104 protein-coding genes and 2 pseudogenes (1 of these 106 running past the window's edge) are annotated in these 114,390 nt (G+C 73.4%); 69 read left to right on the top strand and 37 right to left on the bottom strand.

The window, feature by feature from the left end; translation table 11 throughout:
• Positions 1-208, top strand: a pseudogene (locus IRY44_RS18435) (hypothetical protein); the annotation flags it as partial.
• Positions 209-253: 45 nt separating this feature from the next.
• On the opposite strand, the gene IRY44_RS18430 reads toward IRY44_RS18435, so the two are convergent.
• Positions 254-1,060: a hypothetical protein gene (locus tag IRY44_RS18430; protein WP_194801531.1), complete on the bottom strand. Its 807-nt coding sequence runs from the start codon at positions 1,058-1,060 to the stop codon at positions 254-256.
• Between the two features lie 74 nt (positions 1,061-1,134).
• Between IRY44_RS18430 and IRY44_RS18425 the strand changes: the two genes are divergently transcribed.
• Positions 1,135-2,079 (top strand): Ppx/GppA phosphatase family protein, encoded by a 945-nt coding sequence (locus IRY44_RS18425; protein WP_194801530.1) that lies wholly within the window; start codon positions 1,135-1,137, stop codon positions 2,077-2,079.
• Positions 2,080-2,154: 75 nt separating this feature from the next.
• Positions 2,155-2,961, top strand: coding sequence for a sugar phosphate isomerase/epimerase (locus tag IRY44_RS18420; protein ID WP_013288771.1), 807 nt, complete (start codon positions 2,155-2,157; stop codon positions 2,959-2,961).
• Between the two features lie 56 nt (positions 2,962-3,017).
• Here IRY44_RS18420 and IRY44_RS18415 read toward each other — a convergent pair whose 3' ends face one another.
• From IRY44_RS18415 to IRY44_RS18405, 3 genes are read right to left on the bottom strand one after another with little or no spacing between them, the layout of a single operon-like run.
• Positions 3,018-3,584 carry a CGNR zinc finger domain-containing protein gene (locus IRY44_RS18415; RefSeq protein WP_018787720.1) on the bottom strand — a complete coding sequence of 189 codons (567 nt, stop codon included), beginning with the start codon at positions 3,582-3,584 and terminating at the stop codon, positions 3,018-3,020.
• A 19-nt stretch (positions 3,585-3,603) separates the two neighbouring features.
• Entirely contained in the window at positions 3,604-4,770 is a 1,167-nt protein-coding gene (locus IRY44_RS18410; RefSeq protein WP_194801529.1) for a glutathionylspermidine synthase family protein, read from the bottom strand.
• A gap of 1 nt (position 4,771) precedes the next feature.
• Positions 4,772-5,047: a hypothetical protein gene (locus IRY44_RS18405; RefSeq protein WP_269697715.1), complete on the bottom strand. Its 276-nt coding sequence runs from the start codon at positions 5,045-5,047 to the stop codon at positions 4,772-4,774.
• A gap of 117 nt (positions 5,048-5,164) precedes the next feature.
• On the opposite strand from IRY44_RS18405, the gene IRY44_RS18400 reads away from it, so the two are divergent.
• Entirely contained in the window at positions 5,165-6,085 is a 921-nt protein-coding gene (locus IRY44_RS18400) for a proline dehydrogenase family protein (RefSeq protein ID WP_030502864.1), read from the top strand.
• Between the two features lies 1 nt (position 6,086).
• Here IRY44_RS18400 and IRY44_RS18395 read toward each other — a convergent pair whose 3' ends face one another.
• On the bottom strand, positions 6,087-6,491 hold the full coding sequence (locus IRY44_RS18395; RefSeq protein WP_194801528.1) for a VOC family protein: 405 nt from the start codon (positions 6,489-6,491) through the stop codon (positions 6,087-6,089).
• A 75-nt stretch (positions 6,492-6,566) separates the two neighbouring features.
• Here IRY44_RS18395 and IRY44_RS18390 point away from each other — a divergent pair, with 75 nt between their 5' ends.
• From IRY44_RS18390 to IRY44_RS18340, 11 genes are all read left to right on the top strand, one after another.
• Positions 6,567-7,361 carry an alpha/beta fold hydrolase gene (locus IRY44_RS18390; protein WP_194801527.1) on the top strand — a complete coding sequence of 265 codons (795 nt, stop codon included), beginning with the start codon at positions 6,567-6,569 and terminating at the stop codon, positions 7,359-7,361.
• Positions 7,354-7,923: a TetR/AcrR family transcriptional regulator gene (locus tag IRY44_RS18385; protein ID WP_194801526.1), complete on the top strand. Its 570-nt coding sequence runs from the start codon at positions 7,354-7,356 to the stop codon at positions 7,921-7,923. The genes IRY44_RS18390 and IRY44_RS18385 overlap by 8 nt, the downstream gene beginning before the upstream one ends.
• On the top strand, positions 7,920-8,255 hold the full coding sequence (locus IRY44_RS18380; protein WP_194801525.1) for a YrdB family protein: 336 nt from the start codon (positions 7,920-7,922) through the stop codon (positions 8,253-8,255). The genes IRY44_RS18385 and IRY44_RS18380 overlap by 4 nt, the downstream gene beginning before the upstream one ends.
• Positions 8,256-8,371: 116 nt before the next feature.
• Positions 8,372-10,105 carry a hypothetical protein gene (locus IRY44_RS18375; RefSeq protein ID WP_228532311.1) on the top strand — a complete coding sequence of 578 codons (1,734 nt, stop codon included), beginning with the start codon at positions 8,372-8,374 and terminating at the stop codon, positions 10,103-10,105.
• A 28-nt stretch (positions 10,106-10,133) separates the two neighbouring features.
• Entirely contained in the window at positions 10,134-11,531 is a 1,398-nt protein-coding gene (locus tag IRY44_RS18370; protein ID WP_194801524.1) for an efflux RND transporter periplasmic adaptor subunit, read from the top strand.
• On the top strand, positions 11,528-12,382 hold the full coding sequence (locus IRY44_RS18365; protein ID WP_194801523.1) for an ABC transporter ATP-binding protein: 855 nt from the start codon (positions 11,528-11,530) through the stop codon (positions 12,380-12,382). The genes IRY44_RS18370 and IRY44_RS18365 overlap by 4 nt, the downstream gene beginning before the upstream one ends.
• Complete coding sequence (locus IRY44_RS18360) at positions 12,379-13,563, top strand: ABC transporter permease (protein WP_194801522.1); 1,185 nt, start codon at positions 12,379-12,381, stop codon at positions 13,561-13,563. The genes IRY44_RS18365 and IRY44_RS18360 overlap by 4 nt, the downstream gene beginning before the upstream one ends.
• A gap of 202 nt (positions 13,564-13,765) precedes the next feature.
• Positions 13,766-13,975, top strand: coding sequence for a helix-turn-helix domain-containing protein (locus IRY44_RS18355; RefSeq protein ID WP_013288759.1), 210 nt, complete (start codon positions 13,766-13,768; stop codon positions 13,973-13,975).
• A gap of 221 nt (positions 13,976-14,196) precedes the next feature.
• Positions 14,197-14,298, top strand: coding sequence for a 30S ribosomal protein bS22 (locus IRY44_RS18350; protein ID WP_007465623.1), 102 nt, complete (start codon positions 14,197-14,199; stop codon positions 14,296-14,298).
• Between the two features lie 119 nt (positions 14,299-14,417).
• Complete coding sequence (locus IRY44_RS18345) at positions 14,418-15,491, top strand: NAD-dependent epimerase/dehydratase family protein (RefSeq protein ID WP_194801521.1); 1,074 nt, start codon at positions 14,418-14,420, stop codon at positions 15,489-15,491.
• 320 nt (positions 15,492-15,811) lie between these two features.
• Positions 15,812-16,669 carry a lysophospholipid acyltransferase family protein gene (locus IRY44_RS18340; RefSeq protein WP_030269196.1) on the top strand — a complete coding sequence of 286 codons (858 nt, stop codon included), beginning with the start codon at positions 15,812-15,814 and terminating at the stop codon, positions 16,667-16,669.
• Positions 16,670-16,675: 6 nt separating this feature from the next.
• Here IRY44_RS18340 and IRY44_RS18335 read toward each other — a convergent pair whose 3' ends face one another.
• The 3 genes from IRY44_RS18335 to IRY44_RS18325 form a co-directional block, all read right to left on the bottom strand.
• Positions 16,676-17,554: an HAD family phosphatase gene (locus IRY44_RS18335; RefSeq protein WP_194801520.1), complete on the bottom strand. Its 879-nt coding sequence runs from the start codon at positions 17,552-17,554 to the stop codon at positions 16,676-16,678.
• A 111-nt stretch (positions 17,555-17,665) separates the two neighbouring features.
• Complete coding sequence (locus IRY44_RS18330) at positions 17,666-18,523, bottom strand: DUF5667 domain-containing protein (protein ID WP_194801519.1); 858 nt, start codon at positions 18,521-18,523, stop codon at positions 17,666-17,668.
• A gap of 283 nt (positions 18,524-18,806) precedes the next feature.
• Positions 18,807-19,775, bottom strand: a complete 969-nt coding sequence (locus tag IRY44_RS18325) for an ECF subfamily RNA polymerase sigma factor, BldN family (protein WP_194801518.1) — start codon at positions 19,773-19,775, stop codon at positions 18,807-18,809.
• A 495-nt stretch (positions 19,776-20,270) separates the two neighbouring features.
• Between IRY44_RS18325 and IRY44_RS18320 the strand changes: the two genes are divergently transcribed.
• From IRY44_RS18320 to IRY44_RS18310, 3 genes are read left to right on the top strand one after another with little or no spacing between them, the layout of a single operon-like run.
• Positions 20,271-21,947, top strand: a complete 1,677-nt coding sequence (locus tag IRY44_RS18320; RefSeq protein ID WP_194801517.1) for an AMP-binding protein — start codon at positions 20,271-20,273, stop codon at positions 21,945-21,947.
• The gene (locus IRY44_RS18315) at positions 21,937-22,191 is read left to right on the top strand and encodes a glutaredoxin family protein (RefSeq protein ID WP_013288752.1); all 255 of its coding nucleotides are present in this window, start codon (positions 21,937-21,939) and stop codon (positions 22,189-22,191) included. Before IRY44_RS18320 ends, IRY44_RS18315 begins: the two co-directional genes overlap by 11 nt.
• Before the next feature lie 24 nt (positions 22,192-22,215).
• On the top strand, positions 22,216-22,857 hold the full coding sequence (locus IRY44_RS18310; protein WP_194801516.1) for an HAD family hydrolase: 642 nt from the start codon (positions 22,216-22,218) through the stop codon (positions 22,855-22,857).
• A gap of 10 nt (positions 22,858-22,867) precedes the next feature.
• On the opposite strand, the gene IRY44_RS18305 is transcribed toward IRY44_RS18310, so the two are convergent.
• Together IRY44_RS18305 and IRY44_RS18300 are read right to left on the bottom strand one after the other, a co-directional pair.
• Positions 22,868-23,524, bottom strand: a complete 657-nt coding sequence (locus tag IRY44_RS18305; protein ID WP_194801515.1) for a response regulator transcription factor — start codon at positions 23,522-23,524, stop codon at positions 22,868-22,870.
• A gap of 66 nt (positions 23,525-23,590) precedes the next feature.
• Positions 23,591-24,895, bottom strand: a complete 1,305-nt coding sequence (locus tag IRY44_RS18300) for a sensor histidine kinase (RefSeq protein ID WP_194801514.1) — start codon at positions 24,893-24,895, stop codon at positions 23,591-23,593.
• A gap of 389 nt (positions 24,896-25,284) precedes the next feature.
• On the opposite strand from IRY44_RS18300, the gene IRY44_RS18295 reads away from it, so the two are divergent.
• The 6 genes from IRY44_RS18295 (at position 25,285) to IRY44_RS18270 (ending at position 32,090) form a co-directional block, all read left to right on the top strand.
• Positions 25,285-26,055 carry a redox-sensing transcriptional repressor Rex gene (locus tag IRY44_RS18295; protein WP_194801513.1) on the top strand — a complete coding sequence of 257 codons (771 nt, stop codon included), beginning with the start codon at positions 25,285-25,287 and terminating at the stop codon, positions 26,053-26,055.
• Positions 26,052-27,425, top strand: a complete 1,374-nt coding sequence (locus tag IRY44_RS18290; RefSeq protein ID WP_194801512.1) for a glutamyl-tRNA reductase — start codon at positions 26,052-26,054, stop codon at positions 27,423-27,425. Before IRY44_RS18295 ends, IRY44_RS18290 begins: the two co-directional genes overlap by 4 nt.
• Positions 27,422-28,408 (top strand): hydroxymethylbilane synthase, encoded by a 987-nt coding sequence (gene hemC, locus IRY44_RS18285; RefSeq protein WP_194801511.1) that lies wholly within the window; start codon positions 27,422-27,424, stop codon positions 28,406-28,408. Before IRY44_RS18290 ends, hemC begins: the two co-directional genes overlap by 4 nt.
• Entirely contained in the window at positions 28,405-29,985 is a 1,581-nt protein-coding gene (locus tag IRY44_RS18280; RefSeq protein WP_194801510.1) for a uroporphyrinogen-III synthase, read from the top strand. The genes hemC and IRY44_RS18280 overlap by 4 nt, the downstream gene beginning before the upstream one ends.
• A 14-nt stretch (positions 29,986-29,999) precedes the next feature.
• The gene (hemB, locus tag IRY44_RS18275; RefSeq protein ID WP_194801509.1) at positions 30,000-30,983 is read left to right on the top strand and encodes a porphobilinogen synthase; all 984 of its coding nucleotides are present in this window, start codon (positions 30,000-30,002) and stop codon (positions 30,981-30,983) included.
• 471 nt (positions 30,984-31,454) lie between these two features.
• The gene (locus IRY44_RS18270) at positions 31,455-32,090 is read left to right on the top strand and encodes a multiprotein-bridging factor 1 family protein (protein ID WP_370584965.1); all 636 of its coding nucleotides are present in this window, start codon (positions 31,455-31,457) and stop codon (positions 32,088-32,090) included.
• Positions 32,091-32,122: 32 nt separating this feature from the next.
• On the opposite strand, the gene IRY44_RS18265 is transcribed toward IRY44_RS18270, so the two are convergent.
• From IRY44_RS18265 to IRY44_RS18255, 3 genes are all read right to left on the bottom strand, one after another.
• On the bottom strand, positions 32,123-35,395 hold the full coding sequence (locus tag IRY44_RS18265) for a lamin tail domain-containing protein (protein WP_194801507.1): 3,273 nt from the start codon (positions 35,393-35,395) through the stop codon (positions 32,123-32,125).
• 91 nt (positions 35,396-35,486) lie between these two features.
• Positions 35,487-36,503, bottom strand: a complete 1,017-nt coding sequence (locus IRY44_RS18260) for a GNAT family N-acetyltransferase (RefSeq protein WP_194801543.1) — start codon at positions 36,501-36,503, stop codon at positions 35,487-35,489.
• Between the two features lie 67 nt (positions 36,504-36,570).
• On the bottom strand, positions 36,571-37,788 hold the full coding sequence (locus tag IRY44_RS18255) for a murein transglycosylase (protein ID WP_370584964.1): 1,218 nt from the start codon (positions 37,786-37,788) through the stop codon (positions 36,571-36,573).
• 56 nt (positions 37,789-37,844) lie between these two features.
• Between IRY44_RS18255 and IRY44_RS18250 the strand changes: the two genes are divergently transcribed.
• Both IRY44_RS18250 and IRY44_RS18245 read left to right on the top strand, forming a co-directional pair.
• The gene (locus IRY44_RS18250; protein WP_194801505.1) at positions 37,845-38,060 is read left to right on the top strand and encodes a zinc ribbon domain-containing protein; all 216 of its coding nucleotides are present in this window, start codon (positions 37,845-37,847) and stop codon (positions 38,058-38,060) included.
• 155 nt (positions 38,061-38,215) lie between these two features.
• On the top strand, positions 38,216-41,032 hold the full coding sequence (locus tag IRY44_RS18245; protein WP_194801504.1) for an adenylate/guanylate cyclase domain-containing protein: 2,817 nt from the start codon (positions 38,216-38,218) through the stop codon (positions 41,030-41,032).
• A 94-nt stretch (positions 41,033-41,126) separates the two neighbouring features.
• Here IRY44_RS18245 and IRY44_RS18240 read toward each other — a convergent pair whose 3' ends face one another.
• Positions 41,127-41,669 (bottom strand): phospholipase, encoded by a 543-nt coding sequence (locus IRY44_RS18240; RefSeq protein ID WP_194801503.1) that lies wholly within the window; start codon positions 41,667-41,669, stop codon positions 41,127-41,129.
• A 160-nt stretch (positions 41,670-41,829) separates the two neighbouring features.
• Positions 41,830-43,494 carry a glycoside hydrolase family 10 protein gene (locus IRY44_RS18235; protein ID WP_194801502.1) on the bottom strand — a complete coding sequence of 555 codons (1,665 nt, stop codon included), beginning with the start codon at positions 43,492-43,494 and terminating at the stop codon, positions 41,830-41,832.
• Positions 43,495-43,767: 273 nt separating this feature from the next.
• Between IRY44_RS18235 and IRY44_RS18230 the strand changes: the two genes are divergently transcribed.
• Entirely contained in the window at positions 43,768-45,261 is a 1,494-nt protein-coding gene (locus IRY44_RS18230) for an amino acid permease (RefSeq protein ID WP_194801501.1), read from the top strand.
• A gap of 135 nt (positions 45,262-45,396) precedes the next feature.
• Here the strand turns inward: IRY44_RS18230 and IRY44_RS18225 are convergent, their stop codons facing one another.
• Positions 45,397-46,908, bottom strand: a complete 1,512-nt coding sequence (locus IRY44_RS18225; RefSeq protein WP_194801500.1) for an alpha-N-arabinofuranosidase — start codon at positions 46,906-46,908, stop codon at positions 45,397-45,399.
• Positions 46,909-47,058: 150 nt separating this feature from the next.
• Here IRY44_RS18225 and IRY44_RS18220 point away from each other — a divergent pair, with 150 nt between their 5' ends.
• The gene (locus tag IRY44_RS18220; protein ID WP_194801499.1) at positions 47,059-48,057 is read left to right on the top strand and encodes a LacI family DNA-binding transcriptional regulator; all 999 of its coding nucleotides are present in this window, start codon (positions 47,059-47,061) and stop codon (positions 48,055-48,057) included.
• A gap of 119 nt (positions 48,058-48,176) precedes the next feature.
• On the opposite strand, the gene IRY44_RS18215 is transcribed toward IRY44_RS18220, so the two are convergent.
• The 3 genes from IRY44_RS18215 to IRY44_RS18205 all read right to left on the bottom strand — a co-directional run bounded on the left by IRY44_RS18215 (position 48,177) and on the right by IRY44_RS18205 (position 51,299).
• On the bottom strand, positions 48,177-48,902 hold the full coding sequence (locus IRY44_RS18215; protein WP_194801498.1) for a methyltransferase domain-containing protein: 726 nt from the start codon (positions 48,900-48,902) through the stop codon (positions 48,177-48,179).
• A gap of 403 nt (positions 48,903-49,305) precedes the next feature.
• Positions 49,306-49,623 (bottom strand): hypothetical protein, encoded by a 318-nt coding sequence (locus IRY44_RS18210; protein WP_194801497.1) that lies wholly within the window; start codon positions 49,621-49,623, stop codon positions 49,306-49,308.
• 38 nt (positions 49,624-49,661) lie between these two features.
• Complete coding sequence (locus IRY44_RS18205; RefSeq protein ID WP_194801496.1) at positions 49,662-51,299, bottom strand: ABC-F family ATP-binding cassette domain-containing protein; 1,638 nt, start codon at positions 51,297-51,299, stop codon at positions 49,662-49,664.
• Positions 51,300-51,384: 85 nt separating this feature from the next.
• On the opposite strand from IRY44_RS18205, the gene IRY44_RS18200 reads away from it, so the two are divergent.
• The 4 genes from IRY44_RS18200 to IRY44_RS18185 all read left to right on the top strand — a co-directional run bounded on the left by IRY44_RS18200 (position 51,385) and on the right by IRY44_RS18185 (position 53,361).
• On the top strand, positions 51,385-52,155 hold the full coding sequence (locus IRY44_RS18200; RefSeq protein ID WP_194801495.1) for an ROK family protein: 771 nt from the start codon (positions 51,385-51,387) through the stop codon (positions 52,153-52,155).
• A gap of 87 nt (positions 52,156-52,242) precedes the next feature.
• Complete coding sequence (locus tag IRY44_RS18195; RefSeq protein WP_018787684.1) at positions 52,243-52,605, top strand: M48 family metallopeptidase; 363 nt, start codon at positions 52,243-52,245, stop codon at positions 52,603-52,605.
• 59 nt (positions 52,606-52,664) lie between these two features.
• Positions 52,665-52,919 (top strand): Smr/MutS family protein, encoded by a 255-nt coding sequence (locus IRY44_RS18190; RefSeq protein WP_013288724.1) that lies wholly within the window; start codon positions 52,665-52,667, stop codon positions 52,917-52,919.
• Between the two features lie 46 nt (positions 52,920-52,965).
• On the top strand, positions 52,966-53,361 hold the full coding sequence (locus IRY44_RS18185; RefSeq protein WP_194801494.1) for a CPCC family cysteine-rich protein: 396 nt from the start codon (positions 52,966-52,968) through the stop codon (positions 53,359-53,361).
• 83 nt (positions 53,362-53,444) lie between these two features.
• Here IRY44_RS18185 and IRY44_RS18180 read toward each other — a convergent pair whose 3' ends face one another.
• The 4 genes from IRY44_RS18180 to IRY44_RS18165 form a co-directional block, all read right to left on the bottom strand.
• Positions 53,445-53,978, bottom strand: coding sequence for a hypothetical protein (locus IRY44_RS18180; protein ID WP_228532309.1), 534 nt, complete (start codon positions 53,976-53,978; stop codon positions 53,445-53,447).
• A 334-nt stretch (positions 53,979-54,312) separates the two neighbouring features.
• Positions 54,313-54,861: a YciI family protein gene (locus IRY44_RS18175; protein ID WP_194801492.1), complete on the bottom strand. Its 549-nt coding sequence runs from the start codon at positions 54,859-54,861 to the stop codon at positions 54,313-54,315.
• 4 nt (positions 54,862-54,865) lie between these two features.
• Positions 54,866-55,261, bottom strand: coding sequence for a hypothetical protein (locus IRY44_RS18170; RefSeq protein ID WP_194801491.1), 396 nt, complete (start codon positions 55,259-55,261; stop codon positions 54,866-54,868).
• Between the two features lie 153 nt (positions 55,262-55,414).
• A complete protein-coding gene (locus IRY44_RS18165; RefSeq protein WP_194801490.1) occupies positions 55,415-57,793 on the bottom strand; it encodes a M28 family peptidase in 2,379 nt (792 codons plus the stop codon).
• A 221-nt stretch (positions 57,794-58,014) separates the two neighbouring features.
• On the opposite strand from IRY44_RS18165, the gene IRY44_RS18160 reads away from it, so the two are divergent.
• The 7 genes from IRY44_RS18160 to IRY44_RS18130 all read left to right on the top strand — a co-directional run bounded on the left by IRY44_RS18160 (position 58,015) and on the right by IRY44_RS18130 (position 66,770).
• A complete protein-coding gene (locus IRY44_RS18160; protein ID WP_194801489.1) occupies positions 58,015-59,253 on the top strand; it encodes a PP2C family protein-serine/threonine phosphatase in 1,239 nt (412 codons plus the stop codon).
• A 20-nt stretch (positions 59,254-59,273) separates the two neighbouring features.
• Positions 59,274-61,013, top strand: a complete 1,740-nt coding sequence (locus tag IRY44_RS18155) for an ATP-binding protein (RefSeq protein ID WP_194801488.1) — start codon at positions 59,274-59,276, stop codon at positions 61,011-61,013.
• Entirely contained in the window at positions 61,010-61,462 is a 453-nt protein-coding gene (locus IRY44_RS18150; RefSeq protein WP_194801487.1) for a response regulator, read from the top strand. Before IRY44_RS18155 ends, IRY44_RS18150 begins: the two co-directional genes overlap by 4 nt.
• Complete coding sequence (locus IRY44_RS18145) at positions 61,455-62,264, top strand: inositol monophosphatase family protein (RefSeq protein ID WP_194801486.1); 810 nt, start codon at positions 61,455-61,457, stop codon at positions 62,262-62,264. The genes IRY44_RS18150 and IRY44_RS18145 overlap by 8 nt, the downstream gene beginning before the upstream one ends.
• Positions 62,265-62,448: 184 nt before the next feature.
• Entirely contained in the window at positions 62,449-63,486 is a 1,038-nt protein-coding gene (locus tag IRY44_RS18140) for a hypothetical protein (protein WP_194801485.1), read from the top strand.
• A 36-nt stretch (positions 63,487-63,522) separates the two neighbouring features.
• Complete coding sequence (locus IRY44_RS18135) at positions 63,523-65,079, top strand: fused MFS/spermidine synthase (RefSeq protein ID WP_194801484.1); 1,557 nt, start codon at positions 63,523-63,525, stop codon at positions 65,077-65,079.
• Positions 65,080-65,150: 71 nt separating this feature from the next.
• Complete coding sequence (locus tag IRY44_RS18130) at positions 65,151-66,770, top strand: serine/threonine-protein kinase (protein ID WP_194801483.1); 1,620 nt, start codon at positions 65,151-65,153, stop codon at positions 66,768-66,770.
• Positions 66,771-66,826: 56 nt separating this feature from the next.
• Here the strand turns inward: IRY44_RS18130 and IRY44_RS18125 are convergent, their stop codons facing one another.
• Together IRY44_RS18125 and IRY44_RS18120 are read right to left on the bottom strand one after the other, a co-directional pair.
• Entirely contained in the window at positions 66,827-67,495 is a 669-nt protein-coding gene (locus tag IRY44_RS18125) for a TrkA family potassium uptake protein (RefSeq protein ID WP_194801482.1), read from the bottom strand.
• Entirely contained in the window at positions 67,485-68,819 is a 1,335-nt protein-coding gene (locus IRY44_RS18120) for a TrkH family potassium uptake protein (protein ID WP_194801481.1), read from the bottom strand. The genes IRY44_RS18125 and IRY44_RS18120 overlap by 11 nt, the downstream gene beginning before the upstream one ends.
• A gap of 106 nt (positions 68,820-68,925) precedes the next feature.
• On the opposite strand from IRY44_RS18120, the gene IRY44_RS18115 reads away from it, so the two are divergent.
• The gene (locus IRY44_RS18115; RefSeq protein WP_194801480.1) at positions 68,926-70,047 is read left to right on the top strand and encodes a glycerophosphodiester phosphodiesterase; all 1,122 of its coding nucleotides are present in this window, start codon (positions 68,926-68,928) and stop codon (positions 70,045-70,047) included.
• Between the two features lie 341 nt (positions 70,048-70,388).
• On the opposite strand, the gene IRY44_RS18110 is transcribed toward IRY44_RS18115, so the two are convergent.
• A complete protein-coding gene (locus IRY44_RS18110; RefSeq protein ID WP_305070331.1) occupies positions 70,389-70,652 on the bottom strand; it encodes a GntR family transcriptional regulator in 264 nt (87 codons plus the stop codon).
• Between the two features lie 242 nt (positions 70,653-70,894).
• Between IRY44_RS18110 and IRY44_RS18105 the strand changes: the two genes are divergently transcribed.
• The 8 genes from IRY44_RS18105 to IRY44_RS18070 all read left to right on the top strand — a co-directional run bounded on the left by IRY44_RS18105 (position 70,895) and on the right by IRY44_RS18070 (position 77,206).
• Positions 70,895-71,197, top strand: a complete 303-nt coding sequence (locus IRY44_RS18105; protein WP_194801479.1) for a DivIVA domain-containing protein — start codon at positions 70,895-70,897, stop codon at positions 71,195-71,197.
• Entirely contained in the window at positions 71,194-71,439 is a 246-nt protein-coding gene (locus IRY44_RS18100; RefSeq protein WP_194801478.1) for a hypothetical protein, read from the top strand. Before IRY44_RS18105 ends, IRY44_RS18100 begins: the two co-directional genes overlap by 4 nt.
• Before the next feature lie 216 nt (positions 71,440-71,655).
• On the top strand, positions 71,656-72,858 hold the full coding sequence (locus tag IRY44_RS18095) for a substrate-binding domain-containing protein (protein WP_128136766.1): 1,203 nt from the start codon (positions 71,656-71,658) through the stop codon (positions 72,856-72,858).
• A 3-nt stretch (positions 72,859-72,861) separates the two neighbouring features.
• Positions 72,862-73,605, top strand: coding sequence for an ABC transporter ATP-binding protein (locus IRY44_RS18090; RefSeq protein WP_013288706.1), 744 nt, complete (start codon positions 72,862-72,864; stop codon positions 73,603-73,605).
• The gene (locus tag IRY44_RS18085; protein ID WP_194801477.1) at positions 73,605-74,339 is read left to right on the top strand and encodes an ABC transporter ATP-binding protein; all 735 of its coding nucleotides are present in this window, start codon (positions 73,605-73,607) and stop codon (positions 74,337-74,339) included. The genes IRY44_RS18090 and IRY44_RS18085 overlap by 1 nt, the downstream gene beginning before the upstream one ends.
• Positions 74,336-75,226 carry a branched-chain amino acid ABC transporter permease gene (locus IRY44_RS18080; RefSeq protein WP_091426567.1) on the top strand — a complete coding sequence of 297 codons (891 nt, stop codon included), beginning with the start codon at positions 74,336-74,338 and terminating at the stop codon, positions 75,224-75,226. Before IRY44_RS18085 ends, IRY44_RS18080 begins: the two co-directional genes overlap by 4 nt.
• On the top strand, positions 75,223-76,332 hold the full coding sequence (locus IRY44_RS18075) for a branched-chain amino acid ABC transporter permease (RefSeq protein WP_194801476.1): 1,110 nt from the start codon (positions 75,223-75,225) through the stop codon (positions 76,330-76,332). Before IRY44_RS18080 ends, IRY44_RS18075 begins: the two co-directional genes overlap by 4 nt.
• 121 nt (positions 76,333-76,453) lie before the next feature.
• On the top strand, positions 76,454-77,206 hold the full coding sequence (locus IRY44_RS18070) for an SDR family NAD(P)-dependent oxidoreductase (protein WP_194801475.1): 753 nt from the start codon (positions 76,454-76,456) through the stop codon (positions 77,204-77,206).
• A gap of 57 nt (positions 77,207-77,263) precedes the next feature.
• Here IRY44_RS18070 and IRY44_RS18065 read toward each other — a convergent pair whose 3' ends face one another.
• Positions 77,264-78,082 (bottom strand): hypothetical protein, encoded by an 819-nt coding sequence (locus tag IRY44_RS18065; RefSeq protein ID WP_194801474.1) that lies wholly within the window; start codon positions 78,080-78,082, stop codon positions 77,264-77,266.
• Positions 78,083-78,223: 141 nt separating this feature from the next.
• On the opposite strand from IRY44_RS18065, the gene IRY44_RS18060 reads away from it, so the two are divergent.
• The 4 genes from IRY44_RS18060 (at position 78,224) to IRY44_RS18045 (ending at position 83,625) form a co-directional block, all read left to right on the top strand.
• Positions 78,224-80,047, top strand: a complete 1,824-nt coding sequence (locus tag IRY44_RS18060; RefSeq protein WP_194801473.1) for a BTAD domain-containing putative transcriptional regulator — start codon at positions 78,224-78,226, stop codon at positions 80,045-80,047.
• Positions 80,044-82,161: a RecQ family ATP-dependent DNA helicase gene (locus IRY44_RS18055; protein WP_194801472.1), complete on the top strand. Its 2,118-nt coding sequence runs from the start codon at positions 80,044-80,046 to the stop codon at positions 82,159-82,161. Before IRY44_RS18060 ends, IRY44_RS18055 begins: the two co-directional genes overlap by 4 nt.
• 143 nt (positions 82,162-82,304) lie before the next feature.
• A complete protein-coding gene (locus IRY44_RS18050; RefSeq protein WP_013288699.1) occupies positions 82,305-82,535 on the top strand; it encodes a heavy-metal-associated domain-containing protein in 231 nt (76 codons plus the stop codon).
• On the top strand, positions 82,528-83,625 hold the full coding sequence (locus tag IRY44_RS18045) for a hypothetical protein (protein WP_194801471.1): 1,098 nt from the start codon (positions 82,528-82,530) through the stop codon (positions 83,623-83,625). The genes IRY44_RS18050 and IRY44_RS18045 overlap by 8 nt, the downstream gene beginning before the upstream one ends.
• A 21-nt stretch (positions 83,626-83,646) precedes the next feature.
• On the opposite strand, the gene IRY44_RS18040 is transcribed toward IRY44_RS18045, so the two are convergent.
• Positions 83,647-84,066, bottom strand: coding sequence for a helix-turn-helix transcriptional regulator (locus IRY44_RS18040; protein WP_026268433.1), 420 nt, complete (start codon positions 84,064-84,066; stop codon positions 83,647-83,649).
• A gap of 192 nt (positions 84,067-84,258) precedes the next feature.
• Between IRY44_RS18040 and IRY44_RS18035 the strand changes: the two genes are divergently transcribed.
• On the top strand, positions 84,259-84,684 hold the full coding sequence (locus IRY44_RS18035) for a hypothetical protein (RefSeq protein WP_194801470.1): 426 nt from the start codon (positions 84,259-84,261) through the stop codon (positions 84,682-84,684).
• A 51-nt stretch (positions 84,685-84,735) separates the two neighbouring features.
• On the opposite strand, the gene IRY44_RS18030 is transcribed toward IRY44_RS18035, so the two are convergent.
• On the bottom strand, positions 84,736-85,884 hold the full coding sequence (locus IRY44_RS18030) for an SAM-dependent methyltransferase (RefSeq protein WP_194801469.1): 1,149 nt from the start codon (positions 85,882-85,884) through the stop codon (positions 84,736-84,738).
• A gap of 207 nt (positions 85,885-86,091) precedes the next feature.
• Complete coding sequence (locus IRY44_RS18025; protein WP_194801468.1) at positions 86,092-87,756, bottom strand: DEAD/DEAH box helicase; 1,665 nt, start codon at positions 87,754-87,756, stop codon at positions 86,092-86,094.
• A gap of 282 nt (positions 87,757-88,038) precedes the next feature.
• Between IRY44_RS18025 and IRY44_RS18020 the strand changes: the two genes are divergently transcribed.
• Positions 88,039-88,680, top strand: a complete 642-nt coding sequence (locus IRY44_RS18020; RefSeq protein WP_194801467.1) for a ferritin-like fold-containing protein — start codon at positions 88,039-88,041, stop codon at positions 88,678-88,680.
• Between the two features lie 46 nt (positions 88,681-88,726).
• Here the strand turns inward: IRY44_RS18020 and IRY44_RS18015 are convergent, their stop codons facing one another.
• Positions 88,727-88,954 carry a DUF3107 domain-containing protein gene (locus tag IRY44_RS18015; RefSeq protein ID WP_013288692.1) on the bottom strand — a complete coding sequence of 76 codons (228 nt, stop codon included), beginning with the start codon at positions 88,952-88,954 and terminating at the stop codon, positions 88,727-88,729.
• 65 nt (positions 88,955-89,019) lie between these two features.
• Positions 89,020-89,658, bottom strand: a complete 639-nt coding sequence (locus tag IRY44_RS18010) for a TetR/AcrR family transcriptional regulator (protein ID WP_194801466.1) — start codon at positions 89,656-89,658, stop codon at positions 89,020-89,022.
• Between the two features lie 149 nt (positions 89,659-89,807).
• On the opposite strand from IRY44_RS18010, the gene IRY44_RS18005 reads away from it, so the two are divergent.
• The 6 genes and pseudogenes from IRY44_RS18005 to IRY44_RS31310 form a co-directional block, all read left to right on the top strand.
• Complete coding sequence (locus tag IRY44_RS18005; RefSeq protein ID WP_194801465.1) at positions 89,808-92,663, top strand: hypothetical protein; 2,856 nt, start codon at positions 89,808-89,810, stop codon at positions 92,661-92,663.
• Positions 92,664-92,703: 40 nt separating this feature from the next.
• A complete protein-coding gene (locus IRY44_RS18000) occupies positions 92,704-93,702 on the top strand; it encodes an alpha/beta fold hydrolase (RefSeq protein WP_194801464.1) in 999 nt (332 codons plus the stop codon).
• A gap of 5 nt (positions 93,703-93,707) precedes the next feature.
• Positions 93,708-94,571, top strand: coding sequence for a DUF3152 domain-containing protein (locus tag IRY44_RS17995; RefSeq protein ID WP_194801463.1), 864 nt, complete (start codon positions 93,708-93,710; stop codon positions 94,569-94,571).
• 78 nt (positions 94,572-94,649) lie between these two features.
• Positions 94,650-95,474, top strand: coding sequence for a DUF3152 domain-containing protein (locus IRY44_RS17990; RefSeq protein ID WP_194801462.1), 825 nt, complete (start codon positions 94,650-94,652; stop codon positions 95,472-95,474).
• A 41-nt stretch (positions 95,475-95,515) separates the two neighbouring features.
• Positions 95,516-96,763 carry an adenylyltransferase/sulfurtransferase MoeZ gene (gene moeZ / locus IRY44_RS17985; protein ID WP_194801461.1) on the top strand — a complete coding sequence of 416 codons (1,248 nt, stop codon included), beginning with the start codon at positions 95,516-95,518 and terminating at the stop codon, positions 96,761-96,763.
• Between the two features lie 91 nt (positions 96,764-96,854).
• Positions 96,855-97,739, top strand: a pseudogene (locus IRY44_RS31310) (hypothetical protein); the annotation flags it as partial.
• Between the two features lie 782 nt (positions 97,740-98,521).
• Here IRY44_RS31310 and IRY44_RS17975 read toward each other — a convergent pair.
• Together IRY44_RS17975 and proB are read right to left on the bottom strand one after the other, a co-directional pair.
• The gene (locus tag IRY44_RS17975) at positions 98,522-99,763 is read right to left on the bottom strand and encodes a glutamate-5-semialdehyde dehydrogenase (RefSeq protein ID WP_194801459.1); all 1,242 of its coding nucleotides are present in this window, start codon (positions 99,761-99,763) and stop codon (positions 98,522-98,524) included.
• Positions 99,764-99,789: 26 nt separating this feature from the next.
• A complete protein-coding gene (gene proB, locus IRY44_RS17970; RefSeq protein WP_194801458.1) occupies positions 99,790-100,899 on the bottom strand; it encodes a glutamate 5-kinase in 1,110 nt (369 codons plus the stop codon).
• Positions 100,900-101,093: 194 nt separating this feature from the next.
• On the opposite strand from proB, the gene IRY44_RS17965 reads away from it, so the two are divergent.
• From IRY44_RS17965 to IRY44_RS17945, 5 genes are all read left to right on the top strand, one after another.
• Positions 101,094-102,536 (top strand): D-glucuronyl C5-epimerase family protein, encoded by a 1,443-nt coding sequence (locus IRY44_RS17965; protein ID WP_194801457.1) that lies wholly within the window; start codon positions 101,094-101,096, stop codon positions 102,534-102,536.
• Between the two features lie 21 nt (positions 102,537-102,557).
• Positions 102,558-102,872, top strand: a complete 315-nt coding sequence (locus IRY44_RS17960) for an MGMT family protein (protein WP_194801456.1) — start codon at positions 102,558-102,560, stop codon at positions 102,870-102,872.
• A gap of 32 nt (positions 102,873-102,904) precedes the next feature.
• On the top strand, positions 102,905-104,272 hold the full coding sequence (locus IRY44_RS17955; RefSeq protein WP_194801455.1) for an MFS transporter: 1,368 nt from the start codon (positions 102,905-102,907) through the stop codon (positions 104,270-104,272).
• A 32-nt stretch (positions 104,273-104,304) separates the two neighbouring features.
• Positions 104,305-105,783, top strand: a complete 1,479-nt coding sequence (locus tag IRY44_RS17950; protein WP_194801454.1) for an aspartate aminotransferase family protein — start codon at positions 104,305-104,307, stop codon at positions 105,781-105,783.
• 106 nt (positions 105,784-105,889) lie between these two features.
• Positions 105,890-107,467 (top strand): D-glucuronyl C5-epimerase family protein, encoded by a 1,578-nt coding sequence (locus IRY44_RS17945; RefSeq protein WP_194801453.1) that lies wholly within the window; start codon positions 105,890-105,892, stop codon positions 107,465-107,467.
• A 55-nt stretch (positions 107,468-107,522) separates the two neighbouring features.
• Here the strand turns inward: IRY44_RS17945 and IRY44_RS17940 are convergent, their stop codons facing one another.
• Positions 107,523-108,443 (bottom strand): hypothetical protein, encoded by a 921-nt coding sequence (locus IRY44_RS17940; RefSeq protein WP_194801452.1) that lies wholly within the window; start codon positions 108,441-108,443, stop codon positions 107,523-107,525.
• A gap of 177 nt (positions 108,444-108,620) precedes the next feature.
• Between IRY44_RS17940 and IRY44_RS17935 the strand changes: the two genes are divergently transcribed.
• Together IRY44_RS17935 and IRY44_RS17930 are read left to right on the top strand one after the other, a co-directional pair.
• On the top strand, positions 108,621-109,181 hold the full coding sequence (locus IRY44_RS17935; RefSeq protein ID WP_013288676.1) for an NADH-quinone oxidoreductase subunit B: 561 nt from the start codon (positions 108,621-108,623) through the stop codon (positions 109,179-109,181).
• Positions 109,182-109,217: 36 nt separating this feature from the next.
• On the top strand, positions 109,218-110,534 hold the full coding sequence (locus IRY44_RS17930) for a DUF2252 domain-containing protein (protein WP_194801451.1): 1,317 nt from the start codon (positions 109,218-109,220) through the stop codon (positions 110,532-110,534).
• Between the two features lie 30 nt (positions 110,535-110,564).
• Here the strand turns inward: IRY44_RS17930 and IRY44_RS17925 are convergent, their stop codons facing one another.
• Positions 110,565-111,611 carry a glucose 1-dehydrogenase gene (locus IRY44_RS17925; protein WP_194801450.1) on the bottom strand — a complete coding sequence of 349 codons (1,047 nt, stop codon included), beginning with the start codon at positions 111,609-111,611 and terminating at the stop codon, positions 110,565-110,567.
• Between the two features lie 103 nt (positions 111,612-111,714).
• Between IRY44_RS17925 and IRY44_RS31305 the strand changes: the two genes are divergently transcribed.
• Positions 111,715-112,650, top strand: a complete 936-nt coding sequence (locus IRY44_RS31305) for an NADH-quinone oxidoreductase subunit C (RefSeq protein WP_194801449.1) — start codon at positions 111,715-111,717, stop codon at positions 112,648-112,650.
• Entirely contained in the window at positions 112,650-113,612 is a 963-nt protein-coding gene (gene nuoH / locus IRY44_RS17915) for an NADH-quinone oxidoreductase subunit NuoH (RefSeq protein ID WP_013288672.1), read from the top strand. The genes IRY44_RS31305 and nuoH overlap by 1 nt, the downstream gene beginning before the upstream one ends.
• Positions 113,613-113,753: 141 nt before the next feature.
• Here the strand turns inward: nuoH and IRY44_RS17910 are convergent, their stop codons facing one another.
• Positions 113,754-114,390, bottom strand: partial view of a glutathione S-transferase family protein gene (locus tag IRY44_RS17910; protein WP_194801448.1) — the 3' portion only. 407 nt of this gene lie beyond the right edge of the window; the window shows 637 of its 1,044 coding nt (coding positions 408-1,044); its start codon lies beyond the right edge, outside the window — the gene reads right to left on this strand; it ends in the stop codon at positions 113,754-113,756.

Here is a 114,390-nt window from a genome sequence, read left to right as displayed (position 1 = left end):
GTCCTCCGGTTGGGGCACGGTGGAGCAGATCACCGATCCTGAGTACTCGACGACGGCGTTCCTGAAGGGTCTGAAGCAGGTCGACGGTTGGCAGGACATGCCGCTGACCAAGGCCGCCCAGACCGTCCAGGTCTCCGCTTACCCGGACCACTACGCCCAGTGGGAGCAGCAGGCCGCCGACCTCGTCGCCGAGCACTGGAACAGCTAAGACCAAGAGCTGAAGGCCGGCACCCCAAGACGGGGGTGCCGGCCTTCACTCGCTTGCCGGGTGCGGCGCGATCTGACCCTGGCGCTGCCGGGCGGCGCAGAGTTCGGCCAGCTTCGCGTACGCGGGCGCGCCGATCAGCGCGGTCAGCTCCGGCCCGTACGAGACGTACATCGGCTCGGCGCCGACGTGCGCGTCGGTGGAGGACGTACACCACCAGTCGAGGTCGTGCCCGCCCGCGCCCCAGCCGCGCCTGTCGAACTCGGCCAGCGTGGAGATCAGCACCTTCGTGTTGTCCGGCCGCTTGTGCCACTCCTGGTCGCGGCGTACCGGCAACTGCCAGCAGACGTCCGGCTTGTACTCCAGCGGGTGCACCCCGTCGCGTAGCGCCTGGGCGTGCAGCGCGCAGCCGCCCCCACCGGCGAAGTCGGCGTCGTTGAGGAACACGCACGGGGCGTCCACGTCGCGGGTGGCGGTACGCCGGGCCGGCGTCTTGCCGTCGACTGTGTCGTTCTCGGTCCAGTTCTTGAACCCGCGCCGGAAGTGCTGCCACGTCTCCGGTGTCAGCCGCTTCACCGCGGCCCGGACGCGCTTCTCGTCGTCGGAGTCGGTGAAGAACGCGCCGTGCGAGCAGCACCCGTCGGCGGCCCGCCCGGCGATGATGCCGTGGCAGCCCTTGCCGAAGATGCACGTCCAGCTGGACAGCAGCCAGGTCAGGTCGGCGCGGACGACGTGCTTCGCGTCGGCCGGGTCGACGAACTCGATCCACTCCCGTGGGAAGTCCAGCCCGACCTCCCGGCTGCGCGGGTCCTCGGGGTCGTCCACCAGCACGTGAAGCTCGATCTGCCCTGTCACTCGGACCAGCGTACGCGCGGTGACCCCGCCCGGCCGCCGAGCCGACGAAACGTGTTGGCCCTAGGGTCTTCCCCATGCGACTGGGTGTCCTCGACGTCGGTTCCAACACTGTGCACCTGCTGGTGGTCGACGCCCACCACGGCGCGCATCCCTGGCCGGCGCACTCCGAGAAGGTGGTGCTGCGGCTGGCCGAGCAGATCGGGCCGGACGGCGCGCTCACCGACGGCGGCGCGGACGGCCTGGTCAAGGCGGTCGGCATGGCCCGGGCGGCGGCTGACGGGCTGGGCGCCGAGGATCTGCTGGCGTTCGCCACGAGCGCGGTCCGCGACGCCACGAACGCCGCCGACGTGCTGGCGCGCGTCCGCGACGAGACTGGCGTACGCCTGGAGGTGCTCTCCGGCGCGGACGAGGCGCGGATGACGTTCCTGGCGGTGCGGCGGTGGTTCGGCTGGTCCGCCGGGCGGCTGCTGGCGATGGACATCGGCGGTGGCTCGCTGGAGCTGGCCGCCGGCATCGACGAGCACCCGGACGTGGCGATCTCGCTGCCGCTCGGCGCGGGGCGGCTCAGCCGGGAGCGGCTCGCGGTGGATCCGGCCGGCACGGCGCCGCCGTCGGCCGAGGCCGTGGAGGAACTGCGGGAGTACGTGGACGCGCAGCTCGACCCGGTGGTGGAGCAGTTGACGGCGGTGGGCTGGGAGCGTCCGGTCGCCACCTCGAAGACGTTCCGCACGCTGGCCCGGCTGGCCGGCGCCGCGCCTTCGGGTGCGGGTCTGTGGGCGCGGCGCAGCCTGACCCGTACCGGGCTGCGGCAGGTGCTCGGGTTCATCAGGCACATCCCGCCGGCCCAGTTGCCCGAGCTGGAGGGGGTCAGCGCGCAGCGGGCGCATCAGCTCCTCGCGGGTGCGGTGGTGGCCGAGGCGGTGATGCGGCGCCTCGACGTGGACTGCGTGGACATCTGCCCGTGGGCGCTGCGGGAGGGGGTCATCCTGCGCCGGTTGGATCAGCTCGCGCCGATGTGACCGTACGAGCGCTCTGGGTTGCTTTGCGGTTGCTCGTCCCGATGCTCGCCGGCGGTTGGGGCTACCCTCGAAGGCGTGACTTACCGCGTTCCGGTGCTCCTGTCCACGTCCTCGGTCTTCCCCGAACGGACCGCGGCGGCGTTCCAGCTCGCCGCCGAGCTCGGCTACGACGGCATCGAGGTGATGGTCTGGACCGACCCGGTCAGCCAGGACGCGGGCGCGCTGCGCGGCCTCGCCGAGCACTACGGCGTCCCGGTGCTGTCGGTCCACGCCCCGTGCCTGCTCGTCACCCAGCGGGTGTGGAGCCCCGACCCGTGGGAGCGGCTGCGTAAGGCCGCCGAGCTGGCCGAGACGCTGGAGGCGCCCACTGTCGTGGTGCACCCGCCGTTCACCTGGCAGCGTGACTACGCGCGCACCTTCGCCGACGGGCTCGACACCATCGCCGGGCAGTTCGGCGGCCTGCACTTCGGGGTGGAGAACATGTACCCGGTGCGGATGGCGGGGCGGCAGTTCGTCCCGTACGCGCCGGGCTGGGATCCCACCGAGATCGGGTACGCCTCGTACACGCTCGACCTGTCGCACTGTGCGGCCTCGCACACCGACGCGATGGCGATGGCCGACCGGATGGGTTCCGGGCTGGCGCATGTGCACCTGGGCGACGGCACCGGCGAGGGGCGCGACGAGCACCTGGTGCCCGGTCGCGGCGGTCAGCCCTGCGCGGAGATGCTCCGCTCGCTGGCCGGGCGGGGGTTCACCGGTTCGGTGGCGGTGGAGGTGACCACCCGGGGCGCGAAGAGCCGCGCGGTCCGCGAGGCGGACCTGCGGGAGTCGCTGGAGTTCGCCCGGGCCAACCTGACCGCGCCCTCCCCGGTCGACGTCTGACCGGCACGGGCCACCCCGGCCGCTCGCACACGGGTGGGCGGCCGGAGCGCCGGAGGTCAGCTCACCGGGGACAGTGGCTGCGCCGGGACGGCCTGCTCGCCGACCGCGGCACGCTTGCGCGCCCGATGCGCCGCCACGTGGGAGCGGGTGGCGCAGCGCTCGGAGCAGAACCGGCGGCAGCAGTTGGACGAGGTGTCCAGGTAGACGTTGCCGCAGCGGTCGTCGGCGCAGACCCCGAAGCGGGCGCTGCCGTACTCGCACAGCCACACCGACAGGCCCCAGACCGCGCCGGCCAGGTATTCCGAGGAGACCGACGCGCCCCGGCTGGTCACGTGCATGTGCCAGTCCGAGGAGTCGTGGCCGGAGATGCGCGGCTGCACCGGGAACGCCTCCAGCAGCGCGTTCAACTCCGCCACCGCTTCGTTGTCCCGGCCCGAGGTGCCGTACTCGAAGACGTCCCGGAGGCGCTTCTGCGCCCGCCGGAAGATCGCCAGGTCCCGTTCCGCGACCTCGTCGCGCATCCAGCCCTGCTCGTCCGAGAAGACGGCCCGCAGGCCGTCCAGGTCGTCCAGCCGGGCGTTGACGAGCTCGACCCCGGTCCGGGCGTACGCGTCGAAGTTCACGACACCAACGGTAGACGACTCAGAGCGGACGCGGTGCGTCGATGTAGTGGGGCAGGAACCGCGCGTAACCGTCAGTGATGAGGCTCTCGCTCTCGCGCACGCCGGCGCCTGCTGACTCGCCGTCCACGATCCAGCTGCCGAGCACCGTCCGGTTGCCCTCGAACTCGGGCAACGCGCGGAACTCCTGGAAGCAGAAGCCCTCGTCGCCGTAGATCCCCGGGTTGGTGATCTCCGTGTCGCCAGTCACGATGCGTACCGAGCCGCCCTCGCGGCCGAGCAGCGGCTTGGCCACGTACTCGGTCATGCCGCGCGGCGAGTCCAGGTACGCGGGCAGCAGGTAGTCGTGCCCCGGGTACATCTCCCAGAGCACGGCGAGCAGCGCCTTGTTCGACAGCAGCAGCTTCCACGCCGGTTCGATCCAGGTGGTGGGGGTGCCCGGGTCGAGCGCAGGTCGCCCGTACGGCTCGGCCAGCATCCACTCCCAGGGGTAGAGCTTGAAGCAGGTGGTGATCGGCCGGTCGTCGGCGTCGACGAAGCGCCGCCCGTCCCAGCCGACCCGCTGGATCGGCATGAGCGTCACGTCCAGCCCGGCCTGGCGGGCCGTCTCGGCCAGGTAGCCGGCGGTGATCTGGTCCTCGCCCGATTCCTCCTCCTCGGACCACAGCACGTGCGCCCGCGGCTCGTGCAGCCCGGCGCCGATCTTGGCCCAGGCGCCGACCAGCCGTTCGTGCAGGCTGTTCCACTGGTCCGCCTCCGGACGGGTGTGCTCCAGCCAGTACCACTGCACGATGCTCGCCTCGACCAGCGCGGTCGGGGTGTCGGCGTTGTACTCCAGCATCTTCGGCGGTCCGCTGCCGTCGTACCAGAGGTCGAACCGGCCGTAGAGCGTCGGCGGGGACTCCCGCAGCGAACGGGCGACCGCCTCGGCGGCCCACTCGGGGATGCCGAACTCGGCGTACCGGCGGCGGGCCACCACGTGCTCGGCGGCGGCCACCGACATCCGGTGCAGTTCCTCCGTGGCCTCCTCCAGCCGGAGCACCTCGTCGAGCGTGAACGAGTACGCGGCCGTCTCGTCCCAGTACGACATGATCTCGCCGTCGGGCAGCTCGGTGTCCACGTACACCAGGCCCTGGGCCCGGATGGTCTCGTCCCAGCCGGGGCGCGGCGTGCTCGCCTCGCGGCGCACGTCAGCCGCCGCAGGAGGCGAGGTGGGTGCCGAACCCACCGCGCTCGGGCAGCGCGGCGGTCGGGGCCGGTTCGCCGCGCGTGGCGGTGGCCGGCGCGGGCACGAGCAGGGCGACCGCGACGGTGTCGCCGCCTCCGCCGGCCGGTCCGAGCGCGCAGTCGTCATCGTCGTCGTCGTAACCGTTGTTGCAGCCGGAGAGCGCGAGGGCCAGCGCGGTCAGCGCGCCGAGCTGCACGGAGGCCGAGCGGAGCCGGCGCCGGGGGTGTCGTCGATCCACGTGAACGTTGTAGCCGATCCCCGCCAGCCGGGGGTGCCCGGGCCGGGCCTGAGGACGGGAGCAGCGGGCCTCGGACGCACCCGGCGAGGGCCCGGTGGTGAGCGTTACGCTCGGCTCATGCTCCGTTCCGTCATCCTCGCCGCCTCCCGGTCTTCCCAGGTGGAGCGGCTCGTCGCGACGGCCCCGTTCACCCGGGACGTCGTCCGCCGGTTCGTCGCCGGCGCCGCCACCGACGACGCGCTGCGCGCCACCCGCGAGCTGGTCGCCGACGGCCAAGCGGTCACCCTCGACTACCTGGGCGAGGACACCACCACCCCGGAGCAGGCGAACGCCACCCGGGACGAATACCTCACGCTGCTGAGCCGCCTCGCCGCCGCCGGGCTCACCCCGGCCGCCGAGGTCAGCGTGAAGCTGTCCGCGCTGGGTCAGATGTTCGACGAGCAGCTCGCGTACGACAACGCGCGGGCGATCTGCGCGGCGGCCGACGCGGCGGGCACCACTGTCACGCTGGACATGGAGGACCACACCACCACCGACTCGACGCTGGACATCCTGGCGAAGCTCCGCAAGGACCACCCGTCGACCGGCGCGGTGCTCCAGGCGTATCTGCGGCGGACCGAGTCGGACTGCCGGGAGCTGGCGTCGGCGGGGTCGCGAGTGCGGCTGTGCAAGGGCGCGTACAAGGAGCCGGAGTCGGTGGCGTACCAGTCCGCCCGCGAGGTGGACAAGTCGTACGTGCGCTGCATGAACGTGCTGATGTCCGGCGACGGCTACCCGATGCTCGCCACGCACGACCCGCGGCTGATCGCGATCGGCGAGGACCGGGCGCGCTGGTTCGACCGCGACCCGGGCCGGTTCGAGTTCCAGATGCTCTACGGCATCCGCCCGGAGGAGCAGCAGCGCCTGGTCGGCGAGGGCTACACGGTGCGGACGTACGTCCCCTACGGCGACCAGTGGTACGGCTACCTGATGCGCCGGCTCGCCGAGCGCCCGGCCAACCTGGCGTTCTTCGGCCGCGCGGTGCTGTCGAAGAAGTGAGTCAGTCGTTCGACCAGGCCCGGGTGCACAGCACGAGGCGGTAGCCGTCCGGGTCGGCGAGCGTGACACCCCACCTGTCCCAGTACGGGCCGGCGGAGACCCTGGTCCCGCCGGCCCGTTCCAGTCTCGGGACCAGTTCTTCGTCGGCGGGGCCGTCGAGGTAGAGCACGAACAAATCCTCCCCGGTGGGGCGCGGCTCGACCGTGAGCGTCGGACCACCGACCAGCTCCAGGTGCCAGCCGGCCCCGGGGAGGCCGAGCATCACCAGGTCGTGCTCGTCCGCGTGACCGCCCTCGCTCCGGTAGAGCACGTCCAGGCCCAGCCCCTGCGTCCAGAACCGTTCGGTGGCGGCGAGGTCGCGGCTCGGGCGGGCGAGGCGTACGTGGGTGTCGGCGGTGATCGGCATGCCGGGATCGTGCGACCTCACCTCGGGTTGAGGTCAAGCTTGACGAGTTTGGCTAATGGCATTAGCTTTTTGGCTATGACAGTTAGCCGACTGGCGCGGGACGGCGGCACGATCGCGTACGAGGTGCACGGGTCGGGACCGCTCGTGGTCCTCGCGCACGGCATGGGGGAGAACCGGGCCGCCTTCCGGCACCTGACGCCCCGGCTGATCACGGCCGGCTACCGGGTCGCCTCGGTCGACGTACGCGGGCACGGCGACTCCAGCCCGCACTGGCCCACGTACGCCCCCGAGCACGTCGGCGGCGACCTGCTCGCCGTGGTGCGGGCGCTCGGCGGGGAGCCCGCCACCCTGGTCGGCAGCTCGTCCAGCGCCGCCGCGGTCGTCTTCGCCGCCGCCGAGGCGCCAGACCTGGTCAGCGGCATCGTGCAGGTCAGCCCATTCGTCGGCACCCCGAAGCCGAACCCGCTGATGCGTGTGGCGCAGGCGGCGGTGCTGCGCAGCCCTCGGCTGTTCGGGCTGTTCCACCGCACGCTGTTCCCGTGCGGGCGGCCGGCGGACGACGCCGCGTACCGCAAGGAGCTGGTCGCCAAGCTGCGCGGGCGGATGGCCGCGGTGCGCGGCGTGATCGCACCGGTGGACCCGCACTGGACCGCCCGCGCGCCCGAGGTGCGCCGGCCGGTGCTGGTGCTGATGGGTACGAAGGACCCGGACTTCCCCGACCCGGGCGCCGAGGCGCGGGCCGCACGCCGGCTGTTCGCCGTGGCCGAGGCCCGGATGGTCGCCGACTCCGGCCACTACCCGCACGCCGACCAGCCCGACGCCACCGCCGCCGACCTGGTCGAGTTCCTGGCGGTGACCGCAGGTGCCTAGGGCCGGGCTGACCCCGGCGACTGTCGTGCGGGAGGCCGCCGCGCTCGCCGACGAGGTCGGCTACGAGAAGCTGACGCTGGCCGCGCTCGCCGCCCGGCTCGGCGTCGCGCTGCCGAGCCTCTACAAGCACGTCCGGGGCGCGGACGCGCTGCACCAGAGGCTCGCCGTGCTCGCCACCGCCGAGATCGCCGACGTGCTCACGGCCGCCGCCGCGGGTCGCTCCGGCGACGACGCGCTGCGCGCCGTCGCCGCCGCCTACCGGGAGTACGCGCGGCAGCACCCCGGCCGCTACCCGGCCGCCCAGCGGGCGCCCGACCCGGCCGACCCCGAGCATCTGGCCGCCGGGCAGCGCGCGGTCGGCGCGGTCCGGGCCATCCTGCTCGGGTACGGCCTCGACGGCGACGCCGCGACCGACGCCATCCGGATGTTCCGGGCCGCCGTGCACGGCTTCGTCGCCCTGGAGGCGGCCGGCGGATTCGGGCTGCCCCGCGACACCGACCGTTCCTTCGGCGAGATGATCGCGGGCCTGGACCGCGCCTACCGTTCCTGGAGGGACCGATGACCGCGGTGCTGCTCGGCGTGATCTTCCTGCTGGAGCTGGCCCTGCTGGGCTCGGCCGGCTACTGGGGCTTCACGCTCGACGTCGGCTGGCCGCTGCGCCTGCTGGCCGGACTCGGCGCCCCGCTGGTGATCGCCGTGGTGTGGGGACTGTTCTGCTCGCCGCGTGCCGCAGTGACGCTGCCCGACCCGGCCAAGCTCGCCGTCCAGGCCGCCTGCTTCCTCACCGGCGGCGTCCTGCTCGCCCTGGCCGGCCACGCCGCCCCCGGACTGGCCCTGGTGACCCTGTGGGCAGCCGACAAGGCCGCGTTGACGCTGACCGGCACCCCCATCTGAGAGATCTTGGAAGGATTCGGCCCCTCTGGGGGCACTTTCCTTCCAAGATCTCGGGGCGCGGCGGAACAGCGACGGGACTCTTTCCCGGAACGCCCGATTGGTCGTACCCTTCGCCGGTGACCGACGGCGACGAGCAGCCTCCCGGCCGGACGGCGGACAGCGACGAGCCTCGTACCGCCGTCACTCCGGGCGGTGCCCCCGTTGCCGACGTGGACGCCGCCGACGCAGACCCGCCGTCGGCGGACCACGCCGACGCCGCACCCCGGCCCGCCGTCGCCGCTCCGGCCGGCGACGGCGAACCCGCACCCGTGCCGAGCGAGAACGCCGACGGCGCGGCCGATGCCGGCGAACCGGCAGCGGACGCCGGCCCGCCGCCGCACCCGGCCGGGGCGATCGAGGCGGACACGGACCCACCCTCCCGCCCAGCCGGGGCCGTTGATGCAGACGCGGACCCGCCGCCACATCCCGTCGCGCCCTCGGTCGCGGACACGAGTCCGTCGCCGCGCCCCGTCGCGGGCACGAGTCAATCGCCGCACCTCCTGGCGGTTGCGGCGCCGTACCCCGTACCGCTGGCGCAGCCGGACCCGGCGCGGACGCGGGCGGTGCGGACACGGCGGCGGTGGCCGCTCTGGACCGCGCTCGGACTCGCGCTCGGCCTGGTGGCGGGCGCGGTGCCCGGCGTACTCCTCCGAGGGTCGGCGCCGGACGCGGCCGGGCGGTCGGCCGCGAAGGACGACCCGGGCACGGCGGCGCAGCGGCGGCTCGGCAAACGGATGCTCGCGCTGCTGGACCGGCAGGCCACCGCGCTGGTCGGCGCGGACCGGGCCGGCTTCCTCGCGGTCGCCGAGCCGGCGGCCCGGCCCGCGCTGAGCCGCCGGTACGCGGCGCTGCGGGCGCTGCGGGTCACCGTGTGGCGGCCGGCGGCCGACGGGGTGCCGGAGGCTGTCGAGGGGCGGCCGGGGGAGTGGCGACAGACGGTGACCGTGGGCTACTGCTTCGTGGTGCCGGACTGCGCGCCGAGCACTGTGGAGCTGGGCGCGCGCTGGCGGCTGGCGGGGGAGGAACCCCGGCTGACCGCGCTGGAACCGTCCGAGGCGGACCCGGCCGGGGTGCGGCCGTGGCAGGCGAACGACCTGGCCGTGACGGTCGGCAAGCGGGTCGTGGTGGCCACCACGGCGGCCCAGCGGCGCAAGCTGCCCGGCCTGCTCGCCCAGGCGGAGACCGCGGCCCGGGCCGCGGACCGGTACGCGATCGGCGGCCGGCCGCCGGACCGGTACGTCGTCTACTACGCCGGGAAGGGCGAGTGGCAGCGCTGGTACGGCGGCGGGCGGCCGAAGTGGACAGCCGGCTACGCGGTGGGTGTCGGCGGTGGGCGTCACGACGTCGTGCTGAACGCCCAGATCGTCACCCCGGCCGGCCTCGACGACCTGCTCCGGCACGAGCTGACCCACGCCGCCTCGCTCCCCGACCGCGGTTACGCCGACCGCGCGGACTGGTGGCTGGTGGAGGGGCTGGCCGAGTACGCCGGTGCCGACGGCCAGCCGGTGCACCGTTACGACGGCCTGACCGAGGTGCGGGACCTGCTGCGCGGCGGGTGGTCCGGGCGGCTGGACGAGGTGGCGCCGGCCGACGACGCGAGCGACGACCGGGTCGGCGGCGCGTACGGCGTCGGCTACCTGGCCGTACGCCATCTGGTCGACAGGTACGGCGAGCAGCGGATGCTGGACTTCTACCGGGCCGTGGTGCACCAGGGCCGGACCCCGGAGCAGGCCGCCGACGAGGTGTTCGGCGACCAGTGGTCGATGCTGCACGACGACTGCGTGGCCTACGTGCGGGCCGTCGTCGGCTGAACGTCGACACCTGTCGACGGGTCGTAGCATGGGCCGGGTGGCCCGCACTCCCTCGCCGCGGCTGCCCGCGGCCCGCCGCTTCCGTCTCGTCACCGCTGTGCTCGCCGTCGTCGCGCTGACCGGCACGACCGCAGCGTCCTGCGGCGACGACGCCCCGGCGGTGACAGTCGCCGAGGTGGGCCGCGCGCCGGTGAGCGAGGTGATCGACGCCCCGGCCACCGTCACCGCGCGGGCCGCCGCCACGCTCACCGCACCCGCCGACGGCACGCTCGCCCGCCTGCGGGTCCAGCCGGGCCAGCGGGTGACCCGGGGGCAGGTACTCGCGGTGATCGACTCGCCGTCGGCCCGGGACCGCCTGGCGAAGGCGCGGGACGCGTTGCGCGCGGCTGAGCGGGCCGGGCGGGGCACCGGCACCGGCGACCTGGGCGGCAGCCGGCGCGGCACGGACCGGGCCGCCGACGAGGCGTTCGCCGCCGCCCGCGCCGCCGCCGGCAAGGTCGGCGACCCGCGGGTACGCGCCGCGCTGCTGCTCCAGGTCTCCTCGGCGCAGCGGCAGTACGAGTCGGCCGCTCGCGCCGCCGACCGGGCCGTGGCCCAGGTGCAGCGCGGCGTCGCCGGCCTGAACAGCGCCGTCGGCGCGCTGTCGGCCGCGCAACGACTCCAGGCCCAGCAGGCGTACGACCTGGCGAAGGCGACTGTGGACGCGTTGACGTTGCGCGCGCCGATCGCCGGTGTGGTGCAGCCGGGCGGCACCCGGTCGCCGGCACCGGCCGACCTGGCCGGGCTGCTGGGTGCGGCGGGTGGCGCGGGGGTGCCCGGTCTCGACCCGTCGGCGCTGGGCGGTGGCGGGCAGGGCGGTCCGCCGCCGGGGGTGGACGACGCGATCCCGGCCGGTGGCCGGGTCACCGCCGGCACGCCGGTGCTCACCGTGGTGGACGTCGGCCGGCTCGGCCTGCTCGCCGAGGTGGACGAGACCGACGTGCTGCTGGTCCGGGCCGGGGTGCCCGCGTCGGTCGAGCTGGATGCGGTGACCGGCGCGACGTACGACGCCACGGTGCGGTCGGTGGACGTGCTGCCGACCAGCTCGGCGCGGGGTGGCGTCACCTACCGGGTCCGGCTCGACCTGGGCGCCGGCCGCCTCGGTGAGGCCGAGGCCGCTCCGGCGCCCCGCCCCGGCATGAACGCCGTCGTGCGGCTGCGGGTGCGGGAGGCAGCCGACGCGGTGGCGGTGCCGGCGTCGGCGGTGTTCTCCACCGACGGGCGGGACGCGGTCTGGGTGCTGCGCGACGGCCGGGCCGACCGGGTGCCGGTGACGGTGGGCGTGCAGGGGCAGGACCTGGTGCAGATCGTCGACGGCGTACGGGCCGGTGACCGGGTGGTGGTGCGCGGCGCCGACCAGGTGCGCGACGGCCAGGAACTGCGGTGACCGTACCGGCGGTCGAGGCGGTCGACGTCTGGCGCACGTACGAGCTGGACGGGGTCTCGGTGTCCGCGCTGCGCGGGGTGTCGCTCACCATCGACCAGGGCGAGTACGTGGCGGTGATCGGCCCGTCCGGCTCCGGCAAGTCGACGCTGATGCACCTGCTCGGCGGGCTGGACCGGCCCAGCGGCGGTCGGCTGGTGATCGGCGGGCGGGACGTGACCACGCTCACCGCGCCGGAGCTGGCGACGCTGCGCAACGAGACGATCGGCTTCGTGTTCCAGGCGTTCCACCTGCTGGCCCGTACGTCGGCTGTGGACAATGTGGCGTTGCCGCTCGTCTACCGGGGTGTCGGGGCGCGGCAGCGGCGGGAGCGGGCGGCGGCGATGCTGGGCCGGGTCGGGCTCGGCCATCGGCTGCACCACCGGCCCAACCAGCTCTCCGGCGGCGAGCAGCAGCGGGTGGCGATCGCCCGGGCGCTTGTCACCGAACCGGCGGTGCTGCTCGCCGACGAGCCGACCGGCAACCTGGACAGTGCCACCGGCGAGGCGGTGCTGGAGCTGCTGGAACAGCTGAACGCCGAGTCGGGCGTGGCGCTGGTGATGGTGACCCACGACCAGGAGGTGGCCGCCCGGGCACACCGGCGCATCGCGGTACGGGACGGGCTCATCCGGTCCGACAGCCTTCATGATCGACCGCCGTCGGACGGTTCCGGCGTACCTGCGACACTGGACCCCGCTCCCAGCGCGGAGCCCCGGTCCGCGTCCGGAAGCGGCCCGGGGCACCCGCCCGGTGGCCCCGGTGGCGCCACCGGGGCCACCGGGCGCCTTCCGCAAGGTTGGGGCGACGCCGGATGAGGCTGGCCGAGGCGTGGCGGGTGGCGTCGGACGCGCTGCGGGCCAACCGGATGCGCAGCCTGCTGACCATGCTCGGGGTGATCATCGGGGTGGCCTCGGTGGTGATCCTGGTGGCCATCGGCACCGGCACGAAACAGCAGGTCGAGCAGCAGGTCGAAGGGCTCGGCTCGAACCTGCTGCTGGTGGTGCCGGGCCGGATCGAGGTGGGCACCGCGCCGGTGGTCTCGCCGCTGGACCTCAGCGACGCCGACGCCGTCTCCCGGGTGGTCGGCGACCCCGGCCGGGTCGCCGTCACGGTGGCCTCCGGCGCGACCGCCCGGGCCGGCAACCGGTCCGACTTCACCACCGTGCAGGGCGTCCTGGAGACCACCCCGTCGGTGTTCACCAGGTCGCTGTCGCGGGGCCGCTACCTCACCGGGGCGGACGTGGACACCAGCCGCCGGGTGGCGGTGCTCGGCGACTCGGTGGCCCGGGCGCTCTTCCCCGACCGGGATCCGCTCGGCCAGCAGGTGACGCTGGCCGGGGTCCGGTTCCGGGTGATCGGCGTGTTCGCCCCGCTCGGGCAGAGCCTCGGCGTGGACCGGGACGACGAGGTGCACGTACCGGTGACGGCGGCGCAACGGCTCTGGGGCACCCAGCGCATCGACGGCATCGCGGTGAAGGCGCCGGACCGGGAGCGGATCGACGAACTCGGTGACCGGATCGTCGAGGAGTTGTCCCGCCGGCACCCGGACACCGAGTTCAGCGCCGTCACCCAGCGGCAGATCCTCGGCGTGCTCGGCGACATCCTGGGCGTGCTGACCGGCGTGCTGGCCGCCATCGCGGGCATCTCGCTGCTGGTCGGCGGCGTCGGTGTCTCCAACATCATGCTGGTCTCGGTACGCGAGCGGACCCGCGAGATCGGCCTGCGCAAGGCGGTCGGCGCCCGCCCCCGCGACATCGGCGTGCAGTTCCTGCTGGAGGCGGTGCTGCTCACCTCGGTGGGCGGCCTGACCGGGATGGCGCTGGGCGTGGGCACCGCGCTGCTCGTGGACGCGTTCTCGCCGATCCCGGCGGCGATCACCTGGTGGTCGCTGGCGCTGGCGTTCGGCGTCTCCGCGGCGGTCGGCATCGTCTTCGGCGTGGTGCCGGCGCAGCGGGCCGGACGGCTCGACCCGGTGGTGGCGCTGCGCGCCGAGTAGCCGGATCGGACGAGACACCCGTCCGGGCGAAAAAGCCCTGGTGGACATCGGGTGAACGGCTGCCTCGCCATGATCAAAGGGTGGAAGGGATCGCGCAGGTCACAGCCGTCCCGCTACCGTACTGGTTACACGCGCGTCGCTCGTCGAGGCGGGAACACCTGCCCGGTGACACGCGCCGGGCACGGGAATGGGTCGGTGAGCCATGGCCGGGTCGCAGTCCGACGCACGGCTGTCGGATGTCAGGTTCCTGACCGTCGCCGAGGTGGCGACGGTCATGCGGGTCTCCAAGATGACCGTCTACCGCCTCGTGCACAGCGGTGAGCTGACCGCGGTACGGGTCGGCCGGTCGTTCCGGGTGCCCGAGCACGCCGTGCACGAATACCTCCGGGGCGCCTTCCAGGAGTCCGCCTGAGCCCTCGGCGCACCGGTCCGCCGAGTGCGACGAAAAGGGGCATCGACGGGGGCGCGTTGGTCCTGCTGACGCACTCCGGTTAGGCTGGGCCACGACCGTGACCGCTCTCTGGTGTGCCCTGCCCACCACGCTGGTCCGGTCCGTTGTCCGCAAGCGGTCACGGCGCCACCCGTGGTGGTGCCGTCCGGTCCGCCCCGCACGTTGCATCGAAAGGCTTTCGTATGGGCTCGGTGGTCAAGAAGCGCCGCAAGCGCATGGCTAAGAAGAAGCACCGCAAGCTGCTGCGCAAGACCCGCGTCCAGCGTCGCCGTCTCGGCAAGTGACCGGTGCCGGGCAGCAGCCCGGCACCGGCACCACTTGCCAACTGTCGACCCTCGGAGGCTCAGGTGATCAGGCCGCGGACGTCCCGGCTCGATCCCGCCTGCCGCGCTAGGCGCACGACATGACCCCCGGTGACACCTCCGGTGCCCCGGGGGTCGTCGTCGTCACCGGGGTCGGCCGCTGGCTCGGCGCCCACGTGGCCGCCCGGCTCGCCGCCGACGATCGGATCGAACGCGTCATCGGGGTCGACCCGGCACCACCCAACCCCGAGCTGACCGACCTGCTCTCCGACGTCGAACGCATCCGCCTGGACCTCGACTCGCTCGGCGGCCTCCTGCACGACCTCGACGTCGACACCGTGGTGCACCTGGCGCTCGTCACCGCCCCCGACCCGCAGCAGGGCGGCCGGGCGGGGATGAAGGAACAGAACGTCATCGGCACCATGCAGCTGCTCGCCGCCGCGCAACGCGCGCCCCGGCTGCGCAAGCTCGTGGTCCGCTCGTCCACCGCCGCGTACGGGGTGTCGTTCCGCGATCCGGCCGTCTTCACCGAGGAGACCGAGCCGCGCGAGGTGCCGCGCGGCGGTTTCGGCCGCGACATCCTCGACATCGAGGGGTACGTCCGCGGGTTCCGCCGCCGTAGGCCCGACGTCACCGCGACGGTGCTGCGCTTCGCCCCGTTCATCGGGTACGCCGCCGACACCACGCTCACCCGCTACTTCTCCCAGCCCGTGGTGCCCACCGTCTTCGGCCGCGATCCGCGCCTGCAGTTCGTGCACTTCGACGACGCGCTGGAGGTGCTGCACCGGTCCGTCGCCGAGGACCATCCGGGCACGTACAACGTCGCCGGGCCGGGGGTGCTGTCGCTGTCCCAGGCGATCCGCCGGGCCGGCCGGGTGGCGGTGCCGGTGCTGGAACCGGGCCTGGCCGGGGTCGCCGCGATCGCCCGCAGTCTGGGCTTCGGCCGGTACGGCTTGGATCAGGTGGACCTCTTCGTGCACGGTCGGGTGGTGGACACCAGCCGACTGGAGCGGGAGTACGGCTTCACGCCCCGCTCGACCGCCGCCGCGTTCGAGGACTTCATCCGCGCCCACCACGGCGGCGTCGTGGTCACCCGCGACCAGCTCGCCGCCGCCGAGCAGTTGGTGCTGGAGAGCATCAGGCAGGTCCGCTCGACCGTACGGGAGCGTTCGTGAGCAGCCCTGACGAGCGGCGCGACGGGCGCTTCGACGTACCGCTGGGTGTGCCGGATCCGGGCGCGGAGCCGGCGCGGCGCAACGGGCACCGCCGGGTGACCGCGCCGTCCGCCCGCCCGGCGGTGCCGCCGGACGAGCCGGACACCTCCGCCGACGAGCCGGGCGCGGGCGTTGCGGACCCGGCCACGCCCCACCAGCCGGCGAAGAAGACGGTCGCCAAGAAGACCGTCGCCAAGAAGGCGGTGGCGAAGAAGGCGGTGGCTGAGCCGCCCGCCGGGAGCACGCCGGGCGGTGAGACGCAGAACCCCGCCGGGCCGGCGGTGGCCGACCGGCCGGGGGACCACTGGGACCGCAAGGTGGCCCAGGGGCTGGCGTTCCTGCGGCGGCGGCTCGCCGGTGACTACGAGGTCGACGAGTTCGGCTTCGACCCCGACCTGACCGACGCGGTGGTCCACCCGCTGGTCCGGCTGCTCTACCGGGACTGGTTCCGCACCGAGGTCAGCGGCATCGAGCACGTACCGGACGAGGGCGCCGGCCTCGTCGTGGGCAACCACTCCGGCACCGTGGCGCTCGACGCGCTGATCCTCTCCACCGCGCTGCACGACCGGCACCCGGCGCATCGCTACCTGCGGCTGCTCGGCGCCGACCTGGTCTTCCGGATGCCCGTCGTCTCCGAGATCGCCCGCAAGACCGGCGGCACCGTCGCCTGCAATCCGGACGCGGAGCGGCTGCTCGGCAACGGCGAACTGGTGGGCGTGTTCCCGGAGGGCTTCAAGGGCGTCGGCAAGCTCTACGCCGACCGCTACAAGCTCCAGCGCTTCGGGCGGGGCGGGTTCGTCTCGGCCGCGCTGCGCACCGGGACGCCGATCGTGCCGGTCGCGATAGTCGGCGGCGAGGAGATCTATCCGATGCTCGCCGACATCAAGCCGCTGGCCCGGCTGCTCAAGCTGCCGTACTTCCCGGTCACGCCGACGTTCCCCTGGCTGGGTCCGCTGGGCATGGTGCCGCTGCCGAGCAAGTGGCTGATCGAGTTCTGCCCGCCGATCCCGACCGCGCACCTGCGCGACGCGGCGGACGACCCGCTCGTGGTGTTCAACCTCGCCGACCAGGTGCGGGAGACGATCCAGCAGACGCTGCACAAGCTGCTCGAACGCCGGCCGGACCCGTTCGGCCCCTGAGCCGGTTCAGGCGTCGCGGTGGCGGCGCCGGTGCAGCGCCAGGCCGGCCGTGACCGCGCCGGCGAGCAGCCCGGCCGCCGCGGTGGATGGCACGGCGATGCGTACGGCCCGCCGCCCGGTGCGGAAGTCGCGCACGTCCCAGCCCCGCTCGCGGGCCTGCCGCAGCAGCGCCGGATCGGGGTTGACGGCCACCGCCCGGCCGACCGCGCAGAGCATCGGCAGGTCGTTCGCCGAGTCGCTGTAGGCGGCGCACCGGGCCAGGTCCAGCCCTTCCACGGCGGCGAGCTGGGTGACCGCCTCGGCCTTCGCCGGCCCGTGCATCAGGTCACCGACCAGCCGTCCGGTGTACGCGCCGTCGACCACCTCGGCCACCGTGCCGATCGCGCCGGTCAGGCCGAGCCGGGTCGCGATCACCCGGCCGATCTCCACCGGGGCGGCGCTGACCAGCCAGACCCGCTCGCCCGCGTCGAGGTGGCGCTGGGCCAGGCGACGGGTGCCGGCCCAGATGCGCGGCGCCATCAGCTCGTCGAAGATCTCGTCGGCGAGGCGTTCCATGTCGTCGACCCGCCAGCCCTGAACGAAGGCGAGCGCGGCCTCCTTGGCCTGCGACATGTCGCCCGCGTGCTCGGTGGCGAGCAGTCGGAACCGTGCCTGCTGCCAGGCGAACCGGGCCAGGTCGCCGGTGGTGAAGTACTTCCGGGCAGCCAGCCCGCGGGCGAACCAGTAGATCGACGCGCCCTGCATCATCGTGTTGTCCACGTCGAAGAACGCGGCGGCGGTGGGGTCGGGCGTGACAGTGGTCGCCGGCGCCGAGGGGGTCTCCGACCAGCCCGCGGTGTGCCCGTGCGCGTCGGTGCTGACGGTCACCTTCCGGCTCTCGGCCACGGCGACCTCCCTGCCTCGACGACGCGTACGTGCTCCGAGTCGAGCGTATCCGGCACGGTGTGACGGCCGGGTGTCCGCCGGGAGAAGTGTGGCGCGGTAGGCGTCGATCGCTCAGCGGTCGGCCGGACAGGTCGACGGCGCGGGTCCGAGCATGTCGCTGGCCTGCGGCGCGGGCAGCCCGCAGGCGATCGCCTCGCGGAGCGCGTCGGCGCGCTTGCCGGCCGCGTCGAGCAGGGACAGCGAGCGCCGGGTGCGCTCCCGGTCGGCGTAGTCGGGCCGGTCGAGCAGGCCGCTGACCACCCGGCGCTGGCCGGCGAGGAAGGTGTCCACCGCGTCCAGCGCCGCCGGGTCGGAGCGCTGCGCGGCGACGGTGGTCAGCAGGCGTACGCCCTGGCGGGTGTCCGCGTCCATGTCGTCCAGGACGGCGCTGAAGCCGAGCCGGTCGTCGCGGACCGAGGCGGCCTCGTCGAGCCGGGTACGGGCGAAGTCGAGGAAGAGTTGACCGCGGCTGATGTCCGAGCTGGCGAGCGCGAGCTGGGCGCGCTCGGTGGAGCGCTTCATGCCGTACAGGGCGTCACCGGGCAGCGCGTTCTCGCTGGCGGCGGAGATGCCGGAGAGGGCGATCGCCCCGGCGGCCACGCCGACCAGGATCGCGCCCCGGGCCCGCGCCCGGCGGCCGGTGATGGCGGGCAGCAGCGCGCCGCGTACGCCGGAGGTGCCGGTCTTGTCCGGCGCGCCGACGCCCTCGCGTTCGACGGTGGCCACGAGCATCGCCCGCAGGCCGGTACGGAACTCGGCGTCCACCTCGACGTCGGGCCGCTCGGCGGTGATCCGGCGGCTCACCTCGACGAGCGCGGTGAGTTCACCGTCCGCCTTGGACCGGACGTGGTGCCGGCGTCCGCCGTTGGCCTCGTCGAGGAGTTGCGCGAAGCGCTCGGCTCGCCGACGGGAGAAGAGGTCGCTGTCCACCGCGGCACCCCCTCTCGCTGGTCACGGCCGGGCGGCCGTCGTCGTCACCAGCGACCGGTGGCAGCGTGTGGCCCGAAGCCGACCGGAACGGCCGACCTGACCCGCCGGACCGGGTGGCCCGGGGGACGCCGGGACAACCACTGGTCGCACCCGGAGAAACGGACCGCGCCGGTCGCCGGTTACGGCTGGGGCGGCGGCGAAATCACCGGGAGTGAGGGGCGGGGTGGGGTACGTCGGGCATGCGACACCGCCCGGCGAGCGTGCGCCGGCCGGGTCGGACCGATCAGGAGTGGAACCCGTCGGGCAGCAGCCGGGCCAGCGCCCGGACCGCCCGGTATTGCAGAGCCTTGATGGCACCCTCGTTCTTGCCCATGGCGCGGGCCGTCTCGGCCACCGAGAAGCCCTGGAGGAACCGCAGCACGATGCACTCCTGCTGCTCCGGATTGAGCTGCTTGACGGCGGTGAGCAGGGCGACATTCGTGATGTGCTCCACCACCGCGGCCTCGGGGCTGCCCTCGGGCCCGCGGTCCTCCCGGTCGGCGTCCAGGACGTCACCGGTGGTGACCTCCAGCCGGTAGCGCCCGGACTTGAAGTGGTCGGCGACCAGGTTGCGGGCGATGGTGACCAGCCAGGCACCGAGGTCGCGTCCCTGCCAGGTGAAGCTGCCGATCCGCTTGAGCGCCCGCAGGAACGTGTCGGAGGTGAGGTCCTCGGCGAGCTGGCGGTTGCCGACCCGGAAGTAGACAAACCGGAAGACGGTGTCGACGTACCTGTCGTAGATCAGCCCGAACGCCTCGGACTCGCCCGCCTGCGCGCGTTCGACCAGCGTCCACACCTCGGTGGCCGGGTCGGACGGGTCGGGGCGGCTGGGGAAGCCGGTGGCGGGCGCGGCCGGTACGGCGGGCAGGACGGCGGTGTCACCCGCGGTCACCGCCGGCAGGATCGCGGTCTCGGCGGCGGACGGCTCGGTCCCGGTCGCCGCGTCGCCGCGTCGCGCCTGGGCCGGCATCGTGGGGCGGGCCGGGCTGCCCAGGCGGCCGGTCGTGGGCTTCGCGTTGCCGCCCGGGGTCGCGGGGCGGGGTGGTGCCTCGTTCGTGTGGTGCGCGCGGCTGCGGACACGCCGCCCGTCGCCGCGTACCGCGAGCTGGCCGTCGGCGCTCCGCGGGCCGGGGTCCGCGCGCTCGTTGAGCGGGTTGCGCTGGGCCGGGCCGGTGACGCCGGCCGGTCGTTCGGCGTAACCGAAGGTGGTCACCGCGCCTCCCCAGGCTTGGCGGACAGTGACCGCGCCGGAGGACCGGGTAACACCCGGTCGGGCACGGCCGGGTCGGGACGTGCCGACGGGCGGCAGATCCCCTTGAGGTGCTGGTCCAATGCGCTCACGGGCACGGGGGCCTCCTCGGGCTGAGGGGTGTCGACTCACGGCAAATGGGGTGAGCCGACCCGAGTGATGATAGGGCCAACGTCACCCACGCGTGGCAAGTCCGTTACACAGAGCGGAAGTATTTCCCGCCAGGTCGCACACATGGCGGACCGGTTGTCCGTCGCGTGTGGTTGACTTTCGCGCCGGAACCTGGTCCGCAGTGGAAAGTCCTGGTCGGAGCCGATTTTCTTTTCGCTCGGCGTGTCGCGGCAGCGGTGCGGCCGGGTCACTTCCGGCTGTCCGCCCGGGCGCCGTTGGAGATCCTCATCCCGTGGCTAGGAATCCCACCGTACGGCAATTGCAGTCCCGTGCGGCGGACCCGGCGCCGTGTCCGGGCATGGCCTGTCGGACACCGCTGTGCCAGACTCAGCCACCGTGCAGGACGCCGCCGAAAGCTCCGCGCCGAACCTCGCCGACCGGCTCCGCCACGCCGCCGAACAGCGGGGCGACCGGGCCGCGCTGCACTGGCGCGACCGGACGCTGACCTGGTCCGAGCTGGACGACGCGGTCACCACCACCGCCCGCGCGCTGCTCGCCGACGCGCCACCGGCCGACGGAACCGGCCACCCGCACCGGGTGGCGATCGCGTTCGGCAACACGCCGGACTTCGTGGTCACCTACCTCGCCGCGCTCCGGGCCGGTCTGGTGGCCGTACCTGTCAACCCCGCGCTGACCGCCCGCGAACTGCGGCACGTCCTCGCCGACTCCGGCGCGGCCGTGCTGGTCGGTGCGCCCGAGGTGACCGGCCGCGTGGACGCCTCCGAACTGCCCGCGCTGCGTACCGTGCACACCACGCCGCCGGTGGCCGGCGACGACACCCCGGCCGGGTTCCCGGCCCGCTCCGGCGACGACCTCGCCGTCCTGCTCTACACCTCCGGCACCGAGGGGCGGCCCAAGGGCGCGATGCTGTCGCACCGGGCCCTCGCCGCCAACCACGACCAGGTCGACCGCATCGAACCACCGGTGGTCGGCCCCGACGACGTCGTGCTGCTCGCCCTACCGCTGTTCCACGCGTACGGGCTGAACTCCGCGCTCGGCGCCGTCGTGCGGCACGGCGCGACCGGGGTGCTCGTCGACGAGCCCGGCCCGGCCGGAGCGCTGGACGACATCGCGCGGCACCGGGTCACGGTGCTCGTCGGCGTACCGTCGATGTTCCTGACCTGGGCCGAGGCGGCGCGCGACCCGGCCGCGGCGCTCGCCTCCGTGCGCGTCGCGGTGTGCGGCGCGGCGCCGCTGCCGCTCGCGGCCGGGGCGCGTTTCACCGAGCTGACCGGGCATCCGGTGCACGTCGGATACGGGCTCACCGAGACCGCGCCGGTGCTCACCTCGACGCTCGTCGGCGGCGAGCCGAAACCGGGGTCGATCGGCCGCCCGCTGCCCGGTGTCGGGCTGCGCCTGGTCGGGTCCGACGGCACCGAGCTGTGGCGCGACGGGGTGCCCGCCGAGGCCCCCGACGAGGACGAGATGGACCTCTCCGACGAGGCGACTGGCACCGACCCCGGGCAGATCGTGGTACGCGGGGAGAACCTGTTCGCCGGTTACTGGCCGGACGGGCGGGGCGGGCCGGACCCGGACGGCTCGTGGGCGACAGGCGACGTGGCGTACGCCGACGGCGACGGAGACCTGTTCCTGGTCGACCGGCTCGGCGAGCTGATCCTGGTAAACGGCTTCAACGTCTACCCGCACGAGGTGGAGCTGGTGCTCCGGGCCCACCCCGGCGTGGCCGAGTCGGCAGTCCTCGGTGTGCCGCACCCGCGGACCGGCGAGACTGTGCGGGCGTACGTGGTCCGGGCGGCCGGCCCGCCGGTGACGGCGGAGGACCTGCTCGCACACTGCGCGCGTAACCTGGCCCGGTTCAAGTGCCCGACCGCCGTCGAGTTCGTCGACAGCCTGCCGTACTCGGCGATCGGCAAGGTACGCAAGACCGAGCTGCGCCCGGCGCCCGCGGTGCCGTCGCCGGCGACGCCGACCGAGATCCGCACGGAGGTATCCGATGTCCAGTGACCCGAGGCTCATCCTGATCACCCGCCCCGGCTGCCACCTGTGCGACGACGCCAAGGCCGCGCTCGACCGGGTGGTGGCGGTCACCGGCGACCGGTGGGTCGAGCGGGACGTCACCGGCGACCTGGAGATGGAGCGCGACTACGGCGACCGGCTGCCGGTGGTGCTGCTCGACGGCAAGGAGCACGGCTACTGGCGGGTCGAGGAGGACCGGCTGCTGCGCGACCTGACTACGCCGCAGCTCTAGCACTATGGTGCTCGGGTGACGGGTATGCGACGCCACCTCGTGTGGGACTGGAACGGAACGCTCCTCGACGACCTCGACCTGGTGGTCCAGGCCACGAACGTCGCCTTTGCCAGCGCCGGCGGACCGGCGGTCACCGCCGCCGAGCACCGGGTGCGGTTCCGGCGGCCGATCGCCGACTACTACGCCGAGATGCTCGGCCGAGCCGTGGACGCCGAGGCGTTCGGTGCGCTCGACCGGGTCTTCCACGACGCGTACCGGGCCGGGCTGACCACCTGCGCCCTGGCCGCCGACGCCACCACGGCGATCGAGTCGTGGGAGGGCAGTCAGTCGCTGCTGTCCATGTGGTTCCACGACGAGCTGGTGCCGACAGTGCACACGTACGGGCTGACCCCGCACTTCCGCCGGGTGGACGGGCTGCGTGCCACGATCGGCGGCGGGCACAAGGCCGAGTGGCTGGAGAAGCACCTGGCCGAGCTGGGGCTGGGCGGGCACGAGGTGGTGCTGATCGGCGACTCGCTGGACGACGCCGACGCGGCCGCCTCGGTCGGCGCCCGCTGCGTCCTCTACACCGGGGGCCTGTCCGACCCGGACCGGCTGCGCGGCAGCGGCCACCCGGCCGCCGACACGCTCACCGAGGCGGTGACGCTGGCCCGCACGCTGCCCTGACCGGTCCGGGTCAGGCGCGCAGGTGGGCCAGCACGGCCAGGACGCGGCGGTGATGGGTGGTCGCATCAGGGGGCAGGTCCAGCTTGGTGAAGATGTTGCGGACATGCTTCTCCACCGCGCCGTCGCTGACCACGAGCGTCCGGGCGATGGCGGTGTTCGAGCGGCCCTCGGCCATCAGCGCCAGGACCTCGCGCTCGCGCGGGGTCAGCGACGCCAGCGGGTCGTCGCGCCGCCGCCGGACCAGCAACTGGCTGATCACCTCCGGGTCGAGCACGGTGCCGCCGGCGGCCACCCGGGCCAGGCCGTCGAGGAACTCGTCGATCGCGGCGACCCGGTCCTTGAGCAGGTAGCCGATCCCGCCGCCGCCCCCGCCCGCGGTGTCCAGCAGGTCGTCGGCGTACGACACCTCGACGTACTGGGACAGCACCAGGATCGGCGTACCAGGCACCCGGCGGCGGGCCTCCACCGCGGCTCGCAGTCCCTCGTCGGTGTGTGACGGCGGCATCCGCACGTCCACCACCGAGACGTCGGGCCGGTGCGCCACGACCGCCGCGACCAGCGCGTCACCGTCACCGACGGCCGCCACCACCTCGTGCCCGTACTCGGTCAGCAGCCGGACCAGCCCCTCCCGGAGCAGTACGGCGTCGTCCGCGATCACCACCCGCATGGGTCCGGTGTCTATCACGCCCGGACCCGGCGCCGGGCCGGCGGTCCGGATGCCGGGCGCGGCGCGTCACCTCGGCAGTTCGGCGTGGACCCGGGTCGGGCCGCCGGCCGGGCTGTCCACCTCGAGCGTGCCGCCGGCCGCCCGGACCCGGTCGGCGATGCCGCTGAGCCCGTGGCCCTTGGCCAGGTGCGCGCCGCCGGCGCCGTCGTCGATGACGGTGATCTCCAGCCGGCCCACCTTCCGGGTGACCTCCACCCGGCAGGTGTTCGCCCGGCTGTGCTTCGAGACGTTCGTCAGGGCCTCGGCCACCACGAAGTACGCGGTGCTCTCCAGCCCCGGGTCGAGCCGTCCGGCGGCGGTGCCCAGGTCGTCGTCCACGGCCAGCTCGGTAGGTACGAGCGCGCGGGCGGCGAGCGCGGCGAGCGCGCTGGGCAGGCCCCTGTCGACCAGGATCGGCGGCGCGATGCCCCGGGACAGGGCGCGCAGCTCGTCCAGCGTCTCCCGGGTCTGCGCGACCGCCTCGTCGAGCGTCTGCCGGGCCGCCTCCGGGTCGGCGGCGAGCTGGTGGCGGGCCCGGCCGAGGTCCATTGCGAGCCGGACCAGCCGCTGCTGCGGGCCGTCGTGGATGTCGCGCTCCAGCCGGCGCAGCGCGACCGCCTCGGCCGAGGCGGCGGCCCGCTTCTGCTCCTCCAGCGTGATGATCCGCTGCCGCATCTCGGCCACGCCGGTGAGCAGCGAGTACGCCAGCCCGGCCTGGAGCCGGGCGCAGCCGCGCGCCACCAGCGGGAGGGTGAACAGGGCGAACACCCCGATAGCGGTGTTCAGGGCGATCCGCGCGCCCGCGCCGTCACCCATCCCGAGGAGCTGGCTCAGGTCCTGGTCGTCGACGCCGCGCGGGATGGCCCAGTCGTAGACGACGTAGAGCGTGCCGCCCAGCGCCAGCACCCACCAGACCACGAGCAGCACGAACGTGGGTAGCGCGACGAGCAGCCGGACGAACGCGTGCAGCAGGTCCAGCCACGACTGCGCGTCCCGGATCGGGGTGAACACGCGGCGCCAGAACCCGGCGCCCGGCTCGGGGGTCCGGTAGACCGGGCGTACCCGGGGCCGGTCCAGCACCCCGGCGAGCCGCAGCCGCTCGATGTCGGCCAGCCCGCGGGCCGCGTAGAGGAAGCCGGCGAGGATCGGCAGGCCGAGCGTGGTCACCAGCAGCCCGGCGCTGAGTGCGATCCCCACCACGGCGAGCACGAAGCTGACGATCGCCAGCGGGAGGCCCACGAGCACGTAGGTGGTGTCGCGGGCGAGGCGGCGCAGGAGCCCGTGGACGGGGGACAGCGGAGTGGGCGCGGTGGCCGGTGGTGCTGCGGTCATGAGTCGAGGCTATGGGCGCGTGCCCCGCCCACCCATCCCGCACGCTGGCCTCTTCGGGGTGGGGTTCTCCCTACTGAAAACGTGAGACTCGCCTCGCCACGCCGGTCACGGAGCGCTACGGGCCCCGCGCGATTGGTCAGGGAAGTCTGGATTGAGCAATAATCGCCACGCGCCGCCGAGAGACGCGGTTGATCGATCTTGCGGGAATGGAGGGGCAGGTGAAGGCGCGTCGCGAGCTTTCAAGATCGCGATTTGTGCACCCCTTCACAAACACCTACTCTGTAGTTCCGACGCGCCCTGCTAGCACAGCCGGCAATCTCGGTCGCCAGCGGGAGTCCCGAAACGACCGGCCCCCGTCGCTGGTCGAGGATCGCACCGCACGGAGTCTCATGAGCCAGCACCGTCAACCAGGCGCGCCCGGTCGCACCGGTGCCGTACCGGCACTTCCGGAGCTGCCCGAGGCGACCGTGTCCCGGCTCCCGGAATACCTGCGTGCGCTGCACGCACTCGCCGACGCCGGGCATGAGACGGTGTCCAGCGAGGGCCTGGCGAACGCCGCGGGCGTCAACTCCGCGAAGCTCCGCAAGGACCTGTCCCACCTCGGCTCGTACGGCACCCGCGGCGTCGGCTACGACGTCGCGCTGCTCGTCGACCAGATCTCCTCGGTGCTCGGGCTCACCCAGTGCCGCGCCGTCGCGCTCGTCGGCGTGGGTAATCTCGGTCACGCCCTGGCCGGCTACGACGGTTTCGCCAACCGCGGATTCCGCATCGCCGCGCTCGTCGACGCCGACCGGTCCCGCGTCGGCGAAGTGATCAACGGCCTGGTCGTACGGCACGTCGACGAGCTGCCCCGGATCGTCGCCGAGGAGTCGATCTCGATCGGCGTCATCGCCACGCCCGCCCCGGCCGCCCAGGCGGTCGCCGACCAGTTGGTCGCCGTCGGCGTGACGAGCATCCTCAACTTCGCGCCGTGCGTACTCTCGGTTCCGGACGGGGTCGACGTGCGCAAGGTCGACCTCGCCATCGAGCTGCAGATCCTGTCCTTCCACGAGCACCGCAAGGCATCGCTGACCGCGCTCCCCGCCACCGGCGGGTCCGCCCTCACCGCCCTGCCCGGCGGACTCGCGGCAACCGACACCCAGGAGGCGATCGGCACGTGAAACTGCTCGTCGTCGGCGCGTCCTACCGCACCGCCCCGGTCGCCACCCTGGAACAGCTGGCCGTCCCGCCCGCCGACCTCACCCGCACGCTGGATCGCCTGATCGCCCAGCCGTACGTCGCCGAGGCCGTCCTGGTCTCCACCTGCAACCGGGTGGAGGTCTACGCCGCCGTCTCCGGGTTCCACGGCGGACTCGGCGACATCTGCGCGGTCCTCGCCGACCAGGCCGGCTGCCAGCCCGCGGCGCTCGCACCGCACCTCTACGTGCACTACGACGCCGCCGCCGTGGACCACGTCTTCCGGGTGGCCGCCGGTCTCGACTCGATGGTGGTGGGCGAGGCGCAGATCCTCGGCCAGCTCCGCGACGCGTACCACTCCGCCGGTGGCGCCGACTCGGCCGGTCGCCTGCTGCACGAGCTGATGCAGCAGGCGCTGCGGGTCGGCAAGCGCGCACACGCCGAGACCGACATCGACCGGGCCGGGCAGAGCGTCGTCACCGCCGCCCTCGACCTCGCCGCCGAGCTGCTCGACGGCGACCTGGCCGGCCGGCCCGCCATGGTGGTCGGCGCCGGCGCGATGGGGTCGCTGGGCGTAGCCACGCTGTCCCGGCTGGGCGCCGGCCCGCTCACCGTGACCAACCGGGGCGCCGCCCGTGCCGTCCGGCTCGCCGAGTCGTACGGCGCGTCCGCCGTACCGATGGCCGAGCTGATCACCGCGCTCGCCGCCGTCGACGTCGTGGTCGCCGCCACCGCCGCCACCGAGCCGGTGCTCACCCGCGACGTGGTGACCCGGGCGCTGGCCCGCCGGGACGCCGGCCGCGGCCCGCTGGTCCTGCTGGACCTGGCCGTCCCGCGCGACGTCGAGCCCGGCGTCGACGAGCTGCCCGGCGTCGAGGTGATCGACATCGACCGGATGGCCGCCGTCCTCGCCGACGGACCGGCCGCCGCCGACGCCGCCGAGGTGGCCCGGATCGTCACCGGTGAGGTCGAGGCGTTCCTGAGCTGGCTGCGCGGCGCCGACGTCGCGCCGACGGTGGCCGCCCTGCGCGGCCGGGCCGAGGACGTCGTCAGCGCCGAGCTGCGCCGGCTCGGCCAGCGCCGCCCCGACCTAAGCGACGACCAGCGCGCCGAGGTCGCCCGCACCGTGCACCGGGTCGTGCAGCGCCTGCTGCACCAGCCGACCGTACGGGTCCGCCAGCTCGCCGCCGAGCCCGGCGGTGACCAGTACGCGGCGCTGCTGCGCGAACTGTTCGACCTGGACGTCCCGCAGACGTCCCCGGTCGACACCGTCCCCGATGTGGTCGCCACCGACCTCGACGGCCGGCCGTCGTTCGACGCCGCCGACGTCCCGCCCACCGGAGGTGCGCGATGACCGCCCCCCTTCGCCTCGGTACCCGGGGCAGCGCCCTGGCGATGGCCCAGTCCGGCCACGTCGCCGAGGCCCTCACCGCGGCCACCGGCCGGCCGGTCGAGCTGGTCGAGGTGGTGACCGCCGGCGACCGGTCCACCGCCCCGGTGCAGCGGCTCGGCGTCGGCGTGTTCGTGTCCGCGCTGCGCGACGCGCTGACCGCCCGCGAGATCGACTTCGCCGTCCACTCGTACAAGGACCTGCCCACCGCGGCGGCGCCCGGCCTGCACGTCGCGGCCGTACCGCCCCGGCAGGACCCGCGTGACGCGCTGGTGGCGACGAACGGCCGTACGCTCGCCGAGCTGCCGCCCGGCGCCATCGTCGGCACCGGCGCGCTGCGCCGGATCGCCCAGCTGCACGCGCTGGGTATGCAGTTGGAGGTCACCCCGATCCGAGGCAACATCGACACCCGGCTCGGCCGGGTGCTCGGCCCGGACGCCGACCTCGACGCCGTCGTGCTCGCCCGCGCCGGGCTCAACCGGATCGGCCGCGCCGACGTCATCACCGAGACGCTCGACCCGATGCTCATGCTGCCCGCGCCCGCCCAGGGTGCGCTGGCCGTCGAGTGCCGGGCCGACGACCAGGACGTGATCGAGCTGCTCGCGCTGCTCGACCACGCGCCGTCCCGTGCCGCGATCACCGCGGAACGGGCGCTGCTGGCCACCCTGGAGGCAGGGTGCAGCGCACCCGTGGCCGCGTACGCCGTCCTCGCCGAAGGCGAGCCCACCGACGAGGGCGACGTCAATCAGGAGATCTACCTGCGCGGTGCGGTGATCAGCCCGGACGGTTCGCGTGACCTCCGGCTGTCCCGCACCGGAACGCCCGCCGACGCGGCGGAGATCGGCAAGGCACTCGCCGCCGAACTCCTCGAACTCGGCGCCGACTCGATCCTCGGCCAGGACGCACAGGCCGGCCCGGGGACCCAGCAACTTGGGAGCACAGAATGACCCGCACCCGTAAGCCCGTAGGCCAGATCGCCTTCGTCGGGGCCGGACCCGGCGACCCGGGCCTGCTGACCCGCCGGGCGCTGGACGCCCTGGTCGACGCCGACCAGGTGGTCTACGACCGGGGCGTACCCGAGTCGCTCCTGGCGCACGTCCGCGCCCAGGCCCGGCCGGACGCCGAGTTCAGCCCCGCCGAGGGCGTACCGGGGGACGTGGCGAAGGTGCTGATCTCCGCGGCCCGGGCCGGGCAGAACGCCGTGCACCTCGTCTCCGGTGACCCGTTCGGCCACGACTCGGTGGTCAAGGAGGTGCAGGCGGTCGCGCGTACCGCCGCGCACTTCGAGGTGGTGCCGGGCGTCGGCCAGGCCGAGGGCGTGGCCACCTACGCGGGTGTCCCGCTGCCGGGCGTACGCACCGCCGCCGACGTCGAGGACGTCACCGCGCTGGACTTCGAGGCGCTCGCCACCGCCGTCGGGCGGGGTTCGCTGGCGCTCGCCGTGGACGCCGGTGACCTGGCCGCCGTCCGGGACGGCCTGCTGGCCGCCGGGGTCGACGGCACCACAGCGGTCGGGGTGACCGGCGACGGCACCGGCGAGACGCAGTACACCACCACGTCGAGCGTGGACTCCTTCGTCGCGGCGGCGCTCGGCTTCACCGGCCGGGTGGTGCTCACCGTCGGCGCCGCAGTCACCGACCGCGACAAGCTGAGCTGGTGGGAGAACCGCCCGCTGTACGGCTGGAAGGTGCTGGTGCCCCGCACCAAGGAGCAGGCCGGCGTGATGAGCGCACGGCTGCGCGCGTACGGGGCGATCCCGTGCGAGGTGCCGACCATCGCGGTCGAACCGCCGCGTACCCCGGCGCAGATGGAGCGGGCCGTGAAGGGCCTGGTCGACGGCCGGTACGCCTGGGTCATCTTCACCTCGGTGAACGCGGTCCGGGCGGTGTGGGAGAAGTTCGCCGAGCACGGTCTGGACGCCCGCCACTTCGGCGGCGTGAAGATCGCCTGCATCGGTGACGCCACCGCCGAAGCCGTCCGCGCCTTCGGCATCCAGCCCGAGCTGATCCCCTCCGGGGAGCAGTCCTCCGAGGGCCTGCTGGCCGAGTTCTCGCCGCACGACGAGATCCTCGACCCGGTGGGCCGGGTGCTGCTGCCGCGCGCCGACATCGCCACCGAGACGCTTGCCGCCGGGCTCACCGAGCGCGGCTGGGAGGTCGACGACGTGACCGCGTACCGGACCGTGCGGGCGGCGCCGCCGCCCGCCGAGATCCGCGACGCGATCAAGTCGGGCGGGTTCGACGCGGTGCTGTTCACCTCGTCGTCCACGGTGCGGAACCTCGTCGGTATCGCCGGGAAGCCGCACGCCCGGACCGTTGTTGCAGTGATCGGGCCCAAGACGGCGGAGACCGCCACCGAGTTCGGCCTGCGCGTCGACGTGCAGCCGCCGCACGCCTCGGTACCCGACCTGGTGGAGGCGCTCGCCGCCTACGCCGTCGAGCTGCGGGAGAAGCTCGCCGCCATGCCGGCGAAGCAGCGCCGGGGCTCCAAGGTGCAGGGCCCGACCGCCCTGCGGTTCCGCTGACAGGAGGCCCCGTCATGCCGTACCCCGAGATCCGGCCCCGCCGGCTGCGCCGCAACGCGGCCGTGCGGCGGCTGGTCTCCGAGACCCGCGTCGACCCGGCCGAGCTGGTCGTGCCGATGTTCGTCAAGGAGGGCCTGACCGAGCCGCGGGCCATCGCGTCGCTCCCGGGGGTGCTCCAGCACTCCCGGGACTCGCTGCGCAAGGCCGCGGCGGAGGCGGTCCAGGCCGGGGTCGGCGGGATCATGCTGTTCGGGGTGCCCGAGACGCGGGACGAGACCGGCTCCGGCGGCATCGACCCGGCCGGCGTGCTCAACACGGCGATCCGGGACGTGATCGCCGAGGTCGGTGACTCGACTGTCGTGATGAGCGACCTGTGCCTGGACGAGTTCACCTCGCACGGGCACTGCGGTCTGCTCACCCCGGACGGTGGGGTCGACAACGACGCCACGCTCGCCGCGTACGCCGACATGGCGGTGGCCCAGGCCGCCGCCGGGGTCCACGTGGTCGGGCCGTCCGGGATGATGGACGGCCAGGTCGGTGTGGTCCGCAAGGCGCTGGACGCCGCCGGGCACCAGGACGTCTCGGTGCTTGCGTACGCGGTGAAGTACGCCTCCGCCTTCTTCGGCCCGTTCCGCGACGCCGTGGAGTCGGCGCTGGAGGGGGACCGGTGCACCTACCAGCAGGACCCGGCGAACCTGCGCGAGTCGCTGCGCGAGGTCGAGCTGGACGTGGCCGAGGGCGCCGACATGGTGATGGTCAAGCCGGCGCTGCCCTACCTCGACGTGGTGTCGGCGGTCCGGGACGCGGTGAACGTCCCGGTCGCCGCCTACCAGGTCTCCGGCGAGTACGCGATGGTCGAGGCGGCCGCCGCGAACGGCTGGATCGACCGGGAGCGGGTGATACTGGAGACGCTCACCTCGATCCGCCGGGCCGGCGCCCAGATCATCCTCACCTACTGGGCCGTCGAGGCCGCCCAGTTGCTGCGCGAGCGTTACTGACCACTGCTCGGCCGGGTGGTCCGTCTGCTGCCGCCACGTGCGGCGGCAGGGCTCGGCTCGCCGTCCTCCGGTTTCGCCCTCCTCGTTGTGGTCGCCGCACGTTGTCCACAGCCCAAGGCGGTCACTCAGCGTATTCTTTCGGCTGGCGGGACACTTCCCCCCTCGCCGACTTTGCTCTGCAGCCATTGGCGCAACTGTCACGAATCGTGAGCGCTGCGTCGGTGGCTGCAGAGCAAAGTGTGCCGAGGTAGTTATCCTTGCCGCCGCGATCGCGAGGCTTGTGTCCGCTTAAGTCGCTTTTATGCCGCGGCCGGGTCGCTCGCTCTGGTGGCAGCCAGTAACTCTGCGTAAGAGTCACTCTGTGTGTGCTGGCGGTCGCTGCCATGCGAGTTGGACGTCGCATCCCGGGTTTTCCACAAGGGCGGGGAGCGGGGTTGCCCGGTCGGTGCGGGAGACGGGACCGTGGGCGGCGTGACAGACATCGCCGACACCGAGCCGGAGGCGCCCACCGCGCCCACCGCGCCCACCGCGCCCGGCGCACCTGGCGTGCCCACCGCATCCGGCGCGCCCGCCTCGGCGGCGGCGGACGGCGGGCCGGCGCTGCTCACCGAGCCGTTCGACGTGCCGTTCCCGGCGCCGGGGATCGTCCGGGCGGTGCGTCGCCGGGCCGATACCAGCCAGCGTGAGCTGGCCCGGTTCGCCCGGGTGCATCCGAGCACGATCGGGCGTATCGAGGCGGGGACGCTGACGCCGAGCCTGGCCATGCTGTCGCGCATCGTCGGCACGGCCGGCTTCCGGCTCGTGGTCGTCGACGAGGCCGGCCGGGTGCTCAAGCCGATGCGTGACCGGGCCGACCTGCGCGACGGCGCGGAGCGGCGGTACCCGTCCCACCTCGACATCGTCACCGACCCCGAGCCGGGGGAGTGGTGGGCCGACCGGTACGGGCTGGCCCGCCCGCCGGAGACGTTCTACCGCAACCGGGAGGTCCGGGACTGGCTGCGCCGCCGCAGCCAGTGGGAGGTGCGGGTGGCCAAGTACCGGAGCGTGCCGCCCCCGCCCGACCCGCAACGGTGCGGATACCGCGGCGGCCCGCCGATCCGCCCATGAGGGGATCGACGGGCCGCCGCGCGGCACACCGCTCAGTCGTCGTTCAGGATCGTCCCGACGCCGGACGGGTCGGCCAGCCGCAGGCCCGGCACGCCGGCCACGTACAGCGTGAGCTTCTCGTCCGCCTCGCGCTTACGGTCGCCGCGCACGGTGACCGGGAACGTCAGCGAGGTCCGGCCCGCGGCCAGCACCCGGCAGCCCACGTACGGGTCGTAGTCCGACCCGGCCTGGGCGGTGGTGCCGTAGGTGGTGGCGCAGATCAGGGCCGGCTCGGACAGCGGGCGGGACACGGTGACGGTGAACGTCATCGTGCTGGTGCCCTTGTCGCCCTCGGTGACCGAGGTGTCCGCGACCCGCAGCGAGGCGCGCGACCGGAACCGGGCCACCTGCGGGTCGTGGTCGCTGGCACCCCGGTCGCCCAGCTCCGGCGCGTCGGTCGGGTAGTCGGCGTTGATGTGCGCCGTCCGTACCTGCACCAGGTCGTCGTGCATCGGGTCGTTCACGAACAGGTTGTCCAGCGTCTGCGCCTGGCCGCTGAAGGTGTACGAGTACGCCGACGCGGGCGCGTCCTTCACCAGGTCGTCCCAGAGGTTGTGCAGCCCGGCCTCGTACAGCGGGGCGAGCTGGTCCGACGGCGTCGGGTTCTGGGCGGTGGCGATCGGGTCGTCCGGGCGGGGGAAGACGTTCAGGTCGCCGCCGTACACCACGCGGGCGTTCGGATCGCTCGCCTCGACCGCCTGCACGATTGCCGCACCGTACGCGGCCTGCTCACGGCGCTGCCCGACCCGGCTGTCCGGCCCGGACGAGAAGTGGTTGGCGACCGCCCAGAGCGTGAACCGCTCGCTCGACCCGGGACCGGCCTTCACAGTGAACCGGGCCACCTGCGCCGCGCGGGTGTAGACGTTGCTGCCGTCCACCCCGGTCGACCGGTCCACGTCGGCCGGCAGCACCGCGTTGAGCGCCTTGGGGTTCTGCACGTCGGCGTTGGACGGCAGCGCCGCCGAGCGGTACTGGACCGTCGGGGCGGAGCCCAGCAGCGGGTCCGCGGCGGTCGCCTCGGCCAGCGTCAGCCGGTCGGTGCGGTAGAGGAACGCCGAGGCGATGCCGCGGGCGTCCGCGCCGGTCCGGTCGTACGCGGCGGCGTACGCCGGGCCGCCGTTCGCCGCGATGGCGAGCGCCAGCTCCTGCACGGTGTCCGGCGCGCCGTCGGCGTTGTTGGTGTCGCCACAGGCCAGAGCGCCGTCGACCACCGAGCAGATGTCCTGGTCCTCGGCCTCCTGCACCAGGATCAGATCCGGGCTGTGCAGCGACTGGACGATCTGCCGGGCCTGCACTGCGAGCTTGGCGGCGTACGCCTCCGGGCTCGCCGGCACGTAGTCGAACGGCGGGCTGACGCCGGGGCAGCCGGTGTTGCCGGCGAAGTCGCAGCCGTCGAACGGGTCGTCCCGGTAGTCGTACAGGTTCTCCACGTTGTAGGTGGCGATCGCTACCTCGCTGCCGCGGTCGGCCGGCTGCGGCGGGTGGTTCGCGGCCGGGTCGGCGCCACCGGTCAGGGTGAGCTGCTCGGGCTGCACGCTGTACTTGCTGAAGGCGTACGAGACGGAGCCGTAGGCGTCCTCGGTGAGCGTGTCGAACGTGCGCGCCTCGGGCAGCAGCGCCCGGGAGTCACCGGCGGTCGCCTTCACGCCGCCCGCACCCAGCAGGATGCGCTGGTTGTTGCCGTTGTCGAACAGCGTGCCGGGGATGTCGTCGAGCGGGTGCGCGTCCCGGAACACCCGGCGGGCGTACGGGTCGGACCGCTTCATGATCGGGTCCTCGCGGTCCAGTACGTAGATCTCGGAGTCGGCGGTGGAGGAGTAGATGTGCCGGGGCGCGGACACGCCGCTGCCGGCGCGTACCCGCATCCGCTCGCCCTCGTGCCGCTCCCAGAACAGGTCGGCGGCGGCCGCCTCGGCCGGCGGGACCGCGTCGTCGACCCGGACGGCGGTGTCCACGTCGAGGCCGGAGTCCAGCTTGCGGACCAGCGAGGCGCCGGAGAGCTGGGTCTGGTTGAAGTACTCGGAGACCCGGCCGCGCAGCACGACCTCGTCGCCGACGGTCGGGGCGTACCCGCCGATCAGCGTGGTGAACGAGCCCATGAAGACGAACAGGCCGTCGGAGGTCAGCGGGTCGCCGTCCTCGCTGCCGAGCCGGCTCTGGAGGTAGAAGCCCCACTGGTCGGCCCCGGCCGAGCTGCGGGTCAGCGACATGCCGGTGATGACGCCGCGTACGTCGTACAGCGTGGAGCTGGTGCCGTTGCCGCTGGCCGGCGCGAGCGGCGACCGGTCGGTGCGACCGTCCTCGTCGCCGGCGGTGCGGCCCTGCACCTCGCCGATCGACAGCACGCTGGTGGCCTGCACGGTGAGCGTGCAGGTGGCGCTGTCGCCGTCGGTGTCGGTGGAGGTCACGGTGACCGCGTAGCCACCCGCAGGCAGGCCGGTGGCGGTCAGCGTCGCGGTGGCCGTGCCGCCGTCGGCGGTCGCCGGGGTGAACGCGGTACGGCTGATCGAGCCGCTCGCCGGCACCGGCACGACCGAGGTGACCACCAGGTCGGTGATCGTGTCGTCGGCGTCGGTAGCGGTCACCTCGCGGGTCGCGGTGGCGCCCGCCGACAGCGTCAGCGCGCCGCCGCAGTTCAGGGTGGCCGGCTGGTCGACCGGTCCGCCGCCGCCGACGGTGTGGCTGCCCAGCCCGTCGAACGTGTCGGTGGCGAAGCCGGCCCACTGCGCGGCCGGATCGAACGGGTCCGCCGGGTCGGTGTCGCCGGCGGTCACCGAGGGCAGGCGACGCAGCGTGTTGTCGGCGGTGCTGGTCAGCCCGCTGCCCCACTCGGTGCCCGGGTCGACGCCGACCTGGCCGAGGGAGTCGACCACCGTGCCGCCCTTGCGCAGCACTATGGCGTCGTCGCCGTTGAACAGCGAACCGGAGTACGTCTGGTCGGCCTGGGCGAGGATCGCCGGCGCGGCCGCCGCGGCGGCGAAGACGAACACGTCACCGGCGGCGACGGTCCCGGTGAGGGCCACGTTGGTCGAGGTGGTGGCGCCGTTGAAGAAGAGCTGGAGCTGGTAGCCGCCGGCGGCCAGGTCGATCGGGGCGCCCGTGCCGTTGTACAGCTCGACGGCCTTGTTGTTCGACGATCCCTCGACGTACTCCGAGATGAAGAGGTCGGTGGGCGCGGCGCTGGCCGCGGTGGGTGCGACAGCGATCGCCGTGAGGGTGACGGCGGCGGTGGTCGCGAGCGCGGCGAGGGTGCGGCGCGGGCGCATGGGGCCTCCACGATGGGTGGACAGGAACTAACGAACGTTAAGGCTCTCGTGGGTACACCGTCCAGCCCTTCGATGGCCGGGCGGTGAACGGTCAGCGGTGACTGTCCAGCCGGTGCACCAGTTCGGCGACGTCCACACCGTATTCGCACCAGTCGCGGTCGGGGCGGTAGCCCAGCTCGGCGTTGACCTTCAGCATCGACTCGTTGTCCTGCGCGTTCCAGGTCTGCACCTCGGCCACCTCGGGCTCGGCCGAGCGCAGCTCCAGCAGCATCCGCGCCTTGATGGCCCGGTCGATGCCGTAGCCGCGGTGGTCGTGGACGACGATCGTGTCGTACTGGTCGGCCCGGGTCGGGTGCTGCGCCGGCACCACCACCTCGGTCAACCCGGCCACCTCGCCGGTCTGCTCGTGCAACGCCAGCACGATGTACGGCTTCATGCCGCGCCGGTGCAGCGTGGCGAGGCTGTCGCGCAGCCGGTCCGGGTCGTAGGAGCTGGGCCGCAGCTCCACGTCGTCGGAGTCGCGCACCTCGGCCTTGGCCCGCGCGTACGCCTCGATCAGTTCGTCCGGCGGGCCACCCGGCCAGAACTCCACGCGGTAGCCCGCGCCGACCTCGGCGGCCATCTCGGTGAGCGCCGGCCAGTCCACCGAGCGCAGGTCGAGCACGCTGCGGGTCTCCACGTAGTCGCGGGTGAAGCCCAGCGACTCGTAGAACCCCACGGCCGGGGTGTCGCCGACCACCTCCACGCCGATCGACTGGAAGCCCTCGTCCCAGACCCGGCGGGCGGCCACCCGCACCAGCTCACGGCCGATCCCGCTGCGCCGGACTGCCGGGTGCACCAGCACCTCGAGCACGCCGATGCCGCCGAGCAGCAGCACGTGCACATGGCCGAGGATCGCGCCGGGCGTGCCGTCCGGGGCGGCGTCGTCCTGCGCGACCCACGAGATCCGCCGCTCGCCGGGCATCACCTCGGACAGATACTCCCGCATGGAGCTCTCCCGCCAAGGCGGGTCCTGCGGCAGATCGGCCGCCAGGACCGCGTTCAGCGTGTCCAGCAGGGACGCGATCTCGGCGGACGACGCGGTCCTGGGATCCCACTCGCGCACCATCACCCGTCTAGCTTGCCGTCAACGGCAGCCGGGGGGAAGGGTTCAGTCCGCGAATGTACGCGAGCCGTCACCTCACGTTGCGGCTGAGCCTGCCGTACTCGTCGGCCTTGTCGAAGACGGCCTGGGCGTACCGACGCACATCGTTGTAGGACAGGATGGCGCCCCACCAGTCACCCGGGATGGTCATGTTCCGGCCGCCCTTGCACAGGTAGAGCCCGGCGGCCAGCGCCGCGTCGTCGATGTCGTGCGGGTTCTTCACCCCGTCGCCGTCCGCGTCCGCGCCGATCTCCTGCCAGGTGGTGGGGATGAACTGCATCGGTCCGAGCGCCCGGTCGTGGACCCGGTCGCCGTCGAGCAGCCCCTGGTCGGTGTCGAGGATGCGGGACCGGCCGCCCTGCCCGTCGAGCGGCTCTCCCCTGATCTCCGGCAGGGCCCGGCCGTCGGCCTGCAGCGTGGCGCCGTTCGCCGCGCCGTGGCGCGACTCGACGTACCCGATGGCGGCCAGCGTGGTCCAGCTCAGCTGGCACCCACGGTTGGTCTGGGCGAGCACCAGTTCGGCGTACGCGTACGCCTGGAGCGCCACCACGGGGACGCCGGTCACCGCGCTGACCCGCTGCGCCCAGCCGGTGAGCGCGTCGGCCGGGCGCCCGGCGGGCAGCACCGGGGCGGTGGTCGCACCGGGCAGCGGCGTGCCGGTGGGCGCGGCGGTGCCGGGCAGGCCGGTCAGTTCCGGCAACAGCGGCGTGGCGGGCGCCGCCGCGGTCTGCGGCACGCTCTGCGACGGCGTGGCCTCGGCGACCGTCTCCGGCCGGTCGACCGCCGCCGGCACGACCACCGCACCGGCGGTGGCGGCGGCGGCGACCAGGGCGAGCAGGAACAGCGCGGGCAGCGTGGTGCGCCCGCCGGGCCGCCGGGACCAGGCACGGGTGCCCCGGGCGGCGCCGACGACGAGCTGCCTCGGGCGCGTCCGGACGGCGTGCGCGAACGGCATCCGCCGACGCCGCCCGCCGCTCTCGGCCGCCGCCTCGGCCTTCGTCCCCGGTGCGGAATCCGGCTGCTCGTCCCCGCCCGACCCGGGCTCGGCGTCTGCCTTCGCGCCCGGTTCTGGCTGCGGCTTCTCATCGGGCTCGGCGTCCGCGTCGGGCTCGGCGTCCGGCTTTATCTGCGGCTTCCCGACCGACTCGGCGCCGGCCTTGCGGGGCCGCGGGATGGCGAGGGTGCCGTCGTCGGGTGGCGCGGCGGGTCGCAGGGGCCGGGCCGTCGCTCGCCGTTCGCCGTCCACCACCCGTCGAGTATCACCCATCCGGGTGGCGACGTCAGGCCCGGCCGTACGCTTGGGACATGCCCCGGTACGAGTTCCGTTGCCGCGCCTGCGGCGACACCTTCGAGGTCAGCCGTCCGATGGCCGAGGCCGCGCAGCCGGCCGCCTGCCCGCAGGGCCACGCCGACACGGTGAAACTGCTGTCCACGGTGGCCGTCACCGGACGGGGCGGCTCCGCCCCGAGTGGTGGGATTCCCAGCGGCGGTGGTTGCTGCGGCGGCTCCTGCGGCTGCTGACTTTCCGCCTTCCGTCCCGCGGGTCGATCGGGGTCTTGCCGCCGGTGTGATCTTTTGGCACCTTGGGGCGGAATCTGCCCAGCCGTTCTCACGATGCGTGACGGCACGACCATAGGGCAGCATGAACCCGACGTCACCGGGCGGAGGTTCGACGTATGTCGCAAGGACACCACCTCCCCAGCGGGTGGGTGACCTTCGTGTTCACCGACATCGAGGGCTCGACGCGGCTGGCCCGGATGCTCGGCCCGGTCTACCGCCCGGTCCTGCACGAGCACCGGCGGCTGCTGCGCGACACCCTGGCCGGCACCGACGGAGCCGAGCTGCTGACCGAGGGGGACTCGTTCTTCCTCGCGTTCCCCGACGCCGCCGCCGCGGTCCGCGCCTGCCTGACCGCGCAGCGCGCGCTCGCCGGGCACGAGTGGCCCAACCCGGACGCCACCCCCCGGGTACGGATGGGACTGCACACCGGCTACGCCGAGCCCCGCGACGGCGAGTACGCCAGCCCCGAGGTGCACCGGGCCGCCCGGGTGGCCGCCGCCGCGCACGGCGGGCAGGTGCTCTGCTCGGCCGCCACCGCCCGGCACGCCGACCCGCTGCCGGACGGGGTGTCCCTGCTGGACCTCGGACTGCACCGGCTGCGCGGCTTCGACGACCGGGAGCGGCTGTTCCAGCTCGTCGCGCCCGGGTTGGAGCGGCGGTTCCCGCGTCCCCGTACCGCCGACGCGACGGCGCACAACCTGCCCACCCAGGTCACCTCGTTCGTCGGCCGGCAGGCCGAGCGCGCCGAGCTGGGGCGGCTGGTCGAGGCGTACCGCCTGGTGACGGTGCTCGGCGCGGGCGGCGCCGGCAAGACCCGGCTGGCGGTGGAGCTGGCCTCCGGACTCGTCGAGGACTACCCGGACGGCGTCTGGTTCGTCGACATCGCCGCGGTGACCGACCCGGGGCTGGTGGCGTTCGAGATCGCCGCCGTGCTCGGCCTGCGCCCGGAGCCCGGCCGGCCGATGGTCGACACCCTTGTCGAGTACGCGGCGCCGCGCCGGATGCTCGTGCTGCTCGACACCTGCGACGCCCAGACCGCCGCGTCGGCCGAGGTGATCGGCCGGCTGCTCGCCGGTGGCCGGGGTGTGCGGGTGCTGGCGACCAGCCGGGAGTCGTTCGGCGTACCCGGCGAAGTGGTGTGGCGGATACCGCCGCTGTCGGTGGACGAGGGCCCCGACGGTGGTGGGAGCGACGCGGTGGCGCTGTTGCTGGACCGTACCGCAGTGGCCCGCGGCGGCCGGGCGCCGGAGCCGGCCGAGCAGGCCGACCTGCACCGGGTGGTACGCCGCCTGGACGGGTTGCCGCTGGCCATAGAGCTTGCCGCCGCCCGGCTGAGGGTGCTCTCGGCCGGGCAGCTGGCCGAGCGGCTGGACGACATGCTGGGCACGCTCGACGCCGGGCGGGAGACGGCGGAACCGCCACCGGTGGAGGCGGGCTGGAGCGGCAACCAGCAGGACACGGTGGACCTGGTGGCCGCCGCTACCGGCGCTGCACCGCCCACCCCGGCGACACGGGCGGTGCAGCGGTCGGCGAGCGAGCGGCACCTGACCATCCAGGCCACTGTGACCTGGTCGTACCGGACGCTCGGCGCGCGCTCGGCGCGGCTGCTGCGCTGGATGGCGGTGTTCGCCGGGCCGGTGGACCTGCCGACCGTGCAGTGGCTGCTCGACGAGGATCCGCTCGACCCGCTCTCGGTGCTCGTGGACAAGTCGATGGTGCTGGCCGAGCCGCACGCCTCCGGCAGCACCTACCGGATGCTCGACCCGATCCGGGCGTACGCCGCGCGGCGGCTGGTCGAGGCCGGCGAGGAGCAGAGCGCCCGGGACCGGCACGTCGCCTGGTGCCGGCACGCGCTGGACCGGGCGCACCTGGGCCCGGACGGCCGCCCGGTGACGCTCTCCCTGTACGCGCTCGACCCGCTGGCCAACGAGTTGCGGGCCGCGTTGCGCTGGTGTGCCACCGGCGGCAGCGCCCGGTCGGGCCTGTCGCTCGCCGGTGACCTGGATCAGTGGTGGCGGGAGCGCGGCCTGGCCCGGGAGGGGCGGCTCTGGCTGTTCCGGCTCTACGGCCGGCTCGCCGAGACCGGCGAGCCGATGCCGGACGCCGAACTGGCGGCCGCGTATCACATGCACTCGCTGCACGCGGGCGCGGACGGCGAGTTCGGCGAGGAGCTGCGGTACTCGCAGCGGGCCGAGGCGGCCGCCCGGCAGTCCGGTGACCGGGGGCTGCTGGCCCGGGTGCTGGCCGGGCGCGCGGCGCCGCTCGTCGACATGGGGCAGTTCGCCGAGGCGGAGCGGATCTGCCGCGAGGTGATCGACTGGGCGTACGCGCAGGACGTGGTGGGGGACGCGCTGCTGGCCGTCTACAACCTCGCCGAGCTGCTCTGGCGCCGGGGTGCGCTGGACGAGGCGGCCGACCTGCTCGCCGCGGCCCGTCCGGTCGAGGCGGCCCGGCCGGCCGAGCGGGGCGGCCGGTCGGTGGACATGCTGCTCGGCATGGTGGCCCTGGCCCGGGGTGATCTGGTCGCCGCGCACGAGCACCTGCTGGTGGCGTTGCGGTCCCGGATGAGCCACGGCTACCTGGGCCGGGCCTGCGACACGATAAACGCGATAGCGGTGCGCTGCGCGCTCGCCGGGGACGCGCTGGCGGCGGCCCGGCTGTTCGGGGCGGCGCAGGCCACCCGGGCGAACCTGCGGGCCACGCCGGGGATATACGGCCCGTACTGGTCGGCCCGGCAGGCGGAACTGCGGCGGGTGCTCGGCGACGAGGCGTTCGACGCCGCCTACGGGGCCGGGACGGGGCTGCGGCTGGACGAGGTGGCGGCGCTGGCGCTGCACGTCGAGCACCCGGACCTGGCCGCCGACTCGCCCCGGTTCGGCGCGCGGCCGCCGGGTTCCTGGCCGGCGTTCGAGCCACGCAGCACAGCCGGCTGAGCGGGCCGACCGCGCTGGAGGACGGCCGGGCGCAGCGGTCGGCCGGTGAGCCGGAGGGGAGCCCGCCGGGCGGCGGACTCCCCGGCGCGGTGCGTCAGGTGAGGGCGGCGGCGCGGCGCTGGGCGTCGGCCTTCATCCGGGCGGCGCGGTCGAGGTCGGCCTGCGACACGGCGGCGACCGAGCCGAAGACGCTCACCGCCTGGTAGTACGTCCAGGCGAGGCTGTAGCAGGCGGGCCGGACCACCGCGTTGTACGTGGCGCAGACCCGCTTCAGGTCGGCGTAGAAGGCGCTGTCCAGGCGGGACTTGCTGGACGAGAAGACGCCCATCGCCTTGTGGTTGCGGTAGCCGAAGTCGTGCCGGTAGCAGGAGAGCTTGAAGTTGAACCCGACCGGGTTGTCCGGGCTGGACGAGCAGTAGTCGGTGGACCAGTCGAAGCCGTACTCGGTCCAGGGCGCCCGGTTCTGCCGGGCGCTGTTCCAGGCGTTGTAGCTGGACGCGCTGGTCTGCGTCCAACTGGTCAGGACGGACAGCTTCTGCTGGGTGCTCACCGCGGCGGCGGCCGGTGTCGCCAGGCCGAGCAGCGTGAGCAGGGCGAGCGCGCCGGCGGCGAGGGTGGTGGCGAGTCGACGGGACACGGGAACCTCCGGGGGGTGGTGGCCGGGATCTCCGGATGTCGACAAGTGTCGATCAAATCGGTGAGCTGGGGCGATGCCTCGGGGAACGGCTCGCTGACATCCGCCTGAACAGACGAATGCCCCCGGGCCGGCGAGGCGGCCCGGGGGCATCCGGGGTGGATCAGCGGACGAAGCGCGGCGGGCTCGCCGGGCTCTCGTTCGCCAGCCGGTCCAGCGCGGTCACGTAGTACGTGTACCGGGCGCCGTCGGCCGCCGTGGTGTCCACCCAGGACTGCACGGCGCCATCGGTGGCCCGGACGGTGCCGACCAGGTGCGAGGCGTCCGCGAAGTCGCAGCGCCCGGCCAGGCCGTGCCCGTCGAACCGGTAGATCGCGTACGACGCGGCGGTGCCGAGCGGGCCCTTGCCGTCGGCCGGCTGCCGCCAGCTCAGGCGTACCCCGTCCGCCTCCCGCTGGGCCTTGGTGACCACCGGGAACAGCAGCGGCTTGCGCGGCAGGTGCGTCATGGTGGGCACCAGCGCCGGGCGGGAGTAGTGCTCGGCGGCGTAGATGTCGGTGGCGCCGAGCCGGTTCGCCCGGACCTGCACCGCGGAGAAGTGCACGTTGCCGAGCACCTCCGGGTACGACCGGTTGAGCGTCAGGTGGTTCGACAGCTCCTGCGGGTTCATCCAGAACGACCCGTACGCCGGGTCTCCGCTCTTGTAGTCGGCTTGGCCGATGTAGAGCTGCACCCGCGTGCCGCGCACCTGCTCGGCCCACCACGGCACCAGCCGGGCGTAGTCGGCGGCCGGGTACTGGCCGATGTACCAGTAGAGCTGCGGCACGATGTAGTCGATCCACTCCTCCTTGACCCACTTGCGGGAGTCGGCGGAGATGATGTCGTACGACTGCGAGCCGGTGGTGTCCGAACCGTTCGGGTCGGCTGACGCGTTGCGCCAGATGCCGAACGGGCTGACGCCGAACTTCACATGCGGCTTGACCGCCTTGATCTTGGCGTTCATCTCCTGGATCAGCAGGTTGATGTTGTCCCGCCGCCAGTCGGCCTTGTCGGTGAAGCCCCTGTTGTACGCCGCGAACGTGGCGTCGTCGGGCACCTGGTGGGTGCCGCTCGGGTACGGGTAGAAGTAGTCGTCGAAGTGCACGCCGTCGATGTCGTACCGCTTGACCGCGTCCATCATCGCGGTCTGGACGAACTCGCGGACCTCGGGGACGCCGGGGTTGTAGTAGAGCCGGCTGCCGGCGACGCCGGCGGGCGGGTAGGCGAAGACCCAGTCGGGGTGCTGGCGGGCCGGGCTGTCCGGGGCCAGTTGCGACAGGTCGGCGCCGGCGCCGCCGGGCGCGGGCATCGAGACGCGGTACGGGTTGAACCAGGCGTGGAACTCCAGGTTGCGCTTGTGCGACTCGGCGACCAGGAAGGCCAGCGGGTCCCAGCCCGGGTTCTTGCCGCGTACGCCGGTCAGGTACTCCGACCACGGCTCGTACGGCGAGGGCCAGAACGCGTCGGCGGTCGGGCGGACCTGGACCACGACGGCGTTGTGGTTGAGCTTGCGGGCCAGGTCGAGCCAGGCCAGGTATTCGGCCTTCTGCTTGGCCACCTGGTCCGGCGCGGTCCAGGAGTCCTTGCTGGGCCAGTCGATGTTCGTCACCGAGGCGATCCACATGGCCCGGAACTGGCGCTTGGGGGTGGCCGGATCGGTGACGCAGTCGGTGGAGGGGGAAGTGGCGGTGCCGGTGTCGCCGGGGGCGGCCTGCGCCGGCGTGCCGGCGACCAGCGTGCCGAGCAGCGCCGCGGCCAGCGCGGCGGCTCCGAGCCGAGTTGCCTTCATGCGGTGCGGTCCCTTCGTCGGGTCCGGGGGGACGGTCGGCGGCGGAGCGTACGGCAAGATTCGCCGTGCCATCCATGCCGCCGGTAGAAAACTTTCATCTATCCGTGCCCGGCGCAAGACCCCGACCGGTGATCGATGTCCCGCGCCGTCCGACTCGGCCGGATCGTGACGATTCCGAGACCTGCGGTGCGGGATTGGAGCGGAAAACGGCTGGGTAGCTAGCCCGGTCACAGACCGCCACCGTGGCGGCCACACGGCGGGGGAGGTGATCAGATGTCGGTCCTGCGGACCAAGCCGATCGGCGACGTGCTCGCCCAGGGCGACGCCGACGGCGAGGACGGCAAACCGGGCCTGCGGCGCCGGCTCGGCGCGGTCGACCTGATGGGCTTCGGCATCGGCATCGTGATCGGCACCGGCATCTTCACGCTCACCGGCGTCGAGGCGCGCAACAGCGCCGGGCCCGGCGTGGTGATCTCGTTCGGCATCGCCGGCCTGGTCGCGCTGCTCGCCGCGCTCTGCTACGCCGAACTCGCCAGCAGCGTGCCGACCGCCGGCAGCGCCTACACCTACGCGTACGCGACGATGGGCGAGATCGTCGCCTGGATCATCGGCTGGGACCTGCTGCTGGAGTTCGCGCTCGGCGCGGCGGTGGTGGCCCGCGGCTGGTCCGGCTACCTCGCCGACCTGTTCGGCCTGCCCAGCGCCTGGTTCGCCGAAGAGGGCAGCGTCGTCAACCTCGGCGCGATCGGCATCGTGCTGGTGCTCGGTGTGGTCGCCATCGTCGGCATCCGCGAGTCGGCCCGGGTCACCAACCTGCTGGTGCTGGTCAAGGTGGCGATCTGCGCCTTCGTCATCATCGCCGGGCTGTTCTTCGTCAAGGCGGCCAACCTCAGCCCGTTCATCCCGTCCGCCGAGCCGGCCGGGGCCGGAGACGACGGCGTCAAGCAACCGGTCACCCAGGCCATCTTCGGGCTGGAACCCTCCGTCTTCGGCTTCGTCGGGGTGCTCACCGCCGCCGCCGTGGTGTTCTTCGCGTACACCGGGTTCGAGGCCGTGGCGAACCTGGGTGAGGAGACCCGCAAGCCCAAGCGGGACCTGCCGCTGGGTCTGCTCGGCACGCTGCTCATCTCGACAGTGCTCTACATCGGCGTCTCGCTCGTCGTGGTCGGCATGGTCAAGTACACCGAGATCGACGAGGGCGCGCCGATCGCGTCCGCGTTCCGGGCGGTCGGCGCCGGCTGGGCCGCGGTGCTCGTCTCCATCGCCGCCGTCGCCGGGCTCACCAGCGTGATCCTGGTCGACCTGGTGGCGATGGGCCGGATCGGCTTCGCCATCGCCCGGGACGGGCTCATCCCGCCCGCCATCGCGAAGGTGCACCCGCGCTGGGGTACGCCGTACCGGATCGCCGGGATCATGACGATCGCGGTGGCGCTGCTCGCCGGGTTCCTGCCGCTGTCCGCGCTTGCCGACCTGGTCAGCATCGGCGCGCTCTGCGCGTTCACGCTGGTCGCGATCGCGGTGCCGGTCCTGCGTAAGCGCCGCCCCGACCTGGAACGGCCGTTCAAGGTGCCGTTCTCGCCCGTGCTGCCGATCCTCACCGCGCTGGCGTGCCTCTACCTGAGCCTGAACCTGTCGGTGGAGACGTGGCTGCGGTTCCTCGCCTGGATGCTGATCGGCGCGGTCATCTACTTCGGGTACGGCCACCGCAAGAACCGGCTCGCCCGTCGCGAGCACTCGGACACCCCCGAGCCCGCCCCCACCCCCTGAGGCGGGCACCCGAAGAAGGGCCCCTTCTTAACGCCCGGCGTTAAGAAGGGGCCTTTCTGCTACCGGAGGCGTTAACAAGGGGCCCTTCCTTACCCGCTCACCCCTTCCGCTGCGGGAGACGCCCTGGATGACGTGTCACGGCGCCGGCACGAAGCGCAGCAGGTTCCAGGAGGTGGCCGGCAGCAGCACGGAGACCCGGCCGCCGTCGACAGCGGGAGTGGTGAGGTCCCGGGGTGTGACCCGCTCCGGGTCCGCCTCGGTGTTCGTGGCGTCCGGGTCGGTTCCGGCCGCCACTGTGGTGTGTGCCTCGGCTCGCAGGCCGGGCAGGCCGCGCAGGTCCAGGTCGAGCGGGACGTCCTGCGAGCTGCGGTTGACCGCGAAGACGGCCAGCGCGCCGGTCTCCTCGTCGTGCACGGCGACGGTGTCCAGCGCGGGCACGTCGCCGTACCGCCGGGTCTCGTGGGTGGGGCCGGTGGGCTCGGTCCGCAGCACGGTGCCGCGGGCGTACCGGGCGGTCAGCGCGAACGGGTGGAAGATGCTCTGCCGCCACGCCGGACCGCCGTTGCGGGTACGGATCGGGGCGATCACGTTGGCGAGCTGCGCCTGGCACGCCACGCCGATGCGGTCGGCGTGCCGGAGCAGGGTGATCAGCAGGTCGCCCACCACCACCGCGTCGATCGCGGTGTAGTCGTCCTCGATCAGCGCCGGCGCCTCGACCCAGCCACGCCGGTCCAGGTCGGACTGGAGGCGGGACTGGTACCAGACGTTCCACTCGTCGAAGGAGATCTTCAGCTTGCGCTTCTGCCGCAGCTTGGCGCCCACGTAATCGGCGGTGGCGACGACCTCGGTGATGAAGGCGTCCATGTCGACGGCGGAGGCGAGCAGGCTGGCCCGGTCGCCGTCGGAGGGGTCGTAGTAGGTGTGGGCGGAGATGTAGTCGACGTGCTCGTAGGTGTGCTCCAGCACCGTCGCCTCCCACGCGGCGAACGTGGGCATGCCCCGGCCGGAGCTGCCGCAGGCGACCAGGCTGATCGAGGGGTCGATCATCTTCATCGCGCGGGCGGTCTCGGCGGCGAGGCGGCCGTACTCGTCGGCGGTCTTGTGCCCGACCTGCCACGGCCCGTCCATCTCGTTGCCGAGGCACCACAGCCGCACCCCGTACGGCTGCTCGGCGCCGTGCTTGCGGCGCAGGTCGGACATCTGGGTGCCGCCCGGGTGGTTTGTGTACTCCAGCAGATCGAGCGCCTCGGTCACGCCGCGGGTGCCGAGGTTGACCGCCATCATCGGCTCGATCCCGGCCTCGGCCGCCCAGGTCATGAACTCGTCGAGCCCGAACTCGTTTGTCTCGACGGTCTTCCAGGCCAGGTCGAGCCGGCGCGGGCGGTCACCGACCGGGCCGATGCCGTCCTCCCAGCGGTAGCTGGAGACGAAGTTGCCGCCCGGGTAGCGGACCACGGAGACGCCCAGCTCACGGGTCAGGTCCAGCACGTCGCGCCGCAGCCCTCGCCGGTCGGCTGTGGGGTGGCCCGGTTCGTACACCCCGCCGTAGACGCAGCGGCCCATGTGCTCGACGAAGGAGCCGAAGATCCGGCGATCCGCTGGCGCGACCCGGAACGCCGGATCGATCGTGAGCTGCGCGTTCGGCACGATGGCAACCTCTCCCTCGCTGCTGGTTCGGGTGACCGCTGTCACTCCGTTGTCAGTGGTTTGTACAACGTTGTAAGCGCCCGTGTAAAGAGGCAGTTGCGTCGCCGTGGCGCGGTACAGTGCGGCCAGCGTTCACCGGAAGGAAGTGCAGTGCGGCACAGGCTCAAGGACGTCGCGGAGCGCGCCGGAGTGTCGGTGAAGACCGTCTCCAACGTCGTCAACGGCTACCAGCACGTGCGCGCCGACACCCGGGCCCGCGTCGAGGAGGCCATCGCCGCGCTCAACTACCGGCCCAACCTGTCTGCTCGCAACCTGCGCAAGGGCCGCACCGGGGTGATCGCGCTGGCCGTACCCGAACTGGACATCCCCTACTTCGCCGAGCTGGCCCGGCACGTCGTCACCGCCGCCGCCGACCACGGCTGGACGGTCCTGATCGACCAGACCGGTGGTCGCTCCGAGCGGGAGCGCAAGGCCGCCAGCGGGATCGGCGACCACATGATCGACGGCCTGATCCTGAGCCCGCTCGCGCTCACCGCCGACGACCTCGCCGCGCTGGCCGGCCTGCCCGTGGTGCTGCTCGGCGAACGCGTCGACCACGGCCCTGCCGACCACGTCATGATCGACAACGTGGCCGCCGCCCGCGAGATCACCGCCCACCTGCTCGGGCTCGGCCGCCGCCGGATCGCCGCGATCGGCTCCCGGCGGACCCCCGAGGGCGCGAGCGCCCGCCTCCGCCTGGCCGGCTACACCGCCGCGCTGGCCGAGGCCGGCATCGCGTACGACGAGCGCCTGGTGGCGCCCGCGCCGGCCTGGCACCGCGCGGACGGCGCCGCCGCCATGCGGCACCTGCTCACCACGGGGGTACGCCCCGACGCCGTCTTCTGCTTCAACGACACGCTCGCGCTCGGCGCGCTGCGTGCCCTGCACGAGATGGGCCTGCGCGTGCCCGAGGACGTCGCGGTGGCCGGCTTCGACGACATCGAGGACGGCCGCTTCTCGATCCCGACGCTGACCACTGTCGCCCCCGACAAGGAACGCATCGCCCGCCTCGCGGTAGAGCTCCTGGCGGGTCGCCTGGGCCCCGACCGCGACTCCCCACCGCGCGAACTGGTGGCCCCCCACCACCTGGCCCTGCGCGAGTCCGCCTAACCCGCGTTCTCGTCCCCGTCGATCATGAAGTTGACGGCGAAGTCGATCTCCTTGAGTGCCGCCAACTTCATGATCGACGGGGTGGTCCTGGGGGTGGTCCTGGGGGTGGTCGGCGAGGGTCAGTCGAAGAAGCGGGCCAGGTGGGACGGGGGTGGGGCGGGGGCGTCCGGCGGCAGGGGGGTCAGGTCGGCGAAGATCGAGGCGCCGTCGCAGCCGACGTGCAGCGGATACCAGCGCGGCGTACCGGGTGGGCGCTGACCGCAGATGCCCTTGAACGTCTGCACGTCGAGCAGGCGTACGTGCGTCGGGTCGGCCACCGCGTTGACGTGCCGCCACCAGGGGCTCATCACGTGCAGCACCCCGCCGGGCCGCAGCACCCGGTGGCACTCGTCGAACAGCGGCAGGAAGTCGATCAGGTGCTCGACGATGTGCACCGCGAAGAACACGTCCACCGAGTCGTCGCGCAGCGGCAGCGAGCCGGCCAGGTTGGCGACCGCGTTCACGCCCGGCGCCGGGTAGATGTCCAGCCCCAGGTTGCCCGGCCACTGCTTGGTCGCGCCGCAGCCCAGGTCGACCACCACCGGCGCCCGCCCGGCCACTGTGACCCGGCACCAGACCCCGAGTACGCCGGACAGCCGGCCGATCAGCTCCCGTACCAGCCGTAGCTGCTCCGGGTCGGCGACCTCGCCGGTCAGGTGCGCCACCCCCCGGTCGAAGCGCACCTCGACCGCTGTTCCGCGCAGCCGCTCGTCGTGCCGGACCATGTCGGCCCACGCCTCGGCGAGGAAGCCGTCGGTCTGCCGGAGTCGCTCACCCGAGAGCGCGGTCTGCCCCATCGCCACCATGCGCCACCTCCGGCGGCCCGTTACCCCCGATTCGCCCCGATATACCCCGCCAGCACGCCCCCGTCCACCCCGGCCCCCCGCTCAACCGCGCCCCGCCCGCGTCGGCCCCGCCCGCCCAATCGCGCCCCAGCCCTCCGTCCGACCACCGGCGTGTGCCTGAGATCTTGGAAGATTTCGGCCCCTATGGGGGCACTTTCCTTCCAAGATCTCCCGCGACTCGGGCGTGGATGGACCCAAACTCCTTGATCACCGCCGGTCTCGGGTCGGGTTGTGCGCGGCGATGGCGGGGGTCTGGGCTGCGCCTCGTCGATCATGGAGTTGCGGCCCGGACCAAGCTCGCGAAAGGGGCAGGCGAGGGCCGTCACTGCAAGATCAGCGGCGGGAGGGGAGAGAGGAAGGCGAGTCAGGGGGAGAGGGTTCGGCGGACTGTGCGGGAGCCTCGAATGCGCTGGCGCGGCTGGGCGGCCGCTGCCTTCGGGCGCTTGAGGTGGTAGCGGTGCAACTCGTTGTTGCCCGGCAGCGACGGGTCCTCGCTCATCGCGACCAGTTCCCAGCCCTGGTCACCGGCCCGGTTCAGGTGGGCCAGCGCGGTGTCGCCGTACGGCGTCACGTCGATCATGGAGCCGTCCGGGCCGTACCAGATGAAGACGACCTCCCACCCGGCGTCGGTGGCGGCGGCCTGGCGGCGGCGGACCAGCAGCGCGTACTCCCACTTGAGCATGCGCTCATTGTGGACCCGCGCGCGCCGGTCGGCACGGATCAGTGTTCGGCGATCCGTCCGTCCGCGACGCGCAGCCGCCGGTTCACGCTCACCGCGTCGAGCATCCGCCGGTCGTGGGTCACCAGCAGCAGCGTGCCGGGATAGGTGGCCAGCGCCGACTCCAGCTGCTCGATCGCGGCCAGGTCGAGGTGGTTCGTCGGCTCGTCGAGCACCAGCAGGTTCACGCCGCGCCCCTGGAGCAGGGCCAGCGCGGCCCGGGTCCGCTCGCCGGGCGACAGCGTCGCCGCCGGCCGCAGCACGTGGTCGGCGCGCAGCCCGAACTTCGCCAGCAGCGTGCGCACGTCGGCCGGGGCCAGGTCCGGTACGGCGGCGCCGAACGCGTCGAGCAGCGGCTGGTCGCCGAGGAACAGCCCTCGGGCCTGGTCGACCTCGCCCACCACCACACCCGGGCCGAGCGCTGCGTGCCCCTCGTCCAGTGGCAGCCGGCCGAGCAGCGCGGCGAGCAGGGTGCTCTTGCCGGAGCCGTTCGCCCCGGTGATCGCCACCCGGTCGGCCCAGTCGATCTGCAGGTCCACCGGCCCGAGCGTGAAGCCGCCACGGCGTACCACTGCTCCTCGGAGCGAGGCCACGACGGCGCCGGCGCGGGGCGCGGCGGCGATCTCCATCCGCAGCTCCCACTCCTTGCGCGGCTCCTCGACCACCTCCAGCCGCTCAATCAGCCGGGCGGTCTGCTTGGCCTTCGCGGCCTGCTTCTCGGTCGACTCGGCGCGGTACTTGCGGCCGATCTTGTCGTTGTCGGTGGCCTTGCGGCGGGCGTTCTTGACGCCCTTCTCCATCCACGCCCGCTGGGTGCGGGCGCGCGCCTCCAGGTCGGCCTTCGTGTCGGCGTACTCCTCGTACTCCTCGCGGGCGTGCCGGCGCGCCACCTCCCGCTCCTCCAGGTAGGCCGCGTAGCCACCGCCGTAGTGGTTGACCTGCCGCTGGTGCAGGTCCAGCTCGACGATCCGGGTGACCGTGCGGGTGAGGAACTCCCGGTCGTGGCTGACCACCACGGTCCCGGCGCGCAGCCCGGTGACGAAGCGTTCCAGCCGGTCCAGCCCGGCCAGGTCGAGGTCGTTTGTGGGCTCGTCGAGCAGGAAGACGTCGTATCGGCTGAGCAGCAGCGACGCGAGCCCGGCGCGGGCGGCCTGCCCGCCGGACAGGCCGGTCATCGGATGGTCCAGGCCGACGTCGAGACCCAGCTCCGCCGCCACCTGCGCGGCCCGTTCGTCCAGATCCGCGCCGCCGAGGTCGAGCCAGCGTTCCAGAGCATTCGCGTACGTGTCGTCGGCGCCCGCCGTCCCGGCGGTGAGCGCCTCGGTGGCGGCATCAAGCGCGGCCTGCGCGGCGGTCACCCCGGTGCGCCGGGCCAGGAACTCGCGGACCGTCTCGCCGGGCCGGCGCTCCGGCTCCTGCGGCAGGTAGCCGACCGTCGCCGTGGGCGGGCTGAGCGAGACCGAGCCCTGCTCGCGGGGGACAAGACCGGCGAGGGTACGCAGCAGCGTGGACTTGCCAGCGCCGTTGACCCCGACCAGCCCCACCACGTCGCCGGGCGCGACGACCAGGTCGAGGTCTTCGAAGAGGAGGCGGTCACCGTGGCCGGCGGTGAGGTCCTTGGCGATCAACGTGGCGCTCATCAGATGACCGAGCCTACCGGCGGGCGCATCCGGATTACCGTGACCCGCGCTCGCGGCGGCGCCGGTCTGAGGGAGACTCACAGCCGTGGTGACCACACTGGCGATCGACTGTGGTGGCGGCGGGATAAAGGCCTCCGTACTGGATGCCGCCGGAACCATGCGCGCACGGCCGCTGCGCGTGCCCACGCCGTACCCGTTGCCGCCGGCCTTGTTCGTCAAGACGCTGCTGGATCTCGGTGCCCGCCTGCCCGCGGCGGACCGGCTCACCGTCGGCATGCCCGGCATGATCCGGCACGGCGTCGTGGTGGCGACGCCGCACTACGTGACCCGCTCCGGGCCGCGCAGCCGCGTCGATCCCGAACTTCTGGCCGAGTGGTCCGGGTACGACGCGCGCACCGCGTTGGCCGAGGCGTTCGGTGTGCCGGCGCTGGTGCTGAACGACGCCGAGGTGCACGGCGCGGGCGTGGTCGCCGGGACCGGCTGCGAGCTGGTGCTGACGCTCGGCACCGGGCTGGGCAGCGCGTTGTTCGACGGCGGGGTGCTGGCGCCGCACCTGGAGCTGTCGCACGCACCGGTGCGGTGGAACACCACGTACGACACGTACGTGGGGGAGCCGGAACGGCGGCGGCTCGGCGACGCGTTCTGGTCGCGGCGGATCCGGCAGGTGGTGGACGGCCTGCGGCCGGTGTTCCGCTGGGACCGGCTGTATCTCGGCGGCGGCAACTCGCGGCTGATCCGGCCCGAGCAGGTGGCCCGGATGGGCGACGACGTGGTGATCGTCCCGAACACTGCCGGAATCGTCGGTGGTGTCCGGGCCTGGGACCTGATCGGCGGCCGGTACGACCCGACCACCTGATCTTCGCCCCGAGGAACACTCGCGCTCGCGCCGGTGTTGTGCCAGCGTCGGACCTAGGGCCTGGCGCGACACGAGGAGGTGGGTCGAGTGGATCTTCTGGCGGAGTACCGGCGGGCGACCATGTTCTTCGAAGCGGGTGACCCGACCGGAGCGGCCCGGCTGCTCGAACCGATCATCGAGGCGGAGCCGGACAACTCCTCGGTCCGGCAGCTGCTGGCCCGCGCGTACTTCCAGTCGGCCCAGCTCAACCGGGCCGAGGAGCAGCTGCGCGAGCTGGTCGACCGGGACCCGAGCGACCACTACGCGCACCACGTGCTCGGCCGCACGCTGGAGCGGATGAACCGGCCGGTGGACGCGCTGCGGCACCTGCGCATCGCGGCAGCGATGTACTCGACGAACACCGACTACGCCACCGCGCTGCGCCGGGTGGAGGGCAAGGTCGGTCGTTGACCGATGACGCGGAAGGGCAGCCCGCCCGGGCTGCCCTTCGGCGTACCTAGGATGGGACCGTGAAGCTCAAGCTCGATCTCCACGACATCTACAACAAGGGCCACGACATCGATCGTGCGCTGCGCGGGATCATGGACGAGGCGGTGGCGAAGAAGGCCACGCTCGTGGAGATCATCCCGGGCAAGGGCTCCGGCGCGTTGAAGAAGAAGGTGCTGCGCTTCCTCGACCAGAAGGACGTGAAGCAGCTCTACCACCGGGTCGAGAAGGACTCGAAGAACTTCGGCCGCCTTTTCGTGCACTTCCGCTGGAAGTAGCGGTATCCCGGTCACTTCAACCGATCGACGAGGCGAGGTGCAGAGGATGGACGAGCATGCCGGCAAGCAGGAGGGGCCGTCCGCAGAAGAACTCGCGCGTCGCACCAGGTGGTTTGAGCAGTACGTCGAGGGGCTGAACCAGCGTTCTGTGGTGGCCGAGGCGGGTGGCGAACCCTACGCGTGTCCCTGCTGCCGGCACCCGACGCTCGAAGGGCGAGGTCAGTTCGAGATCTGCTTCGTGTGCGGTTGGGAGGACGACGGGCAGGACGACGAGGACGCGGACACGGTGCGGGGTGGCCCCAACGGTTCGCTCAGTCTGACGGATGCCCGTCGTGCCTACGCCGAACGGCCGGTCAGTCTGTCGGATGCGCGGCGTGCCTATGCCGAGCGACGAGCCCGTTGGGAGCACAGACGCCGTCGATCAACGCCCGGGACGGCTTGACGTGCTCGGACGGCACACCCGGTCGCATCCGGCCAGCGCTCAGGCGCTCTGGGGTGGTGGCGCCTTCGCGTCTGCTCACCAGGTCAGGCTGCGGTGAGCACCGTTATGGGGAGGCCGAAGGTGGTTGTTCCGGGACCGTGCCCGACGCCGATCAGGACCCGGTTGCCGAGCGGAGCGGCCAGGCGCACCACCACCTCGCGCTCCTCGGCGTAGTCCAGCCGATAACCGTTCCCGTCGCGGGCGACCTCCACCGGCTCGACGAGCACCGCCGTGTCCGTCTCGAACACCTCGGCGTCGGGGTAGTCGGCGTATTGCGCGGGCGTTCCGATGAATCGGAACGTCAGGGTGCGCCCATCGTGCGCGAGCACGGCCTCCTCGTGATGAGCGGCTCCTACGCCGGGTGGCCGCCACGTCATCCGACGTTCGAAGTCCGGGTCCAAGGCGATGAACGGCCATCGCCGGTCGTCGGGGTGCATCATCCACGCCGGGAGTTCGCGTGTGCCCCGGTCGGTGGCGAACGGTCCGTTCGCCCGGATGATGTTCGCCAGCGGTCTCTGCGCTCCGCTCTGCACGTCACGGCAGTAGTCGACGGCGGCCGGCGCGATCTCCGGCGGCAACTCGGACTCCGGGACGCCGGGGGCGTCGAACAACGACCGCCACTGCGTGTCCACCATGAGTCGGTCGAGCGCTCTGATGCCCATCGCTGTCAGCACGATCGGACGCGGCTCGCGGTGAACGGGGAAACCGTCCCACATCGCCAGCGCCTGCCGCGCACACTCCGGATCGCTTGGCACGTCGCCAGCCTAGCCACCTGTGGACACTCGGCGGCGTGCCCCAGTCGGCGAACCGCCCTCGCCGCACCGACAGAGCCTGTGCAGTTCGCCGAGCCGCACGTCGCCTACGACATAAGGGGATACCGTGAGACCCGGTTGGGAGATCACGAGTAGCCGGTTACGCCGGGCGGCCGCCGAACACCCAGTTGTGCACCTCGACCTCGGCGTACCGGTCAGCGGCCAGCACGGCGCGCGCCTCGTCCGGCCCGGTCGCCCGCACCAGCGCCGCCGTCCCCACCCACGTCACGCCGTCGTCGGACAGCAACGGCCCGTACGCGATCAACTCGTCCTGCCGCTGCGGAAGCACCGGGCCGTCGTCCTGCTCCGGGCCGAGGCCCAGCACCAGGTAGCGGTTGCCGCCGGTCCGGCCGCCGGGGAAGTCCCACATGGTGCGGTCCAGCATGTTCCGCCACCGGCGCAGCATCACGTCCCGGTACGCGCCGGCCTGGTAGTTGGGCTCGTCGAAGGCGAACGCCCGCGCGTCGGCGAGGCCGGGCAGGCCCAGGATGTGCACGCTTCCCGTCGGAGTGCCGTCGACGGCAAGGGTCGGGCCGCGCGCGATCATCTGCTCCGCGAACCGGTCCATGTAGGCCCAGTGCTCCTCGACCAGGTCACTCCGCAACGCCTTCGAGCCGTGCCGGTCCCGGTGGTAGCAGAAGAAGTCCATGCCCTCAGCCGGCCAGCTCGGTGGAGCCGTCCCAGCCGTTGTATCCCTGCTGCGTGATCCCGCCGTCGGCGTAGGTGTAGGACCAGCGTTCGCCCGTCTCGCCCTCGAACCGGACGGTTCCCGCGCGTACGAACGGGGCCAGCGCGACGTAGAAGGCGATGGCCTGGCCCGACCACTTGAAGTCGTCCCGGCTCTGGCCGACCTCGATCCAGTCGCCGTCGCGGACGAACGTGGCCGCACCCACCCACGCCATGTCGGTCAACGTCTCGGGCGTGGGTGGCAGGTCCGGGTCGAACCAGCCGTCCCGCTGGGAGCAGGCGACCCGGACAGCGGCGAGAGCGGCCGCCTCGTCGCCCTCGGGAAGGTGCAGGCGGCCGGACGGCTCCACGTTGTATCCCACGGCACCGATGCTAGGGAGATCCACTGACGCTGTCAGACCCGCTCGCGGGATCATGCCGACTCCAGTACGCCGAAGTGGCGGTATCACGGCGCGCGGATACCGCCACTTCGGCGAGGTGGTGTCGATCAAGCGCTGGTGTCGATCAAGCGGCGGTCAGAGCGGGTACGTGCGCGCCACCGCCAGCATCTCCGAACTGTGCGAGCCGACCACTCCCACACCCGCCGGCCGCTTCCGGAACCCGGGCACCCCGGAGACCCCGTCACTGGCGTCCATCGCCCGCACCGACACGGCACCGCCGCGCGGCACGAGCGTCAGCGTGACCTCGACACCCTCCGGCGGCGGGGCGTGGAACACGATCCCGAACCCCCACTTCCCGTCGCCCGGCTCGACCGGCACGCTCCGCCCGGCCACCGTGGCGGACCGCACTGTGGCGGTGCCGGTGTCGACGTGCAGTGTGAGCAGGCGTACCTGCCGCTGCGGCACCACCCGCACGCGCAGCACACGCTGGTCACCGTCGCGGGTGTCGGAGAGCGTCTCCACCTTCGGCGCGGGCAGCGGCGCGGCCGTGGCCGGCCCGGCGCGCATCTCGCCGTCGCCCAGCCCGGGGAAGTCGTCGGCCAGCGAGATGCTCCGGTCGACGTAACCGTCGGTCCAGGGCTGCGGCTTCTCCTCGCGAGTCAGCCACGCCGCCTTCCCGGTGCCCGCGTCCAGCGCGTACATCAGATGGGTCGGCACGGGATGTGCGGCGTCGAAGCGGTCCACTGCGAGGCCGACCCCGGTGAGCACCACCGCCGCCAGCGCGGCGGCCGCGGCGGGCAGCGCGCCGAGCCGGCGTGCGCGCAGCGCGAGCAGGCCGCGCTGGCCGCCGGCCCGTGGGTGCAACAGGTCCACCACCGGGAGTACGGCGAGGCCGAGCAGCACCGCGACGAGCGCGGCTACCGCGCCCATGCCCATGCCGAGCGCCGGGAACAGCAGCACCACCGGAGGCAGCAGGATCACCACTGCCACCGCGGCGGCGAGCGTCACCGCGACCACCGGCCACGGTCCGTCGCGGCGGGTGGCGAGCGCGGCGAAACCGGCGAGCGCACCGGCCAGGGCGGGCAGTGTCGTCAGGTACGCCCCGCCGGGTACCGCCACGGCGAGCAGCACACCGAACACGGCGAGCCAGGCCAGCCCGCCGAACGCCAGCGCGGCCGGGCCGACGCGGCGGCGCAGCAGCGCGTACCAGCAGAACAGCACCGCGGCGGCGAGCGCCACGACGGCGAGCCGATACCAGACCGGGCGGTACGGGTCGAGCAGTTCGGCGTACCCGGGGCGGATCGTGGTGATCGCGGCCCAGAGCAGCCACGCGCCGAGCGGTGCCACGACGACCGGCACCAGGGTGAGGCCGAAGCCGGCGGCGAGCGTGCCGGCGGTGGCCCGGCCCCGACGGCGCAGGAGCCAGCCGAGGGCGCCGACGGCGAGCAGCGCGATCACGGCCAGCGGCACCGTCAGCCAGCCGGGGTAGCTGATCAGGCCGCCGAGCACCGGGAAGTAGGTGTCGTCGTGGTCGGCGCTCAGGTCACTCAGATCGGTACGGCCGAACTCGCGGGCCAGGCCGAGCGCGTTGTCACCGTGCATCTGGAGGCTGCCCCGGTCCATCCGGGCCGGCACGTCCAGCGGGGTGTGGTAGATCGCGCCGCCGTCGATGTACGCGGAGTTCAGCCCGACGAACTTCCGGTCCAGGAACGCGGTGAAGTCGGTGTCGTTCGGCAGCGCCCGGTAGATCTCCACCGCGAACGAGGTGCCCACCGGGTGCGGCGCGGCCCTGCCGAAGATCTCGACCAGCTTCGCGTTGTCCCGGGACGTCTCGAACATGATCACCGGGCCGGTGGAGCCACGCGCCTCCAGGTTGAGCACCACCCCGCCGTCGCGGGCGAGCGGATGGTCGCCGGCGAACCCGGCGGCCCCGCACAGGCACGCCTCCTCCGCGTCGGTCAGCACGAAGACGATGTCGTTGCGGGGGCGCGGGCCGGTGGTCAGCGCCCGGGCCACCTCCAGGATCGCGGCGGTGCCGGCCGCGTCGTCGTTGCCGCCCGGCCCGGTCTGCACCGAGTCGTAGTGCGAGACCAGGAACACCTTCCCGGTCGGGTCGGTGCCGGGAAGCCGGGCCACCACGTTGCGGACCCGGGCCAGCGTCGCCCCGCCCGCCGCGCCGGACAGCTGCCCGGCCTCGGGCGCGACCGTGTCCTGCACCTCGGTCTGAAGGCCCAGCCCGCGCAGCGTCGCCACCAGGTGCTCGCGTACCCGGTCGTTTGCGGCACTGCCCGCCACGTGCGGCTCGGCGGCGATCACCTCGACGTTGCGGAACGCCCGGGCGGCGCTGAAGTCGCCGGCGGGCGCGTCCGCCGGACGTGGCGCCGGGGTGGAGAGGCCGACCAGGACGCCCGCCCCGACGGCGAGCAGCGCGACGAGCGCGGCCAGGGCGGCGATCGGCCGGCGGCGGGGCCTGCTGAACGCGCGGTCGGCGGGGCGGGTGGGGGGTGCGCCCACAGGGACTCCTCGGGGTGGATCTACGGGGTGGGGATCATCCTGCACCCCCGAGGGCCGCGGCGGCAGTCCTCGGTCGGTGCGCTGCGGGCGTGACAGCGCTCCCGGCGTAACATCGTGGGTCGACCGTGCCGCTGTCGGGGTGGGACCGTTGTGTCAGCCAGGATCAGCAGGGCATTCGGAAGGAGTCCGACATCACCAGCGAACTCCCGCGTCTCGCGGCGGTGACCCGACCGGTCCGTGGGGCCGGCGCGTCGGGTGCCGCCTACGTGCCGTCGGCCGGGGCGGGGCTGCACGGCGGCGTACCGCCGGGCGAGCGGCTGCGGGTGCTGCTGGTCGAGGACGACGAGGGCGACGCCTTCCTGGTCGGCGAGCTGCTCGCCGAGACCAACTCGATGATCGACCTGCTGGTCGCCACCAGCCTCAGCGAGGCCCGGCAGCGGGTGATGGGCGTGGACTGCGTCCTGCTCGACCTGGGCCTGCCGGACGCGCAGGGCCTGGACGGCCTGCGCCGGGTGCTGGAGATGGCCAGCGGCGCCGCCGTCTGCGTCCTGACCGGCCGCTCGGATGAGCACCTGGGCATCGTCGCGGTCGCCGAGGGCGCGCAGGACTACCTGGTCAAGGGCCAGGTCGACGGGGTCCTGCTGACCCGGGCGCTGCGGTACGCGGTCGAGCGCAAGCGCGCCGACGAGAACGCCCGCCGGCTGCGCGAGGTGGAGCTGCGCCAGGCCGAGTCCGCCCGCCTGGAACGCGGCCTGCTGCCGCAGCCGCTGATGACCACCGACGAGGTGTCGGTGCACACGTTCTACCGGCCCGGCCGGCATGCCGCGCTGATCGGCGGCGACTTCTACGACGTGGTGCAGACCCGGCCGGACCGGATCGACCTGATCGTCGGCGACGTCTGCGGGCACGGCGTGGACGAGGCGGCGCTCGGCGTCGAACTGCGCGTGGCCTGGCGGGCGCTGGTGCTGGCCGGGGTGCCGGACGACGAGGTGCTGCCCGCGCTGGAGCAGGTGCTGATGAGCGAGCGCCGCCTCCAGGAGATCTTCGCGACGGTGGCCACCACCCGGCTCGACCTGGCGTCGGCGCGGGCCACCGTACGCCTCGCCGGTCATCCGCCGCCGCTGCTGCTCAGCGGCGGGACTGTCGCGCCGGTGCCGGCCAAGGGCGGGTTGCTGCTGGGCGTACGCCCGCGCCGCCCGGTCGCCTTCGACCTGGAGTTCGACACCGACGACTGGTCCCTGCTGATGTACACCGACGGCCTGATCGAGGGCCGGGTGGACGGCGGTGACGAACGGCTCGACGTACCGGGCCTGACCGGGCTGCTCGCCGACCCGGCGAACCGGGCGGTGCCGCTGGCCGAGCTACCCGCCTGGCTGGTCGGACGGGCCGAGCAGATAAACGGTGGCCCGCTGGCCGACGACGTGGCGATGTTGCTGGTGACCCGCGGTAGTGGTCGTTGAAGGGCTACGGGGAGGAACCTGTGAAGGCGTACCAGCAGGGGTGGACCCTGCGGCGGCGGGTGGCCGCGCTGCTCGGCGTGGTGGTGGTGCTGCTGCTCGGGCTGGCCGGTGCGGAGGCGGCGGTCGCCGCGCAGAACCGGCAGAACATCGACGCGGTGCTGCTCAAGACCGGTCCGCTGCGCGTCCAGGCGCAGGAACTGATGAGCGTGCTGCTCGACCAGGAGACCTCGGTGCGCGGGTACGCGGTGAACGGGGACCGCAGCGACCTGGAGCCCTATCGGGAGGGCGTGCGGCGCGAGCAGAGCCTGGTCACCTCGATCCGCGATCTCTCCGCCGACTACCCGGACGTGCGCCGGTCGCTGGAGGTGGTGGAGCAGCAGACCGCGCAGTGGCGGACCCAGGTGGCCGAGCCGGTGATCACCACAGTCGAGCGGGACGGCCCGGCGGCCGGCCAGGCGCTGATCACTGATGCGACGCGCCAGCAGTTCGACGGCATCCGCACGTCGGTGAACACGCTCCAGGACGAGATCCTCACGGTCCGGCAGGAGACCGCCGACCGGGTCAACGAGACGAGCAACACGCTGGTCGTGCTGCTGATCATCGCCGCGCTGGTGGTGACGACGGCCGGCGTGGTCATGCTGGTCTCGCTGGACCGGATCCTGATCCGCCCGCTGGCCGACCTGGTCGGCCAGGTACGCGAGGTGGCCGACGGCGACTACCGGCACCGCATCGAGGGGTCCGGCCCGCCGGAGTTCCGTCGCCTCGCCGACGACATCGACCAGATGCGGATGAAGATCGCCCGCGAGCTGGACGAGGTACGCGAGGCGCGGGAGCGCATCGAGTGGGTCAACAGCCAGTTGCAGAAGCAGGCCGAGGAGCTGACCCGCTCCAACCGTGACCTGGAGCAGTTCGCGTACGTCGCCTCGCACGACCTCCAGGAGCCGCTGCGCAAGGTGGCGAGCTTCTGCCAGCTGCTGCAGCGGCGCTACGCCGGGCAGCTCGACGAGCGGGCCGACCAGTACATCGCGTTCGCGGTGGACGGCGCGCAGCGCATGCAGCGGCTGATCAACGACCTGCTGGCGTTCTCCCGGATCGGCCGGTTGACCACCGGTTTCACCGAGGTCGACCTGAACAAGGTGATGGGCGACGTGGCGGGGCAGACCGAGGCGGCGTTGCAGTACGCCGACGCGGACCTGACCTGGGGCGAGATGCCCACCATCCGCGGCGAGGAACCGCTGCTGACGAACCTGCTGGTCAACCTGGTCAGCAACTCGGTGAAGTTCCGCCGGCCCGACGTGCCGCCGAAGGTGCACGTGTCGGCGCGGCTGGTGGACGGCGAGTGGGAGATCAGCTGCCGGGACAACGGCATCGGGATCGAGCCGGAGTTCGCCGACAAGATCTTCGTGATCTTCCAGCGGCTGCACTCCAAGGACGCGTACCCGGGCACCGGCATCGGGCTGGCCATCGTCAAGAAGATCGTGGAATATCACGGCGGCCGGGTCTGGGTGGACACCGACACCGACGAGGGCACCACCATCCGGTTCACGCTGCCCGCGCTGGAGGCCGACATCGAGGCCGCCAAGGCGGCGGAGGCGGCGGACGAGGACACGGCGGATGCCGCGGAACCGGCCGACGCGCCGGCCGCCGACGGTGACCCGGCGGACGCCGGGCGGCAGCCGGACGGCGAGGCACGCGAAGAGCCGCCCGCGGAGGCGGACCGACACGGTACAAACGGTGGCATGAAGGAGACGGTGGCATGACCGCGCCCGCGGACGGCAAGAGCCCGATCGAGGTCCTGCTCGTCGAGGACGACCCCGGCGACGTGCTGATGACCCAGGAGGCGTTCGAGGAGCACAAGCTCCGCAACCGCCTCACCGTCGTCTCCGACGGCGCCGAGGCGCTCGCCTACCTGCGCCGCGAGGGCCGGTACGCGGACGCGGTGACGCCCGACCTGATCCTGCTCGACCTGAACCTGCCCCGCCGCGACGGCCGGGAGGTGCTCAAGGAGATCAAGAAGGACGAGGAACTGCGCCGCATCCCGGTCGTGGTGCTCACCACCTCGCAGGCCGACGAGGACATCCTGCGCAGCTACCAGCTGCACGCCAACGCCTACGTGACCAAGCCGGTGGACTTCGAGCGCTTCATCTCGGTGGTCCGCCAGATCGACGAGTTCTTCGTCAGCGTGGTCAAGCTGCCGCCGCGTGGCTGACCCGCTGCTGGACGACGTCGGCGCGCTGCTGAAGGAGGCGGCGGCCAAGGTCGTCGTGCCGTTGTTCCGCCGGCTCGACGCGTCCGACATCTCCGAGAAGGCGCCGGGCGAGGTGGTCACCGTCGCCGACCGCGAGGCCGAGGTGCTGATCTCCGAGGGCCTGCGGCGGCTGCGTCCCGGCTCGGTGGTGGTCGGCGAGGAGGCCGTCGCCGAGGACCCGGACCTGCTGCGGCACCTGCGCGGCAGCGGCGACGTGTGGCTCGTCGACCCGGTCGACGGCACCTCCAACTTCGCCGCCGGTCGCCGGCCGTTCGCGCTGATGGCGGCGCTGCTCACCGACGGCGTACCGGTGGCCTCCTGGGTGTACGACCCGCTCGACGGCACGATGGCGGCGTGTCGGCTCGGCGCCGGCACCGAGCTGGACGGGGCGTCGCTGAGCGCGCCGCCGGCCGAGCCGCGGGTGGGCGCGCTGCGCGGCACCGCGGCGACGAAGTTCCTGCCGCCGGACTTCCGCCGCCGGGTGGAGGAGGGCGGCCGCCGCATCGGTGAGCTGCTGCCCGGCCAGCACTGCGCGGGCCGGGAATACCTGGACGTGCTCACCGGCGAGCAGCAGTTCGTGCTGTTCTGGCGCACCCTGCCGTGGGACCACACACCCGGCACGTTGCTGGTGCGCGAGGCCGGTGGCGTGGCCCGCCGGTTCGACGGCGCCGACTACCACCCGGCCGACGACGGCCGGGGACTGCTGGTGGCGTCGAGCCCGGAGATCTGGGACGAGGTGAGCGCCGCCCTGCTGGGCGGTTGAGCGGCGTAGTGCGACGGGCGCGGCACGCTGCGTCGATGTCGGACGCCGTACGCCGTCGCCGGCCTGGCGCGTCGCGTGTGGTCCGGTATCGTGACCGGCGGTCTCCGCCAGCAGGCCGCCGTCCGGCGCCGGCGGAGACGCCGCTCGGTGTACGGGGGCCGGCGGTCGACGGAAGGACCAACACGTGCCCAGGACCAGCCCTACCGGCCGGCGCGTCCGGCGGTCGCTGCTCGCCGCGCTCGCCGCGGTGGCCGTGCTGCTCGGCTCCGGCGTGGCCGCCGGCCCGGCCGCCGCCGTACCCAGCCCGAACGCCCCGAACGAGGGCGGCAGCAAGCAGCTGCGGGCGGCGTTGGAGGCGGCGGCGAAGGGCCACATCGAGGCCCAGAACAAGCTGGAGAACTCCAAGCGCCGGCAGAAGGCGCTCGCCGCCCAGCTCAAGGACGTCGAGGTACGCCTCGTCGGGCTCAGCGCGCAGGCCGGTGAGGTCGCCGCGCAGTCGTACCGGATGGGCCGGCTGACCGCGACGTCGATGCTGCTCGCCAGCGCCGACCCGAACGACTTCCTCAAGCGCGCGGCCGAGCTGGACGTGATGGCCCAGCGGGACAGCAAGCGGCTGCGGGAGCTGGCCGACGCGAAGGCGCAGGCGGCCGAGGCGAAACTCGCCATCGACGCCGAGGTGCGCGAGCAGGCCAAGCAGGTCGCGGTGCAGGCCCGCAAGAAGAAGGACGCCGAGGTGGCGCTGGCGAAGGTCAGCTCCGGCGCCGGGTCCGGATTCAACGGCACCTCCTCGTCGGCGAAGCCCGCCCCGCGCAACTCGGACGGCTCGTGGCCGTCGGAGTCCTGCTCGGTGGACGACCCGACGCCCGCGTCCGGCTGCATCACGCCGCGCACGCTGCACATGCTCCAGCAGGCCAAGTCGGCCGGTTACAAGCGCTACGCCTCGTGTCACCGCAGCGGTGGCGGCGGCGAGCACCCCAAGGGCCGGGCCTGCGACTTCTCCGCCGCCAGCGGCGGGTTCGAGGACAAGACCGCCACCGGCGGCGACAAGGCGTACGGCGACAGCCTCGCCGCCTGGGCGAAGAACAACGCCAACCGACTCGGCATCATGTACGTCATCTGGTATCGGCAGATCTGGATGCCGAACACCGGCTGGCGCGCGTACAGCGGCGGTGGCAGCCCGGCAGCGGACCACACAAACCATGTTCACATCTCGATGTATTGACCCGGCCCGCCGCGAGCGCTGCGTAGCATCGCCACGGTGAGCAGCACATCGTCAGACGTCATCGCGGGACCGGCGGCCGACGCCCCGGTCCCGCCCCGGGCCCTGCCCAACGGGCTCGCCGCGTTCCTCGTCTTCCTCTCCAGCGGTGCCGTGCTGGTGCTGGAGACCGTGTCGCTGCGCCTGGTCGGCCCGTACGTCGGGGTGACCCTCCAGGTGACCAGCTCGGTGATCGGCATGGCGCTGGCCGCCATCGCGTACGGGGCGTGGTTCGGCGGGTGGCTCGCCGACCGGCGTGACCCGCGCACCCTGCTCGCTCCGGCGCTGGTGCTGGCCGGCATCGCCACCGCGGTCACGCTGCCGATCGTCAGGTACGCCGGTGAGGCGCTGCGCGGCGGCGCGGCGAGCGCGGTGCTCCTGCTGACCGCGCTCACCGTCCTGCTGCCGGCCGCGCTGCTGGCCGGGATCACCCCGCTCGTGGTGAAGCTCCAGCTCGCCGACCTGCGCCGCACCGGGCAGGTGGTGGGCAAACTGTCCGGCATCGGCACGCTCGGCGGCATCACCGCCACGCTCGGCACCGGCTTCGTGCTGGTGGCGGCGCTGTCCAGCACCGTCATCGTGCTGGGGCTGGCCGCCGTGCTCGGCGTGACCGGGCTGGCGCTCGGCTTCTGGCTGCGCCGGCAGGCCGGCCCGAGCGGGCTGTCCGCGCCGGGCCGGGTCAAGGCCGCGCTGGCGCTGCTCGGTCTGGCCGCCGCCGGGCTCACCGCCGCGGCGCCGAACCCGTGCGACGTGGAGACCGCCTACCACTGCGCCCGGGTCGAGGTGGACCCGTCGTGGCCGCAGGGACGCACGCTCTACCTCAACTCGGCCGAGCACTCGTACGTCGACCTGGGCGAGCCGACCCACCTGAAGTACGCGTACACGCAGTGGATCGGCCTGGTCGCGGACGTGGCGCGGCCGGCGAAGCAGCCGATCGACGCGCTGCACCTGGGCGGCGGCGGCTTCACCGTGCCGCACTACCTGGCCGCGACCCGGCCCGGCACCGACAACCTGGTGTTCGAGCTGGACGGCGGCCTGGTCGAGCTGGACCGGCGGGAGCTGGGCCTGCGTACCGGATCGGGGATGCGCGCCGAGGTGGGCGACGCGCGGGTGCTGCTGCGCGGCGAGCCGGCCGACAGCCGCGACCTCATCGTCGGCGACGCGTTCGGCCACCTGGTCGTGCCGTGGCACCTGGCGACCCGGGAGATGGCCGCCGACATCCGGCGGGTGCTGCGCCCGGACGGCATCTACGTGCAGAACGTCATCGACTACCCGCCGGGCCGGTTCATCCGGGCCGAACTGGCCACCGTGAAGGCCGAGTTCGCGCACGTCGCGCTGATCGCCCCGCCCGGCGCGATCGACGGGAAGCAGGGCGCCAACTTCGTGATCGTCGCCTCGGACGCGCCGCTGCCGCTCGCCGCGATCCCGCCCGGCCTCAAGCTGCTGCCCGAGCCGGCCTCGCTGATGGACGAGGCGGCGGTGACCGCATGGGTGGGCGACGCGATGGTGCTCACCGACGACTACGCGCCGGTGGACCAACTGCTCGCGACCGCCTGAACGGGTGACTTTCCTGACCGATTCCGACCGCTGAGGTGTACCAGGGTCGACTTCGGGCAACAGGACCGACCATGGGTGGACCGGTCAGGAACGGCGTGCAACTGCTCGGCGAGCGATATCGGCTCGTCGAGCAGTTGGGCGCGGGCGGCATGTCGGTCGTCTGGCGCGGCTACGACGAGGTGCTGGGCCGTCAGGTGGCGGTCAAGGTGCTGGCCTCGCGGCTGGCCAGCGACAAGGCGTTCCGGCACCGGATCCGGGTGGAGGCGCAGGCCGCCGCGCGGCTGTGCCACCCCAACATCACAAACGTGTACGACTACGGCGAGTCCGTGCAGGTCGGCCTGACCGTGCCGTACGTGGTCATGGAGCTTGTCGACGGCGGTCCGCTCAGCGGGCGGCTCGGCCGCGACGGGCAGCTTCCCTGGCGGGAGGCCATGACCATCGGCGCGGAGGTCGCCTCGGCGCTGGCCGCCGCGCACGCCCGTGGCGTGGTGCACCGGGACGTCACACCGGGCAACGTGATGCTGACCCCGACCGGGGTGAAGGTCGTCGACTTCGGCATCTCGGCGCTGGTGGGGGAGAGCGACAAGGGGCCGGACGGCGCGCTGCTCGGCACGCCGGCTTACCTCGCGCCGGAGCGGCTGGACAACGGGCACGTCTCGCCCGCCACCGACGTGTACGCGGTGGGGCTGCTGCTCTACCGGATGCTCACCGGCCGTCTGCCGTGGCAGGCCAGCACCACCACCGAGATGCTGCGCGCGCACATGTATCGCGACCCGGACCCGATGCCCGCGGTGCCGGGCCTGCCCGAGCCGGTCGCCGCGCTGGTACAGCGGTGCCTGGCGAAGCGCCCCGAGGACCGCCCGGCGACCGCCGAGGTGGCCCGTACGCTCGCCGAGGCAGCGGGTATCGCGGCGATCGTGCCGGTGTCGCCGGCGTTCGGCCGGATGGACCCGGCGCTCGCCGAGAACGCCGGCACCACGATCCTGCCCTGGTCGGCGGAGACCGACGCGCTGCCGTTCTCGGTGGTACGGACCCGCACGAGGCGGGCGGTGGCGCGGCGGCGCAAGGTGGAGGCCGGGGTCGCCGCCGTCGGGCTGATCGCCGTTACCGCCACGCTGTGGGGGCTGACGTCGCGGAGCCCGGCCAGCGGCGGGGTGGAACCGACCGAGGCGCGGATGAGCCTGCCCGAGCCGATCCCCTGTGCCGTCGACTACTCGCTGCGCCGCGACACCGGCAAGGACTTCTCCGCCGAGCTGACGCTCACCAACACCGGCGACCGGGAACTGCGCGGCTGGACCATGAACTTCACGTTCCCCGGCAAGCAGACGGTCACCACGGCCCAGCCCCCGGCACGTCAGGCGGGGCGTACCGTGTCGATCGCCGCACCGGCGACGGACCCGGCGCTGGCACCCGGCGCGTCGACGAAGCTGACGCTGGCCGGCCGCTACACCGGGAGCAACACGCTGCCTGTGGAGTTCACGCTCGGCGGCAGCACCTGCGGCGTGCAGGTCTCCGGCATCGCCGGCTCGGCGCCGACCACCGCGCCGCCGGTGAAGACGCCGGTCAAGCCGGCCACCAAGACCACCACCAAGAGCGGGCCGGCGAAGGCCAAGCCGGCGCCGGCGAAACCGAAGCCCAAGGCCGCGCCGAAGCCCAAGGGCAAGGAGGGGCCGAAGGGAAAAGCAAAGTAGACCGGCCGAAGGGGGGTGAGCACGGCAAGGGCAAGGGTCCGAAGAAGGGCTGAGGGTCAGGTCAGCGCGGAGAAGCGCTGCACCTGGGTGATGCCGCCCTCCACGATGAGGACGCTGTCCGCCTCCAGCACGGTGTCCGGCCCGGCGTACCGAAACGGTTCCCCGGCCTGCTTCTCACCCACCACCATCACGCCGTACCGGTCCTGCGGTGCGATGTCACGCAGCGACCGCCCGACCAGCGGCGCCGGCACCTTGATCTTGGCGATGGCGAAGTCGTCGTCGAACTCGATGAAGTCGAGCATCCGGCTGACGATCAGGTGCGCCACCCGCTCGCCGGTCTCCGCCTCCGGGAAGACCACGTGGTGCGCGCCCACCGAGTGCAGGATCTTCGCGTGCTTCTCCGAGGTGGCCCGCGCCCAGATCTGCTCGATCCCCAGCTCGGCCAGCGCCAGTACGGTGAGCACGCTCGCCTCCAGCGACGCCCCGATCGCGACCACGACCCGGCGGAAGTCCGCCAGCCCGAGCTGCCGCAGCGCCACCTCCTCGGTGCTGTCCGCCTGCACCACCCGGTCCAGGTCGGCCGACCAGTGCTGGACCCGGTTCGGGTCGTGGTCGATCGCCAGCACCTCGTAACCGAGGCGGGACAGGGAGTCCGCCAGGCGCGCGCCGAACCGGCCCAGGCCGATCACCGCGATGCCGGTCTCCTCCGGATGTCTAGCCGACAATGGGTTGCTCCTCCGGGTAGCGGTACAGCCGTCGACGGGTGTTCAACGCGATGGCCGAGCCGAGCGTGAGCGGCCCGATCCGGCCGATGTACATGAGCGCGGTCAGCACGTACTGGCCCGGCGGCGAGAGCTGCCCGGACACCCCGACGGTCAGGCCGGTGGTGCTGAACGCGGAGGTGACCTCGAACAACGCGGCCGAGAACGATATGTGCGAGGTCAGCGCGATCAGGCCGACCGTCCCGCCGGCCACGAGCGCCACGCTCAGCAGCGCCACGGTCAGCGCCTGCCGCTGGCTGGCCGCCGCCACCCGGCGGCGCCCGACAGTGGTGTCCGGTTCGCCCCGCAGCTCGGCCCAGATGGCGAAGCCGAGCAGGAAGAACGTGGAGACCTTGATGCCGCCGGCGGTGCTGGCGCTGCCGCCGCCGATGAACATCAGGCCGATCAGCATCGGGTAGCTCTCGTCGGTGAGGTGCCCGACGCTTATGACGTCGAAGCCGCCGGTACGGCTCAACGCGATCTGGGTGAACGACGCCAGCAGCTTGCCCGGCACGTCGTACGTGCCGATCGTGAACGGGTTGCCCCACTCTGCCATCAGCAGGTAGGCGACGCCGAAGACGGTCAGTACCACGCTGCCCCAGACGGTCAGCTTCGTGGCGACCGCCCAGCGCGCGGGCTGCCGCCACTCGCGTACCGCCTCGAACAGCGCCGGGAAACCGAGCCCGCCGATGATCGCGCCGACGCTGAGCGGTAGCGCCACCCAGCCGTCGCGGGAGAACGCGATCAGGCCGTCGGAGTAGAGGGTGAACCCGCCGTTGTTGAACGCCTGCACCGAGTGGAACACCGCCGACCAGAGCGCCCGGCCCGGACGGTAGTCGTACGCCAGGAACAGGCGCGCGGCGATCACCGCCGTCATCAGCGCCTCGGTGACGAAGACGGTCGCCGCGATGCGCAGCAGCAGCCGGCGTACGTCGCCGAGGCCGAACTCGGCGGTCTCCGCCTGCACGAGCAGCCGGTTCCGCAGGCCGAGCTGGCGGGAGACGGCCAGGATCACCAGCGACGCCCCGGTCAGGATGCCCAGACCACCGAGCTGCGTCAGCACGGTGATCATCACGAGTCCGAAGCCGTTCCAGTAGTTCGGCGTGTCGGTCACCGCCATCCCGGTCACCGACACCGCCGACGTGGACGTGAACAGCGCGGTGACGAACGGGGTGTACCGCTGCTCGCTGGTGGCCCAGGGCAGCATGAGCAGGCCGGTGCCGGCCAGGATCACCGCCAGGAACCCCAACGGCACCAGCCGTACGGGCTTCCGGAGCAGGCGGCGCACCCCGTCATCTTCCGTCCGGAGATTCACCGGCAGGTCAGGAACCGACCAACTGGCGGTCAACCACGCCCGGTCTGCTGTGCGTACCCATCGACGACAGGAGACGGCGTTGCGACGTACCCTTTCCGCCCTCGGCGTGGCCGGCGCGCTGCTCGCGGCGGCCGCAGTGGTGGTGCCGGCCGTGACCGCCCAGGCCGGCCCCGACCACCGCGCCGCCGAGCAGGCCCGCCCGGCTCAGCGGCCGATCGTGATCGGTCACCGCGGCGCGAGCGGCTACCGCCCGGAGCACACCCTGGAGGCCTACCGGCTCGCCATCCGCCAGGGCGCCGACTTCATCGAGCCGGACCTGGTCTCGACCAGGGACGGCGTCCTGGTCGCGCGGCACGAGAACGAGATCTCCGGTACGACGGACGTGGGCGCCCGCCCCGAGTTCGCCGCCCGCAAGGCGACGAAGACCATCGACGGGGTGACAGTCACCGGCTGGTTCACCGAGGACTTCACGCTGGCCGAGCTGAAGACGCTGCGGGCCAAGGAGCGGCTGCCGCAGGTGCGGGTCGCCAACACCGCGTTCGACGGCAAATTCGAGATCCCGACGTTCCAGGAGGTCATCGACCTGGCGCGGACCGAGTCGAAGGCCCGCGGCCGGACCATCGGCGTCTACCCGGAGACCAAGCACCCGACCTACTTCGCCTCGATCGGTCGCGCCTTGGAGGAGCCGCTGGTGGCGGTGCTGCGCCGCAACCGGCTCACCCACCGGAACGACCCGGTGTTCGTGCAGAGCTTCGAGACCGCCAACCTGCGCAAGCTCGACACGATGATCGACGTACGGTTGGTGCAGCTCATGGACGCGTCCGGCGCGCCCTACGACTTCGTCGCGGGCGGCGACAAGCGGACGTACGCGGACCTTGCGACGCCCGCGGGACTGGCCTGGATCTCCCGGTACGCCGACGGCGTCGGCCTGAACAAGAACCTGATCGTGCCCCGGGACTCCGCCGGACGGCTGCTCGCGCCGACGTCGGTGATCCGGGACGCGCACCGGCAGAAGCTGGTGGTGCACGCGTGGACGTTCCGGGCCGAGAACCAGTTCCTGCCTGTGGACTTCCGGATCGGCACCGACCCGAACGCGCGTGGTGACATCACGTCCGAGTACGAGCTGTTCTTCGACCTGGGCCTGGACGGCGTGTTCAGCGACCACCCCGACACGGCGGTTGCCGCCCGAGCCGGCCGCTGACCCTGCTTCCCTGTGACGGGGTGCCCGCCGCAAGCGGCGGGCACCCCGCCGTGCTTTGTCGCGCTCGGCGGCCCCCGAGATCTTGGTACGAAACGGCCCCTCCAAGGGCCATTCCGTACCAAGATCTCCCCCGTGGAGGGGTCGCCTCGCCGATCTTGGACTTATGGCACCTCGCGAAGCGCCTTAATCCGGACATCCTGGGCGCCACAACTCCAAGATCGGCGGTGGCGGGCGGTGGCGGGCGGTGGCGGGCGGGGCTTGTCGTGCGGGGCGGGCGCCACTTCGGGGAAGTGGCTGCTTCCGGGCGGGATGATGCCGCCACCTCGGCGTAGTGGAGTTGATCAGGCCGGCGGTTCGGCTACGTAGGTGCCTCGGCCGGGCTGGCCGGTGATCAGCTCGCGATCGTGCAGCAACGAGAGAGCGCGGGACGCCGTGTTCATGTGGACGCCATAGGCCTCGGCGAGTTCACGGGTCGAGGGCAGCTTGTCGCCGGGCTTCAACTCGCCACTCTTGATCTTTGCGGCGAGTTCGTTGGCGATCTGACGATATGGCGCTTCGGCTGTAGGCATGGTGAGGACTCCGGTCGGTTCGGCACCTCCGATCATGCCGGGCCTACACCAGTAACTGCAACAAGCAGAAAGCCCGATGTGGACGCTCGACCTACACAGGTATTTTGGGTAGGCTGACCCGCGTCCGGCTCCGGTTGGTTCGGCAAACCTCGGGAGTCGGACCCGGATTGGGCTCCGGGGTCGTACCGCCGAACGGGCTGCGGTCTCGGGGTCGGCGGCCCGCCCGCGTCCCCTGTCTGCGGGCGGGCCGCCTCCACGGCTCGGTGAGGAGGATCGGCGTGCGTAACGTGCTCAACCTGTTCCAGCCATCCGGGCGACGTGGCAAGGGCGGCCCGCCGAACCAGGGCTGGTACCGCTCGGACTCGTGCCGGCCGCTGAGCGTCGGGCAGATCCGCGAGCGGAGGTTCCGCACGGTGCGGCACGGGCTCGACCCGGCGGAGGTGCACGCCTTCCTCTACCGGGTGGCCGGTGACCTGGCGCTGGCCCGGCGTGACGCGTCCCGGTACGCCGAGGAGAACACGCGCATCAAGGCGGCGCTCAAGAGCTGGCAGTCCCGATTCACCCCGGGCGCGCAGCGGTGAGCCGGGAGCGGTTCGTCGTACACCTGCCGATTCTCGCGGCCGACCTCGACGGCGCGCGGGGGTTCGCGCGGGCCATCTGCCGGGCTCTCGGGTTCCTGGCCGACGTGGAGCGCGCCGGGACCACCGTGTCGCGGGAGGACGAGCAGTCCGTACGCCACTGGGTCTGGTGCGACCGCCCGCGCGGCGGTGGCCGACGATGCGCACGGGCGGCCGACCACGACGGGGACTGCGGCGGGCGGTGAGCGGGGCGCGATGGCGTGGGGCGACATTCCCGGCGCGGCGTGCGTGGTGGGTACGGCCATCCCGGGTCGGTGCGGTTACGTGGCGATGTCCGGCGTTGTAACGTGCGGCCACCCCGTCCCGGGGACTTGTGTGCGCCGACCACATAGCCCGTGGGTGACGTCACTTCTAGCGTGAGCCGACAACTGACATTCCCCCTGTCCTCACCTGGAGTCGCAATGACGATCCGGCACACGCGACGGGTGTTCCTTACCGCCGCCACCTCGGTGGCGGTCGCTCTGGCCGCCACGGCCTGTGGCAGCCCGCAGGACACCGCATCCGGCGGCGGCGATGCCGCCCCGGTCAAGGTCGGTCTGGTCTACTCCCAGTCCGGGCCGCTCGCCAGCTACGGCAAGCAGTACATCGAGGGTTTCAAGGCGGGCCTCGACTTCGCCACGAAGGGCACCGGCAAGGTCGGTGACCGCACGATCGAGGTGACCGAGGCCGACGACGCGGGCGACCCGGCCAAGGCCGTGTCCGCCGCGAAGGACCTGATCGGCAAGGGTACGAAGATCATCGCCGGGTCCACCTCCTCCGGGGTGGCGCTCCAGGTGGCGCCGATCGCCGCGCAGAACAAGGTGCTGTTCATCTCCGGCCCGGCCGCCACGGACGCGGTGACCGGCGCGAACAAGTACACGTTCCGTTCCGGCCGGCAGTCGTGGCAGGACGTGGTGACCGCCCGGTCGTTCATCGGCGACGCGGGCGGCAAGAAGGTCGTCGTGTTCGCGCAGGACGGCGCGTTCGGCGACGCGAACGAGGCCGCCGTCAAGGCCGTCATCGGCGGCGCCGGTGCGAACGTGAGCAGCGTCCGGGCCCCGGCCAGCGCCACCGAGTTCACGCCGTTCGCCAGCCAGATCAAGGCCGCCAAGCCGGACCTGCTCTTCGTCGCCTGGGCGGGCACCACCGCCGGCGCCATGTGGCAGACGCTCGACCAGCAGGGCGTCCTCGCCTCCACCACCGTCGTCACCGGCCTGGACATCCGCGCCTCGTGGCCGACGTTCGGCGCGGCCGGCAGCAAGATCTCGTTCCTGTCGCACTACTTCGACGGGGCGAGCGACACCGAGGCCGCCAAGGCCGCGAAGGCGAAGGTGCCGGGCGGCACGCTCGACCTGTTCCACCCGGACGGGTTCGCCGCCGCGCAGATGGTCGTCCGGGCCGTGCAGGAGGGCGGCGACGACGTGGAGAAGATGGTCAAGGCGCTGGAGGGCTGGGAGTTCGAGGGCGTCAAGGGCACCATGAAGATCCGCGCCGAGGACCACGCCCTGCTCCAGCCGATGTACCAGGCGAAGCTCTCCGGCAGCGGCACCGCCTTCACGGCGACCGCGCAGAAGTCGCTCACCGGTGACGAGAGCGCGCCGCCGGTCGCGCAGATGAAGGGCTGACCCGTGCTCGCCACCCGCGGTCTGACCTGGCGGATCGGTGAGGTCGCCATCGTCGACTCCGTCTACCTCGATCTGGCGCCGGGGGAGTTCCTCGGCGTGATCGGGCCCAACGGCGCCGGCAAGACCTCCCTGTTCAACCTGATCACCGGCCTGCGCCGGCCCACCGAGGGCACGGTCCTGCTGGACGGCGCGGACATCACCGCGCTCCCGCCGCACCGGCGTGCCCGGCTCGGACTGGGGCGTACCTTCCAGGCGTCCTCGGTCTTCGGCTCGCTGAGCGTGCGGGAGAACGTCCGGCTCGCCGTACAGGCACACCGGGGTGGCTCGATGAAGCTGTGGCGGCGGGCGGCGGCCGACCGGGAGGTGGCCGCCGCCGCCGACGCGGCGCTCGACCGGGTCGGCCTGCACCACAGGGGTACGGCGCTCGCCGGCACCCTTGCCCACGGCGAGAAGCGCAAGCTGGAGATCGCGCTGCTGCTCGCCGGTGAGCCCCGGGTGATGCTGCTGGACGAGCCGATGGCCGGGGTGAGCGCCGAGGACGTGCCCGAGCTGGTCAGCGTGATCAAGTCGTTGACCGGCGACAGCGGCCGGGCGGTGCTCATGGTGGAACACCACATGGACGTGATCCTGGAACTGGCCGACCGGATCGCCGTGATGCACCACGGCGCGCTGCTGGCGTGCGACACCCCGGACACGGTGATGGCGAACGCCACCGTGCAGGAGGCGTACCTGGGGGAGGCGCTCTAATGGCGGAACCTGTCCTGTCCGTGGCGGACCTGTCCGTGCGGATCGCCGGGCTGCACATCCTCCAGGGGGTGTCGTTCGAGGTCGCGCCCACCGGCGTCACGGTGCTGCTCGGGCGCAACGGCGTCGGCAAGACCACCACGTTGCGCGCGATCGTCGGGCTGACGCCGCGCGGCGGCGAGGTGCGCGGCAGCGTACGCATGGGAGCGCGCAGCCTGCTGGCCCGCCCCACTCACCGGCTGGTCCGCGACGGCCTCGGCTACGTGCCGGAGGACCGCTGCGTCTTCGCCGCGCTCACCGTCGCGGAGAACCTGCGGCTGGCCGAGCGGCGGGGCGTCACGCCCGCGTACGACAAGGTCTTCGCTCTTTTCCCGGAGCTGGAGCGGCGCGGACGGCAACGGGCCGGCTCGCTGTCCGGCGGGCAGCAGCAGATGCTCGCGATCGGCCGGGTGCTGCTGAACGACAACCGGCTGCTGCTTGTCGACGAGCCGACGAAAGGGCTGGCACCGAAGGTGGTGACCGAGGTGGCCGAGGTGCTGGAACGGGTCGCGGAATCCGTGCCGGTGCTGCTGGTCGAGCAGAACCTGGCGGTGGTACGGCGGCTGGCGACCGACGCGGTGGTGCTCTCCGCCGGCAAGGTCGCCTGGACCGGCGACGCCCGCGAGCTGCTGCTGGAGACGGCGCTGACGAAGTCGTTGCTCGGTGTGGGTTCTGGCTCCGGGGAGGTGCACGCGTGAACACGGTGGTCCTGTTGACGCTGACCGGGCTGGGCCTGGCGGCGCTCTACTTCCTCGTGGCCTCCGGCCTGTCCCTCGTGTTCGGCCTCGCCGACGTGCTCAACTTCGCGCACGGGCTGTTCCTCGGCGTCGGCGCGTACGCGACCTGGTGGGCCTCGGGCAACCTGCCCGGCGCCGGACCGGACGGGTTCGGGTTCGTGCTGGCTGTCGTCTTCGGTGTGCTGGCCGGTTCGCTCGTCGCGGTGCTGGTGGAGCTGGTGCTGATCCGGCCGCTCTACTCCCGCACCATCGAACAGGTGCTCGTCACCGTCGGCCTGTCGCTCGCCGGGGTGGCGCTGCTCCAGGCCACCTGGGGCGCCGACCCGCGGCCGTTCCCGCGACCGGACTGGAGCCGGGGCGTGACATCGGTGCTCGGCGCCCAGGTGCCGAACGCCGGGCTGCTGCTGATCGTCGCCGCCGCTGTGGTGCTCGGGGCGCTGCTGGCGTTCCTGCGCTGGACCCGGTACGGCCTGATCATCCGGGCCGGCGTGGAGAACCGGGAGATGGTGACAGCCCTCGGCATCGACGTGCGCAAGGCGTTCACGCTGGTCTTCGCGATCGGCGGGGCCGCCGCCGCGCTGGCCGGCGCGCTCGGTGGCGTCTACTTCGGCACCGTCTCGCCGGGGCAGGGCGGCTCACTGCTGATCTTCGCGTTCATCGTGGTGGTGATCGGCGGGATGGGCTCGGTGGTCGGGTCCGCGTACGCGGCGGTCGCGGTGGGGCTGCTGCAACAGTTCGTCAACTACTACGGCACGTCCGGGCTGGGCGACCTGTGCGTGGTCGGTCTGCTCGCCGTGGTGCTGCTGCTGCGTCCGCAGGGCCTGGCCGGAAAGGTGGCTCACGCATGACCAACTCGGTGGTCGACGCGCCTCCGGCGCAGGTGCCCGACGAACTGACCCCCGGGCGTTCCCGCTGGCACGGCCTGCGTCCGTACCTGCCGTTGGTGGCCCTGGTGGTGGCGGCCGTGCTGCCGTACTCCACGCTGCACCTGCCCGGGATCTTCGAGGGGCCGCTGAACTCGCCCGGCACGCTGCAACTGCTCGCCATCTGCTTGGTGTTCGGCGGGCTCGCGGCCGGCTACGACCTGCTGTTCGGGCGTACCGGGATGCTCTCCTTCGGCCACGCCCTCTACTTCGCCGCCGGGGTCTACGGCACCGACATCCTGGTCACCAAGGCCGGGCTGCCGCTGTGGCAGGCGGCAGTGCTCACGGTGATCGGCGGGACCACGCTCGCCGCGCTGCTCGGCGCGGTGGCCCTGCGGACGGTGGGCATCGCGTTCGCCATGGTGACGCTGGCGTTCGCGCAGGTCGGGGCGATCCTGGTGGCCCGCGACTTCGGCGGCCTCACCGGTGGCGAGGAGGGCCTGCCACTGGACGTGTCGGGGCTGCCGGCTGCCCTGGTGGGCGTCACCAACACGGTGAACCTGTACTGGCTGGCGCTCGCGTACCTGGCCATAGTGGTCCTCGTGGTGCACCGGGTCAGCGCCTCGCCGACCGGGCGGGTGCTGGCCGGTCTGCGCGACGACGAGCGGCGGATCGGGGTGCTCGGGCTCGACCCGTACCGGTTCAAGCTGGTCGCGTTCACGCTGGCCGGCGGCCTCGCGTCGGCCGGTGGGGTGGTGTACGTGCTGATCGTCGGCGGCGCCAGCCCGCACATCACGTCGTCGGAGCTGACGCTGTCGCTGCTGGTCATGGTGGTGCTCGGCGGCCCCGGTACGCGGTGGGGGCCGGTGCTGGGCGGCGTCCTCTACATGTACCTGGACCACCGGCTCACCGCGTTCGGCAGCAGCGACGCGGTGAACGCCCTCCCGGCGTTCCTGAGTCACCCGCTGAGCCAGCCCCTGTTCGTCCTGGGCACGGTGTTCATCCTGGCCGTCTACTTCTTCCCCGGCGGCCTGGCCAGCCTCCGCTCCCGCCTGACCCCCGTCCTGACGGCCCTCCGCCGCCCTCGCTGACGGCTCCCATCCCCCTCCCTTCACCCCGTTGATCAAGGAGTTTGTGTCCTGATGCCGCGGTTAGGATGACCCAAAGTCCTTGATCAACGGGGAGAGCGGGGAAGGGGAGGGGAGAGACCTCATGGGGGAGCTGCGGCGGCTTGCGGTTGTCAGTGGGGGTGGGACCGGGATCGGGGCCGCGGTGGCGCGTGGGCTCGTCGAGGACGGGTTCGACGTTCTCGTGGTGGGGCGGCGGGGTGACGTGCTCGAAGCCGCCGCGCGGCGGATCGGTGACGAGAGCGGACGGGACGGGGCGGTCACGCCTGTCGTCGCCGACCTGACCGATCCGGGGCAGGTCGCCGCGGTGGTGGACGCGGTCGGGGACCGTGCCGTGGACGCCGTCGTCAACAACGCCGGGGGCTACCTCGGCGGGTCGACCGACTCGCTCGGCGGGGTGGCGGACTGGTGGCGGGCCACCCTGGACGCCAACGTGCTGACCGCCGTCCTGCTCACCGAGGCGCTCCTGCCCGCCCTGCGCCGCCCCGGCGGCCGGGTGGTCCTGCTCAGCTCGATCGCCGCACAGCGCGGCGGCGCCGGGCCGTACTCGGCGGCGAAGGCCGCGCTGCACGGCTGGGCTTACGACCTGGCCGCCCAGCTCGGGCCGGACCAGATCACCGTGAACGTGGTCAGCCCCGGCTACGTGGCCGAGACCGAGTTCTTCGGCGACCGGATGACGCCCGAGGGCCACGCTAAGCGGGTCGCCGCCACGCTCGTCGGCCGGGCCGGAGTGCCGGACGACATCGCGGCGGCGGTGCGCTACCTGGTCGGCCCGTCCGCCGGGTACGTCACCGGACAGGTGCTCGGCGTCAACGGCGGTTCCGTGCTCGGCCGCTGACACGTGGAAGGGGCGGCGGCCCCCCGTGTGGCCACCGCCCCTTCGCGTACGTCGTGGTCAGCCGTTGAGCATTTCGTACGCCGACGCCGGCGCCTTCTGCACCTGCGAACCCGTCGGCGCGGTGAGCTTCGGCGCCTTGCCGAAGTCGTAGTACTTGGCGACCAGCTTCATCGCCTTCGTCTTGCCGGCGGCCGGCACGTCCAGGGTCAGCGACGTGAGGTTCCCGTCCGGCCCGACCACGGCCGTGAACGGCACCTTCTTCGCCGCCTCACCCAGCGCGGCCACGTCCACCGTGCTGAAGTTCTCGCGGATGTCGGCGTTGGCGGTCAGGTCGGCGAACCCGCCGTACGTGCCGTTGCCCCGATCCTCGACCGTCTCGGCGGTCCGGATGACAGCGGCCGTGTTGGCCGGGTCGGCGTTCTGGTAGACCGGCACCTCCGAGGCGTCGTCGAGCTTCGTGCGGTCCAGGAGCATCCAGCGCTTCGGCAGCTTCATCGCCTCCTGCAGGCCGGGCATGCCGGTGATCTTGACGCGCACCCAGATGTCGTCCTCGATCACGCGGAAGGTCATTCCCATGGTGAACTCGGGGTCCTTCTCCGACACGGTCAGCTCCACGCCGCGCGCCGCCGGGTCGACCAGCCCGTCGAACTTCTCGGTGCCCTCGATGGTGGAGAACCGGAAGGCCGGGTCCTTCTCGTCCGGCACGGCGGCCAGCAGCGCGGCCTTCGGGTCGGCCGACGGGCTCGGCGCCGGTCCGGCGCCCTCGGAGGCGTCCCCGGTCCCGCACCCCGCGGACAGGACGGTGGTGGCCAGCACGGCCGTCGCGAGAGCCGCGATCCGCCGGAGGTTGCCGGCGAAACCGAATCGCTGCGTCATGGTGTTCGACTCACTTTCCCAGGTGATTGTTGCCGGGTAAGTATCGTCAGACGTCACGGCGGCATCGCTGCCGATATGCTGCCGTCCGACTGCCGTCGGCCACAGTGGGTGCCGGCAGGCGACACGGGGGCGGAAACTCGCATGTCAGAGGCGCTGCGCTTCGAAGTGCTCGGCCCGCAGCGGGCCTGGTACGCCGACCGTCAGCTCGATCTGGGGCCGGCCAAGCAGCGGGCCGTACTGGCCGTACTGCTGCTCGCCGCCGGCCGTCCCGTGCCGAGCGGGCAGATCGTCGAGGCGGTGTGGCCGGACGAGGCACCGGTGAACGGCCTCAACGTGGTGCAGAAGCACGTCGCCGGTCTGCGCCGGGTGCTGGAACCCGACCGGTCACCGCGTACGCCGGCCCGGGTGCTCACCCTCACCGACGCGGGCTATCTGCTGCGGGTGCCGCCCGAGGCGGTGGACGTGGTGCGCTTCGAGCGCGGCGTGCGGCGTGCGCGGTCGGCCCAGGCGGCCGGGCGTACGGAGGAGGCGCTCGCCGAGGTGAGCGCCGCGCTGGAGCTGTGGCAGGGAGAACCGTTCACCGGGTTCGCCGGGCCGTACTTCGACGCGGCCCGGCACCGGCTGGTGGAGATGCGCGCGGTCGCCCTGGAGACGCGTGTCGACCTGGAGCTGGCCGACGGCCGGCACGGCGAGCTGGTCGGCCGGCTGGTCGAGCTGGTCGCCGAGTTCCCGGTCCGGGAGCGGCTGCGCCACCAGCTCATGCTGGCGTTGCACCGCAGTGGACGGCAGGCCGAGGCGCTGGCCGCCTACCGCGACTACGCCGGGCTGCTCCGCGACGAGTACGGCATCGAGCCGGGCGAGCCGCTCCAGGATCTGCACCGGCGCATCCTGCGCGCCGACCCGGACCTCCTGGCTCAGGCGCCGCGTCGTCCGGCCGGACCCGGCGAGAGGTGGGCGGGCGGCCCGGAGCCGCTTCCGGCCCCCGCCGAGGCACCGGCCCGGCCGCTGCCCACCGGCCCGGCCGAGAGCCCGCCCCAGCCCGCCGCGCCGGCCCAGCCCACGGTCTCGGCTCAGCTCACCGTTCCGGTGCAGTTCACCGTCTCGGCGCAGCCGGGTGGTCCGTTTCCGCCGCCACCGCCCGGTGAGTCGCCGACCGGCCTGCCGCCCTGGGTCTCGCCCCCTGTCGCGCCGCTTATCGGCCCCGTGCCGCCGTCCCGGCGTCCATCCGGTGTGCCCGGCTGGTTGAGCGTCGTCGCGACTGTGGGCGGCGCGCTCGTCGCCCTGTTCTCGTTCGGCATGCTCACGTGGCTGGTGGTGCTGCTCTACGGGGTCTGGCGCCGGGGCTGGGGCAGCGTCGCCGCCGCGATCTACTACCTGACCGTGGCCGTGACGTTCGTGGTGGTCCTGGGCAGCAGCGAGACCGAGGAGGTCAGCGGACCCGAGGCCACCCTGATAGTGATCTGGCTTACCACCTGGGCGGCGGGCGTCCCGCACGTGGTGCTGCTCAACGGCCGGCTGCTCACCTGGTTGCGCGGCCTCTGGCGTGGGCGGCCCTACGCCGACCGCAACCGGCTGCGCCGGGAGTACACCCGTTACCTGCTCTACCAGTACCCGTCGGCCCGGGACGACCTGCGCATCGGGCGCCCCGACCTGCCCCGCGCGTACGACGACGGCGGACTGGTGGACGTCAACTCGGTGCCGGACCAGGTGATCGCCGGGCTGCCGGGACTGACCCGGTCGCAGGCGCAGCACGTGGTGGTCGACCGGCGGATGCGCGGCCCGTACACGTCGATGGAGGAGCTGGCCGCACGGTGCCTGCTGCCGGCGGCGGCGACGGACTCGCTGCGCGAGCTGCTGATCTTCCTGCCACCCGCACCGACGCCCACGCCGACGCCCGCACCGGCGCCCACGTCGCCGTCCGGCCCGCCGGAGTCGTCCGCCCTCCCTGGTAGAAATGCCGGATGAGCCAGGATCGGATGGCCGTCCGGGAGCGCGCCGAGGCGGTGCTGCGACGGCTGGCGGGCGACCACGCCCGGCTGCGCGAGGACCAGTGGCGTGCCATCGAGGCGCTGGTGGTCGACCGGCGGCGGGTGCTCTGCGTGCAGCGCACCGGCTGGGGCAAGTCGGCCGTCTACTTCGTGGCGACCGCGCTGCTGCGTGAGGGGAACCAGCACGGGCCGACGGTGATCGTCTCGCCGCTGCTGGCGCTGATGCGCAACCAGGTCGAGTCCGCCGCCCGAGCCGGCATCCGGGCGCGCACCATCAACTCGGCGAACCTGGACGAGTGGGACGAGATCACCGCCGAGATCCACGCCGGCGCCGTCGACGTACTGCTGATCAGCCCGGAACGCCTGAACAACCCGGACTTCCGCGACGGCGTACTGCCGAAGCTCGCCGCCACCACCGGGCTGCTCGTGGTCGACGAGGCGCACTGCGTCTCCGACTGGGGGCACGACTTCCGGCCGGACTACCGGCGGCTGCGCACGTTCCTGGCCAACCTGCCCGAGCACACGCCGGTGCTCGCCACCACCGCCACCGCCAACGCCCGCGTCACGCAGGACGTGGCCGAGCAGCTCGGTGACGCCCTGGTGCTGCGCGGCACGCTGGACCGGGAGTCGCTGCGCCTCGGCGTACTCGATCTGCCGAGCCCGGCCCACCGCCTGGCCTGGCTGGCCGACCACCTGGACCGGCTCCCCGGCTCGGGCATCGTCTACACGCTCACCGTCGCGGCGGCCACCGAGACTGCCGACTTCCTGCGCGGCCGGGGCTGGTCGGTCGCCTCCTACACCGGGCAGGCCGAGGACGCCGACCGGCGGGCCGCCGAACAGGACCTGCTGGACAACAAGATCAAGGCGCTGGTCGCCACCAGCGCGCTGGGCATGGGCTTCGACAAGCCCGACCTGGGCTTCGTCGTGCACCTGGGCGCGCCGCCCTCGCCGATCGCCTACTACCAGCAGGTCGGCCGCGCCGGCCGCGCCGTCGAGCACGCCGAGGTGCTGCTGCTGCCGGGCGTGGAGGACGCGGCGATCTGGCGGTACTTCGCCTCGCTCGCCTTCCCGCCCGAGGAGCAGGTCCGCGCCGTGCTCGCCGCGCTGGACACCGAGCGGCCGATCTCCACCCAGGCCCTCGAACCGGTGGTCGACCTGCGCCGGGCCCGGCTGGAGCTGATGCTCAAGGTGCTCGACGTGGACGGCGCGGTCCGCCGGGTGCGCGGCGGCTGGCTCGCCACCGGCGAGCCCTGGGTCTACGACGAGGCCCGGTTGCGGCGGGTCGCCGACGCGCGCGCCGCCGAGCAGCGGGCCATGCGGGAGTACGCCTCGACGTCCGCCTGCCGGATGCGCTACCTGCGGGAAGGGCTGGACGACAGCGGGGCGGCCGACTGCGGCCGGTGCGACAACTGCGCCGGCCCGCTGTTCGACGCCACCGTGTCCGACCAGGCGCTGACCGCCGCGCAGACGTTCCTCGGGCGCCCCGGCGTGCCGATCCCGCCCAAGAAGCTCTGGCCGACCGGGTTGGAGTCGGTCGGCGTACCCCTGAAGGGCCGCATCCCCCCGGCGGAGCAGGCGCTGCCCGGCCGGGCCGTGGGGCGCCTGTCCGACCTGGGCTGGGGCGGGCGGCTGCGCGGGCTGGTCGGGCCGGAGGCGCCGGACGGCCCGGTGCCCGACGACGTGGTGGCCGCCGTGGTCGAGGTGCTGAAGGCGTGGGCGCACGGCGACGACCCGTGGCCCCGGCGACCGGCGGTCGTGGTCGCGGTCGGCTCCCGGACGCGCCCGCTGCTGGTCGGCTCGCTGGCCGAGCGGATCGCCGCCGTGGGCCGGCTGCCGCTGCTCGGCCACGTCGTCCCGGCCGGGCCTGGCGGCGGCGGGCCGCGCGGCAACAGCGCCCAGCGGGTACGCGCGCTGCACGACGCCTTCCAGCTGCCCGACGATCTGGCCGGCGCGCTGGCCGGGCTGGACGGGCCGGTGCTGCTGGTGGACGACCTGGTCGACTCGGGCTGGACGATGGGCATGGTGGCGCGGCTGCTGCGCCGGGCCGGTGCTCCGGACGTGCTGCCGCTGGCACTCGCGGTGGCCGGCTGACCCGTCCGGCCGCGGTGGGTTCCCGGCGGTGCGTGGCGGGTTCCGGCCGGCGCGGAAAGTTCCCGGGCCGGGCGGAATGCGAGCGTCACCACCGTCGGCGGACCGTCGTCGGGCCCGCACCCGGGCGGCGGTACCGTGGGGTCATGACCGAGCAGCGACCCGTCGTCCAGACGTACACCGTGACCGGGATGACCTGCGGACACTGCGTCAAGGCGGTGACCGAGGAGCTGTCCGCGCTGCCCGGCGTCGACGAGGTCCGGATCGATCTGACGAGCGGCACCGCCACTGTCACCAGCGCGGCGCCGCTGCCCGTCGAGTCCGTGCGTGCCGCTGTGGACGAGGCGGGTTACGAGCTGGTCGGCGGCGGTGCCTGAGTCGTCGTCCGTCACGTCCGGCACCGGCGTCGTCCCCGACGACTCCGAGGCCGGTTCCGACGCTCCCGCTGCGCAGCCCGGGGACGCGGCGCTGGCCCGGGACGCGGCGCTGGCCGGGAACGGCGCGAGTGGTTCGGCCGGGGCGGCCGGGCCCGTCGCCGTCGACCGGGAGACGCTGCGGCTGGCCCTGGTGGTGGGCGGCCTGGTGCTCGCCGTGCTGCTCGGCTTCGGTCTCGGGCGGATGAACGCGCCGGCCGGCCCGGCCCGGCCCGCAGGCGCCACGGCCGGGGTCGCCACGGGCGGCGCAGACGGCGGCGCGCACGCCCACTCACCCGGCACCGGCGCCCACACGCACGACGGCGCCACCGTCACGCAGGGCGGCGGCGACGGCGCGACCGGGCTGTCGATCACTTCGTCCGGCTACACGCTGGTGCCGTCGACCGAGCTGGTCGCGGACCGCGCCGGTGAGCTGCGCTTCCAGATCCGCGACGACCAGCGCCGGGCGGTCACCCGGTTCGCCGTCGTGCACGACAAGCCGATGCACGTGATCATGGTCCGGCGTGACCTCAGCGGCTACCGGCACCTGCACCCGACGATGGCCGCCGACGGCACCTGGTCGGTCCCGATCACGGCGCCGGGCGCGGGCCCCTGGCGGATGTACGCGGACTTCACCGCGGTGGCCGACGACGGCCGCCAGGTCGCCGTGGTGCTCGGCGCCGACCTGACCGCGTCCGGCGCGTACCGGCCCCGGCCGCTGCCCGCCGCCGCCACGTCGGCCACCGTCGACGGATTCACCGCCGGGTACGCGGGCACGCCGGAGGTGGGGAAGTCGGTGCCGCTGCGGTTCCGGGTCACCGGCGCGGACGGCGCGGCGGCGGCGCTGGAGCCGTACCTCGGGGCGTACGGGCACCTGGTGGCGTTGCGCGAGGGCGACCTGGGTTACCTGCACGTGCACCCGGAGCCGGTGCGCGACGGCGACGACGTGACGTTCTGGCTCACCGCGCCGGGGCCGGGTAGCTACCGGATGTTCCTGGACTTCCAGGTCGGCGGCGTGGTGCGGACCGCCGAGTTCACGCTGACAGTGGCCTGAGCCCCGTCGCTCGCCCGGCGCTCAGCCGGCCCGGCGGACCGGGCGGCGGGCCAGGTAGCGGAGCAGATCGCGGATGTGGTGCTTCTCCTCGGCGGGCACGTTCGGGTCGGCGAGCCGATCCAGGATGACGCGCACGTCGGCCTCCACCGGGCCGTCCTCGGCACCCCGGCGGCGGGGCACCGGCCCGGCGTCGGGCAGGCCCAGCGCGCGGAACGCCGCAGCCACGGGCAGGTCGAGGGCGGCGCAGAAGCCGCGGACCTTCGCGAGTTCGGGGTAGTCCTGCCAGTCGCCGGCCAGCCAGCGGAACACAGTGGAACGGCCGACGCCGGTGTGGGTGGCGAGGTCGGTCACCGTCCAGCCGCGCTCCTCGCGCGCGGCGTCGATGGCCCGGCGTACGAAGCGCGCGAAGGCCATCTGTGGCGAAACGTCTGCGGAACCCATCCCTGGTGGATCTGTCCCCCTCCTCCGGTGGCCCGGCTCGCGCCCCGAGCCTAGTACGCCGGGCCGGAGAAGTAACTGACTGATCGGTCCGGAGGTCCCGTCGGCGAGACTCGACGACTGCGGAAGCCTGCTTCGGGTAATGCACTTCGGGTAATAGGCTGAGGAAACCCTGGGAATCGATGGAGGAGAAGCATGGCCGAGCCGGACCGTCCCGTACCGCATCGCCCCGGCGCGGTGAGCCTCTTCTTCGTGGCCAAGGCCGCGTTGTTCGCTCTCGGCTTCTGGATCTGGCTGCTGGTGCTGGCGGTACGCGGAGGCGACGCGACCGGGGTACACCTGATCGCCGCGACCGGTGCCATCTGCACCACGCTGGCCTCGGTGGTACTGGGAGCGCGGATGGCGTTGCAGCGCAACGCCGCCCTCCGGCACGCCGAGCTGAAGCGGATGCTCGTGGACATCTCGTGGAACGCCTTCGCCGCCGCCGGCAACGCCGAGCATGCCGGGAAGGTGGTGCCGTTTCCGAGCGCGTCGCACGACGGCGAGCGGGCATCGAACCGCGGTGAGCGGGTGTCGGTGCTGGACCGGGGCGACCGCAACCGGGGCGAGCGCGGGCGGTAGGACCGCCGCGCTCGGCGCTCCTCAGCGCGCCTCGGTTCAGCGCGCCTCGGTTCAGCGCGCCTCGGCCAGCAGCGTCTCCAGCCGGGGCGTGACACCCCACTGGCCGATCAACTCGCGATACTCGGCGCGCTGCCCGTCGGTGGGGGCGCCCGCCGTCCGCCGTGCCCGGATGAGCAGGTTGCGCGGCGTGTGCTGGGAGTCGACGAACTCCACCACCTCGGCGCGGTAGCCGTGCAGACGCAGCAGCGCGGCCCGCAGTGAGTCGGTGAGCACGTCGGCGAACCGCTCCCGCAGGATGCCCTGGCGGGTCAGCAGCTCGTACGGCGCGGGCGCCTGACCGGCGCGGAGCTGGGCGGCCAGGTCGTGGTGGCAGCAGGGCGCGGCAAGCACCCAGCGGGCGCCCCAGCGCACCGCCCGGGCCAGCGCCTCGTCGGTGGCGGTGTCGCAGGCGTGCAGCGCTAGCACGAGGTCGGGCGCCGGGTCGACGGGCGCCTCGGCGATGGTGCCGGCCACGAACCCGACCCGGTCGGCCCAGCCCAGCCGATCGGCCAGCTCGGTGTTGCGGCGGCGCTGGTCCTCGCGCACGTCCACCCCGACGAGCGTCACGTCCAGGCCGCGCTGCACCAGGTAGCGGTAGGCGGCGAAGGTCAGGTACGCGTTGCCGCAGCCCAGGTCCACCACCCGCAGCGGGCCGGTGAGGTCGTCGGGCAACGTGGCCGCCAGTGCGCGCAGGAACGCGTCGACCTGGCGGCGCTTGGCAGCCGAGCCGCCGATCTCCCGGAACAGGGGGTCGCCGGGGTCGAGCAGCCACTCCTTGGCCCGGTCGTGCCCGCCCGGCTCGGCGGCCGGACGGCTGGCCGCCGCGCGGTGCACCTGCGCCTCGCCGGACTTGGTCACCCGGAGCTGGAGCGTCGCGTCGGCTGTCTCGACGTGCCAGTTGCCGAACGGCTCGGCGAGCAGTTCGTCCACCGCCGCGCCGGCCTCCGTACCCGGTGCCACGTTGCGGGTGTGCGGCCGTGATCCGTCGGAGACGGCGATCTGCAACCGGGGGCCGGCCTTCAGCGTGACCGGGCGCAGCTCCGCGCGTACCACCGAGGGACGCTGCCCGCGACGGCGCCCGGCGGCGACCGCGCGGGTCAGCCCCGGCGCGAGCAGCAGCGCCCGCACCTCGGCGAGCGCCGAGTCCAGCGCTTCCGGCATCAGTACCTACCTTTCCTGGCCCCACCGCCGCCCGCCCGGGGGACACCCGGCCCGGCGATCATGAAGTTGACGGCGCGACACGCCGTGCGCGCCACCGCCAACTTCATGATCGTCGCAGTGGGGAGTGAGGGAGCGGGCGAGTGGGAGGGGCGGGGATGGGGACGGCCTCCGGGACCGGGGTCCGGGAGGCCGTTTCCGTGGTGTTCGTCAGTCGGCGTTGCTGGCCTCGGCGGGCGCGCCGGTGCTGCCGCTGCGACGACGGCGGCGGCGACGCGGCTTGCTCGCCGCCTCACCCTCCGCGGCCTGCGGTGCGGCGGCGGCCTCGGCCGTGCCCTCGGTGCCGATCACCGCGGTCGGCTCACCGGCCACCGTCTCGCCGGCCCGGCGGCGGCGGCGCCGACGCGGCGTACGCGGGGCCTCGTCGTCCCCGGCGTCGGCCTGCGCGGGGGTCGAACCGGCGGACGAACCGTCCTCGCCACCCCGGCCACGGCCACGACCGCGGTCACGGTCGCCGCGCTCGCGGCCCCGGCTGTCGCCGCGCCGCGCGCCCCGGCGCGACCGGCTGCCGCCGCCCAGGTCCTCCTCGACCTCGGCGGACAGGCCGGCCCGGGTGCGCTCGGCGGTCGGCAGCGTGCCGCTGACGTCCGTCGGGATGTCCAGGTCCGTGTAGAGGTGCGCGGAGGTGTGGTACGTCTCCGGCGGCTCGGGCATGTCCAGCCCGAGCGTCTTGTCGATGATCCGCCAGCGGGGCATGTCGTCCCAGTCGACGAACGTCACAGCGGAGCCCGTGGCCCCGGCCCGGCCGGTACGGCCGATGCGGTGGGTGTAGGTGTCCTGGTCCTCGGGGCAGTCGTAGTTGATCACGTGTGTGACGCCCGTGACGTCGATGCCCCGGGCGGCCACGTCGGTGGCGACCAGCGTGTCGATCTTGCCGGCCCGGAACGCCCGCAGCGCCCGCTCACGCGCGCCCTGGCCGAGGTCACCGTGCACGGCGGCGACGGCGAACCCGCGGAAGTCGAGGTCCTCGGCGACCCGGTCGGCGGCCCGCTTGGTACGGGTGAAGATCATGGTCAGCCCGCGACCCTCGGCCTGGAGGATGCGCGCCACAATCTCGACCTTGTTCAGCGAGTGCGTGCGGTACGCGAGCTGCTTGGTCTGCGGCGACGGACCGGTCTCGGCGGTGTGCCCGGCGTGGATCGTCACCGGCCGGCGCAGGAAGCGCCGGGACAGCGTGACGATCGGGTCCGGCATGGTGGCCGAGAACAGCATGGTCTGCCGATCCTCCGGCAGCATCGCCAGGATCTTCTCGACGTCGTCCAGGAAGCCCAGGTCGAGCATGCGGTCGGCCTCGTCGAGGACGAGCGCGCGGACCCGGTCGAGCCGCAGGTGCTTCTGCTTCTGCAGGTCCAGCAGGCGGCCCGGGGTGCCGACCAGGATCTCGACGCCCTTGCGGAGCGCCTCGATCTGCGGCTCGTACGCCACGCCGCCGTAGATCGGCAGCACCCGGACACCCCGGGTACGGCCCGCGGCGTCGAGGTCCTTGGCGACCTGGATGCCCAGCTCGCGGGTCGGTACGACGACGAGTGCCTGGGGCACGCCGTCGCTGCCCTCGGACGGGGCGAACACCCGCTCCAGCAGCGGGATGCCGAAGCCGAGCGTCTTGCCGGTGCCGGTCGGCGCCTGCCCGATCAGGTCGACGCCGCGCAGCGCGATCGGCAGCGCGTACTCCTGGATGGCGAAGGCGCGGGTGATACCGGCGGCGGCCAGCGCCTCGACGGTCTCCTGCCGCGCGCCGAGCGCGGCGAACGTGGGTGCCTCCGGGGGGACCGGGGCGGTGGGGGCCAGTGGCTGGCCGGAAATCTGCTCGCTCATATGGATTTGGGGGTGCCCTCTCGTGGTGCGCCCCTCAAGTCCTCAGGGCGCGATCGGTATGGCGCGGGCCACGCGGTCAGGGGCGAATTCGCCGAGCCGGACCGGGCCGCACGCGCGTCGGGGACCGGCGTTGATCAGCAAGTGACCGATTCGGTGCCCACGGCAACTGTCTCATCGTACCTGAACGGTCCCTGAGTCGTCCCGATTCCCAGGTGGTGGCCGTGCGCGCGGGGCGAATTGTTGTGACTTGAGTCACATCAGTGACGCCGGTAGCCTGCGTTCGTGTCCGCCCCCGACCCCGCCGCTGCCGACCTGTTCGGGCTCGTCGCCTACGGCGAACTGCTCGCCTTCGACCGCCTCGCCGCCGACGCGCGCCTCGCACCCGACCTGCGCCGCCGCGCCGCGCTCAGCGAGATGGCCGCCACCGAGATCGCGCACTACAGGTGGCTCACCAACCGGCTCGTCGCCTGCGGCGTCACCCCGGAGGAGGCGATGGCCCCCTACGTCGAGGCACTGCGGGCGTACCACGACTCGACCGAGCCGCGGGACTGGGCGGAGGCGGTGACGAAGGCGTACGTGGGCGACGCGATCACCGACGACTTCCTGCGCGGGGTCGCCGACGGCCTGGACGAGCCGGACCGGACGCTGCTGCTGGACGTGCTGCACGACTCCCGGTACGCCGAGTTCGCCGCGGCCGAGATCCGGGCCGCGATCGAGGCCGATCCCCGGGCGGCCGGGCGGCTGTCGATGTGGGCGCGGCGGCTGCTCGGTGAGGCGCTGTCCCAGGCGGGCCGGGTGGCCGCCGCCGACCGGGGCGCGCTCGTCGCGTTGATCGGGCGGACCGGCGGGGACGTGCCGGGGCTGCTGCGCCGGCTGACCGAGGCGCACACCGCGCGGATGACAGCAGTCGGCTTGAACAACTGAGCCGCCGTGGCGGGGAGGCCCGCCACGGCGGCCGGTGCCGCGGGAATCAGCGAACGGTGAACCCGACCGCGCGGGGCGACGCCTCGGCGATCTCGACGTAGGCGACCTTGCCGACCGGAACGATCACGCGCCGGCCCTTCTCGTCGGTCAGGGAGAGCGTGCCCTCGCTCTTGGCGAAGGCGTCGGTCACGATCTGCTCGATCTCGGCCGGCGACTGCGCGCTCTCCAGGACCAGCTCCCGCGGCGCGTACTGCACGCCGATCTTGACCTCCACTGTGCCTCCTCAACTGGGGCGAAAAAGCCACCGTGGGAAGGCTATCCGATCCGGTGGCCCGATGTTCAGGCTGACTCACCTTGCAGCGGGAAGCTGGCGATGCCCCGCCAGGACAGGGCCGCGACCAGCGCCTCGGCCTCCGCCTTGGGCACCTGGCGGCCGCCGGCGAGCCAGAACTGGGCGGCCGTCTCGGCGGCGCCGACCAGGCCCGAGGCGAGCAGTTCGGCGTGCGAGCGGCTGACCCCGGTGTCCGAGATGATCGTGTCGGTGATCGCGGCGATGCAGCCCTGCTCGACCCGCTCCACCCGCTGCCGCACCGCCGGGTCGTTGCGCAGGTCCGACTCGAAGACCAGCCGGAACGCCTCGCTCTCGTGGTCGACGAAGTCGAAGTACGCGCGCACCGCGGCGCCGACGCGCTCCTTGTTGTCGTTGGTGCCGCTCATCGCCTCCTGCACATTTGCCACTATCGCGTCACAGTGCGTGTCCAGCAGTGCGAGGTAGAGCTCCATCTTCCCGGGGAAGTGCTGGTAGAGCACCGGCTTGGAGACACCGGCCCGCTCGGCGATGTCGTCCATCGCGGCGGCGTGGTAGCCCTGCGCGACGAACACCTCCTGAGCGGCGGCGAGCAGCTGCTTACGGCGCGCCGAGCGGGGCAGGCGGGTGGGCCGACCGGCAGTCTGTGCACCGTTCCCCACTGCGGTCATCGGATCCTCCGAGTATCTGCGTACGAGCCGGCACGTATCACCCGAACCGGTCCGGGTTCGTGAACCCGTCGCGGAATTGGCCCGCCGCTGTAACTTATCGCCACTGTCACCACACGGTAGCCTCAGCGGGGGCGACCAAGGAGCGCGCGGTGAGTGAAACAGGGCAACCCGGAGCCGCCACCCCGGGAGAGCACGGCGACGGGACGGGCCGGCAGGACGACCCGGCCCGTACCGGCGGCGGTTGGGCGCCCCCGCCGAACGGCTGGTCCCGCGGTGCCCCGGCGCCCGGCGGCTGGCCCTACGGCGACCTCGGCGGCTGGGCCGCCTCCTCGCCCCGGCACGGCGACCTGCCGGCCCCGCTGCCCGGCCACTCCGCGCCGGAACCGGGCCGCGTCAACGGCCGTCACGTCAACGGCGTGCACCACGCCGGGGAGGAGTCGCCAGTGACCCGCCAGGCGCCGGTCAGTGCCCCGCCCGCGGACGAGCCGCCCCGGCCCACCGACGGCGAACGGCTGGCCGTGCCGGCCCCGCGCCCGGCGCCGACGATCGAGCAGCCGACCGACCCGGGGGAGACCGCCGGTTCCCGGCACGCCGCCGACGACCCGGCCGCCCGGGCCCCGCGCTGGGCCGAGAGCGGGCCGACCTCCGCGCCACCGGCGCTCCAGGTCCCGCCGGTCGGCGCCGCCGCCTCCGGGTTCGAGGTGCCGCCGGGCTTCCACGCGCCCAACACCGAATCCGCCCCGTCGCTGTCCCGGGGCTGGGCCGACCGGCCGGTCACCCCGCCCCCGGCCGCGAACCGGGCGGAGCACGCACCGGGCGAGGCGCACCCGCCCGAGGGCCGGGCGACCGGCGCCGAGCCGCGGGCCGCCGCCGACCCGCCGGCGGGCGACGACCCGAGGGCCGCCGAACCGGACTGGTCCGGGCCGTCCTGGAACCGCCCGAGCTGGGGTGACGGCTGGGCCCCGCCGTGGGCCCGCACCGACGAGCCACCGGCCCGCCGGGCCGAGGAGCCACCGGCCCGGGGAGCGGAGGAGCCGCCGGCCCGCCGGGCCGAGGAGCCCGCCGCCGAGCGCCGGGAGTGGGAGGACGACAGCGCCGCCCACCGCACCGCCCGCGAGGACCGCGCGGCCGAGTGGGCGCCCGAGCCGGTGCGGCCGTACGAGCCGGCCCGCGTCGAGCCGCCCGCCGCCTACGAGCCACCCCGGCCCGAGCCGGTACGGCCGTACGAGCCGCTGCGTGCCGAACCGGCCCCCGGCCCCGAGGCGACGCGGCAGTACCCGCCGCCCGCCGAGCCCGAGGCGTCCCGGCCGTACGAGCCGGGTGCCGGGCCGGAGCCGGCCCGCCGCTACGAGCCGCCCGCCGCGCCCGAGCCGACGCTCGAGGCGACCCGGCCGTTCCGGCTGGCCCGGGGCGACGCCGAACCGCCGCACGGCTACGAGCGGCCCTCCTGGGCCGGGCCGCCGGTGCCGGTCGCCCCGCTGATCACGCCCCCGGGCCCCCCGCCGACGAGTGCCCCGCCCGCACCCGGCGCGCCGCCGGTGGCCGGCGCCCCGCCCGCGCAGGCTGGTGGATACGCCCCCACGGAGGCGGCCGTCCCCGCCCCGCCGACCTCGGACGTGCCCGCCACGAGCGGCCCGCCGCGGTTCGACCCCACCCCCGCGCCCCACCCGACGAGCGCCCCTCCCTACGCGGCCCGCCGGTCCGCACCGGAACCGGTGCCGGCCGCCGACGCGGTCGCCGAGCCCCGACCGGAGGAACCGTCCCCCGTGCTGCCGCAGCGCGTCCCCTCGGAACCGGACGTGCCCGTCGTGCCGGAGCCACCGGCAGTGGAACCGTCCGCCGAGACCCCCGAACTCGCCCGCATCGCCACCCACCTGCGCCGCGACGACGAACCCGCGCCCCTGCGGGAGCGGCCGGAAGGCTTCGACGTCAACGCGATCCTCGACGCGGTCCGCGAGGTGGCGGGCGTACGCGACGCCGCGCTGCGCCGCACCCCGGCCGGCGCGCACAGCCTTCGGCTCGACCTGGCCGACGGCGCCGACCCGGCCGAGGTGAGCCGCCTGGTGGCCCGGCTGCTCCAGGAGCGGATGGGCCTGGCCGCCGCCCCGCAGAACCTGCCCGGCGCGCCCGCCGTGCCGCCGCCGGCCCCGCTGCGCCGCCGCTCGGCCCGGCTGGAGCGCGCCGGTGAGCCGCGTACGGGTGAGAACCGGGCACCCGGCACGCAGCCGCCGCCGGTCGAGGCCCGCGCCGCGCAGTCCGAGCCGGTCGAGGCCCGCAACGGTGACGAGACGGGCGGCGACGAGATGCCGGCGCGGACCGGTGTGATCCGTCCGGCCGCGAACCGCTCCGGTGACGCGCGGTTCGGTGCGGACCGCGCCACGCGTCCGGCCGAGGCGCCCGGCGACGCCGACGAGCCGCCGCGCCGCCGCCGGCAGGCCACCCACCGGGGGCGCGCCGCCGTCGACGAGACGTCGCTGGCCGCCGCGCCGACCGGCATGTCCACCGGCAGCCCGGTGACGCTCGGGACGTCGTACTCCGGTGGTCAGATGACCACGACGGAGACCGCGCCGTCGCGACCGCTGGACACCGGCGGCGTGCCGGGGCCCCGGGTGGTGATCGAGCACGTCCTGGTGAGCACGTTCGGCCTGGACGCCACCACCGAGGTCCGCCTGGTCGCGGGCGACCGCACGGCCGAGGGGCACGCGACCGGGCCGGCGGTCGACGGGTACGTGCTGCGGCTCTGCGCGGTGGCCGCCGCCGCCGCGGTGGACGAGTTGCTCGGCCGGGGCGTTCCGGCCGGCGACCACGGCCGGTGCTTCGTGGAGCACGCCGCCGTGGTGCCGTTCGGCAACTGCGAGGTCGCCACCGTGGTGGTGCTGCTGGTCTGCGACGGCTGGGTGGAGCAGCTGGCCGGTTCGGCGCTGGTGGCCGGGGATCCTCGGCAGGCGGTCGTGCGGGCCACGCTCGCGGCGGTGAACCGGCGGCTGGAGGCGCTGCTCTCCTGAGCCGGTGTGCGGTACGGCCCGTGCGGGGGAGACTGGAGACATGAAGCGCGCCGCACTGTGGCCGGAGCACAGCCTTCCCGCACACCACGTCCCGCCGCCCTGGCCCGGCCGGCACGTACGCCTCGACGGCACGCTCGTGCACGTCCGCGACACCCCGGCCACCGGTCCCGGCGCGGAGCCCGCGCTGTACGTGCACGGCCTCGGCGGGTCGGCGCAGAACTGGACCGACCTGGCCGGCCTGCTCGCCGACCGGCTCGACGGCCAGGCGATCGACCTGCCCGGGTTCGGGCGCAGCGAGCCGGGGCCGCGCTACACGATCCCGTCCTTCGCCGAGCGGGTGATCCGCTGGATCGAGCACAGCGACAGGGGGCCGGTGCACCTGTTCGGCAACTCGCTCGGCGGCGCGATCTCGGTCCGGGTGGCGGCGCTGCGCCCGGACCTGGTCCGCACGCTCACCCTGGTCTCGCCCGCGCTGCCGTTCCTGGACTTCCGGCGCTCGTTGCAGGGGCGGATGCTCCCGCTGCTGGCGATCCCCAGGGGCGAACGGCTGGCCGCCTGGCGGTTGGCCCAGTTCAGTCCGGAGGTGACCGCGCAGCAGGTGATGGAGGCGTGCGTGGCGGACCTGACCCGGATCAGCGAGCAGCGCCGGCAGGAGGCGATCGACGAGATCCGGGTCCGGTACGAGGCGGCCCACTACGCCGCGGCGTACGTGCGCACGTTCCGGGGCCTGGTCGGCAGCTTCCTGCGGTCGTACCTGCCGGGGGAGGGCGCGCTGTGGCGGCAGGCTTCGGCGGTCCGGGCGCCCACGCTCGTGGTGGGCGGGCGGCAGGACCGGCTGGTCGACGTGCGGGTGGCGCCGCAGGCGGCGCGGGTCATCCCGGACAGCCGGCTGCTGATGCTCGACGGCGTCGGGCACGTGGCCCAGTTGGAGGTGCCCCGGACCGTGGCGCGGGCGGTGCTCGGGCTGCTCGCCGAGGCGACACCGTCGCTCACCACCGGCATGGGGGAGAGCGGAACGGAGCGTGACATGGCAGGCTGAGCCGGATGCCCAGCTCCCGCCGCCCTCGTGCCACACGCTCCCGTTCCTCGTCTCCGCGCTGGCGTACCGCGCTCGTGGTCTGCGCCTTCGTCGCCGCCGCCGCGGTCGGGGTCGGCGTGGCGGTGCAACTGCCGTCGGCGGGCGCGGGGACGCGGGTCACCGACGGGTTCGCCGCCCAGCCGCCGGCGCCCACGCGGGAACCGTCCACGCCGAGCGTCCCGCCGCCGCCTCCGGTGGCGCCCAGCTCGCCGGCCGCGCCGGTGCTGACGCTGTCCGGCCCAGGGCCGGCGAAGGGCCGGGGCAGCTTCGCGTACGACGAGCGGACCAGCGGCGTGCTCGGCCGCTCGGGGACGCTGCGCCGCTACCGGGTGGCGGTGGAGAACGGCTCCGGCGAGGAGGTCCGCGCCTTCGGCGAGGCGGTGCAGCGCGCCCTGGCCGGCCCGGGTAGCTGGGTCGACGGCGGCACGCTGCGGTTGCAGCGGGTCGGCCCGGGCGACCGGTACGACTTCACGATCTACCTGGCCACCCGGGACACGGCGGGGCGGCTGTGCGGGGCGGGCGGGATCGACATCCGGGTGGGCGGGGTGCCGTACACGTCGTGCCGGGTACCGGGCAAGGTGGTGATCAACCTGGACCGGTGGCGGACCTCGGCGCCGCACCTGGTCGAGGCCGGGATGCCGCTGGACACGTACCGCCTGTACGTGGTCAACCACGAGGTGGGCCACCAGCTCGGGCACCGGCACGAGGGATGCCCTGGTGCGGGCCGGGCGGCGCCGGTGATGCAGCAGCAGACGCTGTTCCTCAAGGGCTGCCGGCCGAACCCGTGGCCCTACGTGGGTGGGAAGCGGTACACCGGGCCGGCCCTCTGAGCGCCGGTTTGTGAAGAACATTCGCGGCATAGGTGGCAAAAGCAGCTAAATGCCCGAATTGCATGGCACGCTGAGGTCATGACCTCGTCGTCCCCTTACGACAACCCCACCACGCCGCCACCCGAGCGTCCCACGCTGCGCCGGATGCGCCGGCGCCGCCGCCGCTCGGTGCTGCTGCTGGCGATGCTGCTCGCGGCCGTCGGCGGCGCGGCCGGGATCACCCGGCTGAACACGCCGCCGTCCGGACACGGCGGGGCGTCACTCGCCGCCGAACCGTCGCTGGCGCGCGGCGCCGCCGAGGCCGACGTCCCGGCGGCGCCGACCGCCTACCCCACCGCCGGCCCCGGCACGTTCGCGGTGGCCCAGGGCCGATCTCCGGTACGCGGACAGGAGGGCCCGCTGCGCCGCTACCGGGTCGAGGTCGAGCAGGACACGGGGCAGGACGCCGACGGGTTCGCCGCCACCGTGGACGCGGTACTGGGCGACCCGCGCAGCTGGATCGCCTCGGGGGACCTGCGGGTGCAGCGGGTGCCCGAGGCGGCCGCCGCCGACTTCACCGTCTACCTCGCCACCCCCGTCACCTCCGAGCGGATGTGTGCCGAGGGCGGCCTGCGCACCGACCGGTACACCTCCTGCCGGCTGCCTGGACGGGTCGTGCTCAACCTGGCCCGGTGGATGACAGCGGTGCCCGACTACGGCGCCCCGCTGGAGGTCTACCGCACCTATGTGATCAACCACGAGGTCGGGCACGAGTTCGGCGAGCTGCACCAGGCGTGCCCCGCGCCCGGCGCGCCCGCGCCGGTGATGCAGCAGCAGACGTACGGGCTGGACGGCTGCCTGCCGAACGCCTGGCCGTACGTCGGCGGCGTGCGCTACGAAGGCGAGCCCACCGACGGCGTCTGAGTTATTCCCGGTCCCGCAGTTCGGGCGCAGTGTCCCTCATCATGGCCGATCCCGGCCCGGGCGAGCGACAATGGCGCGGTCACACCGCCGATCCCGGGGAGTCCACCGTGTCGTTGCCCCCGCTCGTCGAACCCGCCGCCGAGCTGACCGTAGACGAGATCCGCCGCTACTCGCGCCACCTGATCATCCCGGACGTCGGGGTGGAGGGGCAGAAGCGGCTGAAGAACGCCCGGGTGCTCTGTGTGGGCGCCGGTGGCCTCGGCTCGCCGGCCCTGCTCTACCTGGCCGCGGCCGGTGTCGGCACGCTCGGCATCATCGACTTCGACACCGTCGACGAGTCGAACCTCCAGCGCCAGGTCATCCACGGCGTCTCCGACGTGGGCCGGTCCAAGGCCGAGTCCGCCGCGGCGTCGATCCGCGAGATCAACCCGCTGGTCAACGTGGAGATCCACAACACCGCGCTGGACCGGGAGAACGTCCGGGACATCTTCTCCCGGTACGACCTGATCGTCGACGGCACCGACAACTTCGCCACCCGCTACATGGTCAACGACGCGGCGGTGCTGCTCGGCAAGCCGTACGTCTGGGGTTCGATCTACCGCTTCGACGGCCAGGCGTCGGTGTTCTGGGCCGAGCACGGCCCCTGCTACCGCTGCCTCTACCCGGAGCCCCCGCCGCCCGGGATGGTCCCCTCCTGCGCCGAGGGCGGCGTGCTCGGCGTGCTCTGCGCGTCGATCGGGTCGATCCAGGTCAACGAGGCGATCAAGCTGCTCGCCGGCATCGGTGAGCCGCTCGTCGGCCGCCTGATGGTGTACGACGCCCTGGAGATGAGCTACCGCAAGATCAAGGTCCGCAAGGACCCGAACTGCGTGCTCTGCGGTGAAAACCCGACCCTCACCGACCTGATGGAGGACTACGAGGACTTCTGCGGCGCCGTCTCCGAGGAGGCGCAGGAGGCGGTGGTCGACTCGACCATCACCGCGCTGGAGCTGAAGGACTGGCAGGACTCCGGCAAGGACATCTTCCTGGTCGACGTGCGCGAGCCCGCCGAGTACGAGATCGTCCGGATCCCCGGCGCGACGCTCATCCCCAAGGGCGAGATCCTCTCCGGCGAGGCGCTGGCGAAGTTCCCGCAGGACCGGCAGATCGTGCTGCACTGCAAGTCCGGCGTCCGCTCCGCCGAGGCGCTGGCCGCGCTGAAGGCGGCCGGCTTCTCCGACGCGGTGCACCTCCAGGGCGGTGTGCTCTCCTGGGTCAAGCAGGTCGACCCGTCGCTGCCCGCGTACTGAGTCGTGTCGATGGGCCCGCCCGGCGCTCCGGGCGGGCCCATCGTGCTCTCCGGGGCACCTGGCGTGGGCAAACGATCGATCGCGGCGACCGCTGGGCCGGGTGGTCCTGACCGAGCTACCGAGGCGTAACCGCGGCCGCGCCAGTACCGTCAGTGCCGTGGTGGACTTGGACGCGGCGATCGGATTCGTCGTCGCTCACGGTGACGCGGTGGACCGCGCCCGCCTCTCCCGGCTGCGTACCGGCGCTCCGGTGCCGCCCGAGGTGCTCGACGCCGCCGAGTCCGGGCAGGCGCCCGGCGGCGGCTGGCCCGCCGTCCTCGACGACGAGGTCGCCTCGATCGACGCGACCTGCTTCCGCCTGGCCGAGCTGGACGACCTCGGCGCGCTGGGCCGCCCCGCCGCCCGGCACGCGCTGGACTGGCTGGCCGCCCGGCAACTACCAGACGGCGGCTGGGACGAGGACCCCTCGCTGGCCGGGCTCGCCCCCGAGTGGGCCACCCCCGGTGATCCCGAGGCACGGCTCTACCAGACCGCGAACGCCGGGTTCTGGCTGACCGTGGCCGGCCTGGACGCGCGGGCCGCCGGTCCGCTCGACCACCGGGTCGGCGGCGCGTACGCCGGTGTGGTGCAGGCGGCGGCCCAGGCGCTCGCCGCGCAGCTCGCCCCGGACGGCAGCTGGCCGTCCTTCCTGCCCGCCGGCTGGCTCGCCGCCGCGGTGCTGCACCGCCAGCAGATGTACTACGAGTCCGCCCGCATCCAGGCGGTGCTGGCCGACCGGATCCCCCGGATGTCCCCGGCCGACGTGGCCTGGCTCGCCGCCACACTGCGCCGGGTCGACGTGGGCGAGGAGCAATGGCTGCTGGTCTCCGCGCGCAGGCGGCTCGCCGAGACGCAGCGCAGCGACGGCGGCTGGGACAGCGACGACGGCCACCAGTTCGACGTGCACACCACACTGCGGGCGATCCGCGCGTGCCGCCCGCACACGCCCGAGGCACCGGTCTCCGGAGCGCCGTTCGTGGTGCCGCAGACCGCCGAGCTGCCCGCGTTGCCTGCGGTGCCGGCCCCGCGCCCGCGCCGGCTCCCCGCATCGCCGCCGCCCGCGCCCGACTCCGGGCCGCCCGCCTCCACGCCCGCGTCGCCTGCGCCCGTGTCTCCGCTGCCCGCCCCGGCTCGCCCGTTGACCTGCCCGGCCGAGGCATCTGTCGCATCGGCGGGTCTCGACCCCGATCCGTCGTCCCGCCAGGGCACAGAGCCGTCGGCAGGCCGCGATCCCGAACCTTCGGCGGGCTTCGGCTCCGACCTGTCGTCCAGTTTCGGCACCGACCCGTCGGCCGGACCGGGGATCGCGCCCGCGCTGTCGGACGGCGCGCCGGAGCTGTTTCCGGCCCGGGGTCTCGGGCCTGAGACCTGGTTCCGTCCGGACACCGGGTCGGATGCGATGCCCGGATCGGGAGCAGGGCCTGATCCGTCAGCCGGTGTTGAGGTGTCGGCCGGTCCGGACAGTGGGCAGGGATTGTGGTCCGCCTGGATCGTCACGCCCGATCTGCTCCCCGACGAGAGCACCGGGCCTGCTGCGCAGCCGGCACCGGAGCTGCTGTCCGGCCCGGTGCCGCCCGTTGTGCCTCCGCTGGTCATGCCGATGATCAACACCAGATCGGGGAAGTAGCGGCATCAAAGGTGCCGGGATACCGCCACTTCCCCGATCTGGCGTGTGCCCAGGCCAGTACGGCGACCGGCGCGCCGCGAAGGCACGTCCGGTCAGCGCAGGTGCCCGTCTCCGGTCACCACGTACTTGGTGCTGGTCAGCTCCGGCAGACCCATCGGGCCGCGCGCGTGCAGCTTCTGCGTCGAGATGCCGATCTCCGCGCCGAAGCCGAACTCGCCGCCGTCGGTGAAACGGGTGGACGCGTTGACCATGACCGCTGCCGAGTCCACCCGGGCCACGAACTCCCGGGCCGCCCGCTGCGAGTCGGTGACGATCGCCTCGGTGTGGCCGGTGCCGTACCGGCGGATGTGCGCGACCGCCGCGTCGAGCGAGTCGACCACGGCGACGGAGATGTCGGCGGAGAGGTACTCGGTGCCGAAGTCCTCCTCGGTGGCCGGCACCACGGCGTCGGAGTGGGCGGCAACCTCGGGCGTGCCGTGCACCGTCACCCCGGCCTCGGCGAACGCGGCCAGCACGGCCGGCAGGAACGCGTCCGCCACGTCCCGGTGCACCAGCAGCGACTCGGCGGTGTTGCAGGTGGACAGGCGCTGGGTCTTGGCGTTCAACGTGACCGCCAGGGCCTTGCCGAGGTCGGCGGCGGCGTCCACGTAGACGTGGCAGTTGCCCACACCGGTCTCGATCACCGGGACCGTCGACTCCTCGACCACGGCGCGGATCAGCGACGCGCCGCCGCGCGGGATCAGCACGTCGACCAGGCCGCGGGCGCGCATCAGCTCCTTCACCGAGTCGCGCGTGCTGGAGTCGAGCAGCTGCACCGCGTCGGCCGGCAGCCCGGCGCCGGAGACCGCGTCGCGCAGCACCGCGACCAGCGCGGCGTTGGAGTGGGCGGCCGACGAGGAGCCGCGCAGCAGCGCCGCGTTGCCGGACTTCAGGCAGATCCCGGCGGCATCGACAGTCACGTTCGGCCGGCCTTCGTAGACGATGCCGACCACACCGAACGGCACCCGCACCTGGCGCAGCTCCAGACCGTTGGGCAGCGTCGAGCCGCGCACCACCTCGCCGACCGGGTCGGGCAGCGCGGCCATCTGGCGCAGCGCGTCCGCGATCGCCGCCACCCGGCCCTCGTCGAGCGCGAGCCGGTCCAGCACGGCCGCCGACAGCCCGGCCTCGCGCCCGGCCGCCAGGTCCGCCGCGTTCGCGGTCAGGATCTCCGGGGTACGCGCCACGAACGCGTCGGCCATCGCGTGCAGCGCGGCGTCCTTGACGGTACGGGTGGCCGTGGCCAGGGCTTCCGCCGCGTCCCGGGCTCGCCGGGCCTGCTCGACGACGCTCATCGTGCGTACTCCTTCATCGGTGGGGCTCACAGCAGGACCAGGTCGTCGCGGTGGACGACCTCACGTTCGTACGCCGGGCCGAGCGCCGCGGCGAGTTCGGAGGTGGAGCGGCCGAGCAGGCCCGGCAGTTCCACCGCGTCGTAGTTGACCAGCCCTCGGGCCACCGGCGCGCCGGCGGTGTCGACCAGGTCCACCGGGTCCCCGGCGGTGAACGCGCCGTCGACGGCGGTGATGCCGGCGGGCAGCAGCGACTTGCGGCGGCCCACCACCGCCTGCACCGCGCCCGGGTCGAGGTGCAGGCGACCTCGGGGCGCGGTGGCGTGCGCCAGCCAGAACAGGCGCGCGGCGGGGCGGCGGCTGCTCGGGTGGAAGTACGTGCCGACCGGCTCCCCGGCCAGCGCCGGCGCGGCCAGCGGCGCGGCGGTCAGCACCACCGGGATGCCGAAGCCGGTGGCGATCCGGGCCGCCTCGACCTTCGTCACCATGCCGCCGGTGCCCACCCCGGCCCGACCGGCCCCGCCGACGTCCACGCCCGCGAGGTCGCCCTCGCCGTGCACCTCCGTGATGCGGGTGCTGCCCGGGCGGGCCGGGTCGCCGGTCCAGAGCGCGTCGACGTCGGAGAGCAGCACCAGCAGGTCGGCGTCGACGAGCGCGGCGACGAGCGCGGCCAGTCGGTCGTTGTCGCCGAACCGGATCTCCTCGGTGGCCACCGTGTCGTTCTCGTTGACGATCGGCACGGCGCGCAGGTCGAGCAGCTTGCGCAGCGTCCGGTACGCGTTGCGGTAGTGCGCCCGCCGGGTCACGTCGTCCACGGTGAGCAGCACCTGCCCGACGGTGCGGCCGTGCCGGGCGAACGCCGCGGCGTACCGGCCGATGAGCAGGCCCTGACCGACGCTGGCGGCGGCCTGCTGGGTGGCCAGGTCGCGCGGGCGCCGGGGCAGCCGCAGCGGGGAGAGCCCGGCGGCGATCGCGCCGGAGGAGACCAGCACCACCTCGCGTCCGGCGGCGGCGAGCCCGCCGAGCGTGTCGACGAGCGCGTCGACCCGGGCGTCGTCGAGCCCGCCCGTCGCGGTGGTCAGCGAGGACGAACCGATCTTGACGACGATCCGCCGGGCCGAGGTGACTGCTTCGCGCACCCGACCATTCTGCGCGCTGCGGTCTGCCGCGCCGCGGCGCGTTCCCAAATCGTGGCAGCTCGCGGCCGGTGCTCCGACGGAGCTCACACGAAATCGGTTGCTCGTCGAACGAACAGTTTTGATCGTCCGGTTAGCGGCACACATCCGCGGATTCCGCTGCATAGCGTCTCGTTCATCACGAACGGGGGTTCACAGTGATAATTCCGAGGGCTCATCGTGCCTGGTGGCTGGCGCTGCTCGTCACCGTCGGCCTGGTCGCCGGGCTGACGCCGGTACTCGCCGGTCTCCGCGACGAGAAGGCGCCGGCCGTCCGGCGGGACGGCTACCGGCCGCACACGGTGCCACTCGCGGCGATTCCGTCGCGCGAGGGGATCGCGCCGCTGGTGGACGCCGGGCTGCACGACACCGGGAACGTTCGGATGTTCCGGATGCACGACCAGACCTGGGACCATCCGGTGGCGCAGGCCCAGTGGGGTCTGCAGAATCTGGCCGGCTGGCGGGCCACCCGCAAGCGGATCTACCTGGACCGGGCGATAGCGAACGCGCAGCGTAACGTCGATCGGCGCGTCGAGTCGCGCGGCGCCTGGTGGTATCCGTACGACTTCGAACTCACCCGGTGCAAGAAGCGTCCGCTGCTGAAGCCCAGGTGGTACAGCGGCATGTCGCAGGGCCAGCTGCTCAGTCTCTTCGTCGGGCTGTACGAGGAGACGCGCGACGAGAGGTGGAGGACCGCCGCGGACCGGACGTTCCAGAGCCTCACCCTGCCCGCCCGGGCCGACGAACCGTGGGCCACCTGGACCGATCGCGGCGGCTACCTGTGGCTGGAGGAGTATCCGGAGAACGACGACCCGCGTGGCGAGCAGGTGCTCAACGGGCACATCTTCTCCCTGTACGGCGTCTACGACTACTGGCGGCTCACCGGCGACGAGCGGGCCGCGGAGATCTTCGACGCCGCCGCCACCACGGTGCGCCGCTACCTGCCGACGAGGTTCCGGGTGGAGAACTGGGCCAGCCGGTACTCCATGAACTGCCGGCACTTCCACCCGAAGTACCACCAGGTCCACACCCGGCAGACCCTCAAGCTGTACGAGGTCACCCACGCGACCGTCTTCGCCGAGTACGCCGACACGCTGCGGGCGGACTACCCGGTACCGGACCTGACGGGCACCGTGCAGCTCGAACCCGGGACACACGTGGGCTACACGTACGACGCCAAGGGCGCCGTCACCGGCCGGCGGGCCGTCACGCTGGAGCGGCCGAGCCGGTTCGCTGCGGACGAGCGCATCCGGGTGCGCGGCCGCGGCATCCACTACCGGATCACCGAGGGCCCGCTGGCCGGCTACCTGGTGCCCGAGGAGCCCGGCCGGCGGGTCCTGCTCGGGGTGGCGGTCGAGCACCGCTACCAGCCCGCACGCGTGCTGACCGCCCAGCCCGGCACGTACACCGGCTACACCTACGACCGCAACGGCGCGGTGCTCGACGCCCGGAAGGTCACCTTCGCCGCCGTGACGGAGTTGACGCTCGGCGGCACCGCCTGGGTCAACGGGGAATTCAGCTACCACGTGAGCGGTGGTGAGCTGGGCGGCTACTGGCTGGCGGCCCGGGGAGACCTCGCCATCGCCACGCTCGCCGGCTGAGGCCCCTTATCGTGGCTTCCCGTGACACCTGACGAGTACGTCGAGGCGGTGCTGTCGCTGGTCGAGCGGATCCCGCCGGGGCGGGTGATGTCGTACGGGGCGGTGGCCGACGCGCTGGCCGAGCGCTCGGGGCGGGCGTCGCCGCGACTGGTCGGCTCGATCATGGCGCGGCACGGTGGCGGGGTGCCGTGGCACCGGGTGGTGAACGCGGCCGGCCGGATGCCGCCGGGGCACGAGCGCAAGGCCCGGGAACGGCTGCTCGCCGAGGGGTGCCCGCTGCGCGGGGACCGGGTGGACCTGGCGGCGGCGTCCTGGTCGCCGGAGGAGGGGATGTGACGCCGGCCATAACGTGAGTAGCATTCGGCTCCATGACAGCTTCGGGCCTGCCCCGCCGGGTGCACCTCGGGTACGCGCTGGGTTCCCTGGTCACCGGCGCGTTCGGCACCGTGCCCGGGCTGCTCCTGCTGCCGTATCTCACCGACACGCTCGGCGTCGCCGCCGGGCTGGCCGCGCTGCTGGTGCTGCTGCCGAAGGCGTGGGACGTGCTGGTCAACCCGGTCGCCGGGCGGATCTCCGACCGGACCCGCTCCCGCTGGGGCGCGCGCCGGCCGTACCTGCTCGGCGGCGGGCTGGCGCTCGCCGTGCTGTTCGCCTCGATCTTCGCCGCGCCGTTCGCGAACGGTCCGGCCGCCGCCGCGTACGTGGCCCTGGCGTTCCTGGCCACCGCCACCGCGTTCGCGTTCTTCCAGGTGCCGTACGTGGCCATGCCGGCCGAGCTGACCGCCGACCCGGCGGAGCGTACCCGGCTGATGACCTGGCGGATCGCGGTGCTGGCGCTGGCCATCCTGGTCTCCGGCGCGGTGGCCCCGGCGGTGGTGACCGCGGGCGGCGACGGCGTGCCCGGCCACCGGTGGATGGGCCTGTTCGTCGCCGCGCTGATCGTCGCCGGCACCGTCGGCGTGTTCCTGGGCACCCGCTCCGCGCCGACCGGCACCGTGGGGGAGAGCGAGCCGAGCCTGCGCGCGCAGCTCGCCGTCGCCACCGGCAACCGGCCGTTCCGGGCGCTGCTGATCTGCTTCGTGATCCAGTCCGCCGGGGTGGCCACCGTGCTGGCCGGGGTGAAGTACTTCGCCGACCAGGTGCTGCGGGAGCCGGACAGCGGTCCGACGCTGCTGTTCGCCTGCTTCGTCGCGCCCGCGCTGCTGGTCATGCCGCTGTGGTCCCGGGCCGGTGCCCGGCTGGGCAAGCGGACGTCGCTGGTCGCCGCGTCGCTGATCTTCGCGGTGGGCGCGCTGGCCCTGGTCGCCGCGCCCGCGCTACCCGCCGCCGCGGCCTACGCCGTGGTCGCGGTGATCGGCGTCGGGTACGCGGGCCAGCAGGTGTTCGCGCTGGCCATGCTGCCGGACTGCATCGCGTACGACACGGCGCGCACCGGGCGGCGGCAGGCCGGGGTGTTCACCGGGCTGTGGACCGCCGGGGAGACGTTCGGGCTGGCGCTGGGGCCGGGCATCTACGGGCTGGTGCTCCAGCTCTCCGGTTACGTCTCCTCGTCCACCGGAACCGCCGCCGTTCAGTCCGGCACGGCTCGGCTCGGCGTGCTGCTCGGCTTCACCGTGCTGCCCGCCCTGCTGGTGGCGGTCCCGCTGGTGCTGCTGCGCGGCTACACCCTGACCCCGGCCCAGCTGGCCACCGCCGCACCCGTGGTCGATGACGCCGCGCCGGCCGCGCGGGCGTGAGCACCGGCCCGTCCCACGAGAGGAACCACCCGATGACCGACACGGCAGGCGGAGGCGCGCTGCCCGCGCGGGGGATGCCCGCGGCGGACGTACTGGGCGAGATCCGCGCGCTGCGGGCCGCCGACCGGCCGACCCACGGCGGCCGGCTGTTCGCGTACGTCTACGACCCCGGCGTGGCCGGGCTGGACGACCTGGCGCAGGCCGCGTACGCGGAGAGCGCGCACGTCAACGGCCTCGACCCGACCGCGTTCCCGTCGCTGCTGGCGATGGAGAACGCGCTCGTCGGCGCCGCCGCCCGGCTGCTCGGCGGCGGGCCCGGCACCGGCGCGCCGGACGTGGTCGGCAGCGTCACCAGCGGCGGCACCGAGTCGCTGCTGCTCGCCGTCAAGGCGGCCCGGGACTCCCGCCCCGATCTCGCCGAGCCGCGGATCGTGGTGCCTGCGAGCGGGCACGCGGCGTTCGCCAAGGCGGCGCACTACCTGCGGGTCGCGCTCGACACCGTGCCCGTCGACCCGGTGACGCTGCGGCCGGACGTGGCGGCGGTGGCCGCCGCGATCCGCCCGGAGACCGTGCTGGTGGTGGCGTCCGCCCCGTCCTACGCGCACGGGGTGGTCGACCCGGTGGCGGAGATCGCCGCCGTCGCGCAGGCCGCCGGGGTGCGCTGCCACGTGGACGCCTGCTTCGGCGGCTGGGCGCTGCCCTGGCTGCGCCGGCTCGGCGCGCCGGTGCCGCCGTTCGACTTCGCCGTGCCGGGGGTCACCTCGATCTCGGTCGACCTGCACAAGTACGCGTACGCGCCGAAGGGCGTCTCGGTGCTGCTGCACCGCGATCCGGCGCTGCGCGCCGCGCAGTTCTTCGCGTACGCGGACTGGCCCGGGTACACGATGGTCAACCCGGTGATCGCCTCCACCCGCTCCGGTGGGCCGATCGCCGCCGCGTACGCCACACTCCGCCACCTCGGCGAGGACGGCTACCTGCGGCTGGCCGCCGCCACCCGGGACGCGGTCGCCGGACTGGCCGACACGGTACGGGCCACCGGCGGCCTGCGGCTGATGGCCGAACCGGAGACCACGGTGGTCTGCTTCACCAGCGACGACCCGGGGCTCGACCTGTTCGTGCTGGTCGACGAGCTGACCGAGCGTGGCTGGCACACCCAGCCCCAGCTCACGTACGCCGATCTGCCGGCCAGTGTCCACCTCACGGTGACCGCGGCGGTGGCGCCCCGGGTGGCCGAGTTCGGTCCGGCGTTGGCCGAGGCGGTCGCGGCGGCCCGCGCCGCCGGGCCGGTGGTGCTGCCGCCGGAGCTGCTGGCGCTGGCCGGCAGCCTCACGCCGGAGGCCCTCACCCCGGAGCTGGTGGCGGGGCTGGCCGGCGGGCTCGGCCTGGCCGGCGGCGCCGGTGTGCCGGACCGGATGGCGATGGTGAACACGCTGCTCGACGCCGCCCCGGCGCGGCTGCGGGAACGGCTGCTCGCCGAGTTCGTCGGGCTGCTCCAGCGTCCCGCCTGGTGACGGGAGGCTCGTCCGTTCGTCGGAGAAGTCGGGCGTTTCGGCGACCGGAACCCGTGTCCGTCCCTGCCTAGCATCAGGGCACATCGATGACACGGGGAGTGTTTACATGATCACCGCTAAGTCACCACCTGTCCGCCGGCTCGTCGCAGTGGTAGCGGCGGGGGCGATGGTCGGCCTGGCGCCGGCCGGTACCGCCCCGGCCGCGCCACCGGGCCCGGACCGCAGCGCCGACGTCTCAGTCGTGGACCCCGGGTGGACGCCCGACCCGCTGACCGACGGGGTGCCGCAACTGCCCTCGCGGGACGTGGCGAAGACCAAGGAGCAGCAGCGACGGGAGCGGGCGAGCGGCGCCATCGCCGCCGCCACGTACGCCCGCGACGGGCACCTGCCGAAGCCGCTGCCGCTCGCCGCCCAGCCCACGAACAGCAACCCGGCGCCGCTCGTCGACCGGGGACTGCACGACGCGCAGGGCGTCCGCATGTTCAGCTTCGCCGGGAAGACCTGGAACCACCCGGTCGGCCAGGCGCAGTGGGGCCTGAGCAACCTGGCCGCCTACCGGACCAGCGGCGACAAGCGGTTCCTCGACCGGGCCGTCGCCAACGCCCAGCGCAACATCGACCGCCGGGTCGAGTCGCGGGGCGCCTGGTGGTACCCGTACGACTTCGACCTGAGCCGCTGCGCGGGCCGTCCGCTGCAGCGCGCCCCCTGGTACAGCGGGATGGCACAGGGCGAGATGCTGAGCCTCTTCGTCGGCCTCGCCGAGATCACCGGCGAGGCGAAGTGGCGGACGGCGGCGGACCAGACGTTCCTGAGCCTGACGCTGCCGGTCGTCTCCAACGCGCCCTGGGCGAGCTGGGTCGACCCCAACGGCTATCTGTGGCTGGAGGAGTACCCGGTGACCTTCGGCACCACCGGGGAACGCGTCCTCAACGGGCACACCTTCGCCCTCTACGGCGTGTACGACTACTGGCGGCTCACCGGCGACGAGCGGGCGGTGGCGGTCTTCGACGGCGCGGCGAGCACCGTCCGGCGGTACCTGCCGACCCACTTCCGGGTCACCCGGTGGGCCAGCAACTACTCGATGGGCTGCGCACAGCCGCACGTGAAGTACCACCAGGTCCACACCGCGCAGAACCTCAAGCTGTACGAGATGACCACGTCGGCCGTCTTCGCCACGTACGCGTACCTGCTGCGCTCGGACTACCCGGTGCCCGCCGTCAACGGCGCCGTGTCGTTCGCCGCCGGCACCCACGTCGGCTACACCTTCTCCAGCACCGGGGCCGTCAAGAGCCAGAAGACGCTCAAGCTCGCCCGGGCCTCCGGCGCCCAGGCGAGCCAGCGGGTCCGCGTGTACGGCCGGGGCATCTACTACCAGATCGCCAACGGCGCGCTCGCCGGTTACCTCGTTCCCGAGGCGTACGGGCAGCGCGTCCTGCTCGGCAAGGCGGTCGAGCACCGGTACAACCCGACCCGGACGCTCTCCTTTCAGCCGGGCACCTACACCGGCTACGCGTACGACGCGGCGGGCAACGTGACCGGCTCCAAGCGGCTCACGTTCCCGTCCGCCTCGATCGCGCCGCTGGGCGCCACCGCCTGGGTGAACGGGCGGCTCAGCTACCAGGTCACCGCCGGGGCGTACGTCGGTTACTGGCTGCCCCACACCACCGGGCTGGCCTTCACCTGAGCCTGAGCAACGTGCGGCCCGCCCGGAGTCCGGGCGGGCCGCGGTGTGCGGTGGCTCAGTCGGTGGCGCGGACGTTGAACGTCGTGCTGTTGTCCGCCGGGTCGACGTCCGCCACCGGCTCGCTCGCGTAGACGGCCGCCACGGTGAACGAGCCGCTGCCCAGCGCGCCGGCCGGGGTCCCGGCCGGAGCCCGCAGGACGACGTCGAACGTGCGCTCCTCGCCCGGCATGAACCGGCCGCCGGGGACGTCGAACCAGTCCGGGAAGCTGGGCAGGTCCTGCGGGTCGGTGGCCCACACCTCGACCCCGGCGGGCAGGCTCGCCCGCACGTCGAGCCGGAACGACGGGGCGTCGTTGCCGTAGCGCACTGTCACCGGCGTCCGGCCCAGCAGGGCCCCGTCGGCCTGGCGGGTGAGCGTCACGTCGCCACCGCTGATGGTCAGGTCCGTCTCGGTGGCCTGCCGGTAGACGCGCGGGTTGCGGACGCTGCCCGAGGTGGACCGGAACACGGTCCGGAAGGAGTCCCGGTCCGACACCCCACCGTCCGGCACCACCGCGACCGAGCCGCCCAGGGCGGTCATCGGGTAGGCGCGCGCAGTCGTCCACACCTGGAAGTCGAGGCGGACGGTCACGCTCGCGCCGGCCGCGACCCGGCCGCCGTAGCTCTCGACGACCCGGCGGTTCTGCTCCATCCCCACGGTGAACCAGGGCGAGCCGTTGTCGAGGCCGGCGAAGGAGCCACCGGCCGGCTCGGTGATGCGCAGGCCGGCGGTGGCGTCGGCCCGGCCCCGGTTGCTGATCGTCGTGGTCAGCGTCCCGACGTACCCCTTGTCGGTCGGCGTCAGCACCAGCGTCTCGGTGTCGACGGTCAGCCGCGCCGTGGTGCCGCCGGCCGCGGCGGCCGGCGCGGCCGGCGCGAACAGCGCCGCCGCCCCGGCGAGCAGCGCGGCGGCCACCCGTGTGGTCCGTGTGGTCATGACAGGTCCTCCGTGATCCCCGTGGTGGGCGGCGGTGGTTCCGTCCGCCCGACAGTGGTGACACACGCCGGCACCGCTGATCGTTGCGCGGGTGCCCTGTCGGGGGTACGACACCGGAACGCGGCCGCGGACGCTGTGGTTGACTGGCACCTCGGGGAACTGCGAGGGAGGCCAGAGATGCAGGTGCCGGCCGTGCTCGGCGAGCCGATCCGGTTCGTGCTGAACTGGGGCCGCCGCTACTCGCTCTGGGTGTTCAACTTCGGCCTGGCCTGCTGCGCCATCGAGTTCATCGCCACCAGCATGGGCCGGCACGACTTCATGCGGCTCGGCGTGATCCCGTTCGCCCACGGGCCCCGGCAGGCCGACCTGATGGTGGTCAGCGGCACCGTCACCGACAAGATGGCCCCGGCGGTCAAGCGGCTCTACGACCAGATGCCCGAACCGAAGTACGTCATCTCGTTCGGGGCCTGCTCCAACTGCGGCGGCCCGTACTGGGACTCCTACTCGGTGACGAAGGGCGTCGACCAGCTCATCCCGGTCGACGTGTACGTGCCCGGCTGCCCGCCCCGGCCGGAGGCGCTGCTGCACGGCATCCTGCGCCTCCAGGAGAAGATCGCCGCCGAGCAGTCCGGCATCGGCGGCGTGCCCCGGCCCGACGCGCTCACCTCACCGGCGGACGCCGTCGCGCGGCCGGTGGAGGCGCTCACCGCACCCCCGGTACGTCCGCCGGTCGGCTGAACCGTCGGGTGGCGGCGCGGGGCTAGCCTGCGGCTCATGACCGACCTCGCGGAGAAGCGCTCCGCATTCATCATCGACGTGCTGACCGAGGAGTTCGGCGCGTCCATGGCGATCGACCCGGCGGCGTTCCGCCGCAAGTTCCGCAAGATGGCGGCGTCACCGTTCGCCTTCTACCGGGGCAGCGCCGCGCTGTTCTACGCCGACCAGCGCGGCGACTTCGGCAGCGATCGGTTCCTCGACGAGCGGACCAGCCGGGTGTGGATCCACGGCGACCTGCACGCCGAGAACTTCGGCACCTACATGAACGCCTCCGGGCAGCTCGTGTTCAACGTCAACGACTTCGACGAGGCGTACGTCGGGCCGTTCACCTGGGACCTGAAGCGCTTCGCCGCGAGCGTGGCGCTGCTCGGCTACGCCAAGGCGCTCTCCGACCGGGTGATCGGCGAGCTGGTGACCGGCTTCGCCCGGTCGTACCTGGCCGAACTGCGGGCCATCGCCGCGGGCGGGGACGACGCGATCGGCTCGATCACGCTCGACAACGCCGACGGTGTGCTGCGCCGGGTGCTCCAGCAGGCGCGGCTGAACACCCGGGTGGACCTGCTGGCCGCGCAGACCACGATCGACAACTACGAGCGCCGGTTCTCCCTCGGCGACGGCGTGCACGAGATCGACGACGCCACCCGGGAGACGGTCTGCGCGGCGTTCGCCGACTACCTGCACACGCTGCCGGAGTCGGCCACCCGGATGCGCCCGGTCGCCACCGGCATCAAGGACGTGGTGCTGCGCAAGGGCGTCGGCATCGGGTCGGCCGGGCTGCCGTCGTACAACCTGCTGCTGGAGGGGCACACCCAGGCGCTGGAGAACGACGTCGTCATCTACATGAAGCAGGCGCAGGTGCCGGCCGTGGCGCGGTACGTCGACGACGAGCGGGTCCGCTCGTACTTCCGGCACCAGGGGCACCGCACCGCCGAGTCGCAGCGCGCGTTGCAGGCGCACGCCGACCCGTGGCTGGGCTTCACCGAGCTGGACGGCGTCGGGCAGCTCGTCGCCGAGGTGTCCCCGTACGCGGCGGACCTCGACTGGGCCGACGTGAACGAGCCGGAGGAACTGGCGGGCGTGCTCGCCGACCTGGGCCGGGCGGTGGCCCGGATGCACTCGGTCGCCGACGACGAGTCCAGCCACGACCTGGTCGACTACTCGACCGAGGAGGCGATCGTCGCGGTCGTCGACGCCGACCCCGACGGGTTCGTCGACTACCTGGTCGACTTCGGGCACCGGTACGGGATCCGGGCGCGCGAGGACCACCAGCTCTTCGTGGACCTGTTCCGCAACGGCCGGCTACCCGGCATCTGAGGGGCCGGGGCGCCGGTCCGGCGCCCCGCCTCACTGCGTGAAGTCGAGCACCGCCTTGATGTCCTCACCGACCGAGGCGTACGCCTGCCGGTAGCTCGACAGCGGCACCCGGCGGGTGATCAGCGAGGTCAGCCACGACTGTTCGGCCTGGGCGAGCGCCTCGGCGGCCATCTCCCAGTGCCGCCGGCCGGCGTTCACCGAGCCGAACACCACGTTGTTCTCCAGCACCAGCTCCCGGTTGAGCGCTCCGGCGTCGAAGTTGATCGTCCGGCCGCCGCTGGACACGCCGGTCAGGCAGACGATGCCGGTGGGCGCGGCCTTGCACATGGCGTCGAGCACCACAGTGGGTGCGCCGGTGCACTCGATCACCACGTCCGGCTTGACGTCCAGCTCGGGCACCGTCGACGTGTGGTACGTCGCTCCCAGCGCCCGGACCAGCTCCGGCTTCGGCCCGGTGGTGTTGCGGTCCAGCACGTGCACCGTCAGCCCACGCTGGCTACCGAGCAGCGCGGCCAGCAGCCCGATCGGCCCGGCGCCGGTGACCAGCACCGTCATCGGTTTCCACTCGGCCCGGCGGCCGATCCGCTCGATGTGGTCCCACGCCTTCGCCACCACGCTCGTCGGTTCCAGCAGCACGCCGACCGAGGCGAGCGCCGGGTCCAGGCCGACGGCGAACTTGGGCTGCAACCGCCAGCGTTCCCGGGCGAAACCGGGCAGGGCCTTGATGCCGTGCTCGGTGTACTGACCGTTGCGGCACATGTCCCACTCGTCCACCGCGCAGTTCGCGCACGGCACCGGGTCGGGGTGGCGGACCACGCCGGCGACCAGGTCGCCGATCTGCAACGTGCCGGTCGGGTCTTCCAGCACGCGGCCCAGCGACTCGTGCCCGAGCACCAGCCGCTCCTGGCCCGGCGGCGCCTCGCCGTACTCGCCGGCCACGATCTCGTGGTCGGTGCCGCAGACACCCACCGCCAGCGCCTCGACCAGGATCGCGCCCTCCTCGGGCGGCGGCTCGGGCCAGTCCTCGGCGAGCCGCAGCGAATCCGGGACACCGGGGGTCACAGTCACAGCGCGCACGGACCTCATCTTTCCGCGCGCTGCCGCCGCCCGTCCGGCAAAGCGGCGATCCCGGCACGGACGGCCCGACCCGGCCGGCAGCCGTCGGCCATAGGATCAGCGCATGACTCCGGAAGAGGTCGGCCGGCGAGTGGTCGCGCTGCTCGCGCCCGTCGAGGCCACCGCGTCCGTGTCTGGCGGTCAGGGGTACGCCCGCGCCACCGTCGACGTACCCCTGGCGAGCTGGGCGGACGCGGTGCGTGCGGCACGCGACGACGCCGAGCTGGATCTCGACTTCCTGGACTGGCTGTCGGCGGTGGACGAGCTGGCCGACGGCTTCGACGTGGTGCTGCACCTCTGGTCGGTCCGGCACCGGCACGGGCTGCTGCTGCGTACCCGGGTGCCCCGGGACACGCCTGTCGTCGCGTCGGTGGTCGACCTGTTCCCCGGCGCCGCGTGGCACGAGCGCGAGACGCACGAGATGTTCGGCATCGACTTCGCCGGCCACGGCGAGCTGCGTCCGTTGCTGCTGCCACCGGAGTTCGAGGGGCACCCGCTGCGCAAGGAGTTCGTCCTCGCCTCCCGGGTCGCCAAGCCGTGGCCCGGTGCGAAGGAGCCGGGCGAGTCGGAGGCGGGCGGCGGCCGCCGGCCGGTCCGGCCGCCGGGCGTGCCCGCGCCGGGTGAGTGGGGCACGACGCCCACGCCGGCGGGTGCGGCGGGCGCGGGTGAGGGCCCCCGAGGGGGTACGCCGGCGCGTCCGGCCCGGGAACGCCCGGCGCGGCCCGCTCCGGGGGAGCATCCGGCGCGCCCTGCTGCCGCTGAGCGTCCGGTACGGCCTGCTCCTGGCGAGCGTCCGGCTCGGCCTGCTGCCGCTGAGCGTCCGGCGCGGCCGACCGCCGGGGATGCTCCGGAGCGGCCTGCTTCCGGGGAGGCCGGGCCGGGGTCCGGTGCTGCTCCGGGGGCCGACGAGGCGGGTCCGCTCGGTCGGCCGTTGCCGGGAGAGCGGCCGACCGGGCCGCCCCGGCAGGAGCCGGAGCCCGACGCGGCGGGGGAGAGCTGATGCCGGACTGGTTGGAGCTGGTCCTGCGCGTGGCGGGGGTGCTCGTCGCGTTCCTCACGCTGCCGCTGATCGTCGGCCAGGCCGAGCACAAGGTGATGGCGCACATGCAGGGCCGCCTGGGCCCGATGTACGCGGGCGGCTTCCACGGCTGGGCGCAACTGGTCGCGGACGGCATCAAGTTCGTGCAGAAGGAGGACGTCACGCCGCGCGACGCGGACCGTCCGGTGTTCCGGCTGGCGCCCGCAGTGGCGCTGGTGCCGTACCTGCTGGTGCTGCTCGTCATCCCGCTCGGGCCGGGTGACCTGGTCGCCCAGCCGCTCGACATCGGCCTGTTCTTCGTACTCGCCGTGGTGGGTGTCGGCGTGTTGGCCGTGCTCATGTCCGCGTGGGCGTCGGCGAACAAGTACAGCCTGCTCGGCGGGCTGCGCGGCGCGGCCCAGCTGCTCGGGTACGAGCTGCCGCTGGTGCTGGCCGCCGCCTCGGTGGCGATGGCGGCCGGCACGCTCAGCCTGCCCGGCATCGTGGAGGCGTGGCAGCCGTGGTGGCTGCTGTGGCAGGCCCCGGCTATGGTGATCTTCTTCGTGGCGGGGCTGGCCGAGATCCGCCGCCCGCCGTTCGACATGCCGGTGGCCGACTCCGAGCTGGTTTTCGGCTACATGACCGAGTACACCGGCCTGCGGTTCGCGTTCTTCCTGCTCGCCGAGTACGTGGGCATCGTGGTGATCGCGGCGCTGACCACTGTGCTGTTCCTCGGCGGCTGGCAGGGCCCGTTCGCCGATGCGCAGCTCGGCTGGCTGTGGACGCTGCTGAAGGTCTTCGCCGTCGCCTTCGTGATCATCTGGCTGCGGGTGAGCTACCCGAGGCTGCGCGAGGACCAGCTCCAGCGCCTCTGCTGGCTGGTCCTGGTCCCCCTGGCCCTGGCCCAGTTGGTCCTCACCGCCGCAGTCCGCCTGGCCCTGTAACCCACCCGCCCCCTCCGCCCCCTCACCTCGGCGATCTTGCACCTTCTGCCCCAGTAAAAGGGGCAAAGGGCCCAAGTTTGGGGCCCAAAGTGCAAGATCGCCGGGGGCGGGGCGGGGCGGGGTGGGGTGGGGTGGGGTGGGTCAGTGCAACGGGGTGTGGGAGGGGTCTACGCGCTCGGACTCGGGTGGGGGCGGGGGTGGGGTGCCGTCGCCGAAGGGGCGGCCGCCCAACTCCTCCCGGCCGTGCGGGGTGAGCCAGTTGCTCAGGTCGGGGCCGAGCGGCACGATGCCCGTCGGGTTGATGTCCCGGTGGACCTCGTAGTAGTGCCGCTTGATGTGGACGAAGTCGATCGTGTCGCCGAACCCGGGCGTGGTGAACAGGTCCCGCGCGTACGCCCACAGCACCGGCATCTCGCTGAGCTTCTGCCGATTGCACTTGAAGTGCCCGTGGTAGACCGGGTCGAAGCGGACGAGCGTGGTGAACAGCCGTACGTCCGCCTCGGTGATGGTGTCGCCGACCAGGTACCGCTGACCGGCCAGGCGCTCGCTGAGCCAGTCCAGCCGGTCGAACAGCCTGTGGTACGCCTTGTCGTAGGCCTCCTGGCTGCCGGCGAAGCCGCACCGGTACACGCCGTTGTTGACGTCCGCGAAGACGACAGCGTTCACCTCGTCGATCTCGCCGCGCAGCGGTTCCGGGTAGAGGTCCGGCGCGCCCGGCCGGTGGTACGCCGTCCACTCGGTCGTGAGGTCCAGGCTCATCTGCGCGTAGTCGTTCGTC

It is taken from the genome of Micromonospora sp. ANENR4, assembly GCF_015354395.1.
Taxonomy (GTDB): Bacteria; Actinomycetota; Actinomycetes; order Mycobacteriales; family Micromonosporaceae; genus Micromonospora; species Micromonospora aurantiaca.
This window is presented reverse-complemented; position numbering and strand designations above follow the sequence as displayed.

Excerpts from the sequence above, each read along its gene's own strand:
- IRY44_RS18370 (WP_194801524.1), top strand. The coding sequence starts at position 10,134 with ATGGGCCGGGTGGCCCGCACTCCCTCGCCGCGGCTGCCCGCGGCCCGC.
- IRY44_RS18050 (WP_013288699.1), top strand. The coding sequence starts at position 82,305 with ATGACCGAGCAGCGACCCGTCGTCCAGACGTACACCGTGACCGGGATG.
- IRY44_RS17990 (WP_194801462.1), top strand. The coding sequence starts at position 94,650 with ATGACCTCGTCGTCCCCTTACGACAACCCCACCACGCCGCCACCCGAG.
- IRY44_RS17975 (WP_194801459.1), bottom strand. The coding sequence starts at position 99,763 with ATGAGCGTCGTCGAGCAGGCCCGGCGAGCCCGGGACGCGGCGGAAGCC.
- IRY44_RS18035 (WP_194801470.1), top strand. The coding sequence starts at position 84,259 with ATGGCCGAGCCGGACCGTCCCGTACCGCATCGCCCCGGCGCGGTGAGC.
- IRY44_RS18250 (WP_194801505.1), top strand. The coding sequence starts at position 37,845 with ATGCCCCGGTACGAGTTCCGTTGCCGCGCCTGCGGCGACACCTTCGAG.
- IRY44_RS17935 (WP_013288676.1), top strand. The coding sequence starts at position 108,621 with ATGCAGGTGCCGGCCGTGCTCGGCGAGCCGATCCGGTTCGTGCTGAAC.
- IRY44_RS18085 (WP_194801477.1), top strand. The coding sequence starts at position 73,605 with ATGGCGGAACCTGTCCTGTCCGTGGCGGACCTGTCCGTGCGGATCGCC.
- IRY44_RS17940 (WP_194801452.1), bottom strand. The coding sequence starts at position 108,443 with ATGACCACACGGACCACACGGGTGGCCGCCGCGCTGCTCGCCGGGGCG.
- IRY44_RS18245 (WP_194801504.1), top strand. The coding sequence starts at position 38,216 with ATGTCGCAAGGACACCACCTCCCCAGCGGGTGGGTGACCTTCGTGTTC.
- IRY44_RS18110 (WP_305070331.1), bottom strand. The coding sequence starts at position 70,652 with ATGATCGGAGGTGCCGAACCGACCGGAGTCCTCACCATGCCTACAGCC.
- IRY44_RS18345 (WP_194801521.1), top strand. The coding sequence starts at position 14,418 with ATGACCCCCGGTGACACCTCCGGTGCCCCGGGGGTCGTCGTCGTCACC.
- IRY44_RS18315 (WP_013288752.1), top strand. The coding sequence starts at position 21,937 with ATGTCCAGTGACCCGAGGCTCATCCTGATCACCCGCCCCGGCTGCCAC.
- IRY44_RS18030 (WP_194801469.1), bottom strand. The coding sequence starts at position 85,884 with ATGCCGGAAGCGCTGGACTCGGCGCTCGCCGAGGTGCGGGCGCTGCTG.
- IRY44_RS18175 (WP_194801492.1), bottom strand. The coding sequence starts at position 54,861 with ATGGACTTCTTCTGCTACCACCGGGACCGGCACGGCTCGAAGGCGTTG.
- IRY44_RS18070 (WP_194801475.1), top strand. The coding sequence starts at position 76,454 with ATGGGGGAGCTGCGGCGGCTTGCGGTTGTCAGTGGGGGTGGGACCGGG.
- IRY44_RS17995 (WP_194801463.1), top strand. The coding sequence starts at position 93,708 with ATGCCCAGCTCCCGCCGCCCTCGTGCCACACGCTCCCGTTCCTCGTCT.
- IRY44_RS18000 (WP_194801464.1), top strand. The coding sequence starts at position 92,704 with ATGAAGCGCGCCGCACTGTGGCCGGAGCACAGCCTTCCCGCACACCAC.
- IRY44_RS18010 (WP_194801466.1), bottom strand. The coding sequence starts at position 89,658 with ATGACCGCAGTGGGGAACGGTGCACAGACTGCCGGTCGGCCCACCCGC.
- IRY44_RS18040 (WP_026268433.1), bottom strand. The coding sequence starts at position 84,066 with ATGGGTTCCGCAGACGTTTCGCCACAGATGGCCTTCGCGCGCTTCGTA.
- nuoH (WP_013288672.1), top strand. The coding sequence starts at position 112,650 with ATGCCGGACTGGTTGGAGCTGGTCCTGCGCGTGGCGGGGGTGCTCGTC.
- IRY44_RS18310 (WP_194801516.1), top strand. The coding sequence starts at position 22,216 with ATGCGACGCCACCTCGTGTGGGACTGGAACGGAACGCTCCTCGACGAC.
- IRY44_RS18185 (WP_194801494.1), top strand. The coding sequence starts at position 52,966 with ATGGACGAGCATGCCGGCAAGCAGGAGGGGCCGTCCGCAGAAGAACTC.
- IRY44_RS17950 (WP_194801454.1), top strand. The coding sequence starts at position 104,305 with ATGACCGACACGGCAGGCGGAGGCGCGCTGCCCGCGCGGGGGATGCCC.
- hemB (WP_194801509.1), top strand. The coding sequence starts at position 30,000 with ATGCCGTACCCCGAGATCCGGCCCCGCCGGCTGCGCCGCAACGCGGCC.
- IRY44_RS18280 (WP_194801510.1), top strand. The coding sequence starts at position 28,405 with ATGACCCGCACCCGTAAGCCCGTAGGCCAGATCGCCTTCGTCGGGGCC.
- IRY44_RS18400 (WP_030502864.1), top strand. The coding sequence starts at position 5,165 with ATGCTCCGTTCCGTCATCCTCGCCGCCTCCCGGTCTTCCCAGGTGGAG.
- IRY44_RS17945 (WP_194801453.1), top strand. The coding sequence starts at position 105,890 with ATGATCACCGCTAAGTCACCACCTGTCCGCCGGCTCGTCGCAGTGGTA.
- IRY44_RS18300 (WP_194801514.1), bottom strand. The coding sequence starts at position 24,895 with ATGACCGCAGCACCACCGGCCACCGCGCCCACTCCGCTGTCCCCCGTC.
- IRY44_RS18390 (WP_194801527.1), top strand. The coding sequence starts at position 6,567 with ATGACAGTTAGCCGACTGGCGCGGGACGGCGGCACGATCGCGTACGAG.
- IRY44_RS18130 (WP_194801483.1), top strand. The coding sequence starts at position 65,151 with ATGGGTGGACCGGTCAGGAACGGCGTGCAACTGCTCGGCGAGCGATAT.
- IRY44_RS18295 (WP_194801513.1), top strand. The coding sequence starts at position 25,285 with ATGAGCCAGCACCGTCAACCAGGCGCGCCCGGTCGCACCGGTGCCGTA.
- IRY44_RS18305 (WP_194801515.1), bottom strand. The coding sequence starts at position 23,524 with ATGCGGGTGGTGATCGCGGACGACGCCGTACTGCTCCGGGAGGGGCTG.
- IRY44_RS18075 (WP_194801476.1), top strand. The coding sequence starts at position 75,223 with ATGACCAACTCGGTGGTCGACGCGCCTCCGGCGCAGGTGCCCGACGAA.
- IRY44_RS17955 (WP_194801455.1), top strand. The coding sequence starts at position 102,905 with ATGACAGCTTCGGGCCTGCCCCGCCGGGTGCACCTCGGGTACGCGCTG.
- IRY44_RS17930 (WP_194801451.1), top strand. The coding sequence starts at position 109,218 with ATGACCGACCTCGCGGAGAAGCGCTCCGCATTCATCATCGACGTGCTG.
- IRY44_RS18395 (WP_194801528.1), bottom strand. The coding sequence starts at position 6,491 with ATGCCGATCACCGCCGACACCCACGTACGCCTCGCCCGCCCGAGCCGC.
- IRY44_RS18215 (WP_194801498.1), bottom strand. The coding sequence starts at position 48,902 with ATGGTGGCGATGGGGCAGACCGCGCTCTCGGGTGAGCGACTCCGGCAG.
- IRY44_RS18355 (WP_013288759.1), top strand. The coding sequence starts at position 13,766 with ATGGCCGGGTCGCAGTCCGACGCACGGCTGTCGGATGTCAGGTTCCTG.
- IRY44_RS18230 (WP_194801501.1), top strand. The coding sequence starts at position 43,768 with ATGTCGGTCCTGCGGACCAAGCCGATCGGCGACGTGCTCGCCCAGGGC.
- IRY44_RS18055 (WP_194801472.1), top strand. The coding sequence starts at position 80,044 with ATGAGCCAGGATCGGATGGCCGTCCGGGAGCGCGCCGAGGCGGTGCTG.
- IRY44_RS18260 (WP_194801543.1), bottom strand. The coding sequence starts at position 36,503 with ATGGTGCGCGAGTGGGATCCCAGGACCGCGTCGTCCGCCGAGATCGCG.
- hemC (WP_194801511.1), top strand. The coding sequence starts at position 27,422 with ATGACCGCCCCCCTTCGCCTCGGTACCCGGGGCAGCGCCCTGGCGATG.
- IRY44_RS18095 (WP_128136766.1), top strand. The coding sequence starts at position 71,656 with ATGACGATCCGGCACACGCGACGGGTGTTCCTTACCGCCGCCACCTCG.
- IRY44_RS18265 (WP_194801507.1), bottom strand. The coding sequence starts at position 35,395 with ATGCGCCCGCGCCGCACCCTCGCCGCGCTCGCGACCACCGCCGCCGTC.
- IRY44_RS18235 (WP_194801502.1), bottom strand. The coding sequence starts at position 43,494 with ATGAAGGCAACTCGGCTCGGAGCCGCCGCGCTGGCCGCGGCGCTGCTC.
- IRY44_RS18025 (WP_194801468.1), bottom strand. The coding sequence starts at position 87,756 with ATGAGCGAGCAGATTTCCGGCCAGCCACTGGCCCCCACCGCCCCGGTC.
- IRY44_RS31305 (WP_194801449.1), top strand. The coding sequence starts at position 111,715 with ATGACTCCGGAAGAGGTCGGCCGGCGAGTGGTCGCGCTGCTCGCGCCC.
- moeZ (WP_194801461.1), top strand. The coding sequence starts at position 95,516 with ATGGCCGATCCCGGCCCGGGCGAGCGACAATGGCGCGGTCACACCGCC.
- IRY44_RS18350 (WP_007465623.1), top strand. The coding sequence starts at position 14,197 with ATGGGCTCGGTGGTCAAGAAGCGCCGCAAGCGCATGGCTAAGAAGAAG.
- IRY44_RS18205 (WP_194801496.1), bottom strand. The coding sequence starts at position 51,299 with ATGAGCGCCACGTTGATCGCCAAGGACCTCACCGCCGGCCACGGTGAC.
- IRY44_RS18425 (WP_194801530.1), top strand. The coding sequence starts at position 1,135 with ATGCGACTGGGTGTCCTCGACGTCGGTTCCAACACTGTGCACCTGCTG.
- IRY44_RS18210 (WP_194801497.1), bottom strand. The coding sequence starts at position 49,623 with ATGCTCAAGTGGGAGTACGCGCTGCTGGTCCGCCGCCGCCAGGCCGCC.
- IRY44_RS18360 (WP_194801522.1), top strand. The coding sequence starts at position 12,379 with ATGAGGCTGGCCGAGGCGTGGCGGGTGGCGTCGGACGCGCTGCGGGCC.
- IRY44_RS18380 (WP_194801525.1), top strand. The coding sequence starts at position 7,920 with ATGACCGCGGTGCTGCTCGGCGTGATCTTCCTGCTGGAGCTGGCCCTG.
- IRY44_RS18065 (WP_194801474.1), bottom strand. The coding sequence starts at position 78,082 with ATGACGCAGCGATTCGGTTTCGCCGGCAACCTCCGGCGGATCGCGGCT.
- IRY44_RS18060 (WP_194801473.1), top strand. The coding sequence starts at position 78,224 with ATGTCAGAGGCGCTGCGCTTCGAAGTGCTCGGCCCGCAGCGGGCCTGG.
- IRY44_RS18150 (WP_194801487.1), top strand. The coding sequence starts at position 61,010 with ATGACCGCGCCCGCGGACGGCAAGAGCCCGATCGAGGTCCTGCTCGTC.